Genomic DNA, 114225 nt, shown 5'->3' with positions numbered 1-114225 from the left:
GTCTTCCTCGCCCCGATCAGGCGCATCTTTTTGACGCTCTCTTGACGTCTTGTACCGCACTCCGGTTCGCAAATTGCGATGCGTCGATTGACTTGGCGACTGCTGCGATTGCTATCATCGCGCATCGAGGAAACGTTCACTGTACCACGCTCCGGGACCGACGATGTCATCCGATTCACATGTCGCGAGCACACGACCGCACAACGCGCGATCGATCGAAATCCGCGAGTACCGCATTCCGAGCGAAGGCAGCGCGCCCTACATTTGCGTTGAGGGGCCGGATCGCAATCTCTGGTTCTGCGAGAGCGGCGCCGCCAAGGTCGGCTGCTTCGATCCACGCACGCAGCGCTTTACCGAGTTCGAGTTGCCGACGCCCAATGCGACGCCGATCGGCATCGTTCTCGGCGGCGATGGCAATCTGTGGTTCGCGCAAAAGAAAGCGAACAAGATCGGGCGTCTCTCGCCCCAGGGCGCGTTGGCCGAATTCGACGTGCCGACACCGAACGCGGGACCCGACGGCATCGCGCTCGGACCGGACGGCAATATCTGGTTCTCGGAAACCGAAGTCAGTCAGATCGGCCGCATCACCCCCGACGGCAGGATCACCGAATTCAAAGACGGCATCACGCCAGGCAGCAAGCCGTTGTCGATCGTGGTGCGCGATGGGGCGCTGTGGTTCAGCGAGGCGGCCGGCAACCGGGTCGGACGGATAAGCGTCGACGGCGCGGTCACCGAGTTCGATATCCCGACGCGCGACAGCCAGCCGCGCGCGATGGTCACGTATGACGACGGCAGCATCTGGTTCGTCGAGACGGGTGCCAATGCGCTCGGTCGCCTGGACCGCGACGGCACCTTTCGGGATTTCGTGTTTCCGACGCCGAATGCGTCGCTGCGCGGCGTTGCTATCGGCGCCGACGGCAATCTCTGGTGCACGGAAAACTTCGCCAACAAGATCGGTCACATGAAACCGGACGGCACCTTGATCGCCGAATACGACATTCCGACGAAGGCCAGCGGCGCGCGCTGCATTGCCGGGCTGTCGAACGGACGACTTTACTTCACGCAATACGACGCCGGGCTGATCGGTGAGATCATTCTCGGCTGACCGCCGGAGAAGGGGGAAAATGTGACGGTTGAATGGATCGAGTATCGGGCCGGCGGCATCGTCGGCCGCGGCGCCCTGGTCTACGACGAGCACACGAGCGGCGAGCGGCCGTTGCTACTGATGGCGCCGAACTGGCTTGGCGTCAGCAATGAAGCGATCGAGCGCGCGGCCGCCATCGCCGGCAACAAGTACGTCGCCTTCGTCGCCGACATGTACGGTGAGGGTAAGGTTCCCGACAGCCCGCCGGAAGCGATGTCCCTCGCCAACGCCGTGCGTGCCGACGCGCCTGAACGACGGCGGCGCATCGTTGCGGCGCTGGAGACGTTGCGCGCCGAAAGCAGCAAACGCGCCATCGGCGATCTGAAACGACAGGCCGCGGCCGGCTTCTGCTTCGGCGGCGGCAACGTGCTCGAGCTCGCGCGCAGCGGCGCCGACATACAGGCGGCGATCTGCCTGCACGGCGACCTGCTGACGCCGCTGCCGGCCAAGCCCGGCGACATCAAAGCGGCCATTTGCGTGATGCACGGCGCCAAGGATCCTGTGGTGCCGAAGAGCGACCGCGATGCTTTCGAGGCGGAGATGGAAGCCGCCGACGCCAAATGGCAGATGCTCGTCTTCGGCGGCCTGCTGCATTCCTTCTGCGAGATCGAATCCGATGTGCCGGGCATCGCCTGTTACGACCCGGGCGCGGCACGGCAGAGCTACGCGATGCTCGACGCCTTCGCGACGGCTGCCTTCGAAGGCAAGCTCTAAGAAAAAACGCATGCTCAAAAGAACGACAACAATCGATAACTGGGGAAGGAAAACGTCATGGGGAAAGTCGCGCGCGTTGCTTTAGGTCTTGTTCTCACATTCGGCGCCGCCACGGCGCATGCAGAGACTTATCCTGACCGGCCGATCCGGCTGATCGTGTCGATCGCCGCCGGCAGCGTCACCGATGTCATCGCCCGCAAGGCCGGACAGGAATTGTCGCAACGGCTCGGCCAGCCGCTGATCATCGAGAACCGCGGCACGGCGGGCGGCATCATCGCGGCACAGGCTTGCGCGCAAGCCGCGCCCGACGGTTACACGCTTTGCCTGCTGCACCACGACGCCATGTCGTACAATCCGCTTCACTACGCCAAGCTGCCCTACGATCCCGCGCGCGATCTCGCACCGATCACGCGGCTCTTCTTTCTCAACGAAGGGCTGTTCGTTTCGTCCGCGCTTGGCGTGAACACGATCGCCGAGCTCAAGGGCATGGCGCAGGCGAAACCCGACGGCCTCAATTTCGCGACCTTGGGCGACGGCTCGTTCCCCGATCTGTTCCTGAAGTGGCTCAACAACCAGTGGGGCACCGGGATCGTCGGCGTGCCCTATGCCGGCGGCGGGCCCGCGGCACAGGCTGTCGCCGCCAACCAGGTGCAAGCGACGCGCTTCGGGGTCGGCAACTTCCTCGGATTGGTGAAAGCCGGCAACGTCAAGGCACTCGCGATTTCGTCGGCCAAGCGCTCGCCGCTCCTGCCGGATGTGCCTACCTTCGACGAAGCGGGCCTGCCCGGCTATCCCGGCAAAGGCTGGTGGGGCATCGTGGCGCCAAAAGCCACGCCGCCCGCGGTCATCGCGAAGATCAACAGCGCCTTCGTGACGCTGTTCAGCGAGCCCGCGTTCGTGGCCTATCTCGAGCAGCAGTCTGTGGTCGCGGCGCCGACCACGCCGGAGGCCTTCGCCGCGTTTCTGGTCGAAGACCGCAAGGCCGCCGAGACCCTGATCAAGATCGCCAACACCAAGCGCGAAGAATACAAGCCGCAGTAAAGCGCGCGCGATCCACCCGTTCTGCGGGCAGGGCGGCGCCCTGCCCGCCCTGCCGCGCCGAAATAGCTGGGATGTCGCGACGGAAAGCGTTGGAACCGGCGCGGCCGGCGGGGTCCGCCCCTCGAAATACGGGCCCACGAATGCCATCTTTGGGCTAGAGAGAATCTATGGTGGCCGTTGTCTCGGCCTTCTCTAACCCCTTGGAAAGATGGCCGAGTCCCCGCGTTCCGCTCCCGTATCCGTGCCCCCGCGCCCCGCCGCCGGCGGGATTGCCGCCCGGGCGATGGCCGCCCGCGCCAGCAATCTGCCGTATCTCACCGACCTCAACCCGGAGCAGCGGGCGGCGGTGGAGACGCTCGACGGCCCGGTGCTGGTGCTGGCCGGCGCCGGCACCGGCAAGACGCGCGTGCTGACCACGCGCATCGCGCACATCCTCAACATGGGCCGGGCGCATCCCTCGCAGATCCTCGCCGTGACCTTCACCAACAAGGCGGCGCGCGAGATGAAGGAGCGCGTCGGCATGATGGTCGGCGCGGTCGCCGAGGGCATGCCCTGGATGGGCACCTTCCATTCCATCGGCGTGAAGATCCTCCGCCGCCACGCCGAGATGGTCGGTCTCAAGAGCGACTTCACCATCCTCGACACCGACGACCAGATTCGCGTCCTCAAGCAGCTCGTCGAAGCCGAGGGGCTCGACGACAAACGCTGGCCGGCGCGCGTGCTGGCGATGCTGATCGACGGCTGGAAGAACCGCGGCCTCACGCCGGAGCAAGTGCCGGCCGGCGAAGCCGCGAGCTTCGGCAACGGCAAGGGCAAGAAGCTCTACACCGCCTATCAGGAGCGGCTGAAGACGCTGAACGCGGCCGACTTCGGCGACCTGCTCTTGGAGTGCATTCGCCTGTTCCGGCAGAACCCGGATGTGCTCAAGCAGTATCAGCAGCGCTTCAGGTTCATCCTGGTGGACGAATATCAGGATACGAACGTCGCGCAGTATTTGTGGCTGAGATTGCTGTCGCAGAATGTACCGAGCACGTCGCCGCAAGCCGCAGCGCAACCCTCTCCCCTTGCGGGAGAGGGTGGATCGCCTGAGCAAAGCGAAGGCGAGCCGGATGAGGGGTTCGAACTCGCCGATACGTTCGATATGCCGGCAAGCACTGACCCCTCACCCGCCTTCGCGGCTGACGCCGCTCAGGCACCCTCTCCCGCAAGGGGAGAGGAAAGCGCACAAGCGGCTTTGCCAAGCGCATCGCAGACGCACCAAAAAAACATCTGCTGCGTCGGCGACGACGACCAGTCGATCTATGGCTGGCGCGGCGCCGAGGTCGACAACATCCTGCGCTTCGATCACGACTTCCCGGGCGCGAAGGTCGTGCGCCTGGAACGCAACTATCGCAGCACCGGCCACATCCTCGCCGCCGCGAGCGCGCTCATCGCGCATAACGAAGGCCGCCTCGGCAAGACGCTGCGCACCGAGGACGAACTCGGCGAGAAGGTGCAGGTCACCGGCGCGTGGGACTCCGAGGAAGAAGCCCGCGCCATCGGCGAAGAGATCGAGCAGATGCAGCGCGAGGCGCGCGACCGCGGCGAGGACCATCCGCTCGACGAGGTCGCGATCCTGGTGCGCGCGTCGTTCCAGATGCGCGAGTTCGAAGACCGCTTCATCCAGCTCGGCATGCCTTATCGCGTCATCGGCGGCCCGCGCTTCTACGAGCGCGCGGAAATCCGCGACGCCCTCGCCTACCTGCGCGTCGTCGCGCAGCCGGCCGACGACCTCGCTTTCGAGCGCATCGTCAACACGCCGAAGCGCGGCCTCGGCGACGCCGCGCTGCAGATGCTGCACGACTATGCGCGCAAGAACAAAGTGCCGCTGACGGAGGCCGCGCGCGCGCTGTCCGCCACCGACGAGATGAAGCCGAAGCCGCGCACCGCGTTGCGCACGCTGATGGAAAGCTTCGGCCGCTGGGCCAAGCAGAAGGAGACGCTGCCCCACAACGAGCTCGCCGAGATCATCCTCGACGAGTCGGGCTACACCGAGATGTGGCAGAAGGACCGCAGCGCCGACGCCGCCGGACGGCTGGAAAACCTCAAGGAGCTGGTGCGCTCGATGGAGGAGTTCGAGAACCTGCAAGGCTTCCTCGAACACATCTCGCTGGTGATGGACCGCGACAGCGCCGACAACGAGCAGGCCGTCAGCATCATGACGCTGCACTCGGCCAAGGGCCTGGAGTTCGACACCGTGTTCCTGCCCGGCTGGGAGGAAGGCCTGTTTCCGCATCAGCGCTCGCTCGACGACCAGGGCCGCGCCGGCCTCGAGGAAGAGCGCCGCCTCGCCCATGTCGGCATCACGCGCGCGCGCAAGCGCGCCAAGATCTACTTCGCCGCCAACCGGCGCATCCACGGCCTGTGGTCGTCGAACGTGCCGTCGCGCTTCCTCGACGAGCTGCCGGAGGAGCATGTCGAGGTGAAGGAGGCCGCGGGCGGCACCGGCGGCTTCGGCATGTCGGGCTACGGCCCGAGCCGCTTCGACGAGATGGGCTCGTTCGGCTCGACCTATTCCACGCCCGGCTGGCAGCGCGCGCAGCAGCGGCGCGGCAAAGGCGGCTTCTCCGACAGCGGCGCGCCGCGCTATGTGCCCGACGGCGTGTTCGACCAGGACAGCGACGCTTATGCGGACGACGACGCCGCATCGTCCCCTCCCCCCTTGAGTGAGAGGGGTGGCCGCGCGCAAAGCGCCGGTCGCTTAGCGCCCAAACGCGCGCCGCTCACCATCGAAGGCGAACTGATCGCCAAGTCCACGGGCGCGTCGTCCTCGTTCAAAGTGGGCGACCGCGTCTTCCATCAGAAATTCGGCAACGGCAACGTCGTCAACGTCGACGGCAACAAGCTCACCATCGCCTTCGACAAAGCCGGCGAGAAGCGCGTGGTGGATAGCTTCGTCGAACGGGTGTGAACGCCGCCATTGCGCGGCATCGCAGCCCGCGTCCCACGATACCGCGCGCTGCCGCAGGGGTTACCTGCGGCCCTACCTGCACCCGCCTTCAGGGAACGAAACCGCCATCCGAACATTATATGCGCGCAGTAACGCGTCGGAGACCCCGCGGCCATGCAAGCCTCGATCGACTACAGCGTCAAAGCCCGCGAATTGTTCGTCGCGGCCGAAGCGCAAAAAGAGCCGCTGTTGCGCGCCGGCTTTGCCGGCATGGCGCGTGCTTATCTGCTGCTGGCCGAACGCGCCAATGGCGCGCCCGACGAGAGCGATGAACAGGCGCACGACGAGACCCCGGCCGACGCCTAAAGGACGCCCGGCGGACGGCAGCGCCGCTCCGCAAGCCTCTTCTCTCACCGTAAAGGCCGCCGGCAAGGCCGAAGGCCAAGCCCCTTCCCGGGCGCGCCTGCTGTGACATAATCGATGCAAGGGCGGCGCGATCCATCGGGAGCGTGCCTTTGCGACATCTGACCGCCGTGCTCATCCTCACCGGCGCGTTTGCGCTTTCCGGCGCCGCGCTGGCGCGCGACCTGACGTTGCCCAAGACGTCGAGCGATCAGCTCAAGGGCGCGTGCGACAAAGCCGGCGGCACGTTCTCGCAGGACGCCCGAGGCTATGGCTGCGGCACCGATTGCGCCGGCAAAGCCGGCACCGATTGCACGGTGTTCTGCTCAGCCGACAATAAGTGCACCGCTCAGGTCATCGGCGCGCGCCGGCCGCGCAGCGTGGCCGATGCACTGACGAAGCCGAAGGGAAGAAGGTGAGAGGCGTCGCGGGCCCGCGCGGCGGCCGCCCGGCGTGAGCTCAACACTTGCCGCGCCGGATAACGGTCCCATCGGCACAAGCGGCCGTGCAGGCATTGGAGAACGTGCGCCACGCGCCGTTCGGCATCAGCGCGCAGACCGGCCGGTAATCCCGGGTGCAGGCGCATTTGCGTCCGGCCACGCCGGCGACGGTAAAGCCGCCGGCAGCGCGCGCGGCAGGCGCCTGCGCGGCGGCCGGCATGGTCGCAGGCAGGCTGGCGGCGATGACGGCCACAGCGATGGCGCCGATCGCTGCGCGATGTCCGGGGAAAAACGGCATGGCGGGCTGGTTGTGGTGAGACAATTATACCCGCATCGTAGCGGACCTTGGCCATTCGGCAAGCGGTGACCAGCTGACATAACGCGCTACCGCCCGACCCGGCGCGCCCTGCTCTCGCCCCATTTCCCCGATTTACGGCCCCTCATCACACATTAGTCGGGGATTTTATTCATGAAGGCTCTTTGGCTGGGGCTCGCTTTGGGCCTCGTCGCCGTCACCGCCGCCAATGCCGGCGGCTGGTCGACCGTGCATCGATACGTGAAGAAGTCCGGCAGCTGCGCCGGACAGGAAGTACTGGCCAGCCATTATTCATCGGGCAAGCGCACCGCGACGGGCGAGCGCTTCGACGCCAACGGCAACACCGCCGCGGCGCGCACCTGGCCGCTCGGCACATCGCTCACCGTCACCAATCCGAAGAACGGCCGTTCGCTCGTTGTGCGCGTCAACGACACCGGGCCTTACGGCACGGCGTATCGCATGGGCGCGCGGCTCGATCTCGCGCACGGCGCGGCGCGCCGCCTCGGCATGAGCGGCGCGCAGTATCTCTGCGTGAGCTGAGCGCTTCTGATCGAATGAGTTGGCGTGAGTTGAAGAGCCTGCACCGCGGCGCGCAATAACGCGCCGTCACTTCCTGCGGCACACTCTGCGCGGACCGTCGTTCGGCTGATAAGTGCAGTCCGACGCGCGGAAGCTCTTGTAGTGCCCTTCGCAGGCCGCGACGTTGCAGCCGGGCGGCGCGGCCGGCGCCTGTGCGCGGGCTTCGCTCGCCTCGACGGCGGGCGGCGGCGCGACAGTCGCGCTGGCGGCGGGGGCCGGAGCCTGCCGCGGTGCGACGGCTTGAACCGGCGCGGGCGCGGGCGCTGCGGGAGCAGGCGTCGCGGCCACCGGTGGCGGGCTCGGCGGCGACGGATAAGCGATCGGCACTTGCAGGCTCGATATGCGCGGCGGCGCAGCAGGCGTGCTCAGCCAATCGAGGCCAACCGCCACATTCACAAGCGCGACCGCCACAACGGCCAGAAACACACGCCACGACATCGCACGCCCTCGCTGGGAAGGCCCCCACGCCGTCTGAATACGCCGGTGGCGCGGGCATCGCCTTGATCTTAATCTATGAACGATCGCGGCCTTTGGTAGGTCCGCACCGCAAGGCCGGTAAAAGGGCCGCCGCCGCCCACCCACGCGAAGGAAGCCTATGTCCGCCTTTCGACCCGTCGCGCTCGTTGCCGCCGCCCTGCTCACCGGGAGCGCCGCCGCGCAGGCGCTCGACATCAATACGTTTCGTGCCCAGCACAAGCTGCCGCGGCTGTCGGTCTCTTCCGCGCTCGCGGCCGCCGCGCACAGTCATGCGCACGACCTCGCGCGGCGCGGCCGGCTCGATCACGATGGCTTTCGCGCGCGCCTCGGCGCGATCGTGTCGTCGGCCGCGGCCGAGAACGTGCTGGTCGGCTGCGCCGATTCCGCGTGCGCCTTCCGCACCTGGGCGCAGTCGTCGGGCCATCGCCGCAACATGCTGATGCGCAACATCACGCATTACGGCCTCGCCTCCGCGACGGCGGAGAACGGACGCAAATACTGGGTGCTGGAGCTGGGGAATTGACATTCTGCGCCGCCACAGTGGACGGTCATGCGCGGGCTTGACCCGCGCATCCATGATGAGATTCACATTCAGCAGACTTACGACTAAGACTTCCAATGCCTCGCGGCCTCATGGATGGCCGGGTCAAGCCCGGCCATGACAACCGAGAGGCCACGCTATCTGGCCGCTGGCCTCCTCAGAAAGTCCTCTCACCATGCCGCTTTCCGACACGCTGAAAACGCTCATCCGCAACGCCTGGGACGATGGCTATCCCTGCCTCGTCGCCACCAGCGGTCCGCTCGGGCCGAACATCGCGCCGAAGGGCAGCATGGTCGTCTACGACGATGCGCATCTCGCCTGGTGGGAGCGCTCCAAGAAAGGCGCGCTGGACAATCTCCAGCACGATCCGCGCGTGTGCATCATGTATTCGAACTTCAAGGCACAGCGCGACGGCCTCCTCGAGAGCGGCTTCATCCGCTTCTTCGGCAAGGTCGAGCTGATCGAGAGCGGACCGGTGCACCAGAAGGTCTTCTCGCTGCTGCTGCCGCGCGAGCAGACCCATGTCGGCGCCGACACCGGCATCGCCGCGCTGGTCAAAATCGACAAGGCGCTGGATGCCCGCGGCAAAGTGTTACTCTGAGGCTGCGGCGCCGCGCGCGGTCCGTACTGGTGCGCGGCGGGGACGGAACGGTCGTGCGCCAGCCGCATTGACAACTCCGTGATCGGTCACATTTGCCCCCTCACCACGTGCTAGGGTTCCCGTTCATCCGGGGGTTTGGAGTAAGTCTATGCGTATCCCTCAGCTCTGCATCGCCGTCGCCGGCTTCGCGGCGTTTCTTGCCGCCGTGCCCGCCCGGGCCGAGCTTCTCATCACCGTCGACAAATCGGCGCAGCGGATGTCCGTCGTTGAGGACGGCGAGGAGCTCTATGTCTGGCCGGTGTCCACCGGCGCCTCCGGCTACGATACGCCGAGCGGCGACTGGAAGCCGTTCCGCATGGAGAAGGACCACTTCTCCAAGGAGTGGGACGACGCGCCGATGCCGAACTCGATCTTCTTCACCATGAAAGGCCACGCCATCCACGGCACGCTCGATGCCAAGAATCTTGGCAAGCCGGTGTCGCATGGCTGCGTGCGCCTCTCGCGCGCCAATTCCGAGATCCTCTGGGACCTCGTGAAGAAAAACAAAATGGCTAATACCAAAGTCGTGCTCGAGGGCGAAATCCCGAGCGCCGGCGTACCGGTCGCCCGCAGGCCGTCGGCGCGGCCGTCGCAGCAGCAGCAGGCGCAGGATTACGAGCGCTATTACTCGACCGACGACGAGTACGGCGATTACGTCGCCCGCCAGCCGCAGCGCCCCGTGCGCGCCCGCAGCTACGACAACTCCGGCCGCTACTATTACTACTATCGCGACCAGCCCGCCCCCCCTCCGGTCGAACGCCGCTACTACCGCGCCGGCTCGAACAACCCGCCGCCGGGCTTCCTGCCGTTCGGCTGGTGAGCCTGCGCCAGCTTAAAGCCGGCGCACCGCGCGTTTCGATCACGGAACGAAACGCACGGCGCCCGGCTTGAGCGGGTGGAGGTGAACCATGATCCGCAAACTGGCGAGCGGCAAATACCGGCTGTATTCCCGTAAGAAGAACCCGAAGACCGGCAAAAGGCGCAACCTCGGCACCTTCGACACCAAGGCGGCCGCTGTGCAGCACGAGCGCGAGGTCCAGTACTTCAAGCGGCATTGAGGCTATAGTGGCGGGGTGGATTCGAAGGAGCATCCGATGCTGTCCCGCCTGCTCGTCGCCGCGATCCTAATCGGCGCCGCGACGCAAGCTTTCGCCGAGCCGCGCCACGCCGGGCGCTACGATATGGTGCGCCTCTCCGGCCGCCACCAGCCCGAAGGCAAGGTCCTCATTCTCGACCGCAAGACCGGCCAGATGTGGACCTGGTCGGAGCATTCGCTCGCCACCTATTCGGGCCAGATCTTCCCCATCACCGCGGACGGCTCCTTCGCGCGCATCCTCCACGTGCCGCAGGACAAGCGTTAAGCGCCTTTCCGATGGACAATCCCACGACCGTCGCGCGCCTGTCCTGCGACGAGGCCACGGCTCGCCGCGTCGCGGCGTTCCTTGGCGAGAGCCTGGACGCCGAAGATACCGCCTGCGCCGCCTTCGAGGACGACAGCGGCCAATGGCACGTTGCCATCCACTTCCGTTTTCCGCCTGACGAAGCGGCGCTGCGCGATCTGGTGCGGCTCGCCGCGGGTGACAAAGCCGCAACGGCGTTGACGCTCGAGCCGATCGCCGCCACCGACTGGGTGGCGCAAAGTCTCGAAGGCCTCAAGCCGGTGCCGGCCGGTCGCTTCCTGGTGCACGGCGCCCACGACCGCAAGCGCGTGCCGTCGCATGCGCTGGGCATCGAGATCGAGGCGGCGCTCGCGTTCGGCACCGGGCATCACGGCACCACGCGCGGCTGCCTGCTGGCGCTCGACGATCTGGCGCATCGCCGCCGCTTCCGCCGCGTGCTCGACGTCGGCACCGGCTCCGGCATTCTCGCCTTCGCCGCGGCCAAGGCGTTGCGCGCGCCCGTCGTCGCCAGCGACATCGACCCACTGGCCGTGGCGGTGGCGCGCGACAATGCGCGGCTCAATCATGTCGCGCCGCTCATCACGTTCGTCACCGCCGCGGGCGTCGGCCGCCGCGCGCTCACCGCGCCCGGCCCTTACGATCTGATTTTCGCCAATATCCTGCTTGGCCCGCTGGTGCGCATGGCGCGTCCGCTGGCCCGCCTCGCCGCGCCGGGCGCGCGCGTGGTGCTCTCGGGTCTATTGCCGGGCCATGCCAACGCCGCGCTTGCCGCGTATCGCGCGCAGGGCCTGGTGCTCGAGAAGCGGTTCCCGCTCGACGGCTGGATGACGCTCGTCCTGCGGCGCGCGGGCGGCTAAAGTGCCGGCCATGTTCAAAGCACACTTTCAGACGTTCGACGATTCCAGCGAGCGCGCCGCGAGCGCGGCCCGCGTCGCCGCCCTGCGCGCCGAGCTCACGCGGCGCGGCCTCGACGGCTTTCTCGTGCCGCGCGCCGACCGCCAGCAGAACGAGTACCTGCCGGCGAGCGAGGAACGCCTCGCCTGGCTGACGGGCTTCACCGGCTCGGCCGGTTTCGCCATCGTCCTTCATGACCGAGGGGCAGTTTTCGTCGACGGCCGCTACACCGTGCAGGCCGATGCGCAGATCGACAAGAACGTGTTCGCAATCGCGCATCTCGTCGAGACGCCGCCCGATCAGTGGCTGACACAGAACGTCACCGCGGGCCAGAAGGTCGGCTACGACGCCTGGCTGCACACGAGCGATCAGGTCGAACGATTCCGCCAAGCCGCGGCCACCGCCGGCGCCGAATTGGTGGCGGTCGAGGACAACCCGATCGACGCGCTGTGGCACGACCGCCCCGCTCCGCCATCCGGCCCCGTGACGTTGCGCGACATCAAGCTCGCCGGCGAAAGCGCCGCGGAAAAGCTGCAACGCGTGCGCGGCGAACTCACGAAGCTGCGTGCCGATGCGCTCGTCGTCTCCGATCCGCAGAACGTCGCCTGGACGTTCAACATCCGCGGCTCCGACATCGCGCATACGCCGCTCGCCCTCGCTTTCGCCATCGTGCCGCGCGACGGCCGCCCGGCGCTTTACGTCGACGGCGCCAAGCTCGACAACGAAACGCGCCACGCCCTCGAAGACGTGGCCGACGTGCGCGAACCGGCTGCGCTTGCCGGCGATCTCGCCGCCTTCAAGGACAAGACGGTTCGGCTCGACGGGGCGAGCGCGGCCGACGCATTGTCGCGCGAAGTCCAAATGCGCGGCGGCAAGCCCGCCGCCGGCGCCGACCCCATCACGTTGATGAAGGCGGTGAAGAACCATGCCGAGATCGCCGGCATGCGCGCCGCCCATATCCGCGACGGCGCGGCGGTGACGCGCTTCCTGGCCTGGCTCGATCGCGAGGCGCCGCGGGGAACGCTCACCGAGATCGACGCGGTGGCGGCGCTGGAGAGCTTCCGCCGCGAGACCGGGCTCTTGAAGGACATATCCTTCCCGACCATTGCCGGCGCCGGTCCGAACGGCGCGATCGTGCACTACCGTGTCACGCGCGAAACCAATCGCAAGCTCGGCGTCAACGAGCTGTTCCTCATCGATTCCGGCGCGCAATACGAGGACGGCACGACCGACATCACCCGCACCGTCGTCATCGGCGAGCCGACCGCCGAGATGCGCGATCGTTTCACGCGCGTGCTCAAAGGCCATATCGGCATCGCCACGGCTGTGTTTCCCGAAAACACCAGCGGCGCGCAGCTCGATCCCTTCGCACGCCACGCGCTGTGGCAGGCGGGGCTCGATTTCGATCACGGCACCGGCCACGGCGTCGGCAGCTATCTATCCGTGCACGAAGGCCCCGCGCGTATCTCGAAGCTCGGACACGTGACGCTTCGGCGCGGCATGATCCTGTCCAACGAGCCCGGCTACTACAAGACAGCCGAGTACGGCATCCGCATCGAGAACCTAGTGCTGGTGATCGCCGCGCCCGAGCCGGCCGGTGCCGAGAAACCACTCAACGCGTTCGAGACGTTGACGCTCGCACCGATCGATCGGCGGCTGATCAACACCCGCATGCTGACGGGCAAGGAGCGCCACTGGCTCGACAGCTACCACGCGCGTGTGCATGAAGTGGTCGGTCCGCTGGTCGACAGCCATACGCAAGCCTGGCTCGCAGCCGCCACGCGGCCGCTGTAAGCCAAATGCTAGTCTTCCGCCCCTCCGACGTCATGGCCGGGCTTGTCCCGGCCATCCACGTCTTCTGACAAAAGAAAGACGTGGATGCCCGGCACAAGGCCGGGCATGACTGAGAATAGGAATGCGCAATACAAAACCATCAACGTCATCTTCGGGCGCCACCAATTGGCGGCTGCTGGCGCTGCTGATGCTGATGACCGGCGTCGGCCCGGCAACGCTCAACATCGTTGTGCCGGCGCTGCCGACATTGGTCAAAGCGCTCGCGACCGACACCGCCACCGTGCAGCTCACGCTGTCGCTCTACCTGTTCAGCTTCGCCACCGCGCAGCTCGTGCTCGGCCCGTTGTCTGATCGTTTCGGCCGCCGGCCGGTGATCCTCGCCGCGCTCGCGCTCAATATGCTGGTGTCGTTCGCCGCGATCGCCGCCAGTTCGATCCACATGCTCATCGTCGCGCGCATCCTGCAGGCGATCGGCGCCTCCGGCGGCGTGGTGATCAGCCGCGCCATAATTCGCGACCTCTACGATCGCGACCGCGCCGCGGGGATGATCGGGCTCGTGACGACGGCGATGGTGATTGCGCCCATGGTGGCGCCGCTGATCGGCGGCCTGCTCGACACCGCGTTCGGCTGGGAAGCGATCTTCGTCGCCATTGCGCTGCTCGCTTCGACCGCGGTGATCTGGGCCTACTTCACCTTGCCGGAAACGCGGCCGGCGGCCGCGCCGCAGTCGCCGGGCCTCCTGATCGACGAATGGCGCAGGCTGCTGCGCCATCCGCGCTTCTACGGTTACGTTCTCATCGGCGCCTTCGGCTCGGCGCCGTTCTTCGTCTTTCTCGGCGGCGCCCCCCACGTCGTGATCACGCTGATGGGGCGCTCGTCAGCCGAGTACGGCCTGTGGTTCGCGGTGATGTCGTTCGGCTATATGAGCGGCAATTTCACGGTTTCGCGGCTGTCGCAGCGCTTCGGCGTCGACGCGCTCATCGTCGCCGGCCTTGTGGTCGAACTCATCGGCTGCGTGGTGACGGTGGCGCTGATCGCCACCTTCAAGAACGCGACGCCGGCTTTGATCTTCCTGCCGCAGCTCGTCGTGAGCTACGGCAACGGCCTGCTGATGGCGAACTCGATCTCGGGCGCAATCAGCATCCGGCCGCAGGCGGCGGGCAGCGCCTCCGGCATGGCCGGCTTTGTGCAAATGTCCGTCGGCGCCGCCTCGACGCAGATCGTATCGTTCTTGCTCGTCGGCGCGGCAACCGGCTTGCCGATGGCCTGGATGGCGGTCGCAGCGATCTCGCTTGGCTGCGTGGCCTATGTCGCGCTGGTGCGGACGCCGATGCGACGCGAATAGATACTCGTCATTCCGGGGCGCGAGCGCTTGCGAGCGAACCCGGAATCCAGACAGAGGCTCGGTGCTCGTTTCTGGATTCCGGGTTCGGCCCTTCGGGCCGCCCCGGAATGACTAGGAGATCAACTTCAACCACTCGTCTTCGGTGAGCACCTGCACGCCGTGCTTCTTGGCTTCCGCGAGCTTGGAGCCCGCGCCGGGGCCGGCGACGACATAATCGGTCTTCTTCGAGACCGAGCCCGCCGCCTTGGCGCCCAGACGCTCGGCCATAGCCTTGGCCTCCTCGCGCGTCATCTTCTCGAGCGAGCCGGTGAACACCACCGTCTTGCCGGCGACGGCCGTGTCCTTCTTCGGCCGCTCGGCGTCGAGGATCGTCACCTGCTTGGTCAGCCGTTCGACGATGCCTCGGTTGTGGCTCTCGCCGAAATAGGCCTTCACCGCCTGGATCACCGTGTCGCCGATCTGGTCGAGCGCATCCATCTCGGCAATCGCTTCTTCGTCGTCCTTGGCGATCTTCAGGCAGGCGTCGTGGAAGGCATCCCATGAGCCATAGCCGCGCGCGAGGGCGAGCGCCGTCGTCTCGCCGACGTGACGGATGCCGAGCGCGTAGATGAAGCGATCAAGCCCGATCTCGCGGCGCGCATTGATCGAGTCGAACAGATTCTTGACCGAGGTCTCGCCGTAGCCTTCGATCTCTTCCAGCTTCAGCTTGGTGTTGCGCGCCTGCAGCGTGAAGATGTCAGCCGGCTCCTTCACCCAGCCCTGGTCGAAGAAGTATTCGATCTGCTTCTCGCCCAGGCCGTCGATGTCGAAGGCGCGGCGCGACACGAACAGCATCAGATGCTGTATCTTCTGGAACGGACAGGCGAACTCGCCGGTGCAACGGGCGCGCGCGCCCTCCTCGCCGGTCGCCGTTTCCTCGCGCACCACGTCGGTATGCAGCGGACACGGGCACTTCTTGCGAAAGTGATACTCCTTGGCATCCTTCGGTCGCTTGTCGAGGACGACATCGACCACCTGCGGGATCACGTCGCCGGCACGCTGCACGACCACGGTATCGCCGATGCGGATGTCGCGGCCCTCGCGCAGCACCTCGCCCTTGCCGCCGATGCCTTTGATGTAGTCTTCGTTGTGCAGCGTCACGTTCTGTACGATGACGCCGCCGACGCCGACCGGCTCGAGCTTGCCGACCGGCGTCAGCGCGCCGGTGCGGCCGACCTGGATCTCGATATCCTTGAGCACGGTGAGCGCGCGCTCGGCCGGAAACTTGTGTGCGATCGCCCAGCGCGGCGTGCGCGAGATGAAGCCGAGCCGCCCCTGCCAATCGATGCGGTCGACTTTGTAGACGACGCCGTCGATGTCGTAGTCGAGGTGCGAACGCTGCTCCTCGATCTTGCGGTGGAAGGCGACAAGTTCCTCGACTGAATGGCAGAGCTTGGTCAGCGGATTGGTAGTGAAGCCGCAACTCTCGAACCATTTGATCATGCCGTGCTGCGTATCGGCGGGCATGTCGCTCATCTCGCCCCAAGCGTAAGCGAAGAAACCGAGCGGACGCGACGCGGTGACGTTCGGGTCCTTCTGCCGCAACGAGCCGGCGGCGGAGTTCCGCGGATTGGCGAATATCTGTTCGCCGGCCGCCTTCTGCCGCTCGTTGAGCTTCAGGAAGTCGGCCTTGGTCATGTAGACCTCGCCGCGCACTTCCGTGATCTTCGGTATGTCCCTGCCCTTGAGCTTATGCGGCACATCCTTGAGCGTGCGGATATTGGCCGTGACGTCCTCGCCTTCGGTGCCGTCGCCGCGCGTCGCCGCCGTGACGAGTTCGCCGTCCTCATAGCGCAGCGACATCGACAGTCCGTCGATCTTCGGCTCGGCGGAGAAGTCGATTTTTGTGTCGTCGCCGAGCTTGAGGAACCGCCGGATGCGGCCGGCGAAATCGAGCACGTCCTGCTCGGCAAACGCATTGTCGAGCGACAGCATCGGCACCGCGTGACGCACCTTGGCGAAGCCACGCGCCGGCGCTGCGCCCACCTTCAGCGATAGCGATTCAAGCGTGCGCAGATCGGGGAAGCGCGCCTCGATGGCGTTGTAGCGCTGGCGCAAGGCGTCGTATTCGGCGTCGGAAACGACCGGCCTGTCTTCCTGATAATAGCGCTTGTCGTGCCCCGCGATCTCGGTTTGCAGTCGCGCATGCTCGGCCTGCGCCTGCTTCTTGGTGAGCAGCTCGACGGGTGTTTTGTCGGTTTTGATTTTGGCCATAGTATTCTTCGTCATTCCAGGGCGCGGCATATTACCCTTAGTCATTCCGGGGCGCGAGCGTAGCGAGCGAACCCGGAATCCAGAGGCGAGCACGGACTCTCATTTTTTACGTGTATCTCCTCGCAAGCCGCAGAGAAGGGACGCTTTATTTAGGCGTTACCCGCGACATCGTCCGCAGAACATATCAGCATAGAGAAAAATTGCTTCCCGGCTTTACCTCAACCTACGACGTCCGTCGGCTGGTGTGGTTTGAGATCTACGACGATCCCACAAACGCCATCGAGCGCGAGAAGCAACTCAAGAAATGGCGTCGAGCTTGGAAAATCGAACTCATCGAGAAAGAGAATCCAGACTGGAAAGACCTCTATCCGGAAATCATACGATAGTGCCCGCTGCTGGATTCCGGGTTCCGGCCTCCGGCCGTCCCCGGAATGACAGCCTCATCCTGTCATTCCGGACGCCGCGCAAGCGGCGATCCGGAATCCAGCAACGCGCGCCCATCCTCGTTTCTGGATTCCGGGTTCGTCCGCCTCGCCCTTCGGGCTTCGGCGGCCGCCCCGGAATGACGGTTACCCCGCCTTCAACAACCGCTCGGCGGCGGCGCGGGCTTCGTTGGTGATCTCGGCGCCGGCGAGCATGCGCGCAATCTCCTCGCGGCGCTTGTCCTCGGCCACCTCGACCACGCGCGTCGCCACGCGCTTGCCCTTCTCCAGCGCGTCCTTGCTGATCACGTAATGGCGGTCGGCGCGCGCCGCCACCTGCGGCGCATGCGTGACCGCCAGCACCTGCACGCCGCGCGCCAGCCGCGCCATGCGCGCGCCGATGGCATCGGCCACCGCGCCGCCGACGCCGGTATCGATCTCGTCGAACACCAGAGTCGGTGCCGAGCCGCGGTCGGCCAGCACCACCTTCAAGGCCAAGAGGAAGCGCGCGAGCTCGCCACCCGAGGCGACCTTCATCAACGGACCGGGCCGCGTGCCGGGGTTGGTCTGCACCCAGAACTCGACGCGATCGATGCCGTTCGGCCCGGCGCTCGCTGGATCGGTATCGACCTTGGTGGTGAACACGGCGCGGTCGAGCTTGAGCGGCTTGAGTTCCGCCGATACGGCCTTATCGAGCGATGTCGCGGCCTTCGCGCGCGCTTTCGACAAGGCTTCCGCGGCCTTGCGATACTCGGCCTCGGTCCTGATCGCGGTCTCTTCGAGTTCCTTCAGGCGATCTTCGCCGGCATCGATGAGCGCGATGTCGTCCTGATACTGCTTGGCCAGAGCGGCGAGATTATCGACCGCGACATTGTATTTGCGACCGCCCGCGCGCAGCGCGAACAGGCGTTCCTCGATGCGCTCCAACTCGGCCGGGTCGTAATCGGCCGCGCGCAACGCGGCTTCGAGCTGCGTGCGCGTGTCCTCGAGCGCGTTGAGCGCGACATCGAGCGCCTTCACCGATGGCTCGACCAGCGACGGGGCCTGCTGCGCGCGGCGCTCGAGACGGCGGATTGCGCCCCACAAAGCCGGCAGCGCCGAGTTGGAGCCGGCGAGCAGATCGTGCGCCTCGCGCAGATCCTCCGCCACCTTCTCCGACTGCATCATCGTCGTGCGGCGTTCGGCGAGCGCGGTCTCCTCGCCCGCTTGCGGGGCGAGCTTGGTCAGCTCGTCAACCGCATGGCGCAGCCAGTCGCCTTCCTGCTTGGCGCGCTCGACCTTGGCGCGGTGCTCGTCGGCTTCGTCCTGCGCGGCGCGACGCGCCTCCCACAGCGCCTCGACCTTGGCCGCGTCGCGCTCGAGCGCACCAAAGGCATCAAGCAGACGGCGGTGCGTTCCGGCATCGACCAAAGCGCGATCGTCGTGCTGGCCATGGATCTCGACCAGGGTTTGGCCGAGTTGCTTGAGCACCTGCACGCTGGCCGGCTGGTCGTTGACAAAGGCGCGCGTGCGCCCGTCGGCAAACTGCACGCGGCGCAAAATCAGTCCGTCTTCGTCGGCGATGTCGTTCGCCTTGAGGAGTGCGCGCGCCGGATGATCGCGGGCGAGTTCGAACACGGCGATCACCTGCCCCTGTTCCTGGCCCTGGCGGACCAGCGCTTGGTCGCCGCGGCCGCCGAGCGCCAGCGCGAAAGAATCGAGCAGGATCGACTTGCCGGCGCCGGTCTCGCCGGTGAGCACGGCAAGGCCACCGGCAAAATCGATGTCGAGCTTGTCGATCAGGACGATGTCGCGGATCGAGAGTCGGGAAAGCATGGCTGCGCGGACGTTCCAATACTGCGTCAGGCCCCGCCTTCACGGCGGGCATCGGCTTGTTGCCGATTCGTGCTCATCATTCATGACGTGAAGGGCGGGCACAAGGCCGAGCGCGGAGCTGTGAACCATCTCCGGTCGTTCCGGACGGCGCATCAGCGGTTTACGCGCGTCGTCGACGCGCTATGGCGCCAATCCCGCATGCAGAGGCAAGCTGAACGGATGTGGCTGGATCCCGGTTCGGGCCGGAGCCCGCCATCGGGCCGCACTTCGCGCGGAGCCGTTAGGCGCGCGCCCCGGAATGACAGGGAACTAGCCCAGCCCGACCCGCTTGAAGGCGCGGCTGATCCAGGAACCCTTGTTCTCGGAAACCTCGCCGCCGCCGTTCTTCACGAGCGCGTAGGCGTGCTTGTACCAGTTGCTGTCGGGGAAATTGTGCCCGAGCACGGCGGCCGCGGTCTGCGCCTCGTCGACGATGCCGAGCGCCATATAAGCCTCGGTCAGGCGCATGAGCGCCTCCTCGACGTGGCGAGTCGTCTGATAGCGGGTGACAACGACTTTGAAGCGGTTGATCGCGCCGGTGTAGTCCTTCTTCTCAAGGTAGTAGCGGCCGACCTCCATCTCCTTACCGGCGAGCTGGTCGCGCGCCACCTCGAGCTTCTCCTTTGCCGCGGCGGCGTATTCGCTGGTCGGATACTTCCGGATCACCTCGTCCAGCGCATCCATGGCCTTGTTGGTGCGGTCCTGGTCGCGCGTGACGTCCGGGATCTGATCGAAGTAGGACGCGGCGATGAGATACTGCGCGTAAGCGGCGTCCGGACTGCCCGGATGTAGCGTGATGTAACGCTTCGCCGCCGTCACACACTCCTCGTATTGGCCGGTCTGGTAATAAGAGAAGGCCGACATGATGAGCGACTTACGCGCCCACTCCGAATACGGATGCTGCCGGTCCACTTCCTCGAACTTCTTGACCGCGTCCTTCGGATTGTTCTTGGCGTTGAGGTAAAAAAGGCCCTCGTTGTAGAGCTTGTCCGCGGCCTCGTCCGGCGGCGTGTCGTCCTTCTTACTGAAGAGATCGAGGCTGCTGCACGCGCCGAGGCTCAGCGCGACGAGCACCATGGCGGCGGTGCGCATCAGGCGGCGCCCTTTGGCATTGGCCGCATGACCGGCCGACGTCATCCCATGCATGGCCGCGTTATCCTCACCCACCAAAAACCGCACACGACGCTATGGCCACAGTTCCCCGCAGGGCGGGACAGGTGCCTTTGCTCGCAAGAATTTAGCGCAAATTCCCCGAAACCGCGCCGGTCTAGACAAAATAACGCGGTCTCGCCAAGCGATTAGGCCGACATTCGGCCGGGATTAAGGCGGCTCGGTTAACCCAGAGCCGCGAAAACGTCAGGAAACGTCGGGACCGAAGGCCGGGGCCGGCAAAACGGTCGCCGACTGCCCCTTGCCGCGCTGACGACGCGCCGGCTCGGCCGGCGCCTCAACGACGCGCCAGGCGCTCGTATCCGCCATCAAGGCCGACAAAACCATGTGGTTGAGCTTGTGGCCGCCGCGGACCGTCTTGTAGGCCGCGAGCAATGGCAGACCGGCCAGCGCCAGGTCGCCAACCGCATCGAGCACCTTGTGGCGCACGAACTCATCGGCAAAGCGAAGCCCTTCCGGATTAAGGACGCGGTCTTCGCTGACCACCAGCGTGTTCTCGAAGGATGCACCGAGCGCATAACCGGCGCTCCAGAGCTTCGCGACGTCCTTCATGAATCCAAAGGTGCGCGCCCGCGCGATCTCGTTGCGGAAGGTGTCGGGCTCGATATCGAGCGCCAACGCCTGCTGTCCGATCAGCGGATGATCGAAGGCGATCTCGGCCTCGACGCGGAAGCCATGCTCGTAAGGACGCAGCTCGCCGAAGGCATCGCCTTTGGCAACGCGCACCGGCTTGAGCACTTCGATAAAACGGCGCGGCAAAGCGCGCATGGTCAGGCCGGCTTGATCCAACGCATCGACGAAAGCCGCTGCGCTGCCGTCCATGATCGGCACTTCCGGACCGTCGATTTCAACGACGACGTTATCGACGTTCAGACCACGCAGCGCAGCGAGCAGATGCTCGGCGGTCGAACAGATCGGGCCCTTGGCATCGCCGAGAACCGTCGCGAATTCGGTCGCGGTGACCGCGCGCACGTCGGCGCGAATTTCGCGCTCGATCGAGCCGTCGGCGGTTACACGCTGGAAAACGATGCCCGTGTCGTCATCGCCCGGGCTGAGCGTGAGCGTCGCGGGCTTGCCCGAATGCACGCCGACACCGGTCACGGCAACCTGGTCACGGAGCGTGGTCTGCTTGGCGCCCTTCATCAGCTCTTTTTTTCGGCGCGTCCTTGAACGGTGCGCCGTCCCCATCCATACCCTGCGCGGGTCACATTTTGGCCTTCAACCCCGTCCGCAGTTTGCGGCCGGCGCGAACCCCCAGGACTGGAAAAGTCCCTTTCGCGGCTGAAACTTAGGCTTAGGCGGCGGCGCTTCCAACTCACGCTTTCTTACCAACTGTTACTCTTTTTCGCCGCATTTTCACGGGTCCCGGAAGGCGACCTTCCGGTTTACCTGACATTAAGGAACCCGACGGAAAGGGGCGATGGCTCAGAACAACGGCGCCGCCCCGGTCGCTCACTTAAAACGTACATAATTTCAAAAGCTTAATGTAACACTACCAAACGCCCGATGTGAAACGGCCCCGCATGACTGGGTCAATGCGGGGCCGTCGATCTTGGAGCTAGTTGGCCTGTCTGCGGAGGAAGGCCGGGATATCGAGTTGGTCTTCCTCCGGCGAATTATGCACAGGGGCTGGTCGACCGTGCGGGTCGAGCCCCTGGGGGGCCGTTCGCCGCCCGTATTCAGACACCGGGTCCATTGGGCGACCGGCTTCCGGCTGCCGAGGAGCCGGCCGCGGCGGCGGTGCGTATTGCGGAATCGGGCGGGCCGCACGCGGGACTGGCGGCGCGGCGTCCGTTTCTTCCTGGCGACGGCCGAGACCGACCGAAGCGAGGCGCTGCATCAGCGACATGCGCTGCTTCTCGGGATGATTGTCGACCGCCGGCTCGCCACGCTGGGCACGAATCTCGTTCTGTGCCGGAATCGGCAGTTCGTCGATGCGCGGCATGCGCTGACGGAGCGGCCGTTCCGCCTGCGGCGGGATGAAGGCCGGCGCTGGAGCCGGCTCATGCATCATTTCCGGCTCTTCCTGGTGCGTCGGCTCGAACAACGACGGCTTCACGGTCGGCATCGGGCGGATCGTGACATCTTCAACGCCGGGGGTCGGCAGGATCGCGGCCGCGACAGCAGCGTGCGCTGCGGTCTCGACCGCCGCCGTCGCCTGCACGGTGGCCGGCGTCGGAATCGTCGGCGCCATGCCCGTCGTCCCAGGCGCGCGCTCGACCCGCTCGGCGATGCGACGCGAATCGTCACGCAGCTTGGAGGCGAGCGCCTTGAGAGCGTTCTCGGTCGGCGCCGGCTGCGTGCTGGTCAGGGGCGGCAGCGGCTGCGCCATCTTGCCGGTGTTGTCGATGCCGGTGGCAACGACCGACACGCGGATGATGCCGTCGAGGCTCTCGTCGAAGGTCGCGCCGACGATGATGTTGGCGTCCTGATCGACCTCCTCGCGGATGCGGGTGGCGGCTTCGTCGACTTCGTACAGCGTGAGGTCTTTGCCGCCGGTGATCGAGATCAGCAAGCCCTTCGCGCCCTTCATCGATGCGTCGTCGATGAGCGGGTTGGAGATGGCGGCTTCGGCGGCGGTGAGCGCGCGCTTCTCGCCCGAGGCCTCGCCGGTGCCCATCATCGCCTTGCCCATCTCGCGCATGACGGCGCGAACGTCGGCGAAGTCGAGGTTGATCAGGCCTTCCTTGACCATCAGATCGGTGATGCAAGCCACGCCCGAGTAGAGCACCTGGTCGGCCATCGCGAAGGCGTCGGCGAAGGTCGTCTTCTCATTGGCGACCCGGAACAGGTTCTGGTTCGGGATGATCAACAGCGTGTCGACCACTTTGTGCAGTTCGGCGATGCCGGACTCGGCGTAGCGCATGCGGCGCTGGCCTTCGAAGTGGAACGGCTTGGTGACGACGCCGACCGTGAGGATGCCCATCTCGCGCGCGGTCTTGGCGATGACCGGAGCGGCGCCGGTGCCGGTGCCGCCGCCCATGCCGGCGGTGACGAACACCATGTGCGCGCCCGAGAGATGATCGCGGATTTCGTCGAGGACTTCTTCCGCGGCGGCGCGACCGACCTCAGGCTGCGAGCCAGCGCCGAGACCTTCCGTGACCTGGCTGCCCATCTGAACGATGCGCTCGGCCTTGGACATCGTCAGCGCCTGCGCATCCGTGTTCGCGACGACGAAGTCGACGCCCTGGAGGCCGGCCGTGATCATGTTGTTGACGGCGTTGCCGCCGGCGCCGCCGACGCCGAACACGGTAATGCGCGGCTTCATCTCGTGGATGTCGGGGATCTGCAGGTTGATCGTCATGTTTGCCTCTTTAAGCCGCCGATCGGGCCGGTCCGCCACCGGCCGTTACGTGGTTTGCATCAGTCCTAGGGTCAGAAGCTTTCGCGCAGCCATCGCCCGACCCGAGCCATATAGCCGCCGTTTCCGGTCATCAGATGCCGCGTACGCCGCGGTTCGAAGTGTTCGAGATGGGCCGCCTGCGGGTACACCAACAGACCGGCAGCCACCGCGAAAGCCGGCCCCTTGGCGGATTCCGGCAAGCCGGAAAGCCCAAGCGGACGGCCGATACGCACGGGACGCTTCAGGATACGCGACGCCAGATCCGCGATGCCGGTGAGCTGGCTGGCACCGCCCGTCAGCACCACCCGCCCGCGCGGCTCAGCCGCGAAGGGCGAAGCCGCCAGCCGGTCGCGCACCATCTCCAGGATCTCCTCGACCCGGGGCTTGATGATGCGCGTGAGCGCCGCGCGAGACACGAACTGCGGAGGCTCCCGCTCGTCATCGCCGAACGGAGGCACCGTGATCATGTCACGCTCGTCGGACCCACCGGACAAAACACTGCCATAAATCGCCTTGATTCGCTCAGCATCCGCAATGCGGGTGTTGAGTCCGCGGGCCAGATCCATGGTGACGTGATGCCCGCCGAGCGCAAAACCGTCGGCATGCACAAAGCGGCCCTGTGAAAATACCGCCGCCGTGGTGGTGCCGGCGCCGAGATCGATGACCGCCGCGCCCAGATCCGCCTCGTCGTCGGCGAGCACCGACAGACCGGCCATGTAGGGCGAGGCGACCATGGCCTCGATGTTCAGATGGCTGCGCTCGACCGTGAGCATCAGGTTGCGCACGGTGGCGACGTCGGCCGTGACCATGTGCATGTCGACGCCGAACTTGTGGCCGAGCATGCCGCGCGGCTCGCGGATGCCGGAGGCGGCATCGAGCGAGTAACCGATCGGCAGCGAATGCAGCACGGCGCGGCCATCGCGCACCGAATGGCGCGACGCGGCCGCGAGCACGCGGGCGATTTCACCGTCGGTGACGGCGCCGCCGGTCAGATCGACATTGGCGATGAAGCGCTCGCTGCCGAGGCGCCCGCCCGAAAGCGCGACCACGACGGATTCAAGCTGCACGTGCGCGGCGTTCTCGGCGATATCGATCGCCGTGCGCACCATGGCTTCGGCCTCGGCGAGGTCGATGACGGTGCCGCCCTTCATGCCGCTCGCCGCCGTGTGCGCGAAACCGAGCACGCGCACGCCGTGGCTGCGCCGGCGCAGCACGTCCTGCGGCGCCTGTGGCTGCAGCTTGGCGATCATGCAGACGATCTTCGAGGTGCCGACATCGAGCGCGGCGACCACGGCCGAACGCTTCGGCGACACCGGCTTCATCTTCGGGGTAAGGCCGAAGCGGACGACGTTGCTCATGCCTCGCCTCCCTTGCCCGCGGCCTTCTTGCGCGCCTTCTCGGCCGCTTTCACCGCCGCGTCGCGCACCGCGAAGGCGGCATCGGACTGGCGCACATAGACACGATCGGCGAGCCGCAGATCGACGGCGGTGATGTCGCGCGTCAGCAACTGCTTGGACTGAGCGAGGTCGACCAGGTTGGCGAGCGCGCGGTCCGGCGCGTCCTGCGGCAACAGCACTTCGATGCCGTTCTTCAGATGCAGCGTCCAGCGGCGCTCGGCGACCAGCACGGAGGCCTGCACCTGGCTGGCGATCGAGGGGAAGCGCTGGAGCATGGCCACGAGGCCGGGCGCGGCGCGCTCGGCGCCGACGCCGACGACCATCGGCAGCGACGCATAGCGCTCCGGCACAAAGGTCTCGAGCACGGTGCCGTCATCGGCGATCAGGTTGACGCGGCCATCCTTCTGCCAGAGGGCGAAGGGCTTGCGCTCCTTGATCTCGATGCGCAGGCGGCCGGGATAAAGCTTCAGCACGGTGGCTTCGGCGATCCAGGGATTGCCGACGAGGCGCGCGCGGGTCTGCGCGGCGTCGAGGAAGACGAGCGAGGAGTTCGCCGTGATGCCGGCGATGTCGAGGATGCGCTGGCGGGGCAATTCGTGCTCGCCGGCCAAGGCCACCTCGGAAATGCGGAAGCCGAAGGCGTTCGCCGTTGCGTCGCAAACGTCCTGGACGTTGGCGGCGAGATCGCCGCCGTGCTCGCCGCGCACGACGCCGTAAGACACGGTGGCGAGCAGGAACAGCGCGACGGCCGAGGCACCCGCCCCGCGCGGCACGTTCAGATTGACCAGCGTCATGCCCCAGCGGCGCAAGGTCCGCGGCCAGCGCGAACCCGCGCCCGGCCAATGCGGCACCGTCACCGGCGCACGGCGGCTCTTAGCTTTCGACACCTGAGCAGAATGCGCTCGACCATCCATCGCGGGCGGCTCTTGACCCCTTGGCCCGGCTCGGGCCTCAAAACGTTCCGGCAACCGGCGCGCGAGGCCCAAGGGCCGGACGCGCCGCGCCGCCAATGGGGTAGTCTTCGGACCATTTGGTAAATGATTAGTAAAAGTTTACGAATTGTTGGGAGGTATTAAGGGAGGGATGGGTTCGTAGGGCGGATTAGCGAAGCGTAATCCGCCAATCCACCATATGCCCCGGCGGGTTACGCCTTCGGCTAACCCGCCCTACGCGTTGTCCCAGCTGCAGACTATAATCCTTGACAGCGTCACGCTGCTCTGGGTATAAATACCCACGTTCCGCCGGTGCGTCCGGGCCACTCTTTGGCCCGCATGCTGTCTGCGCCGGGGCGTTTTTTATTTCCGCCACAAACATCATTCCCACGGAGCATCGCCATGGTGCGATATGCGGAGGATTTCCTCGCCGCGTTGCGGCAACGCTATGAACAGACCGACCAGCCGATGCGCAGCCTCGCGCGCGAGTTTTCCATCGGCATCTCCACCTTGAGTTCACTGGTGGAACGGCACGGCTGGGTGAAGCGCAGCCAGCGCAGGCACGGTCGCCCGGAGGCCTCGCTCGTCAGCGAGGCGCAAGCGCTGATGGAGAGCCTGCAGACGCGGACGGGCGTGGTCGCAGACAACGGTCTTGCCTTCCCACTCGAAGCGCCCCCCACCCCCGACCCCTCCCCGCCACGCGCTGCACGCGTGGAGGGAGGGGAGCAGACAGCGGCGGAGCGGATCGAAGCGCTGCTGCTGAAGGAGATCGCGGCGGAAGAAGTCGCGCGCGAGGCGCTCGGCAACGAGCCGCGCCTACGCACGGAAGCGGATGCCTGCGCGCGGCGGCTCGCGGTGATGACGCAGACCTTGCAGACGTTGCAGAAGATCCGCGAGGCGCAGCCGATGGCCAATGCGCGGTGTCAATGCAGCGAGTACGACGACCTGCCCGACGATCTCGACGCGCTCCGCGACGAACTGGCGCGGCGCATCGAAGCCTTCATGGAGACGCATACCGACGAAGAACTCGAGGCCGACTTGGCAAGAGCCCGGCAGGCACACGAGAGCAAGAGCGCCTGAGCCGTTCGATGTCCGCGCGCGCTGTTTGTGGCGCGCCAGACGACGACGTCAGGAGCAAGGCGCAACCCACTACGCTTCCGACTTCACCGCCGCGCGGCGCTGGCTGCCGGCCTCGTACCATGTGCGCGAGGCCTTCACGATCTTCACGACCGACAGCATCACCGGCACTTCGACGAGAACGCCGACCACTGTCGCCAGAGCGGCGCCGGAGTTCAAGCCGAACAGACTGATGGCGGCGGCCACCGCGAGCTCGAAGAAATTGCTGGCGCCGATCAGCGCTGCGGGCGCGGCGACGCACCAGGCGACGCCAAACTGACGGCTGAGCCAATAGGCAAGCCCGGCGTTGAGATAAACCTGAATGATGATCGGCACGGCCAGCAGCGCGATGACGAGCGGCTGCGCGAGAATCTGTTCGCCTTGGAAGCCGAACAGAAGAACCAATGTTGCGAGCAGTGCGACGAGCGACAACGGTTGTAGCCGGGCAAGCGTCGTTTTCAACGCCTCCGGGCCGACCGCGAGCAAATAGCGCCGCCACAGCTGCGCCACCGCGACGGGCACGACGATGTACAGCACGACCGACAACAACAACGTGTCCCACGGTACTGTGATCGACGCCACGCCCAGCAGCAGGCCGACCAGCGGCGCGAACAGAAACACCATGATGATGTCGTTGAGCGCGACCTGGCTCAGCGTGTAGTGCGGCTCGCCTTCACACAGGTTCGACCACACGAAGACCATGGCCGTGCAAGGCGCGGCCGCGAGCAAGATGAGACCCGCGATATAGCTTGGAATCTGCTCCGCCGGCAGCAGCGGCGCGAAGACATGCGCGACGAAGACGGTGCCGAGCAGCGCCATCGAGAACGGCTTGACCGCCCAGTTGATGAACAAAGTCACGCCGACGCCGCGCCAATGCTCGCGCACCTGCCCGAGCGCGCCGAAGTCGATCTTGAGCAGCATCGGCACGATCATGAGCCAGATCAGCACGGCGACCGGCAGGTTGACCTTGGCCAATTCGGCCGTCGCGATCGTGGCGAACAGCGACGGCGCGGCATGGCCGAGCGCGATGCCGGCGACGATGCACAGCGCGACCCACAGCGACAGATAACGTTCGAAGGTGCTCATGACGGATTACGCGACGTTCGGGCGCGGTGAGGTTGCGCCTTCGATCTGGCCGATCTCGCGCAGGCGCGCGCGCAATGTCATCCGGTCGAGCTTGGCGATGGGCAGCGCCAGGAAGATTTCGATGCGGCGCAGCAGCATGCGATACGCATCCTGGAACGCGACGGCGATTTCCGCGTCGCTGCCGGTCGCTTCGGCGGGATCGGGAATGCCCCAATGCGCCGTCATCGGCTGGCCGGGCCAGACCGGGCACGACTCGCCCGCGGCGTTGTCGCAAACGGTGAAGACGAAATCGAGCGGCGGCGCGCCGGTCTGCGCGAACTCGGTCCATGATTTCGAGCGCAAGCCTGACGTGTCGTGGCCGAGGCCTTTGAGCAGCGCGATCGTGTGCGGATTGACCGCGCCCTTGGGCTGACTGCCGGCGCTGTAAGCGTGGAATTTCACGCCGCCGAGCTTGTTCAAAATGGCCTCGGCGATGATCGAGCGAGCCGAATTGCCGGTGCAGAGAAACAGGACGTTGTACAGTTTGTCAGCCATGGTTCAGCTCAAGCGTTGATGGTTGTCGTCACACGGATTCTTTCGGCGCCTTCGCGCGGCGCGGCGTCGAGGGCTTGCAAAACACGGGCGCGCAGGCGGCGACATCGCCCTGGCAGCAGTTGTCGGTGAGAAAGCCGAGCAGCCCGTTCATCGTCTCGAAGCGCGCCGCATAAATCATCGAACGGCCCTCACGCCGCACGGTGACGAGGCCGGCTTGGCGCAGGCGATCGAAGTGGAAGGTGAGCGTGTTCGGTGCGAGGTCGAGCGCTTCGGCGACCTTGCCGGCGGGCAGGCCCTCGGGCCCCGCCTGCACCAGCAGGCGGAACACATCGAGCCGGTTTTCCTGCGCCAAGGCGCTCAAGGCCGCGACAGCGTCCGTCTTTTCCATATTTCAACGAATATCGAAATATATGGCCCGCGTCAAGTCCGCGCAAAAGCGCGGCCGGCCGGAGACGACATCGCCGAAGACATCGACGCCGTCCGAGAGGCGTTGGCGAAGCGCATCGAGGCATTCATTGGGAGCCGTCACACCGAGAATGCGAGGACGACGCAACACCACCGGACCGGCGCCCATCCCGCCTTGGGTGCGCGCGCGCGATGTGGCATGTCACGCCGACGTCTCCGGAGCCTTGAGGAGTTCATGCGCGCCACTGCCTGCCTTGTTGCCGTGGCCATCGGCTTCGCCGCCGCCGCGCATGCCGAGGACTTACCGTTCTGGCCGGCCGTGCAGGCGACGTGCACCGCGACCGCGGCGACGCCCTCCGGCGCGCTGGGGCAGCGCATCGCGCAAGCAGCCCGCGCCGAATTCGACGCCTTTGGCGGCCATCGCATCGATGCCGGCGGCCGCCTCATCCATTTTGGTCTGACCGAAGCCGAGAGCCGCCGCGAAGATCGCGCCAACGGCCGCGAGGCACGCCTCGACAGTCTCGGCTGGTGGCGCGTGCTGGCCTATTGGCGTGCGCTCTACGGCGTCGCCGCCGGCGGCCTCGGCGACGAGCTCGAAGTGCGCGGCTATCGCGGCGCCGCGGACTCGCAGGACGCCGCGCAGATCGCCGAGCGCCTGCGCGTCGACATCGGGCCGCTGCTGAAAGCGGCCGACGGCATCGCCGATCCAGCGCAACGCGAGGCGATGCGCGAGGCGATCATCCGCGCGGCGATCGTCGACACGCCGTGGTCGGCGGCATTCATCAGCTATGTCATGCGGCAGGCGGGCGCGACCGCGACCGGCTTTGCCTTTTCGAACGCGCACCGCGTCTACATCGACGACGCGTTCGCGACCAGCGCCGCCGAAGTCGCGCACAAGACGGACGCGCGCATCTACCGCGCCTGCCCGCTGGCGACGACGCGGCCGCGCGTCGGCGACATGATCTGCCTTGAGCGCGAGCCGTCGCTGGCGAAGCTGAGCGCCGCGGCGGTGCGCGAACGCATCCGGCAGGAGGTCGCCGCCGGCGCGCGCACGCTGCAGCGGACGCATTGCGAAGTGGTGGCGCGCATCGATGCGCCGGCGCGCAAGATCTACACGATCGGCGGCAACGTCCTGAACGCGGTGACCGCGCGCAAGATGAACCTGACGCGCGACATGAAGCTCTCGCCGGTGCAAAGCGGCCGCTGCGGCGGCGCCGGCGCCTGGACGCTGGCGGAACCCGGCGCGGCACCGGAAAACTGCGCGCTCAACGACCAGAAGTGGTTCGTGCTGCTGCAATTGCGCTGAGGCGCGGTGCGCGCATTGTGCGGCGATTCCGACTGCGCCATAGTCGGGACCACAGCCGCAAGATCGGGGGAACTTTCGTGCCGCACCTACGCCGCTTCGCCTCCGCCCGGACCGCATCGCTGCTGACGACAGGCGCGCTGCTCGCCTGTCTTGCCGCGCCGAATACCGCGCGCGCGCAATCGGCCGGCAATGCCTGCAACGATCTGGTGGCCATGCTGCCCGCGCCGCTGTCGCCGTGGAAAGGCGCGCCGCTGCGCGTGATCATGGCGGCGGAGAAGCCGCTCAAGGGCGAACTGTCGCTGGTCGCCCCGGACGGCAGAGTCGCGGCGACGTCGCGCAAGCGCAGCGACGGTCCGCCCTATGCGTGGTACGCCGATGTTGCCGCGCCCGCCGCCGGCACCTGGCACGCAACGCTCACATCGTCCGAGTGCGGCACCATCACCCGCGAGATCACCGTGCGCGCCGAGCGGCCCGCCGGCCCCGGCGCCACCGCCGGCAGCGTCTGGCCGGTGCGTCATGCTTGGACGCGCGCGACCGAGAACCTGTTCTCGGCCTGGATCGAAAAGCTGTTCGACGATCCGCTCGACGCGACGCCGTCATGGGCGGCGCTGCACGAGGTGCTGCGCGACCGCTCGCGCAATGTGCTGTTCAACTATCTCGGGCTTGGCGAAGACGAGATGAAGATGGTGCTGCGGCCGGACTGCGCCGACCTGCCCTATTTCCTGCGCGCTTACTTCGCCTTCAAGATGGGCCTGCCGTTCGGCTTCTCGAAGTGCAACCGCGGCGGCGGCGGCAAGGCGCCGCAGTGCTTCCAGTGGTCGAGCACGCAGACGGCGGAGAGCGCGCGCGCCTCGGCCGACGACGATGGCGCCGCGACGGCGCCCGCGCGGCGCGCCGGTCTTACCGCCGCGTTCGGACAGTTCATGCGCACGGTGGCGGACACGGTCCATTCCGGCACCGCACGCACGGCGCTCAACTCCGACAACACCGATTACTATCCCGTTGCGCTCAGCCAGGACACGTTGCGGCCGGGCGTGATCTACGCCGATCCGTATGGACACGTGCTGATGATCGTGCGCCGCGTGCCAGAGGCCAACGGCGCCGCCGGCATCATCTTCGCCGTCGACGGTCAGCCGGACGGCACCGTCGCCCGCAAACGCTATTGGCGCGGCAACTTCCTCTATGCCGTCGATCCGGCGCTGGGCGGCCCCGGCTTCAAACGCTTCCGGCCCGTGGCGCGCGAAGCGAACGGCGGCCTGCGGCGATTGACCAACAACGAGATCGCCAAGAGCCCGCAATACGGCGACTTCTCGCTCGAACAGGCCAAGCTCGGCGTCGAGGCCTTCTACGACAAGATGGACGACGTGATGTCGCCCGAGCCGCTCGATCCCGCGGCGGCGATGAAGGACGCCATCGACTCGCTCGAGGAGCAGGTGAAGGTGCGGGTGCAGTCGGTCGAGAACGGCCGCAAGTTCCTGAACAGCGGCAAAGGCGAAGCCGCGATGCCGGACGGCGCGACTATCTTCGAGACCATGGGCGCGTGGGAAGACTTCTCGACGCCGTCACGCGATCTGCGCCTGTTGATCGCCATCGACGTCGTGCGCGGCTTCCCGGATCGCGTGGCCCGCCGTCCCGGACGCTATGCCATGCCGGCCGGCAAAAGCGCGGCCGACGTGAAGGAAGATCTGCAACGCATGCTCGCCAGCGAACTGGCGACGCGAACGTTCACCTATCCGCGCACCGACGGCTCGACCTGGACGCTGTCGCTCAAGGACGTCATCGGCCGCATGTCCGAGCTGGAGATGGCCTACAACCCCAACGATTGCGTCGAGCTGCGTTGGGGCGCCGCGCCGGGCAGCGACGAAGCCGCAACCTGCCGCAAGCACGCACCGCAGGCACAGCGCGCGAAGATGACAAAATATCGCGCCTGGTTTCACGAGCGCCGCCGCCCGCCCCGCGCCTGACGTCGAACGCAGCATTCATTGCAATAACGCGACACCGCGCGCGGACGTTGTCCTGCGCCGCTTTGACGCTTGTATTGCGGCCAGGCTGTGACAAGCTGACGGAAACGGGCCGTCGTGACTCGCTATCGCTGAATCACGCGACAAGCCTGGAAAAAAGTTTCGGGGGGAGAACGATGCACGTGTCACGACCGTTCGCACGCATGTGTGCGCTTGCCGGCGGCCTGATGTTGACGGCGCTAGCGAGCGCGGTACCGGCGCAGGCTTATCCCGATAGACCGATCCGTATCATCGCGCCTTTCCCGGCCGGCGGCTTGGTGGACGTGCTGGCACGCGCGGTCGGCGAAGAGATGGCCAAGAGCCTCGGCCAGCCGGTCATCGTCGAGAACAAGCCCGGCGCGGGCGGCAATCTCGGCGCCGCGATGGTCGCCAATGCCGCGCCCGATGGCTACACGCTGATGATGACCTCGCCCGGCATCCAGAGCATCAATCAGTTCCTCTACAAGGAGATGCCCTACGACGCGGCGAAGGCCTTCGCGCCGATCTCGCTCGTCGCCGACATGCCGATGCTGGTGATCGTCAATCCGAAGACAGGCTTCAAGACGCTCAAGGACTTGATCGCGGCGGCGAAGGCCAATCCCGACAAGCTCAACTTCGGCTCGGCCGGTGTCGGCACCACCGGCCATCTCGGCCAGGCTCTGTTCGTCTATGCCGCCGACATCAAGGTGAAGCACGTGCCCTATCGCGGCGCGGCACCGGCGGTGAACGATCTCATCGGCGGCCATCTCGACGGCGTCGTCGACAATCCCCCAATCGTGATGGCGCATATCAAGTCAGGCACTCTCACCGCGCTCGCCGTCGGTGGACCGACGCGGCTCGCGGCGCTGCCCGACGTGCCGACCGCGGCGGAAGCGGGATTGCCGGCGTGGCAGGCGTCATCCTGGTTCGGCCTCGTCGCGCCCGCCGGCACGTCGCCGGAGATCATCAAACGCCTGCAGGCTGAAGTCGCCAAAGCGCTGAAGCAGCCGTCGATGCAGCGCTTCGTCGGCGAAAGCGGCATGACGCTCATCAGCAACTCGCCGGAAGCGTTCGAGACGCTGATCGTCGCCGAGCGCAAGAAATGGGGCGACATCATCAAGGCGGCGAAGATCGAGGCGAATTAAGCTGCATCAATCTTGACCGGTGCGGCAACCCCAAGCAGGGCAAGCTCCCTCTCCCCTATGGGGAGAGGGTTGGGGTGAGGGGGCTCCTGACTCTCGAGCTTTGTAACCCCTCACCCGGCTCGCTTCGCTCGCCGACCTCTCCCTGTGGGAGAGGTGAAGCGAGCCCGCGGCAGGTCGATCCAAAACTCACCCATCCACTCTGTGACCATCGGCCGTGAACTGAAAGCGCGCCTGCGCCGCCTTCACGCGAGCGCTCGGTCCGGGCGTGAGCCCCCAATGATCGAGCCGGCCCGGCGGCCACTTCCAATCCTCCGGCCGCTTCACCGGCGCGAAGTCCGGCGCCACCTGCTCCATCTCGCCGGTGTATTCGAGCGGCAATTCCTCGGGGCCGCAGAAATAAGCGAACACGTTGTTGCCGGGGCCGTGACGGCCGGGACCCCACTCCACCGCATGGCCGTGATCGCGCATGCGCCCGATGCCGCGCATCAAGGCGTCGATGCCGGCGATCTCGAAAGCGATGTGGTTGAGATTGGCGTTGTCGTTGAAGCCCAGCACCAGGCTGTGATGATCGCTGTTGCAGCGGATGAAACGGAATTGCCGCGTCTGGTCCGACAGCTTGAAGCCGAAGGCGCGCGTCATGAAACCGAAGGACGCATCGTTGTCACGGCAGTTGAGATTGACGTGCGAGAGCTTGGCCGGCACGTCGGGCGACTTCAATGTGTCGGCATGGACGGCGGTGTCGCCGATCACGGCGAAGTTGCGCCCCTCCGGATCCTTGCAGCCGAAGCCATAGCCGCCGCCCGGCGTCGCGAGTTTGCGCGGCGCGCCGTCGGTGTCGCACCCCTCGGCGCAAACCCGCTCGTAGACCGCGTCGACCGCGGCGCGATCGCGCGCCTGCAACACGACGCGCACCAGCGCCGATTGGTCGCTGCCCGACGCTCGCAACGTCAGCGCGGCGAAGTCCGGATTGCCGGCGCGCAGATAGACGATGCCGCCCTCTTCCGCGACGACCTGCAAATTCCACACCTGCGTGAAGAACGTTCGCGCCGCTTCGAGATCGCCGACCGCCAGATCGACCGCGCGCACCGCACTAACCGCCGCTTCGCTCACCCGCCCCTCCACGAACCTTGTTGTTGGCGGTTGTTCTGACTTGAATCCCGCCGCGCCGCAATCCAAACATGGCCGGCGCGGCATCACCGTTTATCCGTCAGCGACGAAGGGTCTCTTCATGCATGCATCCGACGCGGTCGAGGCCGATTTCATCATCGAAAATTTCGCCTTCGCCAGCGGCGAGACGCTGCCGCGGCTCAAGCAGCATTATCTGACGCTCGGCAGCCCGCAGCGCGATACAGGCGGCCACATCACCAACGCCGTGTTGTTGCTGCATAACACCACCGGCAGCAGCAAGAACTGGCTGCTGCCCGAGCTCGCCGGCCAGTTGTTCGGGCCGGGGCAGCCGCTCGACGCCGAAACGCATTTCATCGTGATGCCGGACGCGATCGGCTTCGGCCAGTCGAGCAAGCCGAGCGAGGGGCTGCGCGCGCGCTTTCCGCATTACCGCTATCACGACATCGTCGTCGCGCAGCATCGCCTGCTCACCGAGGGCTTGGGCATCGACCACCTGCGCTTGATCCTCGGCCTGTCGATGGGCGGCATGCTCACCTGGATGTGGGGCGAGATGCATCCGACGTTCATGGATGCGCTGGTGCCGATCGCCAGCCAGCCTTCGGCGATGAGCGGCCGCAACTGGATCCAGCGCCGCATGCAGATCGAGGCGATCAAGAGCGATCCCGGCTATCACAACGGCGACTACACCGAGCAGCCGTCGCGCTACACGCTGACGCCGTTCGGCGCGCTGTTGATCCAGAGCGTCGAACGCATCCAGGAGCGCGCGCCGACGCGCGAGGCCGCCGACGCGCTGTACCGCGAACTGGTCGCGCGCGCGCAGAAGGGCGACGCCAACGACCGGCTCTATCAGTTGGAGTCGTCGATGGACTACGATCCCGCGCCCGACCTGGAAAAGATCGTCGCGCCGCTGCTCGCCATCAACTTCGCCGACGACGCACTCAATCCGCCGGAACTCGGCAGCGTCGAGCGCGCGATGCCGCGCCTCCAGCACGGGCGTGCTGTGCTTGTTCCGGCGTCGCCGCAATCGCGCGGCCACAATTCCGCGTCGGACGCGCGGCAGTGGGTCTCCCACCTCGCCGCCTTCCTGCGCGAGCGCGCGCAACGCTGATGCCGCACCGCAGCGTCACGGACTGTTGATGACGGTCCGCGACAAGCCGTCCCAATATACCTTCTTGCGGGCGACGCGTTGCAGGGTCTGCAAAGGAGGCCGGGACATGACACGCCCGCACCGGCGCGAAGCCGTACTCGACATCTATCAATTCGCCCTTGCCGCGGCGCTGTTCGCCTCGCCATGGCTGTTCGCTTTCATGCACAACACCGGCACCGCCACGACCGACGCCACGGTCAGCGCGCTGCTGGTCGCCGCCGTCTCGGCGGTGGCGCTGCGGATGTTCCGGGAATGGGAGGAATGGATCAACGTCATGCTCGGCGTCTGGATCGCCGCCTCGCCCTGGGTCCTCGGCTTCGGACATACGCCGGCATCGCATGTGATGCTCGGCTTCGGCATCCTGATCGCGTATCTGGCGCTCATGGAGCTCTGGCTCGTGCACAATCCGGACTATTACACGCTGCCGCCGCCGCAGGAGTGGCGGCCCACGCCCCGCCCTACTCGGTCATCTGCAAACGGCCATAGATCGCGAGCTTGATCTCATCGAGCACGAAGGCCAGTACGACCGCGGCCGCGAAGGCACCACCGATCAGCCACAGCGGCAGCGGCGTCATAAGAAAGCCGGTCGCCGCGAAGGTCGGAATGATCGATATGTCGGCGATGGACGACGCGACCATGATCCAGCTCGGCCGCGACGACCACAGCCGGCGCCGCTCGCGCGAGACGTAGAACACCGCCTGGCCGTTGAACACCAAGGTCACCACGGTCAGCGTCTGCAACGCGTCGATCGGCAGACGCAGCCAGAAATAGCCGTAACTCAGGATCGCGGCGCAGAAGACGAGATCGCCGAGACCGAGCAGCACGCCGGCCACCGTCAGCCGATCGATGCGCCAGCGGTTGGGCAGCGGCGAGGCGCGTACGTTGTCGGTCGTCGACGACATCGCCAGGAAGTCACCGGCGATCATCAGCATCACCATCAACAGCGGCGTGATGATCGGATGGCCGGTGATGACCAGGCCGAAAGCGAGAAACAGCACCTGCCGGACTTTGTTGACCAGCGAGCGCAAGGTGTAGGTGAGGATGCGCTGGAAGGTGATGCGTCCCTCGTGCACGGAGGCGACGATGCCGGCGAGCCCCGGCTCGGTGAGCACCAGCCCCGCCGCGGACTTCGCGGCGTCCGTCGCGCTCGAGACGGCGATGCCGATCTGTGCCTGCCGCAACGCCGGCGCATCGTTGGCGCCGTCGCCGCACATGCCGACCGTATGGCCGGCGTTCTGGAACGCCTTCACCAGACCGAATTTGTGCTCGGGCAGAACGCCGGCGAACACGCCGTATTCGTCGGCGCGCACCGCGTCGCGAATGGGCCCCGGCGGATAGACCGGCCGCTCGATGCCGACCGCATGCGCCACCACGGACGCCGTCGCCGGCGCATCGCCGGTGACCATGACGACGTCGATACCGAGCCGGCGCAGTTCGGCGACGCAGCCGGCCGCGTCCGCGCGCGGCGGATCGCTCAGCGCCAGCAATCCGGCGAGACGCATGTCGCCGTCGGTGCCGATCGCCACGCCCAGCACGCGATAGCCCTGCCGTTCCAGCGCCTCGGCCTCCTGCGTCGCGACCGGCTGCGGCGCGCACAGCCGCGCGACGACGGCGAAGGCGCCCTTCACGACGCGCATGCGCTTGCCCGCGTCGTCGGCGACGATGGCCTCGGCCATCTTGTTCGCCGGATCGAACGGGATGAACCGGATCAAGGCCGGCAGTTCGGCGACCTTGGCCCGCATCGCCGCGCGCACGGCGTTATCGACCGGATCCTGTCCGCCGTCGGAACTCGCCAAGGCCGCGAGCGCGATCACCCTGCCCTCATCGAAACCCGGCATCGGCCGAATGGTGCTGACGGCCAATTCGTTGCGCGTCAGCGTGCCGGTCTTGTCGGCGCACAGCACGTCCATCGATGCGGCCTCGTCGACCGCGGATAACCGCGTCGGCAGGACGCCGCGCTTGGCCAGCGCTTGCGCGCCGAGCGCCGTCGCCAGCGTGAACGTCGCCGGCAGCGCGACCGGCACCGTGGCCAGCAACGTGATCAACACCAGCGGCACGAACTCGGTGACCGGCACGGCGATCCAATAGGCATAAGCGAGCAACGCCGCCGCGACGGCGCCGTTGACGAAAGCGAGATTGCGCACGACGCGGAAGATCGCCTTCTGCTGTGCGCTGACCACATGCGCGGTGCGCACCAACTCCGCCGCGCGGCCGAACTTGGTGCGGCCGCCGGTCGCGGTGACGACCGCCACCGCCTCGCCGCGCTTCACCAGCACGCCGGCATAGGTCTCGGTGCCGGCGCCGGCCTCGACCGGCAGCGACTCGCCGGTGATCGTCGACTGGTCGAGCAGCACGTCGCCCGACAGAAGCCTCACGTCGGCGGGCACGACGCCACCGAGCGTCAACTTGACAACATCGTCCGGCACCAGGTCGGCGGCCGGCACGGTGATCCATTTGCCGTCGCGCTTGGCGCTGGCCGACAGCGCAAGCCGCGATTTGAGCGCCGCGAGCGTCGCCTGCGCGCGGCTTTCGTGGAAGAAGCTGAGGCCTGCGTTGAACAGCAGCAGAAAGGCGACGACGCCGGCCGCGACGTATTCATGCAGATAGAGTTGCAGCACGATCGCCGCTTCGAGAAGACACGGCACCGGCGCGATGAACTTGCTCAGGATCAGGCGCAGCGGGTGAACCGCGACATCCGGCGTCGCGTTGGGACCGTATTGCGCCAGGCGCTGCTGCGCCTCAGCGGTGGCCAAGCCCGCGTCGAGCGACATACGCTCCGCGCCGTGTTCGGGAGACGCATCCATGGGGACAGCTCCAACCTCAAGAGCGTTGCCGACGCCTCATCGGCGCGGCGTCACCCCACGGCGGCCAATAGCATGGACCGTCTCGTCGCTCTTGATGCGCGTCAAATCCGGCGTTTGTGGGCCGGCGTCGTCCCCTCAGCGTTGCGCGGCCGCCTCTTCTTGCCGCGCGCCGATGAACGGCACCGTCGCGGCGGCCGTCATCGGCTCGCCGAACAGATAGCCTTGCGCCTGCTTGCAGCCGTTCTGCTGCAGCATCTTGACCTGGTCCGGTTCCTTGACGCCGTCGGCGGTGACGGTGAGGCCGAGCCCCTGGCCGAAGCCGAGCAATGCGCGCACCAGCGCCATGGCTTCCGGCTCGCGCTCCATCCGGTCGATGAAGGTGCGGCCGATCTTGATCTTGTCGAACTTGAGATTGCGCAGGTGATAGAGGCTCGAATAGCCGGTGCCGAAGTCGTCGACGACGATGTGCACACCGGCTTCGCCGAGCATGCCGAGCACCTTCTGCGCCGCCTCGAGATCGCGCACCAGCGCCGCCTCGGTGAGCTCGATTTCGAGGCGCTGCGGCGGCAATCCTTCTTCCGACAAAATCGACAGGATGCGCGCGCCGAGATCGCGGTCCTTGAGCTGCACCGCGGAGATGTTGAACGACAGCGTCACATCGGCCGGCCATTGCCGCGCGGCCCGCGCCGCCAGCCGCAGCAAATGATCGGTCAGTTCCTCGATGAGACCCGAGCTTTCGGCGATCGGCACGAAGCGGTCGGGCGCGATATCGCCGAGCGTCGGGTGCTCCCAGCGCGGCAGCGCTTCGAAGCCGACCACGCGCTTCGTCTTCAAATCGACGAGCGGCTGGAAGCGCGGCTGAATGGCATCGTTATCGATCGCGGCCTGCAGGTCGCGATCGATGACGTCGCGCTCGCGGATACGCGCGTCCATGTCCTGGTCGTAGAAGCGCGAGGCCGACTCGCGCTCCGACTTCGCGCGATAGAGCGCGATGTCGGCTTTACGCAGCACTTCGACGGCATCGGTGCCGTCGCGGGGGATGAGGGCGATGCCGATGCCGAGGCCGACGTGATGAAGCAACGGCCCGGTCGCGATGGGCTGCTCCAGTTCCTTGATCACGCGCAGCGCGATGTTGGTGACCTCTTCGGTGCCGGAGAGTTGCTGCGCCAGGATGGCGAATTCGTCGCCGCCGAAGCGCGCGACGAGATCGCCGGCTCGCACCGCCGCGCGAAGGCGCATCGCCACATTGATAAGCACCTCGTCACCGATGCCATGACCGTAAACGTCGTTGATGTGCTTGAAGCCGGTCAGGTCGAGCATGAACACCGCATGCGTCGCGTCCTTGCCCGGCAAGGCGGCGAGAGCGTTCTTGAGTTCGTCGTCGAAGCGTCGCCGGTTCGGCAAGCCGGTCAGCGCATCCTCCAGCGCCATTTCGCGCGCGCGCCGCTCGGCGGCGATACGCCGCGCCACCTCGCGGCGCTGAATGAGCAGAAACCGCCACGACAGAACGAGCAGCCCGATGCAGATGAGCAGCGCCAGGGCGAATATCTCGTCCGTCTCGATGATGAAGTCGCGCGTCGGAACTTCGGGCGGATTGGGCAGGACGTCGTAGGCCCAGGCGATCAGTGTCGCGACGGCGACCACCGCGAGCCAGAGCAACACTTCCGGCACCATCGCCCGGTGCGGGGCAATGGCCTTCTTCAGCGCGGTTATCGACAGCCTTCGCATGTGGCTTCCAATACGTCACGGCGGAAGCGGCCGATTACATCGCCGGTACTGAATTTTCGGTTGCCAAGCGCGGGCGACAGGGTCCGCCCTGCCGTCAGGCTGGCGCGGATTTGGCCGGGCCGACAGCATACCCTTTTGCAAGCGCGTGGTAGATGCCCTCCGGGCAGATCAGCCGCGACGTGCCGTAGGCGATGAAAGCCGCCGCCATCAACGGCACCACCATCGTGTGATTGTCGGTCATTTCGGTGACGATGACGAAGGCGGTGATCGGCGCCTGCACCACGCCGGCGAAATAGGCGACCATGCCGAGCAGGATGATGGGGCCGATCGGCGCGGTCGGGAATAACTGTGCGATATCGGAGCCGATGCCGGCGCCGACCGCCAGCGAGGGCGCGAAGATTCCGCCGGGGATGCCGCTCACCGCCGACAATACGGTGGCGAGAAATTTGAACACCGCGAAGTCCGACGTCAGCGGCGCAGCGCCTTCGAGCGCGGCCTTCACTTGCGCGTAGCCGGTACCGTACACCGTGTCGCCGGAGGCGATGCCGCAGAGCGCCACCGCGAGACCGCAGCCAGCGGCCAGCAGCACCGGATGGCGCTTGAGCGCGGCGCCGACGACGCCCGGCAGGCCGCGTGCCGTCACGATGACGATGCGGCTGAACAGGCCGCCGGCCAAACCGCCGACGACGCCGCAGATCGGGACCGCCAGCCAGTCGATGCCATTGCGCAGCATCGTCGGCGTCGAGCCGAAATACGAGTAGTTGCCGACCAGCGCCAGCGAGGTGAGACCGGCGGCGATCACCGCCGCGATGATCAGGCCGCTGGTGCGCGTCTCAAAGGCGCGGCTCATCTCCTCGATGCCGAAGACGATACCGGCGAGCGGCGTGTTGAAGGCGGCGGCGACGCCGGCCGCCGCACCGGCCAGAATGAGACCGGGCTGTCGTCGCGGCGAGAACCGGCCGATCGCGAACATGATCGAGGCGCCAACCTGTACAGTCGGGCCTTCACGGCCGACAGATGCGCCGCACAGAAGGCCGAGCAGCGTCAACAGCACTTTGCCGATGGCGATGCGGATCGATACCAGGCGCCCGCGTGCGGCTTGATCGGACAGCTGCCGCGCGGCGATCGCCTGCGGAATGCCGCTGCCTTGCGCGTTCTGGAAGAAGCGGCGGGTGAGGAAGATCGACAGCGCGAAGCCCGCCGGCGTGATGACGAGCGAGGCGTAGCGCGAATGCGCCAAAACGGCGTTGAACGCTTCCTGCGCCCAGTCCGCAAGCACGGCGAGCGCGACGGCGACGATGCCGACAACGACGCCGCCGAGCAGGAAGATGCCACGACGCTGCCAGCGCGCCGATGTGACCCGCACGCTGCGTCTACGCCGCTCCGACCAAACCTGCTGCTTCATCAATCGCATGTCACCGATCGAGCGAGGCGTCCTCGACCATCCAAGATACCAACTCTTCAAAGCTGACGCCGGCATGCTGCGCCATCTCCGGCACCAGCGACGTCTCGGTCATGCCCGGCTGCGTGTTCACTTCCAGGCAGCCAAAGCCTTCCAGACCCGGCTTGGTGTCGTCATAGCGGAAGTCGGTGCGCGTGACGCCGCGGCAACCGAGCGCGTCATGCGCGAGCAGCGCGTATTTCTGGCACGCGGCATAGACCTCGTCCGACACCGGCGCCGGCAGGATATGCTTGGAGCCGCCCGGCGCATATTTGGCTTCGTAGTCGTAGAACTTCACCGTCGGCACGATCTCGATCACGCCGAGTGCCTTGTCGCCCATCACCGCGCAAGTCAGTTCCTTGCCCGCGATGTAGGGCTCGACCATCACCATCTCGCCGAAATGCCAATCGGGCCGCGTGAGCTCCTGCGGCGGATGCGCGTGATCCTCGCGCACGATGAAGACGCCGACGCTCGAACCTTCGGCGATGGGCTTGATGACGTAAGGCGGGGGCAGCAGATGCTGCTTGGCCGCCTCGAAGCGATTGGCGATGCAGCCGCCCGGCATCGGCACGCCGGCCGCGGCGAGCAGCGTCTTGGCAACGTCCTTGCGCATCGCGACCGAGGAGGCCATGACCCCCGAATGACTGTACGGGATACCGAGAATCTCCAGGATGCCCTGCAACGTGCCGTCCTCGCCCGGCCGGCCGTGCAGAACGTTCAAAGCGACGTCGGGCCCGAGCGCGGTGAGCGTCGCGGCGATATCGCGCGTCACGTCCACGGGCGTGACCTTATACTTGCCGGTGCGCGCGAGCGCGTCGGCGCAGGCCTTGCCGGAGCGCAGGGACACCTCGCGCTCCGAGGACCAGCCGCCCATCAGAACGGCGACATGCTTCGTGACGGTAATGGCGACTCTCCGAATCGAGGGCTAGAATTGGCAACCCATCAGGCTCTCCTAGCCGAAATATCGCGGGCGGCAAACCGGCCCGGCAGGCGCGAGGCAAAACCGTGATCAACATCTGGCTGGATCTGCCCTTTGCGGGCGTTTTCGCAGTGCTCATCGTCTTTTACACGGTCACCGCGGTGGCGATCGTCTGGGTCAGCTTCGGCCCTCTCCTGGGCGAGCGCGTCAGACGGTTCGAGGGCGTCGTCGGACCGTTCTTCGGTTCCGTCGGCATCCTGTTCGCGTTGCTCACAGGGTTCCTCGCCGGCGACATCGCCGATCGTAACCGCCAAGCCGCGCGCGCCGTGCAGGTGGAAGCCGGCGAGCTGCGCAACATCTACGCGCTCAGCGTCGCGTCGGCCTCCGACATGCACGACATTCGCACGGCCTGGAGCGCCTATGTGCAGGCCGCGATCAAGGACGACTGGCCGGCGATGGCCCACGGCGAACAGGCCGCTTCGGCCAACGCGGCCTACGACGCGCTGCTGCGCGAGGTGAGCGAGCCGAAGATCGCCACGGAGTCTGGCGCCGCGGTGCACGCCGCGTTGATGTCGGCGACCGTGCGCATGGGCACGGCGCGATCCGACCGCCTGGCCGTCGCCGCCGACCGCACCAGCACGCTCAAATGGGAGATCGTGCTCCTGCTCGGCGTGATGACGCAGATCGCCGTCGGCGTCGTGCATCTGACCAAGCGCAACCCGCAAATCGCCGCGCTCGTCGTGTTCTCCGTGGCGGCGGTGATCGCGCTCGGGTTGATCGGGCTGCAGGAACGGCCGTTCGCGGGCGAGGTGCGCATTCAGCCCACCGCGTTGCAGGAAGTCGCGAAGATGCAGCTGCAGCCCGGCGGTTGATCAGGCCGGCTGCGGCTGCCGCGGCCCCTCGTAGAGCCACGCCAGGCAATCATATACCTCGCGCTCGGAGCGGCGCGAGAAGGTGTCGATCCAGACGTCGCGCGCGATGCCTTCGGCGTGATAGCCCTCCCACAACCAACGTCCCTCGAGCTGGACACGCGCGGTGCGCAACGTGCGCGCCCGCTCGTAGCGCTGGAACGCGGCGGCGACCTCGCTCTCCTGCGCGATGCACTCGCCAAGACAAACCGCGTCTTCGATCGCCATGCAGGCGCCCTGCGCGAAGGTCTGCAACGCCGGATGCGCGGCATCGCCGAGGATGGTGACGCGGCCCTCGCTCCAGCGGCGCACCGGATCGCGATCGGCGATCACCCAGCGGCGCTTCAGGTCCATCTTCTCCAGCAGCGACTTCATCACCGGATGCGCGGTCTTGTAGGTGCGCTCGACTTCCGCGGTGTTGAAGGCGCTGTCGCCCTTCTCGCCGAAGGTGTCGGTGCGGAACACGGCGACGATGTTGAACAGGGTGTTATGCCTCAGCGGGTAATGCACCATGTGGAAGCGCGGCCCGATCCACAGCGCCGAGACGGTGCGGTCGACGCCGGCCGGCACCTCCTCCATCGGCACGATGGTGCGATGCGCGACATAGCCGATGGGCTTCGGCTCGCCGTCATTGACGATGCGCGCGCGCACGCCCGAGCGCAGGCCATCGGCGCCGACCAGGGCCACACCGTCGATGCTGCGGCCGTCCTGCGTCGTCACGGTGACGCCGCCGTCATGCGCGGTGTAGGCGGTGACGGCGGTCGAGGGCTCGAGCGAGATGCCGTCGGTCGCGCGGCAGGCCTCGAGCAGCACGCGGTGCAGATCGACGCGATGGATGACGATGTACGGCGCGCCGAAGCGCTGGCGCAGCGACGGTTCGTTCGGGATGCCGGTGAGCTCGCGGCCGGTCAGCGCGTCGTACATGACGCAGGCGCGCGGCAGCACCGACTGATCGAGCACCGCTTGCGTGATGCCGAGCCGGTCGAACATCGGAAACACATTGGGCCCGAGTTGAATGCCGTAGCCGATGGCGCCGAGTTCCGGCGTCGCCTCGAGCACGCGCACATGACGGCCTTGCCGTCCCAGCGCCAGCGCCGCCGACAGGCCGCCCAAACCGCCGCCCGCGATCAGAATCGCATCCGACATCGTCTCTCTCCCTTAGTGTTCTTGGTTTTGTCGGCACCTTTGTAGCGCCGTTCTCCGCCGTCGCGCTAGAGCCAGGCTAGCGCGCGGGGTGCGGCGCGGGCCACCGCCGCGACACGATGAGGAACAGCACCTGCACGGCGAGCGCCGCCGCCAGCACGGCCGCCGCGCACAGGACCGGCACCGCACTGCTGTGCGTGACGTCGCGCGCGAAGCCGGCGAGCGGTGGGATCGCGGCCATCAGCGCGTAATACCAGGTGAAGTAGATCCCCATGCCGGTGGCGCGGTTCTGCGGCGCGAGCGCGGCGGCGGGCAAGGTCATGATCGGCCCCGCCGGCAAACCGACGGTCAATGCGATCAGGACGAAAGCCGGAAAGAGCAGCGTGAGATCGGCAGCGAGGACGATCGTCGCGGCGCCGGCGATGATGAAGCCCGCTGCTATGACGGCGTCGGGCCAGCGCAGGCGATCGGCGATCAGGCCGCCGACCGGCACCATCACGATCAATCCCCAACCGAGCCAGCTCACCAGGGCATTGGCGCGCGCAAGACCATAGCCGCCGTCGATGAGATGCCCGGGCAAGAAGCTGACCAGCAGGATGTAACCGACGTTGTAGGTGCCCCATACGATTCCGGCGAACGAGACCAGGACCCATTCGCGTTTCGACAGACTGAGCGAGAGACTGGCTCGGAACCGTGCCGCGTGCGTCGCGGGCTCGCGATAAAACACCGCGATCGCCACGAGCGACAACGCGCAGACCGATGCACTGAGCGTCATCACCGCCGGCCAGCCGAAAGCCGCGGCCATGGGGACGAAGCCGAGCAGACCGAGCGCGATGCCGAGCGGCCAGCTCGTCACCAGCACCGCCATCGCCGTCGCCATCTCGCGTCCGGCAAACCAGTCGGCGACCATCTTGGTCAGCATCACGTTCATCAGCACGGCGCCGATGCCGCTGAGGAGCCGGCCGGCGACAAGCGCGGGAAACCACGCGCTCATTCCCATGACGAGGCCGCCGGCAATCATCAGGACAAGGCCGATCAGCGCGATCGACTTGGCGCCGAAGCGCTCGCCCAACATGCCGCCGGGCAAGGCGATGAAGATGCCGGGAAAGAGATAAAGCCCGATCAGCAGGCCGACGCTCGCATAGTCGATGCCGAGGCCGTCGACCAGGATCGGCCCGACCGACCCCACGGTCTGGAATTGCAGGCCCATCGCGGTGCGCGCCAGGAACAGCACCGTGAGGATGAACCAGCGGTTCGGCACCGCCCGCAATTCCTGCGTGCTCACGGCCGCGGGCCGCCGACGCCGATGCGCTTGATCTCCCAGTCAAGCTGGGTCCCCGAATGCGCCTTCACGCGGGCGCGCACGGTCTCGCCCAGCGTCTCGATGTCGGTCGCGGTCGCGCTGCCGAGATTGATCAAGAAGTTGCAATGCAGCTCGGAGACCTGCGCGTCGCCGATCTTCAGGCCGCGGCAACCGGCTTCATCGATCACCTTCCACGCGTTCTTGCCGGGTGGATTCTTGAAGGTCGATCCGCCGGTCCTGTTGCGCGGCTGGCTCGCCTCGCGCTTGGCTTTGATCGCGGCCATCTCGGCGGCGATGGTCTCGGGGTCGCCGGCTTTGCCCTGGAACGTCGCGGTGACGAAGACGACGTCGTCCGGCACCGAACAATGGCGATAGGAGAAGCCCATGTCGGCGTTGCTGTAGTTGCGCAGATTGCCGTCGCGATCGACGCCGCGCGCTTCGATGAGAATGTCCTTGGTCTCGCCGCCATAGGCGCCGCCGTTCATGCGCAGCGCGCCGCCGATCGTGCCCGGAATGCCGGAGAGGAAGGCGAGTCCCGCGACACCGGCTTTCTGCGCCGCGCGCGAGACCATCACGTCGAGCATGGCGGTGCCGGCGGTGACGCGATGGGTCGCTTCGTCGATCCGCACCTCGTTGAAGCCGCGGCCGAGCCGGATGACGACGCCTTCGACGCCGCCGTCACGCACGATCAGGTTGGAGCCGGCGCCGATGACGGTAACCGGAATATCGCGCGGCGTGTTGCGCAGAAAGTAAGCGAGATCGTGCTCGTCCTCCGGCATGAACAGCACCTGCGCCGGCCCGCCGACGCGAAACCAGGTCATCTCGCCGAGCGCCTGATTGGCGAGCAACCGCCCGCGCAAATTCGGCAGGCGCGATTTCAAATTGGCAGTGATGTCGGGGAAGGTCATTAAGTCGCCACCGTCATGCCCGGCCCTGTCCCGGACCTCCGCTCTTTTGTTGCTCAATGCCTAAAGGACGTGGATGGCCGGGACAAGCCCGGCCACGACGACGGGGCAGCGCCCTGCCGAACAAACTGCAACTTGAGGCACGGCCGCCCCCCAACGTCATGGCCGGGCTTGTCCCGGCCATCCACGGAAGCAATCATAGGCCTATGGGAGGCTACGTTTATATCCTCACCAATCGTTCGAACGGGACACTTTATGTGGGTGTCACGAGCGATCTTGTACGGCGCGTCGCGGAACATCGAGAAGGAGCGGTCAAAGGATTCACGAAAACATATAGCTTGAAGCGGCTCGTCTACTTCGAAATTTATGACGATATCCGTATCGCCATCCAGCGGGAGAAGAACATGAAGCACTGGACCAGAACCTGGAAAGTGCGGCTCATTCTTCAGTCCAATCCACAATGGAATGATCTCTTCGAAGCTCTTCTTTAAGAACGTGGATGGCCGGGACAAGCCCGGCCATGACGATGGGGCAGCGCCCTGCCGAACAAACTGCAACTTGAGGCACGCCCCTCCCCGTCATGGCCGGGCTTGTCCCGGCCATCCACGGGAGCAACCGTCGATCGATGGAAGCTACGTTAGATCCGACCCATTCGGCCGCCGCCCGCCCGCCTAGCCCTCCGGCAGCGGCGCGGGGCGGCGGTCGGTGCCCATGGCGACGAGCGTGAACGTCGCTTCGGTGACCTTGAATTCCTCTTCGTCCTCGCGGCGGCGGCGCCACGCTTCGACGTGCACCTTCATCGACGTGCGGCCGGTCGAAATCACCTCGCCGTAGAAGCTGACTTCATCGCCGACCGACACCGGCAGCAGGAAGCTCATGGCTTCGACCGCCGCGGTGACGACGCGGTTGCGCGCGCGGCGCGTCGCGAGCGAAGCCGCGGCCAAGTCCATGTGCGCCATCAGCCAGCCGCCGAAGATATCGCCGGCCGGATTGGCGTCGGCGGGCATGGCGATCATACGAATGAGAGGAGAGTGACGAGCGACGTTCATTGCTAACACTTTCAGCCGGGCGAGGCGAGTTCGGCCGGCAATGCATAGGCCCACTGCGTGATCGAGCCGGCGCCGAGGCACACGACATAATCGCCGGGCTTGGCGAGGCCCTTGATCAGGCCGGCGAGCTTCTCCGGCGCTTCGAGCGGCAGGGCCTGACGGTGACCGTGCGCGCGCAGGCTCTGCACCAGCGCGTCACGATCGACACCAGGGATCGGCTGCTCGCCCGCGGCATAGACCGGCGCGACGATGACGGTGTCGGCATCGTTGAAGCAGGTGGAGAACTGCTCGAACAAATCATGAAGCCGCGTATAGCGATGCGGCTGCACGACGGCGATCACCCTGCCCTTCACGCTTTCGCGCGCGGCGCGCAACACGGCCGCGATTTCGACGGGGTGGTGGCCATAATCGTCGATGATGGTGATGTCGTTCCAGGTGCCGACGCGGGTGAAGCGACGCTTCACGCCGCCGAAATTCGCCAGCGCCTTGCGGATCACCTCCGGCTTGATGCCGAGCTCATGTGCCACGGCGATCGCCGAGATCGCGTTGAGCGCGTTGTGGCGGCCGGGCATCGGCAAGGTGAGGTTATCGATGGTGTGCTTCACCGCGCCATTACGGTCGCGGAACTGCACCGCAAAGCGCGACGCGCCGTTGTGATGATCGAGATCGACGAGCCGCACGTCGGCCTGCGGGTTCTCGCCGTAAGTGAGAATACGGCGGTCTTCCAACTTGCCGACGAGCGCCTGCACCACCGGATGATCGGTGCACATCACCGCGAAGCCGTAGAACGGGATGTTCATGATGAAGGCACGAAAGGCGTCCTGCACCGCTTCGAAGGTGTGGAAGTGGTCGAGATGTTCCGGATCGACATTGGTGACGATGGCCACGTCGGCCGGCAGCTTGAGGAACGTGCCGTCGGACTCGTCGGCCTCCACCACCATCCAGTCGCCGGCCCCTAAGCGCGCATTGGTACCGTAAGCGTTGATGATGCCGCCGTTGATCACGGTCGGATCGAGCCCGCCGGCGTCCAGCAACGACGCAACCATCGAGGTGGTCGTCGTCTTGCCGTGCGTGCCGGCGATGGCGACGCAGGATTTCAGCCGCATCAGTTCGGCCAGCATCTCGGCGCGGCGCACCACCGGCAGGCGCTTGCCGCGCGCGGCGGCGAGCTCGGGATTGTCGCGCTTGATGGCGGACGACACGACGACCACGTCGGCGCCGTCGATGTTCTCGGCCTTGTGGCCGATGAAGACCTTCACGCCGCGCTCGCGCAGCCGCTTGACGTTGGCGTTATCGGCGGCGTCCGAGCCCTGCACCGTGTAGCCCAGATTGGCCAGCACTTCGGCGATACCGCTCATACCAATGCCGCCGATGCCGACGAAATGCACCGGTCCGATGTCGCGCGGCAGTTTCATTGTATCGATCCCTAGCCTCTCCGCGTCATGCCCGGCCTTGTGCCGGGCATCCACGTCCTTCTACGCTGCCACGTCAAAGACGTGGATGGCCGGGACGAGCCCGGCCATGACGAACTGCTAACTCCCTGCCACTTTCAGGACGAGGTCCGCAAGCCTGTCGGCCGCATCCAGCGTCCCCATCGATTTCGCCGCCGCGGCCATGGCGGCAAGCGCGTCAGGATCGCCCATCAACGCCACAATCTCGGAGCCGAGCCGCTCTGGCGTGAAATCCTTCTGCACGATGCGGATGGCGCCGCCGGCCGCCGCGAGCGCGCCGGCATTGTGGAACTGATCCTGGTCGAGCGCATGCGGCAGCGGCACCAGGACGCCAGGGCGGCCGATGGCGGAAAGCTCCGCCACGGTGGAAGCGCCAGAGCGCGACACGATGAGATGCGCCGCCGCCATGCGCGCCGGCAGGTCGTTGAAGAACGGCGCGCAATCGGCAGCGACGCCGAGCCTGGCATAAGCGGCGCGCACGGTTTCGATATTCTCGGCGCGCGCCTGCTGGACGATGCGCAAGCGGGCGCGGATGTCGGCGCTCATCAGTTCGATCGCGGCGGGCACGATGTCGCCCATCACCTGCGCGCCCTGGCTGCCGCCGAACACGAGAAGATTGAACGGGCCGGCGAGATCGAGCGGCGGATAAGGCGTTCCGGCCACGGCGATGACGGCGGGCCGCACCGGATTGCCGGTGAAGGTCATCTTCGCCTGCAACGCGGCACCAACGTTCTTCACCGCCGGAAAGCCGGTGGCGATGCGCGTGACGCGCGAAGCCAGCAGCCGGTTGGCGCGGCCCATGACGCTGTTCTGCTCGTGCAGCACGGTCGGCACGCCGCGCAGCGAGGCCGCAAGCAAAGGCGGCACCGTCGGATAGCCGCCGAAGCCGACAACCACCGCCGGCTTGATGCGGCCGATGACGCTCCAGGCTTTCAGCGTGCCACGCGCCAGCATCGCCGCGGTCCGTGCGAGCGAGATCGGATCCTTGCCGCGCACCGTGGCGCTCGGGATCAGATGCACCTCGCGCGCGGGAAACTTGAACTGCGCGGTGCGGGTGTCGGTGGCGAGATCGATCGCCGCGCCGCGCGCGATCAGGGCGTGCGCGAGCGACTCGGCCGGAAACAGATGGCCGCCGGTGCCGCCGGCACAGAGGAGGATGAGTTTATTTTGCGCGCCCACTGTCATGCGTCGTTTCGCGATACAGCCTCTCCACCGTCATGCCCGGCCTTGTGCCGGGCATCCACGTTCTTTCTGCGTCACAAGCAGGAAAGACGTGGATGGCCGGGACAAGCCCGGCCATGACGAAAAAACTGGCCGCCCGTCAAGCGGAAAAGCTCAAGCCGCTCCCGCCGCCGTTTCAGGCTCCGGCTCCGGCGCGCGGAGATAGGCCGGACGGGGCTGTTCGCGCGTGAGCGCCAGCAGCATGCCCATCGCGTAAGCCAGCGAGATCATCGACGAGCCGCCATAGGAGATGAACGGCAAGGTCATGCCCTTGGCCGGAATGAGGCGCAGGTTCACCGCCATGTTGATCGCCGATTGCGTGGCGAGCAGCATGGTGAGGCCGGCGGCGGCGAAGCGCGTGAAGCCGTCTTCATTGCGCATCGCGCGCAGCAGCGAGCGGATGACGATGAAGGCGAACAGGCCAGCGATGGCGAGACACAGCGCGACGCCGAACTCCTCCGCCGCCACCGAATAGACGAAGTCGGTGTGGCTCTCGGGCAGAAGACGCTTCACGGTGCCCTCGCCCGGGCCGGTGCCGAACCAGCCGCCGCGCATGAAGCTCTCGGTGGCGATATCGACGTTGAAGGTGTCGCCGGACGACGGATCGAGGAAGCGCTGGATGCGGCGCGCGACGTGCGGCACGGTGAAGTAGGCGGCGACGAGACCGAAGCCGGCGAGCCCGGCGATGCCGAACACCCAGATCACGCGCATGCCCGTCATGTAGAACAGCGCGCTCCACACCAGCACGATCAGCATGGTCTGGCCGAAGTCGGGCTGAATGACGAGGAGCGCGACGACGACCAAGAGCAGCGCCAGCGCGATGGAGTTCGCCGGCATCTCCGGCCGCTTGGCGGATTCGCCGAACAGCCAGGCGATGAGCACGACGAAAGCCGGCTTGAGGAACTCCGACGGCTGCACGTTGACGCCGAAGATGATCAGCCAGCGCTTGGCGCCCTTGATCTCGGCGCCGAAGATGGGCGTGAGCGCCACCAAGGTGAGGCTGATGAAGAAGACGATGAGCGAGAGCCGCCTTATCTGCCGCGGCGACAGGAACGACACGCCGAGCAGCACGGCGATGGTCGGCGCCAGGAACAGAATGTGGCGGTTGACGAAGTAGAACGGGTCGAGGCCGAGACGGCCGGCGACCGGCGGGCTCGCCGCGAGCGAGAGCACGACGCCGGCCAGCATCAGGGCGCCGAAGGCGGCGAGCGTGAGCTTGTCGACCGTCCACCACCACTCGGCGAAAGGCGTGCGTTGCGCGCGCGAGACCATCGGCCATCCTCGATCAGATCGACTTTGACTAGTCCTGACCTGAGCCGGTTTACGAAGGATTAAGGGTGACGGGGCGGCCGCCGCTTCTTCTTCACCTTCCCCCTCCAGGGGAGGGTGCAGCGCGCAAGCGGTACATTCAGCGGCTAGATCTGTTCCACCCCCGGCACCGCCAGCACCAGGTCGACGAACGCCTTACCGCGCACCTCGAAGTTCGGATACTGGTCGAACGAGGCGCAGGCGGGCGACAGCAGCACCACCGGCTCCTTGAGGCCCGCGGCTTCGGCGTCGCGCGTCGCGGCATCGATAGCCGCCGACATCACGCCGGCGATCTCATAAGGAACCTGGCCGTCGAGCGTCTGGGCGAAATCCCGCGCCGCCTCGCCGATCAGATAGGCCTTGCGGATGCGCGGGAAGAACTCGGCGAGGCTGACGATGCCGCCGGTCTTCGGCTTGCCGCCGGCGATCCAGTAGATGTCGTTGAAGCTGCCAAGCGCCTTGGCCGCCGAGTCGGCATTGGTCGCCTTGGAGTCGTTGACGTAGAGGATGCCGCCCGACGCGGTCTTCTTGCGCCCGACCTGCTGCATGCGATGCGCGAGGCCGGGGAACGACACGAGGCCTTTCTGAATCGTCGGCAGATCGATGCCGAGCGCGACGCAGGCCGCCACGGCGCAGGCCGCGTTCTGCGCATTGTGCGCGCCGCGTAAGCTACCGATGCCGGCAAGTTGTACCACTGGATGCGCCTTGCCGGCGACGGCACCGACGATGCGCGTACCCTCGGCGTAATAGCCGTCACGCAATGGGCCAACGACGGAGACACGCACGACCTTCCTGCCGGCGCGTTCGATGCGCGCGGCGGCATCGCGCGTCCAGCGATCGTCGACGCCGATCACCGCGGTGCCGCCCGCTTCGACGCGCGCCGGCAGCAGCGCCTTGATGGCGGCGTAGTTCTCCATCGTGCCGTGACGGTCGAGATGATCCTCGGTGACGTTGGTGAGGATGCCGACCGTGGCGCGCAGCGAGGGCGATAGATCGATCTGGTAGGACGACACTTCCAGCACATAGACGCGGCCGGGTGCGAACGGTTCGAGCGCCAGGACCGGCACGCCGATATTGCCGCCCATCTGCGCGTCGTGGCCGGCGGCGGCGACGAGATGCGTCGTCAGCGCCGTGGTGGTCGATTTGCCGTTGGTGCCGGTGATGGCGATGACCGGGCATTCGATGCCCTGCTCCGCGCGCACCTTGTCGCGCTCGCGGCAGAACAGCTCGATGTCGCCGATGATCTCGACATTGTGCTTGTGCGCGCGCTGCACCGTCCAATGCGGCGTCGGATGCGTCAGCGGCACGCCCGGCGCCAGGACGAGCGCCGAGATCTCCGACCAATCGATCTCGGCGAGGTTGCGCACGTCGAGGCCCGCGGCGCGCGCTTCGTTCGCCGACTTCTCGTTGTCGTCGTAGACGACGACGTCGGCGCCGCCTTTGATCAGCGCGCCCGCCGACAACAGGCCGGATTTGCCGAGACCGAAGACGGCGACCTTTTTGCCGGCGAAGACTGTGATGGGGATCATCTGTTTCTGTCGTCCCGGCCGAACGAAGCGAGGGCCGGGACCCATGCTCCGCAGCCTATCGAGAGTACACGGCGTAGGGGTCCCGCCCTACCTCAACTTCAACGTCGCGAGGCCGGCGAGCGCCAGCACCACGGCGACGATCCAGAAGCGGATCACGATCTGCGGCTCGGTCCAGCCGAGTTGCTCGTAGTGATGATGGATCGGCGCCATCTTGAACACGCGCTTGCCGGTGAGCTTGAACGAGACCACCTGCACGATCACCGACACGGCCTCGAGCACGAACAGGCCGCCGACGATGGCGAGCACGATCTCGTGCTTGATGGCGACCGCGACCGAACCGAGCAGGCCGCCGAGCGCCAGCGAGCCGGTGTCGCCCATGAAAATCGACGCCGGCGGCGCGTTGAACCACAGAAAGCCTAAGCCCGCGCCGATGCAGGCGCCGCACAGCACGGCGAGTTCGCCGGTGCCGGCGACATAGTGCAGCTGCAGGTATTCGGAGAACAGCGCGTTGCCGACGATGTAGGAGATGAAGCCGAAGGTGCCGGCCGCGATCATCACCGGCACGATGGCGAGGCCGTCGAGACCGTCCGTCAGGTTCACCGCGTTGCCGGCGCCGACGATGACGAAAGCGCCGACGACGACAAACAGGATGCCGAGGTTGAACACCAGGTCCTTGAAGAACGGGAACACCAGCGAGGTGGCGATCGGCCCTCTGCCGAGCCGGGCGAGCAGAACGCAGGCGACGATGGCGATGGCGAATTCCGCCATCAGCCGCGTGCGCCCGGCAAAGCCGGCATTAGTCTGCTTGGTGACCTTCAGATAGTCGTCATAAAAGCCGATCAGGCCGAAGGCGAGCGTGACGCCGAGCACGATCCAAACGTACGGGTTGGCGGGATTGGCCCACAGCAGCGTCGACACCAGCATGCCGGAGAGAATCATCAGGCCGCCCATGGTGGGCGTGCCCTTCTTGGTAATCAGGTGTGACTTCGGCCCGTCCTCGCGAATCGGCTGCCCTTTGCCTTGTTTGACACGCAACAGATCGATGATCGGGCCGCCGAACAGAAAGACGAACACCAGCGCGGTGACGACGGCGCCGCCGGTGCGAAAGGTGATGTAGCGGAAAACGTTGAAGAACGAGACCTTATCGGAAAGCTCGGTGAGCCAATAAAACATCGGTTCAAACCTTGGCCGCCACCGCGGCATCCTCTCGGGGAAACTGGCGCTCCAGCGCTTTCACGATCGGACCCATTTTCGAGCCCAGCGAGCCTTTCACCATGACCGCGTCGCCGGCGCGGACGGCCTCGAGAACCTGCGGTTCCAGCGCGGCCGATGTCTCGGCATAGCCGCCCTTCCGACCGGAGGGAAGAGCCTCCCAGAGGCTGTGCATGAGCGGGCCGGAACAGAACACCAGATCGATCTTGGCGTCGGCCAAGGCCGCGGCGAGCCCGGCGTGCAGCGTCGGCCCGGGCGCCCCCAATTCGAGCATGTCGCCGAGAACGGCAATCCGTCGTCCGCGCATACCGACCGGCGCCTGACCGAGCAACGCGATGGCCGCCGCCATCGATGCCGGATTGGCGTTGTAGCTCTCGTCGATCAGCAGCGCCTGTCCGCCCGGAACCTTGAGCGTCGCGCGCGCGCCGCGGCCGATCGAGGGCTTGAGATGGGTGAGCGCGAGCGCGGCATGGGCGATATCGGCGCCCGCGAGTTCGACCGCCGCCAGCACGGCGAGCGAGTTCATGACGAGATGGCGGCCGGGTGCGCCGAGCTTGTACGCGACGTGATGGCCGAGGATGTCGGCCTCGACCGCCGAGGATTCGTCCTGCAGGGCATAACGAATGAGCCGCGCCTCGGCCTTCGCGGCCTCGCCGAAAGTGACAATGCGCGCAACGCCCGCCGCTTTCGCCGCCGCTTCGAGGTGCGCGAACTGTTCGTTGTCGCGGTTGAGCACCGCGACACCACCCGGCACGAGGCCGGTGAAGATCTCCGCCTTGGCATCGGCGATCTTCTCGAGCGAGCCGAAATATTCGAGATGCACCGGCGCGATGGTGGTGATGATGGCGATATGCGGCCGCACCATCGCCACCAACGGCGTGATCTCGCCGGCATGGTTCATGCCGATCTCGAACACCGCATATTGCGCCGACGCCGGACAGCGGGCGAGCGACAGCGGCACGCCCCAGTGATTGTTGTAGGAGGCGGCGGAGGCGTGCGTTTCGCCTTCGGCGGAGAACGCGAGGCGCAACGCTTCCTTGGTGCCGGTCTTGCCGACCGAACCGGTGACCGCGATCACTTGCCCCTTGAGCCGCGCGCGCGCAGCGCGGCCGAGATCGCGCAAGGCGTCGAGCACGTCGTCCACGATGAGCAGCGGTGCATCGGCCGCGAAGCGGCCGCGTTTGTCGCGCGCGACGACGGCAAGGCCGGCGCCCGCTTTCAACGCGGCCTCGACGAAGTCATGGCCGTCGCGCGCATCGGTCAGCGCGAAGAAAGCTTCGCCTTTGCCGATGGTGCGGGTGTCGATCGAGATGCCGGCGATAGCCTCCGGCGGCGCGCCCGCTTTGTCGGCTCGCATCGCGGTGGTCATTTCGGCGGTGGTCCAGAGAGAAGTCATACGGCTGTTCCAGTCGCTCTTTCTTTACCCTCCCCCTTGTGGGGAGGGTCGCTCATCGAGCGGCAGCGAGATGAGCGGGGTGGGGGTAATGGCACGTTTTGCTCAAACGCGACCACCCCCACCCGCTCGCGACCTTCGGCCGCTCGCCGTCCTCCCCACAAGGGGGAGGGCAAAAGCAAGCGTGCGCAATCTCCGCTCACTCCCCCACTTCCTTCAATGCTTCCGCCACCGCCTCATGATCCGAGAAGTGCACCGTGCGATTGCCGATGATCTGGCCGGTTTCATGGCCCTTGCCGGCAACGAGCAGCACATCGCCGACCTGCAAATCAGCGACGCCCTGGCGGATCGCCGCCGCGCGATCGCCAATTTCGCGCGCGCCGGGCGCCGCCGCAAGAATGGCGGCGCGGATCTTGGCCGGATCCTCGCTGCGCGGATTGTCGTCGGTGACGATCACCTCGTCGGCCTTCTCGTGCGCGATGCGGCCCATGATCGGCCGCTTGCCGGCGTCGCGGTCGCCGCCGCAGCCGAACACCACGATCAGCTTGCCCGACGTGTAAGGCCGCAACGCCTCGATGGCTTTCTCGAGCGCGTCGGGCTTGTGCGCATAGTCGATGAAAATCGGCGCGCCGTTCCGCTCGCCGGCGAACTCAAGCCGGCCTTTGGCGCCGACGAGATTTTCCAGCGCGGCGAAGACGCGTTTCGGCTCACCGCCCGTGGCGATGGCGAGACCGGCCGCGACGGCCGCGTTCTCGATCTGGAAGGCGCCGACCAAAGGCAGCCGCACATTATAATGATGGCCGGCGTGGGCGAACTGCACGACCTGGGCAAAGCCTTCGATGGTGGTGCCGGCAAGATGAATACCCTCGCCCTTGGCGCCGACGGTCATGATCGTCAGGCCGCGCTTCCGCGCGGCGGCGACAACTTGCGGCGCATGCGCGTCGTCGACGTTGATCACCGCCGTGCCGCCATCGACGACAAGGTCGGTGAACAGCCGCAGCTTGGCGGCGAGATAGGCCTCGAGCGTCGGATGATAATCGAGATGATCGCGCGAGAGATTGGTGTAGCCGGCGGCGGCGACGCGCACGCCGTCGAGCCGGTGCTGGTCGAGGCCGTGCGAGGAAGCTTCCAGGGCCAGATGCGTCACGCCCTCGCCGGCAAGTTCGTCGAGGCTTTTATGCAGCGCGATCGGATCGGGCGTGGTGAGCGAGCCGTAGATCTCGCCTTTCGGCGACACGACGCCGACAGTGCCGACGCTCGCGGCGGCGTGTCCGAGCGCGGTCCAGATCTGGCGCAGGAAGGCGGCGACCGAGGTCTTGCCCGAGGTGCCGGTGACGGCGGCAATGGTGGCCGGCTGACGCGGATAGAATTTCGCCGCGGCAAGCGCCAGCGCGCGCCGCACGTTCTCGACCGCGATGAACGCGACATGCGCCGGCAGCTCCGGCCGCGTCTCCGCCATCACCGCGACGGCGCCCTGCGTCAACGCCTGCGGCACGAAGGCGAGTCCGTCCGCTTTGGTGCCGGGAACCGCGACGAACAGATCGCCGGGCTTCACCGCGCGGCTGTCGGCCGCGATGCCGGACAGCGTCACATCCGCGAAGCGCGGATCGACGACGGCACTCTCTATGACTAAATCAGCGAGCTTCATTTAGCTTCCCAACGCCCGACCCGTCATCCTGAGGTGCGAGCGTGCGCAGCACGCGAGCCTCGAAGGAGGACGGCTGTCGCCCTTCGAGGCTCGGCCTCGGCCGATCACCTCAGGGTGACTGAGATAGGCCGAGCCAAGCCCGGTTACGCGAGTGATGCACTACCGACTTCACGGCGCCTTGGCCAGGATCAACTGCTCGGCCTTCGGCAGGTCGAAACGCGGCGCGATGTCGAGCAGCGGCGCGATGCGCGCGATCACCTTGCCCGCCACCGGGCCGGCGTTCCAGCCGGCAGTGGCGAAGCCGTAGGTCTCCGGCAGGCCCTGCGGCTCGTCGAGCATGATCATGACGAGATAGCGCGGCTTGTCGGCCGGCAGCACCGCCATGAAGTCCGTGAGCAGCTTGTTCTTGGCGTAACGGCCGTTGACGACCTTCTCGGCGGTGCCGGTTTTGCCGCCGATGTAATAGCCCTGCACGTTGGCCTTGGTGCCGGTGCCCTGCTCGGCATTGAGGCGCATCAGATAGCGCATCTTCTGGCTGGTGTCGGGCTTCAGCACCTGCGTCGCCAGCTTGAGCGCGTCCTCGCGGCTGCGCTTGAGGAAGGTCGGCGGGATCAGCAGACCGCCGTTCATGGTGGCGGCGATGCCCATCACCGCCTGCAGCGGCGCGACCGACAGACCGTGGCCGAAGGAGATGGTGACGGTGTTGAGCTCGCCCCAGCGCTTGGGGACGATCGGCTCGGCACTCTCGGGCAACTCGGTGCGCAGGCGGTCGAGCTGACCCATCTTCTTGAGGAAGGCGCGGTGATATTCGGGACCGAGCGACAGCGCCATGCGCGCGGCGCCGATGTTCGACGAGTATTTGAAGATTTCCGGCACGGATAGCATGCGCGGCATCGGATGGTCGTCGTGGATGGTGAAGCGGCCGTAGCGCAGCGACTGGCGGCCGTCGAAGGTCGAGTTCAGCGTCACGCGGCCGGAATCGAGCGCCATCGCGACGGTGAAGACCTTGAAGGTCGAACCCATTTCGAACACGCCGGTGGTGAGCCGGTTGATGCGCGTCGGGTCGTTGGCCTCGCGCGGATTGTTCGGGTCGTAGTCGGGCTCGGACACCATGGCGACGATCTCGCCGGTGTTGACATCGAGCACGAGGCCGGCCGACGCCTTGGCCTTGAACTTGTCGCGCGCTTTGACGAGTTCGTCGCGCATCGCGAACTGCACGCGCAGATCGACGGCGAGTTCGACCGGCTTCTGCAGCCGGTCCGACGCGAGACCCGCCATGTGCAGCGCGGCGAGCCCCTGCCCGTCCAACCATTTCTCGATGCCGGCGATGCCCTGGTTGTCGATGTTCACATGGCCGAGCGTGTGCGAGATCGTCGGGCCGTTCGGATAGACGCGCTTGTTCTCGGGCAGGAAGCCGACGCCCGGAATGCCGAGATGGAAGACCTGGCGTTGCTGCTCGGGCGTGATTTCACGCTTGAGCCAGACGAAGCCGCGCTTGGACGAAAGCCGCTCGCGCACTTCGTTGGCGTCGAGATCGGGCAAGGTCGCGGTGAGCAGTTCCACGGCCTCGTCGACGTCGATGAGCTTGCGCGGCTCGGCGAACAGCGACGGCGTCTTCACATCGGTTGCGAGAATCTCGCCATTGCGATCGAGAATATCGGGACGCGCGGTGGCGATGGCGTCCTGACCGACGCTGCGGCGGCCGTTATGGCCGTCGCTGAAGGTCGCGAACATGACGAGCCGCACCGCGATGACGACGTAAACGCCCGCGAAGATGACGATGGCGAGGCCGAGGCGCGCCTTGGCCTTCACATTGCGGTCGACACCGCGGCCATAGAGCAGGCCGCGCATGAAGCGCTGCCAGCGGCTTTCGTTGGGGACGACGGACTGCATACTGCTCACCGTTTCGCGGGCACGCTGCCGGTCGTGTCGGGCGCGGACAGCATGGCGCCGATCGGATCGCTCGACTGGGGCGATACGATCTGCGGCGGTTTCTCGGGCAGCCGATCGAGATTGTCGAACTGCGTCGGCTGGAGCGGCTTGAGCGTCAGATGACGCTCGGCCAAGGTCTGGATGCGGCTCGGCGTTTCGAGCTTCGCCCATTCGGCGCGGAGCCGCGCGATGGCGTCTTGTTCCTTCCGGATCTCGTTGCGCACCTTGGCGAGACGCTCGGCCTGCAGCGTCGAGTCGAACTTGATCTTGTAGACGTAGGACGCCGCCAGGATCAGCGCCGCGATCACCAGGATGTTGAGAAGCCGCATGGTTCAGCGCCCCCTCAGCACGTCGGCGAGCGACGGCAGGCGCGGCAACAACGCGGCGACATTGTCGCGATGCGCCACGGCCTCGGTGCGCTCGCCGGCCCGCAGCTTGGCGGAACGCGCGCGCGGGTTCTGGGCGATCTCGTCCTCATCGGCAACGACGGGGCGCTTGGTCAGCACGGTAAAGCTCGGCGCCGCGCGCTGCACTTCCGGCGCGTGACGCGAGCCGCCCCGCGTTTCGCTGCGCGACGCCAGGAATGTCTTGACGATGCGGTCTTCCAGCGAATGGAAGGAGACGACGACCAGACGGCCGCCCGGCTTGAGCACGCGCTCGGCGGCCCCAAGCGCGGTGGCGAGTTCGCCGAGCTCGTCGTTGACGAAGATGCGCAGCGCCTGAAACGTGCGCGTCGCCGGATGAATCTCGTGCGGCTTGGCGCGCACCACGGACGAAACGATGTCGGCCAAAGCACGCGTGGTTTCGATGCGCGTTTCGGCGCGCGCCTTGACGATGGCGCGGGCGATGGCGCGCGAGAAGCGCTCTTCGCCGAGGATATAGATGATGTTGGCGAGGTCGCGCTCGCCCGCCGCGTTGACGACGTCGGCGGCGCTCGCGCCCTCGCCGCTCATGCGCATGTCGAGCGGGCCGTCGAGGCGGAACGAGAAGCCGCGCTCCGCCTGGTCGAGTTGCATCGACGAGACGCCGACATCGAGCACGATGCCGTCGACCTGCTCGTGGCCGCAGTCGCGCGCGACGTTATCCAGATTGGAAAACCGATCCTCGACCAGGGTCAGCCGGCCTTGCGCCTGCTCGACCAAGTCGGCGCCGAGCGCCAGCGCGGTCTGATCGCGATCGATGCCGATCACCTGGCAGTGCGCCGCGGCCAGAATCGCACGCGTATAGCCGCCGGCGCCGAACGTGCCGTCGATGTAGACGCCGCCATCCTTGACGTTGAGGAATTGCAGCGCTGGGCGACCGAGCACGGGAATGTGGAGGGCCGGTCCGCCAGCGACAGCAAAGCCGCCGCCACCCGCCGTCATTCCCGTGCTCCGAGCGCGTTGCGCCCCGCCGCCTGGGAGCTCAGCTCGGCCTTGAGCGCGCGCACCTTTTGGGTGGCCTCCGCGAGCTCGTGCTGGAAACGGCCAGGCTCCCAGATCTGAAACTTGTGACCCAACCCGACAAACGTCACGCTGTCCGCGATACCGGCGTGGCGCTTCAAGCTCTCGCTCAGCATCACGCGGCCCTCGCCATCCACTTTGAGCGTCTCGCTGGTGCCGTAGAGCGCCAGCGCGAACTGCTCGCGCTCCTCCGAGAAAGGCGTGAATCGTCCGATCAACGCCTCGATCTCCGCCATCAACGCATTGCCACCCGCATCGATCGCCGGCCGGTCCAACGCCGGATAGCAATAGAGCCCCTCGAAGCCGTCGCGGCCGAGCACCGATCGGAAGAGAGCCGGGATCGAGACGCGACCCTTGGAGTCGAGCCGCAACGTGATGTTGGACACGAAGCGGTCCGCCATATCCCGCACTCACCACCGACTGAACGCCACGCCCGTGGGCCGCGCGGAGCGGGTCCCTCAGAACCGCCACGTCGTCCCGAATCCGGGCTGGGAAGAAACTGGCGATCCTTGCAAATCTCGTTTGGGATACCATGGGATATTATGGGCGTCAATGGAATGGCCCTGCCCCGGGACCGATTCAGGCCACCGACGCACCGCGCGCTCGTTCATCATTAACGGCGCTTAAACTTAAGGATTTATTGCCGTCCGCGGTTCCCAGTCACGGAACCCGCTTCGCGCGGCATCCCGGTGCCGCGCCCCCGCCCCTGCGACTTCGTCGCCGGGCAAGGAACATGACCGCACGCCACGAGTTGGCTGCACGCGGGCTGCGGCAGGCCCGCAATTCAGACAGTTCCGTTTGGAAGGGACAGAGGAGGCATCCAATGATCAAACATCTTATGGCCGGCGCGGCGATCAGCGCGCTGATGGCTACGGGCGCACTCGCGCAATCGTCGAGCGCACCCTCCGGTTCGACGGCATCGCCGCCGGCGGCGACGACTCAGTCGGCTCCGGCCGGCTCGGCTGCCACCGGTCAGGCACAGTTCGTCTCGTCGCAGACGCCGGATCAGCTGCTGGCGACCAAGTTCAAGGGCACCGATGTCCTTGGCGCCGACAATCAGAAGATCGGCGACATCAGCGACATCCTGTTCGACAAGAGCGGCAAGATCGACGCCTACGTCGTGAGCGTCGGCGGCTTCCTCGGCATGGGCGCGAAGGAAGTGGCGCTCGCACCGTCAGCTTTCCAGATGGTGCCGGGCGACAACGGCGGTGACCCGAAGCTGAAGACCGCGATGACCAAGGATCAGCTCACGAACGCCCAGGCCTTCGCCCGTTACGAGGCGCCGAAGCCGGCGGCCACGACTGGCGCCGGCGGCGCCAGCAGCGGCATGGGCACGCGCCCCGCGACCCCGAGTTCGACCGGTCGATAAGCACGCATCAGGTTGCGTGAGCGTAGCGTAACAGTTGCGTGCGTTGCGCGGCCCGGACCTCCGGGCCGCGCTTTTGCGTTCATGACATGCGTGGCTTGCAGAGGAGAGTCACAAAGGTGCACGCGCATATTGCTTTTTCGCCGCCACACGGCGAAAGATGACCGACGTATTCCTCACAATGACAATGTTACCAGCGCCGGCCGACATGCCCGCCTTCCAGCCGGATTCCTTCATCGTCTCTGACGTCCTCCCGTCGCCGAGCTTTGACGAGCGCGTCGGCGGCGCACCCGACATCATTCTCCTGCATTATACCGGCATGCAGAGCGGCGAAGCCGCGCTGCGGCGGCTGACAACAGCCGAGAGCAAAGTCTCGGCGCACTACGTCGTGTTCGAGGACGGCCGCATCGTGCAATGCGTGCCGGAGGAAAAGCGCGCCTGGCATGCGGGCGTCTCGTTCTGGGCCGGCGAAACCGATATCAACTCGCGCTCGATCGGCATCGAAGTCGTCAATCCCGGCCACGAATTCGGCTATCAGAACTTTCCGCTCAGGCAGATCGCCGCGGTCATCTCGCTGTGCAAGTCGATCATGACCCGGTACATCGTCAGCAGCGACCGCGTGCTCGCACATTCAGATGTCGCGCCGTCACGTAAGCAGGATCCCGGCGAGAAGTTTCCGTGGGAGTTGCTGCACGAATCCGGCATCGGCCACTGGGTGCGGCCGGCGCGGACCAATGTCGACGGCGTGAAGTTGCATCCGGGCGATCGCGGCGATGCGGTCGCGCGGCTGCAGCGCATGCTCGCCGCATACGGCTACGGCATCGAAGAGACCGGCCAGTATGACGACACGACGCGCGACGTGGTGATCGCCTTCCAACGCCACTTCCGGCAGGCGCGCGTCGACGGCGTCGCCGATCCCTCGACGCAGCTCACCTTGCGGACCTTGAGCGATACGCGCCCGCGGAAGACGGGCTAGCGGCGCGCGTCGTCTTGCCGCTGCGGGCTTCGCGCCGAAAGCCATCGGGATCGACGACGAAGCCGCGCCCGGTTCCAAAGCCGCCGAGAGCGCCCGAATCCCGCCTCAGACTGGGGACAATTCGGCCCCAGACCGGAGTCATGGGTCAACCGGCCGTAGCGACAGATGCGGCCATCTTCATCTTGAACCTCTATAGCCCGGGCCTCTCCTCCAAGAGGTCCGGGCCTTTTTTGACTATGGCCGCACACCGCGCTTGACGTGGCCCGCCGCCACCCCCATGCCTATGCGGTCAGTCGGCTGGACGGCCGCTCCGCGCCAATGCCGAAAGGCGGCCGGAGAGGAAAGTCCGGGCTCCAGGGACAAACGGTGCCGGATAACGTCCGGCGGGTGCGAACCCAGGGACAGTGCCACAGAGAACAGACCGCCACGGTCACGTTGCGTATCGACCGCGGCAAGGGTGAAACGGTGCGGTAAGAGCGCACCGCGCTTCCGGCAACGGCGGCGGCACGGCAAACCCCACCGGGAGCAAAACCGAATAGGAACGGCGTGGACGCAAGTCCGATCGGTCCCGATCAGCCGTTCGGGTAGGTTGCATGATGCGCCGGGCAACCGGCGTACCAGAGGAATGGCCGTCACGTTCGCGGGCTTGCTCGCGGGCCATACAGAACCCGGCTTACAGGCTGGCTGATCTATCTCAGGGGGCTCGATGGGACACCATCGGGCCCCCGCCAATTTCGAGGGGCCGCACGCATCATTTCTGCGTCGGCTCGACCAGGCGCAGCTTGCCGTTCGTGACGTGGCCCGGCGGCGCCGGCGGCATCGATTTGCGGAGCTGAGCGAGGCTATCGGCAGTCATGTCGGCTGCGGGTAACGGTTTGCCGAAGTAGAAGCCCTGCACCTGATCGGCATGCGCGTTGTAAAGGAAGTCGACCTGGGCGGCGGTCTCCACACCCTCGACCGTCACGCGCATGTTCATCTCGCGGCCGAGCGCGATGATGGTCTTGACCACCGTCTCGACGTCGCGGCCCGATTTCGCGAAGCTCTCCATGAAGCTTCTATCGATCTTGATCTTGTCGAACGGAAACTTCCAAAGATAACTCAGGCTGGAATAGCCGGTGCCGAAGTCGTCCATCACGACCGACAGGCCCATGTCCTTAAGCCGCCGCAACGTCGCCATGGTGGCATCGCTGTTGTGCATCAGCAGCGATTCCGTGATCTCCAATTCGAGCCGGCGCGGATCGAGCCCGCTTTCCTTCAGCGCGTCGGTGACCGTCTGCTCGATCGTGCCGGATTCGAACTGGGACGGCGACAGGTTGACCGCCACCGTCAGCTCTTTCGGCCATGACGTCGCCGTGCGGCAGGCCTCGCCCAGCACCCAGGCGCCGATCTTGTCGATCATCCGCATTTCCTCGGCCACCGGGATGAACTCCGTTGGCGAGACGAGCGTGCCATCCGGCGCCGGCAAACGCACCAAAGCCTCGAAACCGACGAGACGTTTGCTATCCATCTCGAACACCGGCTGGTAGTGCAGCACGAACTTTCCGTGCGCAACGCAGTCGCGGATCACCTTCTCGAGCGCGACCCGCTTCTGCAGCGCCTCGTCCATCTCTGGCGCGAAGAATCGGATGCGGTCGCGCCCCGCCGCCTTGCCGGCATAGAGCGCGAGGTCCGCGCTCTTGAGCAGCCGTTCGGCGCTCGCGCCGTCGGCCGGGGCGATGGCAACGCCGATGGTGAAGTCGCCAGGATTTCCTGCTCGCGGAAATAGGCCGGCGCGCGCAGCACCTGGGCCAGGCGCCCAGCGAACTCCTCGGCCTGGCTCTTCTGCGCGAAGCCGGTCTGCACCACCACGAACTCGTCGCCGCCCAGCCGCGCCACCATGTCCTCGATGCGGGTCAGCGCGCGCAGGCGCTCGCCCACCGTCGCGAGCAGAAAGTCGCCGCCGTCATGACCGAACCCATCATTGATCTGCTTGAAGTGATCAACGTCGATGAAATGAACCGCAACTAGCCCGCTGGTCGACGGCATGACGGCCAGGGCGGCCTCCAGGCGCTCGATCAAGCGCGCGCGATTGGCGAGGCCGGTGAGCACGTCGTGATGCGCGAGGAACTGGATGCGGCGGTCGGCGTGTTGCTTCTCCCGCGTGCGCCTATACCAGGCGACGGCCGGTACACCGAACGACAAAGCGGTCAATGAACAGAGCGACAGGGCCGCGAGCAGAAACGCCCACACGAAGCTTTCCCGCTCCGCGGTCAGATCGACATAAGCGGCGACCACGGCGACCGGCCTGCCTTGCACCAAAGCAGGCACGTAAGCCTGCGCGAAGTAAGCGGGCTCGCCCGGCGCACGCCCTTCCTTGGCATCGACGACCGCCCGATCGCGCTTAACCGCCTCCGCGGCGATAGGATTGAACTCGGACAGGTCGATCGGCGTCACCTTTTCGCGGTCGGCGACCAGCATCGAGTAACCGTAGCGATTGAAGACCGTGTAGCGGAACACCGCGCCGCTCGTGCGCGCTGTTGCGAGGAAGGTCAGGCTCGCCGATGACGGCGCCTCACCGGCGGCGATCTGCTCGAGATCGACGACGTTATCGGCCAGGTACTTGGCCCAAAGTTGCGCCGCGCGCGTCGCGGTTTGATACAGCAGATGATCAGTCGTCGCTTTGACGATGACCCACGTGCCGCCGACCAGCAATACAAGGACGACGACGAGCGCCGCGACGTAACGCCAGAAGAATGTCGTTGAAGGTGTCGCCATCGGATGCTCTAGCGCGCCCCTGAACGGATGGTGGAAAGCTCGGCCTCGAGCCGCTCCAGAAGGTCGCGATTCCGCGTGCCGGTCGCCGCCCAATCTTCGATCAGCGTCCGGAAACTTCGCTCCGCGACGTCCCGATCGGCCGGCGACGGGATGACGAGAACGTGTCTGGGGTCCGATCCGAGAGCGGCGGTGTTGCGCTGGTCGATCGCGCTGAGGGCCTCGATCCACCGCGCCGCGGTCCATTCACCGCTGTACTTGCGGATCAAATCCTTGGCCGCGTCGGGCAGGCTCTCGAACTTCTTGCGGTTCATCAGCAACGCGACCGGCGCGACGCCCACAACAAGATAATAGTGATACGTGGCAAAGCGTCCGATGCCGTAATCGTGCAGACCGGTCAGCGCGATCACAGCGCTGTCGACGGTCCCGCGTTCGATCGCGGCAGCCACTTGCGATACCGGCATGACCGTCGGGATCATGCCCAGACGTTCGAGCGCCGCCGCTTCGGTTGCATTGTTGACCCGGACCTTCTGGCCACGCAGCGCCGCGATCGACGGAACCGGCTTGCTGCTGTGAATGAACGCGGGACTGGTGACGTAGGTACCGATAACGAAGAACGGTTGATAGCCGCGCAATCGATCTGCGGCGACCAAGTGCGTATAGGCCAGCGTACCCTCGCGGAAATCCTGGACGAGACCCGGAAACTCGAACAGCTCGTTGTCCGGAAACCGGTAAGGTGTCTGACCGGGAATGACCCAGGCGATATCGGCGATCTCCTTTTGGAGCATCGCCGGCTGGTCGGGCACCGACTTGCCGAGGGCGCCATCGGCATAGACGACGATGTTGACGAGTCCTTTCCCCTCGGCATTGACCGCCTCGACGAAGGGCTTGATGCCGGCCTGATAGGCCTGCGCCTGTTCGGACCCAATATAGGAGAGTTTGAGCTGAACGGGCTCACCCACAGCGATTGTGGGTGACAGCACCGCGACGCAGCTGACGGCGGCCCGGCACAAGAACCGCTTCGCGCTTTCGACCGGCGAGGCGTCCAAGTTGTGGGCCATCGGGTGGCTCACTTTGCCACACGCAGATTGGCGACGAAGTCGTGCGCCATGCGCACGAGTTCGGCATTGTGCGGCCCCTTCGCCGCGAACTCGTCGGAGATCGTCGAGAAGACGGCCGCCGCCGCATCGAGATCGGCCTGCGACGGCGCAACGATCGTGCGCCGTCGATCTTGCTGCAACTCCTCCCGCGCGTCTTTCACCGCCTTTTCGTAGACTTCAATGAAGCGCGCCGCTGCCCACTCGCCGCTGTATTTGCGGATGATCGCCTGAGCCCGCGGCGGCAGACGGTCGAGCACCTTGCGGTTCATCAGCAGCGTCAGCGGCGCGGAGCTGGTACCCAGCAGGTAATGGTAGCTGGTCAACCGGCCGATGCCGACATCGAACAGCTGCGCCAGCGCAACCGTCGCACCATCCAGCGTGCCATCCATGATGGCCGGCGCCGTCTCGTTGAAAGCGATGACCTTCGGCAGCGCGCCCAGCTTGGCGAGCGCTTCCGCCTGGGTTGCGTTGTTGACGCGAATCCTTTGACCTTTGAGATCGGCAAGGCTCTGGGTCGGCTTGCGGCTGTTGATCGTCTCCGGCGGAGTCGCGAAAGCCCCAACGACGAAGAACTCGTCATAGCCGGCGAGCGCATTGGCGTGAACCAGATTGGTGAAGGTCAGCGTCGCTTCGCGCACGTCCTTGAACAGGCCGGGCAATTCGATCACGCCGCTGTCGACGAAGCGTTCCGGGTTCTGTCCGGGAATGATGAAGGCGATGTCGGCGCCGCCGGACAGCACCAGATCCGGCAATTCGCGCTGCACCTTGCCGAGTGTGCCGCTGGTATAGACCTCGATCTTGACGACACCTTCCCCTTCGCGGTTGACGGCTTCCACGAATGGCCGGATCGCGGCGGCGTAAGCGATCGTCCGGTCCGACGTGAAGAATGACAGTTTCAGGGTGATCGGCTGCGCCACGGCTGGGGACACAACGAGTGCGAAAGCGAACGCCGCAAAACGCATGACACTGGTGACCACAGTCAGACTCCCGATCCGCTGGCGCAAGCTGCTTCAGCCCGGGCATCGGATTTAAGCCATTGGTACTTTTTGATTTTAGATCGGCCTTGCATGGCGAGGTGGTAGCATCGCCACGGGCGACGCCTCCTGCGCCTCGGCTTCAGAACGCTCTTATGACGCGCGGACGCCGCCGCGCGACCCTTGATGGCGACAACGCGTCGCGGAAAGGCGGCGCGCCGGGCCGATCCAAATCAAATACCACCCGCGCGGATGGCCATAGATTGGCCCCACATGACAATCGCACCACCCATCGCCGTCGATCCCTTCGCACCCCACGCGATGACAGCCTCGGAGACGTTGGCTGCGTCCGAGGTCTCGCCGATCAACGGTCTGTTCGAAACCGACGTCCGACACCGCGCGGCGCAATATGGCCCCAACAGCATCGCCGCGCGCCCGCCTTTGAGCGCATGGCACGTGCTGGCGCATCAGTTCAGGAGCCCGGTGGTTTATCTGCTGGCGGGCGCGGCCGCGCTCGCCTTCGTCTTTCGGGAGTTCGAAGAAGGCCTCGCGATCGTCGCGGTGCTCGCCGTCAATGCGCTGATCGGCCTCTTCACGGAGCTCAAGGCCGCTCGGTCGATCGAAGCCTTGCACGCGCTCGGCGGGCGCATGGCGCGCGTGCGCCGCGACGGCCATACGCGTCTCGTTCCCGCCGAAGAACTGGTGCCCGGCGACATCGTGCTGGTCGATGCCGGCGACGCGATCGCCGCCGATCTGCGTCTGATCGAGGCCTCCAATCTCGCCGCGGACGAGTCGACGCTGACCGGCGAGTCCGTCGCCGTGCACAAGGACATCGCGGCCGTGGCCGCCGATGCACGGCTCGCCGAGCGCAAGTCGATGCTGTTCAAGGGCACGGCGATCACGCGCGGCAGCGGCATCGGCGTGGTGACCGCTATCGGTTCGCATACGGAGCTCGGTCGCATCTCGCGTCTGGTCGCCGACGCGGAGGCCGGAAGTTCGCCGTTGGAGAAGAAGCTCGCGCGCCTGTCGGGGCAGTTGGTCTGGGCCACCATCATCGTCGCCGCGATCATCGTCGGCGTCGGGCTCGTCACGCACGACGATGTTTTTCTCATCATCGAGGCCGGCATCGCGCTCGCCGTCGCCGCCATTCCCGAGGGCCTGCCGATCGTCGCGACGCTCGCGCTCGCGCGCGGCATGTGGCGCATGGCGCGGCAGAACGCGTTGATCGAGCGCTTGTCGGCGGTGGAAACTTTGGGCGCGACGACGGTCATCCTCACCGACAAGACAGGCACCTTGACCGAGAACCGCATGACCCTACGGCGGCTCTGGATCGACTCCGGCGAGATCGACATCACCGATCATGCGCGGAAGCTTGCCAACGACGCGCTGGTGACGCGGCTGCTCACCACCGCCGTGCTGTGCAACGACGCAACGCTCGGCCATACCGCCAAGGATTCGAGCGGCGACCCGATGGAGCTGGCGCTGCTGCGCGCCGGCCGCGCGGCCGGTCTCAACCGTCACGCGCTGCACGCCGCGCATCCGCTAGCGGCGAAGCACGCCTTCGATAGCGCGAACAAGATGATGGCGACGGTGCATACGGACGGCAGCCGTTTCCTCATCGCCGTCAAAGGTGCGCCGGAGGCCGTGCTCGCAGCCTGCACGCGGGCCGCGACGGAGCGCGGCGACGTGCCGATGGACGACGTCATGCGCAAGGCATGGAGCGACCGTGTCGACCATCTCGGCACGCACGGCCTGCGCGTGCTCGCCGGCGCCGGTAAGAGCGCCGCCCGTGCCGACGCCGCGCCATACGAAGAACTGACCTTTCTCGGCCTGCTCGCGCTCGAAGACCCCGCGCGCGCGGACGTGCCGCAGGCAATCGACGACTGCCGGCGCGCCGGGATCCGCGTCGTGATGGTCACCGGCGACCATGCCGTCACCGCCCGCAGCATCGGCCGCGCGGTCGGACTGCCGAGCACCAAAGTGGTCGAAGGCCGTCACGTGCAAACGCTGATCAAAGGCGGGCACGCCGATCTCGCCGCCGCCGGCATCTTCGCGCGCGTGAACCCGGCCGAGAAGCTCGCGCTCGTCCGCGCCTATCAGGAGGCCGGCGATGTCGTCGCCATGACCGGCGACGGCGTCAATGACGCGCCTGCGCTCAAACAGGCCGATATCGGCGTCGCCATGGGACTGCGCGGCACCGACGTCGCGCGCGAAGCCGCCGCCATGGTGCTGCTCGACGACGCCTTCCCCACCATTGTCAAAGCGATCCGCGAGGGCCGCGTCATCTTCGGCAACATCCGCTGCTTCGTCGCGTATCTGCTCTCATGCAATCTGAGCGAAGTGATTGTTGTGGGCCTCGCCATTCTGCTGACGCTGCCGTTGCCGATCCTGCCGCTGCAGATCCTCTACCTCAATCTCGTCACCGACGTCTTTCCCGCTTTCGCATTGGCCATGGGCGAAGGCGAGCGCGACGTCCTGGCGCGGCCGCCGCGCGATCCGAAGGAGCCGATCGTCGGCCGCGCGCAGTGGATCGTTATCGCGCTGCAAAGCATCGCACTCAGCGCCGGAACGTTCGGCGCGCTCGTGCTGGCGAACGCATGGCTGGCGCTGCCAAGTCGCGAGACCGTGACGGTGACGTTCCTGACGCTCGCCTTCGCACAGCTTTGGCATGTGTTCGACATGCGACATGCGCGCGCCGCGCCGTTCAACAACGAGGTGACGCGCAATCCGTGGGTATGGGCGGCGCTCGCTTTGTGTGCGCTGCTGCTGGCCGTGCCGCCTTATGTCGCGCCGATGGCGCAGGTACTGCATCTCGCGCCATTGACACCGGCGATGTGGTCCGTCGTCGTTGCGATGAGCCTGTTGCCGATGCTGGTTGTACAATGCGCGGCCTACGTGCTCACGATGGTCGGCATCATGAACCGCTGCTGAACGCCTGCTTCAGAGAAGCCTGTTAAGCCACTGTGCGCGCAAAAAAAGTTTCTCGCTCTTGCCATAATCCGGCTGTCATTGCTCACGACCTTTCATGCGTCACGTATGCCGGACGTGGCACCGCAATCGATACGCGGGAACAGAGGATCGCAACGAACGTTGTGTTTCGCCGACCGGCACGGTTCAGCGCACTGCTGGATGATTGACAGAACGTCCGTTCGCCACGCCCCTCGGAGCATCTCCTCATATGAAGACCAACTCGTTTCTCTTGGCCAGCACCGCCGTTTTGGTGATGTCGGCCGCCTCCCCGCAGGCGTTCGCCGCGCACGCGGAGGACGCGCCGATTCTCTTGGCGCAGGCCGTGGCGCCGCCGCCGGCCGAAGAGAAGAAGCCGGAGCAGCCGCCGGCCGTGCGCGGCCCGCAGCATGCGCCGCCCAGGCAGCAGCCGGCCCCGCCGCCACAGCAGCCCAAGCCACCGGCGCCGCCGCAGCATCAGGCTCCGCCGCCGCCGCACCAACCGGCGCCGCCACCCGCGGCCGCACCGAAGCCGCCGGCACCGCCGCAACAGCCGCAACATCAAGCGCCGCCGCCGCCGCCCGCCCCGAGCGCGCCGCCGCCGTCACGTCCTCAAGCCGCGCCGCCATCGCCGCCGCCGGGCGCGCCAGCGCGTCAGGAGCGTCGTGAAGACAGACGCGAAGAGCGCCGCGACGACCGTCGCGATCAACGGCCGGAGCAAAGGCAGGAGCAACGGCAAGAGCGTCCGCAAACGCCGCCGCCGCATGCGGCTCCAACACCGCCACCGGCCGCGGCACCCGCTGCGCCCAAGCCGCAAGCACAACCACAGCCTGCTCCGCAGCCGCAAGCACAGCCGCAACCGGCACCGCAGCCGAACTTCCGCGGACCGGCGCCGAACGGTCAGCCTCCGGGCCAGCAGCCACCCGCGCCGCAACCGAACTTCCGCGGGCCGCCGCCGAACGGCCAGCCGCCGCAACAGCAGCGTGGCGCCGCACCGCCGCCGCCCCCGGCGGCCGCCATCGTGCCGTCGACGCAGCCGCGCGACGCGCGCGAGTTCATCCGCCGCGACAATCAGGGGCCGGCGCCGACGATGGATCAGGTGCGCCGCGAGCGTCACGAGACCCAGCAGAACGGCAACACCTTCATTCGCGAAGGTGACCGGGTCATCGTGCGGCAAGGCGATCGCACCTACATCCGCCACAACGAAGAGAACCGCTTCGCCATCGGCGCACGTGACGTGCGCGTCGACCGGCGTGGCAATCAGACCTTCACGATCGTGCAGCGGTCGAACAACAACACGATCATCAACATCACCGATGCCGACGGGCGGCTGGTGCGGCGCGTGCGCCGTTATCCGGACGGGCGTCAGGTCGTGATCATCGACAACAGCTTTGCCCGTCCGGCTTACTTCGTCGATCCGCCGCCGCCGGTGATCCGCATCCCGCGCGACCGCTACATCGTCGATGCCTGGGACGCGCAACCCGACGTGATCTACGGCGCGTTCATGGCGCCGCCGGTCGAACGCATCGAGCAGCGCTATACGCTCGATGAAGTGCGCTTCAGCGAACCGCTGCGGGCGCGCATGCCGCGCGTCGATCTCGACATCAATTTCGACAGCGGCTCCTGGCAGCTCACGCCGGATCAGATCGACAAGCTCAACGTCATCGCCGATGGTCTCAATCGGGCGATCTCGCGCAATCCGCGTGAGGTGTTCCTGATCGAAGGCCACACCGATGCGACCGGCAACGACGAGGACAATCTGTCGCTGTCCGACCGGCGCGCGGAAGCGGTGGCGGTCGCGCTCACCGAGCAGTTCCAGGTGCCGGCGGAGAACCTCGTCACGCAAGGCTACGGCGAACAGTATCTGAAGGACCCGACCGATGGTCCCTCGCGCACCAACCGGCGCGTCGCGATCCGCCGCATCACGCCGCTGATCGATCAGCAGGCGAGCGCACCGCCGCCGCCACCGCGCCGCTGATCGTTGCGGTCAAGATCGACGAAAGGCCCGGCGCACCCGCCGGGCCTTTTGCTTTTCAATTGCGCGGCTGAAGCCCCTTCAGGATGACGTCGATGAACGCTGCGAGCTCGCGCATGCCGTCCGCCACCCGCGCCGGCTCGCGCATGAGCCAAAGCCGCACCGCCATCTGAAACGACGAGAACACAACCATGCCGACGACTTCGGCGTTCGCGATCTCGCCGTTGCGCTCAGATGTAATGCAAGCCCATCGCGAGAACCGGCGCGAACAGCACGTTGAACAACCCGACCAGCACCATCACCAGGCCGGCGATGGAGCCCTCCTCCCGGCCCATCTCGTGCGCCTTGGCGGTGCCGGCACCGTGCGCGCTCACGCCGAGCAGCACGCCGCGCGCCATAGCCGAGCGGACGGGAAAGCGGGCCAGCATGACTTCGCCGATCACCGCGCCGAGAATGCCGGTGATGACGACGAACACCGCCGTCAGATCGGGCACGCCGCCGATCTCGCCCGACACCGCCATCGCGAACGGCGTGCTGATCGAGCGGGGCAAAAGGCTGAGGCGCAGGGCGTCATTGAGGCCGAGTACCGAGGCGAGCGCCCAGGCCGTCGCCATCGACGTGATGCTGCCTGCCACCATCGCGAAAGCCAGCACCGGCCAATAGCGGCGGATCAGTGCGCGCTGCTCGTAGATCGGCACGGCGAAGGCGACCGTCGCGGGACCGAGCAAGGCGACGATCCAATGCGTGCCGCGGATATAGTCGTGGTAACTCGTATGCAGGGCCAGTGCCGCGACGATCAGCATGATCGGCGCCAGCGCCAGCGGCATCAGCCACCAGCGGCGCCAGCGCCGATAGGCGAGCTTGGCGACAAGATAAACGGCGATGGTCGCCGCCGACCAGAAGACCGCCGCGAGCAGCGGATCATTCAATATCGGGGCCAGATACGGCATGGCGTAATGTCCAACGGGAGCAGAGATCCACGGTCAGCCCGGTCACGGCCATGACCGCGATGGTGCCGCCGACGATCACGGCCAGCACTTTCAAGCCCAGAAGGCCGAGCAGTTCGCCGTGGTCGAGCAGCGCCAGAACGGCGGGCACGAAGAACAGCATCATCTCGGCGAGAAACCATTCGGCGCCGCGGCGCATGCTGAACACGCTCAGACGCCGCGTCGTCAGCAGCACCAGCACCACCAGCATGCCGACAACGCCGCCCGGTACCGGCAGGCCGGTCAACCGTACGGCCGCCTCGCCGAGCAGCCAGAACCCGAAAAGGATCCCCACCTGGGCCAGCCACCGGCGATGAATAAAGTGTCGCACCTGGGTGCTGATCGATCGCGCGGTCATGAGAAGCTTCCTTTCACGACTCAAAATGTATGCTGCACTGCGGCATGCGCAAAATGAATTGATAGACTAATCTCTATTCTGATATGGAATAGCGATGGATCTCAGGACCCTGCGGGCTTTCGTCGAGGTGGTGCGCCAGGGCGGCTTCTCGCCGGCGGCCAAGACCCTGTTTGCGACACAGTCGACGGTGAGCAAGGCGGTCAAGCAGATCGAGGACGAGATCGGCGTGCCGCTGCTCGACCGGGTCGGCCACCGCAGCACGTTGACCGCGGCCGGCGACATCGTTTTTCAGCGCGCCTTGCGCATGCTGGCCGAACGCGACGACCTCCTCGCCGAGCTCGACGAGCTGCGCGGCCTCAAGCGCGGCACGCTCCGGCTCGGCCTGCCGCCCGTCGGCAGCAGCACCTTGTTCGCGCCACTGTTCGCGACCTACCGCAATCTATATCCCGGCATCGACATCCGCCTGGTCGAGTACGGCAGCTCCCGCCTCGAGGAGGTGCTGCTGTCGGGCGAGATCGAGCTCGCCGCGTCGCTGCTGCCGGTGTCGGACGGCTTCGAATGGCAGGAGGTCAAGCGCGAACCGCTGGTCGCGCTGTTGCCGGTCAACCACGAACTGGCGCGCCGCAAGTCCATCGGCCTGCCGGCGCTGCAGCATCTGCCGTTCATCCTGTTCGAAGCCGGCTTCGCGCTCAACCGCGTCATCCTCGACGCCTGCCGCCGCCACGGCTTCGAACCGACCGTCGTCGCGCGCAGCAGCCAGATCGACTTCGTCGTCGAGCTTGCCGCCGCCGGGCTCGGCATCGCCTTCCTGCCGCGCATGATCGCCGCTCAACGCAAACATCCCACGGTGCGGCACGTTTTGCTCGACGAGCCGGATACCGACTGGCACATCGCCATGATCTGGCGGCGCGGCGGTTATCTGTCTCATGCCGGCAGGGCCTGGCTCGATCTCGTGCGCGGCACCGGCGGCAAGACGTAGCCGTCAGCGCCGACATTTGCTTGCGCGCGAATATGCATTAGCGTGCGCGTCTCTCATGACGTCCTCCCGCGAAAAGCTCGGCATCACCCTCGGTTTCCTCGGCGTCTGCCTGTTCGCGGGCACGCTGCCGGGAACGCGCCTGGCGGTCGCCTATCTCGATCCGTTCTTTCTGACGGCGGTGCGCTGGTGCATTGCCGGCCTCGCCGGGCTCATCGTGCTGCTCGTCATGCGCTGCCGCGTGCCGCCGCGCGCCATGTGGGGCCCGCTGGCGATCACGGCATTCTGCACCATCGTCGCCTTTCCCATTCTGATGGCGCTGGCGATGGCCAACGTACCGGCGGCACATGGCGGCGTGGTGCTCGGCATCCTGCCGCTCGCGACCGTCGCCGCCGCGACCGTCGTCACCCATGAACGGCCGAGCATCGGCTTCTGGCTCGCGAGCGTCGCCGGCGCGGCGATTGTCATCTTCTTCGTCGCGACGCACAGCGACGCCGGCACGGTCTCGATCGGCGATCTCTATCTGCTCGGCACCGTGATCTCCGGCGGCTTCGGCTACTCCCTGTCCGGGCGGTTGAGCATGACCATGCGCGGCTGGGAGGTCATCTCCTGGCAGGTCGCGGCGTTCCTGCCGGTGGCGCTGATCGTGACCATTCTGTTGTGGCCCTCGCCCTTCCCGGCCGTGCCGTGGCAGGGTTGGGCCGGCCTCGCTTACGTCAGCCTCGTCAGTCAGTACGGCGCGTTCTTCGTCTTCAATGCCGGCATGGCGATGGGCGGCGTTGCCCGCGTCGGGCAGCTGACGCTGCTGCAACCCTTCATCATCGTCGCCCTCGCTGCGCCGGTGAACGGCGAGCCGATCCAGGTCACGACGCTCGCTTACGCCGCTGCCGTGGTCGGCACCGTGATCATTGGTCAGCGGATGCGGGTGACGCGACGGATATAACAAGAGTGCGCGGGCCGAACCCGCGCGCTCGCAAGACGGGCGCCAATGTGTGCCCGCTTACTTCTTATATGCGGCGATCACCGCTTCGCCGCCAGCGCCCGCCTTCTTCAGCCAATCGGCGGTCAACTGCTCGCCGATCTTCTTGAGGCCGGCCTGCAGCTGCGGGCTCGGCGCCTGCACCTTCATGCCCTTGGCCTTGAGCTGATCGAGATACCAGCCGCTCTTGTCTTCCCACATCTTCCAGCCGCGCGTTTCGGCGGCGGCGGCGGCCTTGAGCAGCGCGTCCTGCGTCGGCTTGTCGAGCGCGTCGAAGGCTGCCTTGTTGACGAAGGTCATGTTCTTCGGGATCCAGGCCTGCGTGTCGTAGAAGTGGTCGACCGACTCCCACGCCTTGCTGTCGTAGCCGGTGGCGGCGGAGGTCATGAAGGCATTGACGACGCCCGTCGCCAACGCCTGCGCGAGTTCGGCCGCCTGGACCGTCACCGACTGCGCGCCGACGAGTTCGCCGATGCGCGCGGTGCCGACATTATAAGCGCGCCATTTGAGGCCCTTCATATCCTCGACGGAGTTGAGGTCCTTCTTGGCGTAGATGCCCTGCGGCGCCCACGGCACGGCGAACAGCAGCATCATGCCCTGCGAGGCGAGCTTCTTCTCGACCGCCGACCTGGACGCCGCCCATAGCTTCTTGGACTCGGCAAAGCTCGTGGCAAGGAACGGCACCACGTCGACGCCGTAGATCGGATCTTCGTTCTCGTGCAGCGACATCAGCACTTCGCCGATCTGCACCTGACCCGTCTGCACGGCGCGCTTGATATCGGGCGCCTTGAACAGCGATGCGTTGGCATGAACCGTGATCTGCAACTTGTCGCCGGTCGCGGCGGCGACGTCCTTGGCGAACAAAGCGAGGTTCTCGCTGTGCGGATTGTCGGCCGGGTAAGCGGCCGGCAAATTCCATTTGGTCTGCGCGGCGGCCGGTTGCGCGGCCGATACGAGGGCCGCCGCGGCGGCCACGAGCAAAGCGCGGGACAAAGTAATCATGTGTCGCCTCTCGGGTTATGAACGCTACGAATGCAATTCTTTCGGCAAGCTTACGCAGGAGCCGATGCGGCCTCAACTGGGCGGGAACGCCAGTTGCGGCAGCAGCAGGACGATCTGCGGAAATTCCGTAATGATGAAGACGGCGGCGAGCAGCAGAATGAAGAACGGAAAGGCCGCTTTCGCCACCGTCAGCGTGTCGCGGCCGCTCATGTTCTGCAGCACGAACAGATTGAAACCGACCGGCGGCGTGATCTGCGCCATCTCGACGTGGATAACGAGGTAAACGCCGAACCAGATGAGGTCGAGCCCGGCTTGCTGCACCATCGGCAGCACCACGACGGCGGTGAGCACGATCATCGAAATGCCGTCGATGAGACAGCCGAGGATGATGTACATGATCGACAGATACAACGCGAGCATGCTCGGCGTCAGATGCTGGCCCTTCACCCACTCCGCCAACGCCGCGGGAATGCCGGTATAGGCCATCGCCGCGGTGGTGTAGGCGGCGCCGGCGAGGATGAACATGATCATGCAGGTGAGGCGCGTGGCGCTCATCACGCTTTCGAAGAACGTCTTGCGGTTCAGCGTGCCGCTCCACCATGCGAGCAGCAGCGCGCCGGCAACGCCCCAGGCCGCGCACTCGGTCGCGGTGGCAAAGCCGAACACCAGCGCCAGGAAAACGGCGAGGATCAGCAGCAGGCACGGAATTAGCTTGGTCGACTCGGCGAGCTTCCGCCTGAAGGACATCGGCGGGTCGCGCGGCGGAATCTTGCTCGGATTGAGCATCGACCACAGGATGATGTAGCCGGAATAAAGCGCCATCACCAAAAGGCCCGGCAGGAAGCCGCCGAGAAAAACCTGCAGCACCGACACGTTGGCCGTCACCGCATAGACCACCATCGGAATCGACGGCGGGATGAGCAGGCCGAGCGTGCCGGAGCCGGCGAGCGAACCGAGACTGATGCCCGGGTCGTAACCGCGCTTCTCGAGCTCCGGCAGCGCGATCTTGCCGATGGTGGCGCAGGTCGCCGCCGACGAGCCGGACACGGCGGCGAAGATGCCGCAGCCGACGACGTTCACATGCACGAGCCGGCCGGGCAGCCATTGCAGCCACGGCGACAGCCCGCGGAACATCTCCTCCGATAACCGCGTGCGAAAGAGAATCTCGCCCATCCAGATGAACAAAGGCAGCGCCGCCAGAGTCCAGGATGCGCTCGCGCTCCACACCGTCGTCGCCAGCACCGAGCCGATCGGCACCGAGGTGGTGAGCCACATGGCGATGAAGCCGATGAGCCCCAGCGTCACCGCGATCCACACGCCGCTGCCGAGGATCAGGATCAGCGCGCCGAGCAGGATCAGCGCAAGATTGACGAGGCCGATATCGTGCATCAGCCGGCCCCACCCGAAGCGACGCGCTCCACGAACTCATCGGGCGAGGACGGCGGTTCCTTCTCGTAAGTCGGCTTGTTGCCCCTGAGCACGTCGACCATTTCGTCGACGAGCGCGATCGCGAGGATCAAGAGTCCGCTGGCGTAGCCGATCTGGGGGATCCACAGCGGCACGGACAGGACACCCTGCGCCATATCGTTGAAGCGCCAGGAGTCGTAGGTCATCGTCACCGCGTGCCACGTGAAATAGAGCGTGAAGGCCGTGGCGATGGTGAGCGCGAGCACTTCCAGCGCCCAGCGCTTCCTGCCCGTGAACTGCTCGACGACGAGACCGACGCGGATGATCTCGCCCTTCTTGAAGGTGTGCGCCAGGCCGAGGAACGCCATCGCCGCCATGCACCACGACGCGAAATCGTCGCCGGCCGGAATATTGAAGCCGAATTGCCGCCCCACCGACATGAACATCATGATCCCGAAAATCAGGATCAGGAACGCCCCGGCGGCGTAGCCGGAGAACAGGTAAAGGCGGTCGAGAAACACACGCATCATGAGGGCCCCAAGGGCATGATGGCCGTGGATGCTGTCCGCAGGCAAGGCCTTTGCACAGGCGGCAGGCTGTGACTTTCGGATAGGCGCACAAAGGCTTGTCTAATGGGTGCGCACGCGGACATAGTGCAGGCCCTTTTCTTGCCTCAAGGTACCGTACGTAATGCCTGCAAAGACCGCGCCAGCACATTGGGACTTTTGGATCGACCGCGGCGGCACCTTCACCGACGTGGTCGGGCGGCGGCCCGACGGCTCGCTGGTCGCGCATAAGTTGCTCAGCGAAAACCCCGAAGCCTATGCCGACGCCGCCGTGCAAGGCATCCGCGACCTGCTGGGGCTGAAAGCGGGCGAGCCGATCCCGCCCGGCCGCGTCAACGCCGTCAAAATGGGCACGACCGTCGCGACCAACGCGCTCCTTGAGCGCAAGGGCGATCGCGTGCTGCTCATCACCACCAAGGGGTTCCGCGACGCGCTCAAGATCGGCTATCAGGCGCGGCCGAAAATCTTCGCCAAAAACATCATCAAGCCGGACATGCTCTATGAGCGCGTCGCCGAGGTCGAGCAGCGCGTACGCGCCGACGGCACTGTGGAGCAGGCGCTCGATCTCGACGGCGCGCGGCAGGCGCTCGAAGCCGCCAAGGCCGACGGCATCGACGCGGTCGCCATCGTCTTCATGCACGCCTACCGTTTCCCCGCGCATGAGAAGCAGGTGGCCGATCTCGCGCGTGCGATGGGCTTTGCCCAGGTGTCGGTCAGCCACGAAGTCTCGCCGCTGATCAAGCTGGTCGGCCGTGGTGACACCACTGTCGTGGATGCATATCTGTCGCCGATCCTGCGCCGCTATGTGGCGCGCGTGACCGGCGCGCTCGACACCGACAAATCCGGCGCGCGACTGATGTTCATGATGTCGTCCGGCGGACTCACCGCTGCCGATCTGTTCCAGGGCAAGGACGCGATCCTCTCCGGACCGGCCGGCGGCGTGGTGTCGATGGCCGAGACCGGCAAGCAGGCCGGCTTCGACCGCCTGATCGGCTTCGACATGGGCGGCACCTCGACCGACGTGTCACATTTCGACGGCGAATACGAACGCACCTTCGAGACCGAGGTCGCCGGCGTGCGCATGCGCGCGCCGATGATGCTGATCCACACGGTCGCGGCCGGCGGCGGCTCGATCCTGCATTACGACGGCGCGCGCTTCCGCGTCGGTCCTGACTCGGCCGGCGCCAATCCCGGCCCGACCTGCTATCGCCGCGGCGGCCCGCTCGCCGTCACCGACGCCAATGTCATGCTCGGCAAGCTGATGCCGGCGTTCTTCCCGAAGATCTTCGGCCCGCATCAGGACGAACCGCTCGACGGCGATGCCGTGAAGGCCGCCTTCGATGCCCTCGCCAAGGAGGTCGGCGACAAGTCGCCGGAAGAAATCGCCGACGGCTTCATCAAGATCGCGGTCGAGAACATGGCCAACGCGATCAAGAAGATCTCGGTGCAGCGCGGCTACGACGTCACGCGCTACGCGCTCAACTGCTTCGGCGGCGCCGGCGGCCAGCACGCCTGCTTAGTTGCCGATGCACTCGGCATGACCAAGGTGCTGATCCATCCGTTCTCGTCGCTGCTGTCGGCTTACGGCATGGGCCTCGCCGATATCCGCGCGACGCGCGAGCAGGCGATCGAGCTGCCCTATGGCGCGAAGGCGCTCACCGCACTCGAGCGCACCGCCAAACGTCTCGGCAAGGACGTGGTCACCGAAGTCGCCGGCCAGGGCGTGCCCAAGGCCAAGATCAAATTGATCGTGCGCGCGCATATCCGTTACGCCGGCACGGACACGGCGCTCACGGTGAGCGCCGGCGCCCTGCCCGCCATGCAGCGCGCCTTCGAGAAGGCGCACAAGGCGCGCTTCGGCTTCATCGACCGCAACAAGGACCTGGTGATCGAAGCCGTCTCGGTGGAAGCCGTCGGCGGCGGCGCCAAGTTCAACGAGAAGGCCGTGCGGCGCTCGTCCGCGCCGCTGCCGAAGCCGGCGCAGAAGACCAGGTTCTTCTCGCAGGGCGAATGGCACAAGGCCAACGTCTATACCCGCGACCAGCTCAAGCCCGGCGCCAAAGTGAAGGGCGCGGCCATCATCATCGAGCCGCACCAGACCATCGTGGTCGAGCCCGGCTGGCAGGCCGAGCTCACCGCCAAGAACCACCTCGTGCTCGCGCGCATCAAGAAGCTCAAGCGCACCGCCGCCATCGGCACGCATGCCGATCCGGTGATGCTCGAGGTGTTCAACAACCTGTTCATGTCGATCGCCGAGCAGATGGGCGTGTCGCTGCAGAACACTGCCTACTCGGTGAACATCAAGGAGCGGCTCGACTTCTCCTGCGCGGTGTTCGCCGCCGACGGCACGCTCGTCGCCAACGCGCCGCACATGCCGGTGCATCTCGGCTCGATGGACCGCGCGGTCGAAACCATCATCCGCGAGAACAAGGGCAGGATCGCGCCCGGCGACGTCTACGCCATCAACGCGCCGTACAACGGCGGCACGCATCTCCCGGACATCACCGTCTGCACGCCGGTGTTCGACGACAAGAAGAAGAACATCCTGTTCTGGGTCGCCTCGCGCGGCCATCACGCCGACGTCGGCGGCATCTCGCCCGGCTCGATGTCGCCGAACGCGACCAATATCGAGCAGGAAGGCGTGCTGTTCGACAACTTCAAGCTGGTCGACCGCGGCAAGTTCCGGGAGAAGGAGCTCGTCGCCGCGCTGCTCGGCGCCAAATATCCGGCGCGCAACCCGGTGCAGAACGTCAACGACGTCAAGGCGCAGATCGCCGCCAACGAGAAGGGCGTGGCCGAGCTGCGCAAGATGGTGACGCTGTTCACGCTGCCGGTGGTCAAGGCCTACATGCAGCACGTGCAGGACAACGCCGCCGAAAGCGTGCGGCGCGTGATCGACCGGCTGCACGACGCCGAATACAGCTATGAGATGGACCAGGGCAGCGTGATCAAGGTGAAGATCACGGTCGACAAGAAGAAGCGCGAGGCGACCGTCGACTTCACCGGCACGTCGGACCAGCAGCCGACCAACTTCAACGCGCCCGAGCCGGTGACGCGCGCCGCCGTGCTGTACGTCTTCCGCGTCATGGTCGACGACGACATCCCGATGAACGCCGGATGCCTGCGGCCGATCAACATCGTCATCCCCCAGAAGTCGATGCTGAAGCCGGAATATCCGGCCGCCGTCGTCGCCGGCAATGTCGAGGTGTCGCAGGCGGTGACCAACTGTCTGTTCCTCGCGCTCGACGCCCTCGCCGCCGCGCAAGGCACGATGAACAACCTCAACTTCGGCAACGCCAAGTATCAGTACTACGAGACGATCTGCTCCGGCTCGCCGGCGGGTCCCGGCTTCAACGGCACCGACGCCGTGCACACGCACATGACCAACACGCGCCTGACCGATCCGGAGATTCTGGAATTCCGCTATCCGGTGGTGCTGGAGGACTTCCACATCCGCACGGGATCCGGCGGCAAAGGCAAATGGCACGCCGGCGACGGCATCCGCCGCACCATCCGCTTCCTGGAGAAGATGGACTGCACCATCCTGTCCGGCCATCGCCGCATACGCCCGCCGGGGCTCGATGGCGGCGAAGCCGGCGAGGTCGGCGAGAACTGGGTGCGCCGCAAGGATGGCACCATGGAGAAGCTGAAGGGCAGCGACGAAACGGTGATCGACGCCGGCGAAGCGGTGATCATCCAAACACCGACGGCCGGCGGCTATGGCAAGGCGTGAGTAACAACGTCATGGCCGGGGCATAGCGCTTCAACGGCGGACGCGAGCGCCGGATCGCGGGCCGCTCGCGTCATCTGTTCATGTCGCACGCTCTACGCCGCTACCGACGACGGTATTATCGGTAGCGTCTGCCCCCGTTCGCGCCAGGCCGCGAACGGCATTTCGTTTTCGCCTTGATGTACCTCAACGCCAGAGCGCTCCGCCGAGCGCGAGTGTTGCGAACACCTCAAGGAGAGAGTGCAATGACAACCAGACGCGAGTTTGTGCAAGCGCTTCCAGCGGTCGGGACCGCGTTCGCTGTCGGCAGCCATCTGATGCTGGAAGACAGTCCCGCGCTGGCTCAAGGAGCAGCGCCTCCCGCTACCGGTCACTTTCATCCCAAAGGCAAGGCGCCTTCGAAATTCACTTTGGATGCGCTCCGGCGTGTGCGGACCGAGCTCCCGTTTGACGACACAAAAGATTTCGAGGAGCAAAAGAAAGGTCTCATCGCGCCGATGCCTGATCTCAAGATCATGGCGGACGCCGGCCACGTTGCGTGGGACATGGAACGATTTCAGTTCCTTAACAGCCAAGAAGATTTTGACAGCATTCATCCCTCGTTGCTGCGCCAATCCAAGTTGAACAACAATTACGGCCTCTACGAGGTCGTGCCGGGCATCTATCAGGTCCGCGGGTTCGACCTGTCGGACATCAGCTTCGTGCGCGGCAAGACGGGCTGGATCGTCTTCGATCCCTTGGTTACGCGCGAAACGGCGCGCGCCGCGTGGAAGCTGTTCCAACAGCATGTCGGCCAGGGCCTTCCCGTGTCGGCCGTGATCTATTCCCATACGCATGCCGATCACTGGGGCGGCGTGCAGGGAATCGTGGATGCCGCCGACGTGCGGTCCGGCAAGATTCCCGTGATCGCGCCGATCGACTTCATGGAGTTCACGGTTGCCGAGAACGTCTATGCCGGCAACGCCATGAACCGGCGACTGTTCTATCAGTACGGCGTCCTGCTGCCGGCGAGCCCGCATGGCTATGTCGGTCAGGGCCTCGGTCAGGCCGTGTCGGCGGGTTCGCCGGGACTGATCGCGCCGACGCGCTACGTCGAAAAACCCATCGAGGAATTCGAGGTCGACGGCGTCAGGATGATCTTCCAGAACACGCCGAATACCGAGGCGCCTCGGGAAATGAACACCTACATCCCCGACATGAAGGCGCTGTGGATGGCGGAGAACGTCATCGCGTCCCTGCACAACATCTACACCTTACGCGGCGCGCAGGTGCGCGATCCGTTGAACTGGTCGAAATACATCAGCGAGGCGCTCCATCGTTTCGGCCAGGAGGCGGAGGTCATGTTCGCCTCGCATCATTGGCCGCGCTGGGGCAACGCCAGGATTCAGGAAGTTCTCCGCGCACAGCGCGACCTCTACGCGCACATGAACAACCAGGTGCTGCATCTCGCCAACCAAGGCGTCACCATCAACGAAGTTCACAACGTCTATGAGTTGCCGAAGGACCTGCAACGCAAGTGGTTCTGCCGCGGCTATCACGGCTCGGCGCAGCACAACAGCCGCGGCGTCATTCAACGCTATCTCGGCTTCTGGGACTGCAACCCGACCACCCTCATTCCGTTATCGCCGCACGACTCCGCGCCGCTCTACGTCGAGATGATGGGCGGCGCGGACAAAATCCTGGCACGGGGCCGGCAACTGCATGACGAGGGAAAGTATCTCCTCGCTTCGGAGATCGTGAACAAGCTGGTTCAGGCCGAACCGCAGAACTCAGCCGCCAAGGACCTGCTGGCGGACATCTTCGAGCAGATCGGCTACCAGCAGGAAAATCCGGGCCTCCGCAACAGCTTCCTCGCCGGCGCATACGAACTGCGAACCGGAATCCCCCAAGGGGAAACCGCCAAATCCAGCAGTCCCGAGGTCGTGCGCGCGATGTCGACCGAATTGTTCCTCAACTTCCTGGGCATCCGCATGGACAGTCGGAAGGCCGAAGGCATGAGGTTCACGATCAACCTCATCACGCCGGACAACGGCGAGAAGTTTATCGTCGAGCTGGAGAACGCCACGCTGACGAACATCAAGGGTTACCTTTCCAACAAGCCCGACCTGACCCTCACCATCAATCGGTCCGATCTCGAACAGACGATGACGGGGCAGAAATCGCTCGAAGCGCAGATTGCCGACGGAAGCGCCAAGGTGGAAGGCAACGCCGGCATATTGAAGCAGCTGGCCTCGACCATGGTCGAGTTCGATCCCCGCTTCGAAGTCATGCCGGGCACGAAAGGCAGAACGGTCTTGGCGAAGGAGGATCCGTACGAGGCGGACGATATACGCCTGCCGATCGCGGAGTAGATGCGCCGATGGGCACCGGCGCGGGGCATGACGTCCCGCACCGGCGCGCGCGCAACTACCATGAACCGTTGTGCTCCGGCACGCGGGCGATCAGTAACAGGCTCGCCATCACCAAAGCCGCGGCCACGCCATAGAGCAACGCTTGCATCCGGCCAGGATCGTGAGAACTGGCAAGCAGCGCCGTATCCGCCGTGACCATGACGATCGTCCCGATCTGCATGCACATCGTCCGCAGCGCCGCGAGGGTCGATGCGCTCTTGGGTGCCAATTGCAGCCCGGCGTTGCGGCTGGCCGGGTTGTTCATACCGCGGCCCACGCCGACCAGAAACGTCGAGACGCACAGCCACACGAACGGCGTGACGCCCGCGACCGGGCTGAGCGCGAGCATCAGCATCCCGGCCGCCATGATGGCGCCGCCCACATACAACGGCCCCCTGTAGCCGGTGCGCCGCAGGGCGAACGTACAAACGACCGACAAGATGATGGCGGCCGCGCCTTGGGCGAAAAGCAAGGCACTGGCGTTCAATGCGCTGAGGCCATAGCGATCGAGCGCGTAGAGCGGCACGAGCGCGATCACAGCCGAAGAGACGCCGCCGTAGACAGCATTCAGCAGGTTCACCGCCCCAAAGCCCGGCCCACTGATCAAGTGCGGTGGGATGAACGGGTTGGCCGAGCGTTTAATGTGACGAAAGAACAGCCACAGCGCGACGATGGCGAGCACCAGCCCGGCCGCGAACAACGACAATCGCGTATCGGCGCCCTCCGCACCGAGATAGCTGATCGCCAGCATCCCTAAAAGCAGGCCGCTACCGAGGAGCGCGATACCCTGGGCGTCCATCTTCGGACGGGTCCCCGCCGGCCGCGGGCGATCGGCCGGCACGTAGCGCAGCGCCAGCACAGCGACCGTCAAGCCGATCGGCACGTTGACCAGAAAGATGGCCCGCCAGGACCCGTATGTCACAAAGAGCCCGCCGAACACCGGGCCGATCATCGCGCCGATCGAGAAGATGCTGCCGAACAAGCCCAACGCACGATCGCGCGCGGAGCCGAAGTTATCGACAATGATCTTGGTGGCCGAGGGCGTGAAGCCGGCGCCGCCGGCCGCCTGCGCCGCGCGCAAGGCGATCAGCAGATAAATATTGTCGACCATCCCGCAGCATAGAGACGCGAGCGTGAAGGCGACGATGGAACCGAGAAACACTTTCCGGCACCCGTACAGCTCGCTCAATCGTCCGGCGACCGGCAGCATCACGACGAAGCCGAGGGAATATGCCGTGATGGTCCACCCGGTCCAACCGATCGACGTCCGCAGGCCGGTACGCATGGCGTCCAAAGCCGTGGCGACGATCGTCGTGTCGATCGACATCATCAGCAATGCGAGGGCGACGATCGCGAAGACCAATCCGCGGTGAACGGGGCGGCTTTCTCCGCCCGCGCCTAACAGATCGCCGGCCGCGCGTGATTCCTGGTGGACACTCATGAGTGCCTCATACCAGCCGGCCACGGACCCGTGGGCTTTAGAATCATGCGCGCCAGGAATGGTAGGTCCGCGCGGCCGCGAACGCCTACCTCGCCGCACGGCATGTTGCAGTGCAACGATTTGCGATCAGGTAGCCGGGCTAGGGCACGACTTGAAGATGAAGGCGAGCGCTCCGGCGGCGCTCAGTGTCCACCCGCACCGGCCGCGACCGGCGCCGGACGCTTCATCACAATGCCGGCGGCCGCGAGACAAAGGAACATCGCCGTCAGCAAGAGGAACACGTCGGCGAAGCTCATCACGCTCGCCTGCTGACGCACCAAGGCCATCATCTGCTTGAGCGCCATTTGCTCGGCATCGGAGCCCTGGAAGCGCTGCGTCAGATTGTCGAGCGTCTCGAGCGCCGAGCCGCGCGACCAGGTCACCGCCTCGTGCAGCCGGGCGAGATGCAGGTCCATGCGATCGTTGAGCACGGTGTTGATCAGCGCCAGGCCGATCGCACCGCCGAGATTGCGCGTCAGGTTAAACAGGCCGGACGCATTCTTCATGCGGTCCGGCGGCAGCGTGCCGAGCGCCGTGTTGGTCACCGGCACGATCGACAGCATCAGGCCGACGCCGCGGAAGATCTGCGGCCACAACAGCTCCCAGAAGTCCCAGTCCTTGGTGACGAAGGTCATCTGCCAGGTGCCCGCCGCGAACAGCAGGAAGCCGGCGATCAACACGAAGCGCGGATCGAAGCGCTGGGAGAGCTGGCCGGCGATCGGCGCCGTGGCGAACATCGCCAGGCCCGACACGAACATGGTCTCGCCGATCATCAAGGCGTCATAGCCACGGATCTGCGCGAGATAGACCGGATAGAGATAGGTCAGGCCGTAGAGGCCGATGCCGAGCACGAAGGAGAACAAGCTGCCGAGCGCGAAGTTGCGGTTGGTGAAAGCGCGCAGATCGACGATCGGCACCCGCGCGGTCAACACACGCGCGAAGAAGAAGAGCGCGGACAAGAGGGCGACGACCGCGAACAACGCGATGGCGCCGTCGTCGAACCAGCCGTAGCGCGGCCCCTCCTCCAGCACGTACTCGGTCGAGCCAAGGAAGCCGGCCATGCTGATGAGGCCCCACCAGTCGAAATTCTGCAGCAGCGAGTAGTCCGGCTTGTCGAAATCGACCAGCAGATAGACGGCCACGGTGACGATGATGCCGGGCACGATGTTGATGAAGAACAGCCAGTGCCAGGACATCGCGTCGGTGACATAACCGCCGACGGTCGGACCGATGGTCGGGGCTAGCGTGGCGATGAGGCCGATGACCGGGGCGACGAGCTTCTGCTTCGGGCCGGGAAACAGCAGATAGGCGGAGGCGAAAACGGTCGGCACCATGCCGCCGCCGATGAAACCTTGCAGCGCCCGCCAAAGGATCATGCTGTCGATCGACGTGGCGAAGCCGCACATGAGACTCGACAAGGTGAAACCCGCGGCGGCGATCGAGAACAGCATGCGCGTGCCGAGCGCGCGCGACAGGAAGCCCGACAGCGGGATCGCGATCACTTCGGCGATCAGATAAGCGGTCTGCACCCACGGGATTTCGTCGGCCGATGCTGACAGGCCGGCCTGGATCTCGGTGAGCGAGGCGGAGACGATCTGGATGTCGAGGATCGCCATGAACATGCCGAAACACATGGCGATGAAGCCGAACAGACGGCGCCTCGAAAGAGATTCCGCGCTTCCGGCACCACCCGTCGGGGAACGAGCGGGAACCGGAAGCGCGGTCGTGGTGGCGGCTGTACTCATACGATCAGCCTCCACCGGTACTCAGCGCACGCGGCCTGCGGCCTGCGCGGCGAAGGTCATGTCGCCATGGGCGGCGACCGACGTGTTCGCTTTGGTGTTGACGTCGACAACGACCGACATGCCGGGGCGCAGCAGGCGCTTGGCGGCGACATCGGGCGGCAGCTGGATGCGCACCGGCAGGCGCTGCACGATCTTGGTGAAGTTGCCGGTGGCGTTGTCGGGCGGCAGCAGCGAGAACACGGAGCCGGACGCGGGCGACACGCTCAGCACCGTGCCGGTGATGTCGTGGTCGGGCAGCGCGTCGACGCGAATGTCCACCGGCTGGCCCGGCTTGAGCCGCGCGAGCTGCGTCTCCTTGAAGTTGGCGTCGATATAGACCTCGTCGAGCGGCACCAGGCTCGCGAGGCGCGTCCCGGTCTGCACGAAGTCGCCGACGCGGATGGCGCGGTTGCCGATGACGCCGTCGATCGGCGCCTTGATCTGGGTGAACGAGAGGTCGCGCTCGGCCTTCGCCTGCGCCGTCTGCAACTCCTGCAGCGTGCGCGCCGCCTCCTGCTGCTGCGCCCGCAACACCGCGACATTGGCGATCGCGGCATCGATCGCGGCCTTGGCGCTCTGCACGGAGGCATTCGCCTGATCGTTGGTGGCTTGCGCCTGCTCCAGCGTCTGCTTGCTCGCGAAGTCGCGCACTGCCAGCGCCTGTTGGCGCGTGAGCTCCGACTGCGCCCGCGTCGCCGCCGCCTGCGCCGACACGAGCTGCGCACGGGCCTGCTCGACGGCCGCTTCCTGCGCCGGAATTTGTTCGCCGATGCGGGCCACGGTCGCGCGTTGCGTCGCGACCTTGTCGCGCGCGGCATCGACGGCGAGGCGATAGTCGCCGTCATCGATGCGGGCGATCACCTCGCCGGCATGAACGAATGTGTTGTCGGTCACATCGACCGAGGAAATGTAGCCGGACACCTTGGCCGCCAGCGTCGTCGTGTCGGCGCGCACATAGGCGTCGTCCGTGGACACCAGGAAGCGGCCGACGGTCAGCCAATGCGTGCCGTACCAGCCGGCGGCGAGGACGGCCAAAGCGGCGATGCCGCCGAGGAGAAAGCGCTTGCGCCGGTTACCGCCGGCCGGCGCGGTCGTGGCGGCAGTTGGTTCGCCCGCCGCCTTCGCGTGGGGGGCACTAGCGTCGGCGGCGGGCGATCCCCGGTCCGCCGCCGGAGAGGCGAGCGGCTCGGTGGAAGGAACTTCTGGAGCGTCCGGCTCGACAGCCGGAGAAGCGGATTCGGCAACGGCAGCCAGATGGAGGGCCCGCGCCCGCTGAGCGGCGTGCGGACCCCGGACCCCTATCAGGCGGTCCGAAGCCAAGGTCTCTTGGCCGGTTTGGCTACGCTCCGGTTGCATTCTTCACTCCAGAAGGTCGGCAGCGGTCTATTGACCGAACGGTTCGGTCAACATAGATTTCCTTTGGCCGCTGTCAACGATTTTTTTGACCGAACGGTTCGGTCAATAGTCTGGAGTGGTTCAAAAGTCCGTGCACCGCGGGGATTCGGTGCTATTTGGACCTGAGTGCGTTGGAAACCTTGGAGATTCGCGCTGAAGGGAGCGCAGACGATGTCAGATACGGCGGAAATGCTGTCCAATCCGGCCCCCCAGACGGACGAAGACAATGCCAAGCGGCGCCAGATCCTCGATGGCGCAAGGCGGGTGTTCCTGGATCGCGGCTTCGACGCCGCCAGCATGATGGACATCGCCAAGGCGGCCGGCGTGTCCAAGGGCACGCTCTACGTCTACTTCAAGGACAAGGACGACCTGTTCGACGGCATGGTGTGCAGCGAATGCATCATGCAGGCCGACGGCGTCTTCGATTTCGACCACAACGATCATGACGTCGAGGCCGTGCTGCTTCGCCACGGCAAGGCCTTCGTCAAGGCGGTCGGCAATCCCAAGCGCCTCTCCTCCTGGCGCACGGTCATCGCCGTCGCCGAGCGCATGCCGGAAGTCGGCCGCAAGCTATACGAAGCCGGCCCCGCCCGCGGCCTCTCCAGTCTCGCCGCTTATCTCCAGGCGCAGACCGACGCCGGCATCCTCGCGGTCGACGACTGCGAGATCGCGGCCGCGCAATTCATCGAAACCTGCCACGCCACGATGTTGAAGCCGATGCTGTTCAACTTCGGTCCGCCGCCGACGCAAGAGCGTATCGATTATGTCGTCGGTATCGCGGTGCGCACCTTCCTCAGGGCTTATCGCGCGAACTAGCGATCAAGCTGACGTTAAGCATCGCGCGGCGTGCGCGCTTGATCCGCGGCGCAACGATGCCAGTTTAAAGCCAGGAGGAACTGCCGATGTCCCGCGCCGCATTCCTGGTCCTGCTCTGCGCCACTCTCGCCGGCCCCGCAATGGCGGCAAGCTATCCCGTTTCCGGCCGATGGGGCGAGAGCGCGAGCACGGACAAAGGTCCGATCGATTGCACCGGCAAGCGCGTGATCGAGTTCACCGGCAACACCCGCACCGACAGCAAGGGCGGCGTTCCCGCTTATCGCAACAAGTCGATAACGCCGGAGGGCAACGCGCGCTGGCGCATCGTCGACGTGTTCACCACCGGCCAGATCAGCAACGCGGCCGTGACCTACACGCTGGTGCAAGTCGATCCCGACCACATCGCGCTCGATCTGCAGAAGGGCGGCACGCTCAAGCTGCAAAAGTGCAAGTAGCGCCATGCCCGCGCAGAAGGCAGACCCGCCGAAAATAGCCGCTTGACCGGTCTTTGACGCGCTTCCAAGCTCGCGGCCGGGTCAAATCGGCGCGGTCACATGTGGCAAATCTGGAATACGTCGCAGATCTCGCGAAACCGTGCGGATTTCTGGTCCGACGTCGTCGCGCACGGCGTGCTGCACGCCGAGATGCGGGCGAAAGACAGCAGCGCATTCAGCGGCAGACTCGCCAGCCGCACCACCGCCGGAGCACGTTTCGTCTCGTTCAAGACGGCGGCGCACCGCGTCAGCCGCACGGCTTCGCAGGCGGCAAGCGGCGAGGCGCACGTCATGGTGAGCCTGCAATGCCGCGGTGTCTCGCATATTGCTCAGGGCGAGAAGAGGCTGATGCTTTGGCCCGCCGGCATCGCCATGCTCGATAGCGCCAAGCCTTTCACCATCGAGTTTCCGCACGAAGTCGAACGCCGCCTCGTGCTCCTGCCGCGGCGGCTGGTCGAACCTTGGCTGGGGCGGCTCGACGACGGCCCGGTGCTCGTCCCGGAGGGCAACGCCTCCCTCATAATCGCGCGTCAGGCGATCATGCAGATCACCGACACCGACCTCACGTGGAGTTCCGGCGACTGCGTCAGCGTCGCCGAAGCCCTTTCACGGCTGCTGCGTGGCGCCTTCGAAGGAAGCCAGCAAGAGCCCCCGGCCCCGTTGCGGATGGCCGCGATCAAGGAAGAGATCAAGCGGCGTCTGCACGACAGCGGCCTGACGCCGGCCGCGGTGGCGCGGCTCTTCGACATCTCGACCCGCACGCTACATCGCTTGTTCGAATCCGATGGCCAAAGCTTCGCGCGTTATGTGCAAAGCGAGAGGCTGGCGCGCGCCCGCGCTTTGATCGAAGGCGGCGCGCCCGGCGTCGCGCTGACCCAGATCGCGCTCGATTGCGGCTTTGGCGATTCATCGCACTTCTCGCGGAGCTATCGCGCCTATTACGGCGAGAGCCCGCGCGATACCCGCGCGCGGCACCCGACGCGCACGTAGGACGTCACTGCGGTTTGATGCCGGCCGCGTCGGCGATCTTGCGGTAAGCTTCGATGTCGCTCCCGATCTTCGCCTTGAGCGCGGCGCCGGGCATGAACGACGCTTCAACACCCAGCTTGCGCATGCGATCGAGCACGTCGGGCAGCGCGACGATCTTTTTCACTTCGGCCTCAAGCCCGGCGCGGATCGGCTCCGGCGTGCCGACGGGCAAGAACAGACCGGACCAAAACACCATTTCGAATCCGGGATAGCCGCTCTCCGCGATGGTTGGCACGTCGGGCAGGCTTGGAATGCGTTTCTCGGTCGTCACTGCCAGGGCGCGCAGTTGTCCGCCCTGGATGAGCGGCAGTACAGCCGAAATGTCGCCGAAATTCACCGTGACGTCGTTGGTGAGAACAGCCGTTGCCGCCGGTGCGCTGCCGCGATAGGGCACATTGAGCATCTGAATGCCCGCCCGCTGGGTGAAGGCTTCGGTCGCCATCTGGAAAGAGGTCGCCGCCGACGAGAACGCGACAGCGCCGGGCTTGGCCTTTGCCATCGCGACCAGATCCGCCAGCGATTTCACCGGCGACTCCGCTTTCACGACGACAAGCAGCGGGAACGATCCGACCATCGCGATCGGCGCGAAATCCTTGACCGGATCGTACGGCAACTCTTTGAGGAGGATCGGATTGAAGGTCATTCCGCTCGACGGCCCGACCAGAATATTCTGGCCGTTCGCCTCGGCGCGCTTGACCGCCTCGATGGCGATAATGCCGTTGGCGCCGGGGCGATTGTCGACGATGAAGCCCGCATTGTAATGCGAACCCAGTTTCTCGGCGAGAATGCGCGCGAGAATGTCATTGCCTCCACCGGGGGCGAACCCGACGACCATCTTCACGGTGCCAGACGGATACTGCTGTTGCGCCTGCGTCGGCGTCGCAAACACCAGCGCCAACAGGGCTACAGCGGCTGACCTCAGCATCATGGCTCGACTTCCTTTCTGGTCACGAGATGCCATATCGCCCCGGCGCGATGATTCCGTTTGGATCGAGCGCGCGCTTGATCGCCGCACAGGCATTGACGATCTCCGGCGCGCGCTGCTTCTGGTGATAGTCCTGGTAAAGCGTCGGCGCCCGGCCGACGAACACGCCGCGGCTGAGAAACACCTCGCATATGGCGCGATAGCAGCGGTCGGCACGGGCCGTCTCGTCCGCATCGTTACGATCGTACAGAATGGCGTGGATGCCGCGCGCGAAGCGCGCGCCGCACACGAACGAAGCCATATATTCGAGGCCGAAGTCGGCCGCGACGGCACGGCACGCGCGCTGCAGGTCGTTGACCAGCTTGCCGTCCAGACGCGCGCCGGGCGTCATCCAGATCGCGCCTTCACCGGGGCGCCATTTCAGCATCGCAAGCTCGCTACCGGCCGGCCGGCCGGAATTCGAATTGATGGCCGCGTGGAAAATGGCGCGCGGCGCGGCCTCCTCGTGCGAGATATAGGTGGCCTTGCCGGACGCGAGGAAATGCTTACGCAGCCGATCGAGAGCCGGCTGCAGCGCTTCGTCGTTCGGCCCGTACAGCGCTCCCGACACCGTCCATGAGCCGATGCCGTACTTCTTGCGTAGTTCGGCGCGCTCGCCGTCGCTCAGTGCTGCGCGAGCGGTCGCGACATCGTAGCGCGGATGCCGCTCTTGCGAGGACAGCAAATAGAGATCGTTGGTCGCCCGGATTTGCGTCGGCACGACGCCGGCCGCCTTGATCGGGCGGATCAGGTCGACGATCTCGGCAAGATCTTCGTCGTCCGGGAATGTGAAAAAGAACATGCGGATATGCGGCGGCCGCTGCATCATCCAAATGCCCGCGCGGGTGACGATGCCGTAGTTCGACTGCGTGAAGATGCCGTCGAGCGCGGGACCGAAGCTGTATTTGGTGACGTGCCAGTTCGGTTGCGCGTCGGCATCGATACCGCCGTCACCGGTGCGGATGATGTCGCCGTTGCCGAGGACGACTTCCATGCCGCAAAGATTATCGAAATGGCTGGCAAGGGGTCCGGCGCCGCCGCCTTTGTCGATGGCGTTACCGAGCACGCTGCCGTCAGGCGGGCCCGCCGTCGGCGACATCATGAGCTTGCTGCCGCGCCGGTTGAGCTCATCATACATCGTGTTGAAGCTGACGCCGGGCTCGACCACGACATATGAGAGATCGTCGTTGACTTCGACGACCTTGTTCATACGCCGCCCGAGGGCGACCACGACCTGGCCGGCGTTCATTGCCGCGCGCGAGCCGATGCCCAAATTCCATCCGGCGCTGATCGGAAAGAGCGGTACCCGGTATTGATTGGCGAGCCGGACGACCGCCTGCACGTCCTCCGTCGAGCCTGGATAGATGATCCCCGGCGGCGGCAGATCGGGCCCTGGCAGCGTGTGACGACCGTACGCGCTTCGCTCGGCTTCGCCACGATCGAGCGCGGCCTCACCCAGTTCCCTGGCTACGGCATCGAGAAAAGGCGCTGTGTTCTCCGCGGGCATGAACGGCTCGGCTGCTGTGACATCCTCCAGCAGCCATAAGCCGGTACGGCCCGACCGTCTTGATCGAGCGCGCCAGCGACTTGACGCTGAGCGCCAAAACGTCAGTTGCGCGCAATGATCTCGCGTTCGTCGCGATGCACCGGCGCTTCCGCGGTGAGCTTGCCGGGGACACGGCGCATCAGCATCGACGGCCGGCGCTTGCGCAGCGCGCTGCGGCGGCGGCGGCGCGGCTTGACCTTGGCGACGCGGACGCCGCCCACCCGCGCGAACGGCTCACGCAGTCCGTTACCGTCATCGACCAGCAGCGGCAGCCCAAGCACGCTGCCCCAGGTGCGCCATTCCGCCATGGCCTCGTCGGCCTCGCGCGTCACGAACAGCGGCAACATCAATCCCGGATCTTTGTGCATGAGCGCGACCATCACGAAGGCATCCGCCTCACGCTCGACCACGTGCAGGGCGATGCCGGTGAAGGCCGACAGCGGCATGTTGAGCGCCATCGGCACCCCGGACACCCGCCGGCGCACCACCACGCGCTCGCGATGAAGTTCTATATCGCGCACCCGCCCGTCCGCTGCGGCATCGCTCGCCGCGTAACGCACAGGTAGGGCGTACGGGTCGAGCCGCAGCCCCCGGCTCGACCCGGCGGGACATCCGCCACTTCGCATTTTGACGCCTCAAACTCTCCCGCGCCGGGCTTATGTGCCCAGTCGCACGAGGATCATCGCAGCAAGGCGTCCGAATTGGCTTAAAGTTCTCGGTTAACCGGCGGTAGCACCCCGCCCTTTGCCGGGCATGATTGACGGTGCGTTGCGAAGCATGATTGACGAGGTATTGCCGCGGTGGCGCGATTTGTCCCGAAATGAAAGGTTGAATTGTTCCGTTTCGGGCGCCATTTGGGGTAGATAACAAAAGGACAACGGCGCCCATCATGCTCGCACCCGCCTCATCTCTCTTCGATCAGAGCACCCTCCTCGAGCGGGCCGAAGCCCTTGTGAAGGCCGCCCGCGCGGCCGGCGCGGATGCCGCCGACGCGGTCGCCGTGCGCTCGCTGTCGCTCGGCGTCGAGATACGCGACGGCGCGGTGGAAGAATCCGAAAGCGCCGAGGGCGACGATCTCGGCCTGCGCGTGCTTGTCGGCCAGCGGCAGGCGGTCGTCTCCACCAACGACACGAGCACCAGCGGTTACGCGGAACTCGCGGCGCGCGCGGTGGCGATGGCGAAGGTCGCGCCGGAGGACAAATTCGCGGGCCTCGCCGATGAGAGCCTGCTGACCCACACTTTCCCCGATCTCGATCTGATCGACCGCGCGCTACCCACCGTCGGCGAACTTGAGAAGCTTGCGCGCGCGGCCGAAGAAGCCGGCCTCGCCGTCAACGGCGTGACCAAGTCGGGCGGCGCCTCGGCATCGGCCGGTATCGGCGGCATGGTGCTCGTCACGAGCCACGGCTTCCGCGGTTCGTACCTGGGCTCGAGCCACGGCATCTCGATGACCGCGATCGCCGGCGACGGCACCGGTATGGAGCGCGATTACGATTATTCGAGCGTGCGGCACGCCGCCGATCTCGACAGCCCCGAGAAGATCGGCCGCACCGCCGGCGAACGCGCCATTGCCCGGCTCAATCCGCGCAAGGTAACGACCCGCAAAGTGCCGGTCGTATTCGACAAGCGCGTCGCCTCATCGCTGGTCGGACATCTCGCCAGCGCCGTCAATGGTGCGTCCATCGCGCGCAAGGCGAGCTTCCTCAAGGACAAGATGGGCGCGAAGCTGTTCGCCGACGGCATCCGCATCATCGACGACCCGTTGCGCAAGCGCGGCCTGCGCTCGCATCCCTTCGACGGCGAAGGCGTCGCCGGCAAGAAGCTGGCGCTGATCGACGACGGCATCCTGCGCTCATGGATCCTCGATTGCGGCACGGCGCGCGAACTCGGCCTGACCACCACCGGTCACGCCAGCCGCGGCGTCTCCTCCGGCCCCTCCCCGAGCGCCAGCAATCTGCATCTCGAGGCGGGCAAGCTCAGCCCCGACGAACTGATCGCCGACATCAAGGACGGCTTCTACGTGACCGATCTGATCGGCATGGGCGCCAACATGGTGACCGGCGATTACAGCCGCGGTGCCTCCGGTTTCTGGATCGAAAACGGCAAGAAGACCTACGCGGTCAGCGAAGTGACGATCGCCGGACACCTGTTCGACATCTTCCGCTCGCTGACGCCCGCGAACGACCTCGAATTCCGTCAGGCCACCAATTCGCCGACCGTCCGGCTGGAAGGATTGACCGTTGCAGGCCAGTGATGCCCTCGCGCTGCGCGACCGACTGGCCGTCGTCATGCGCGAGGCGGGCGAACTCGCGCGCGTTACGGCGTCGCGCCCGTTCAAGCGCTGGACCAAGGGCCACGACAACTCGCCCGTGAGCGAGGGCGATATCGCGGTCAACACGCTCCTGCAGGAGCGGCTGCCGCCGCTCGCGCCCGGCGCCGGCTGGCTCTCCGAGGAAACCGAAGACGACCTCGCCGCGCGCAGCGCGTCGCTGGCGTGGATCGTCGACCCAATCGACGGCACGCGCGCGTACATTTCCGGCCGCACCGATTGGACGATCTCCGTGGCGCTGGTCGAGGAGGGCCGCCCGGCGGTCGCCGCGCTTTATGCTCCGGTTACGGAAGAGATGTTTCTGGCGGTGCGCGGCCAGGGCGCGACGCTCAACGGCGCGCCGATACACGCGCCGGACGGGTCCTCCCTCACCGGCGCCCGCCTCGCCGGCCCCAAACGCTATCTCGACCGGCTGGAAAGCCTGTCGCCGACCGTGCTGCCGCAACCCAAGGTGCACTCGCTGGCGCTGCGCCTGACGCGGGTGGCGCAAGGGCAGTTGGACGTCGCCTTCGCGTCCGGTGGAAGCCACGATTGGGACCTTGCGGCGGCCGATCTTTTGGTGCACGAAGCCGGTGGCGTGATGACCGATTTCGCCGGTCAGGCGCTACACTACAATCGTCCGCACGTGGTGCATGCAGCACTGATCGCCGCTGGTCCCGCCCGCCATGGCACGCTGATCGAGCTGGTACGCGACCGGGAAGCCGAGTTCGCGTAAGCTGCAGGTGTCACCGAAGGTTACTCGTCTGTCCACCTCGCTGCCGGGGCTAGCTTATAATAGGTCGACCATGTCCGAACCCGGAAACCACAAGCCGCAACTGTTGCATCTCGTCCTGGGCGGTGAGCTCACCGAGCTCGGCGGCACTGAGTTCAAAGACCTCGAAAAGGTCGACATCGTCGGCGTGTTTCCGAACTACGCGACCGCTCATGCCGCCTGGAAGGCCAAGGCGCAGCAGACCGTCGACAACGCGCACATGCGCTATTTCATCGTCCACCTGCACCGGCTGCTCGATCCGGACGCCACCAGCCGCGCCGCAAGCTGAACGGCCGATGACGCTGCTCAAGCGTATCGTTGGTTCGTCCTCGTTCCAGGAGACCGTGGGAACGCTGGGCGCGTGGTATCTGCGGCTCGTCTGGCACACGAGCCGCGTCGTCCTCGAGCCGCCGACCATCTACGAAGAGGTCAAGACTCCCGCCATTGTCGGCATGTGGCACGGTCAGCATTTCATGGCGCCGTTCATCAAGAAAAAGAACGCGGACCATCGCACCAAGGTGCTGATCTCGCGCCACCGCGACGGCGAGATCAATGCGCGTGCCGCGCGCAAGCTTGGAATTGAAACAATTCGCGGCTCGGGCGCGCATAACGGCGAGTTTTATCGCAAGGGCGGCGTCTCAGCCTTCACCGAGATGCTGGAGGCGCTGCGACAGGGCTACAATGTCGCGATGACCGCCGATGTGCCGAAAGTGTCGCGCGTCGCGGGGCTAGGTATCGTCAAACTCGCGCAGCATTCCGGACGCCCAATTTATGCCGTGGCGATTGCATCGAGCCGCCGCAAAGAGCTAGACAATTGGGATCGTACCGCGATCAATTTGCCGTTCAGCCGGGTGGCGATGGTGGCGAGCCAAGCGATCTACGTCCCGCGCGATGCCGACGACGCGGCACTTGAAAGCGCGCGTCAGCAGGTCGAACAGGAACTCAATCGCGTGACCGCGCGCGCCTACGAAATCGTCGACCGCAAGGGGAGCGCCGCATCGTGAGCGACAGGCTGCCGCTCGCATTGCGCCTTTACCGCGCCGTGTCGCTTGCCGCGACGCCGCTCGCGCCGGTCCTCCTGTCGCAGCGCCTGAAGAAGGGCAAGGAGCATCGCCTGCGGTTCGGCGAGCGGCGCGGCGAAGCGCGCATGCAGCGCCCGCCCGGGCCGCTGGTCTGGTTGCACGGCGCCAGCGTCGGCGAACTCGCGAGCGTGCTGCCGCTGATCGAGCGTATCCATGGGCGCGAGGTGAACATGCTGGTGACCACCGGCACCGTCACCTCGAGCGAACTCGCCGAACAGCGTCTGCCGCGCGGCGTGATGCATCAGTTCGTGCCGCTCGACGTCCCGCGCTATGTGCGGCGCTTTCTGGAACACTGGCAGCCGGACCTGGCTTTGTTCGTCGAATCCGATCTGTGGCCGAACATGGTGATCGAGACATCGCGCCGCGGCGTGCCGATGATCCTGGTCAATGGCCGCCTGTCGGAAAACTCATTCAACCGCTGGAGCACTCTGCCGTCGGCGATTGTCAATCTGTTGCAACGCTTCGATCTATGCCTCGCACGCACGCCGGCCGATGCCGAGCGTTTCGGCGAGCTCGGCGCACCGAACATCGTCACCACCGGTAATCTCAAGCTCGATGTGCCGGCCCCGCCGGCCGACAGCAACAAGCTCAAGGATATGCAGATGGCGATCGGGCGGCGGCCGGTGATGGCCGCCGCCTCGACCCATGCCGGCGAGGAAGAGATCATGATCGCCGCGCATCACCGGTTGCGCGCGAACTTCCCCGGCCTCCTGACCATCATCGCACCGCGCCATCCCGAGCGCGGGCGCGCTATCGCCGACGCCATAAAGGGCGCTGGGCTGCATGGCGTGATGCGCTCGCAAGGCGAGTTGCCGAAGCGGTCGACCGACATCTACGTCGCCGACACGTTGGGCGAACTGGGGCTCCTTTATCGGCTGGCGCCCGTCGTATTCATCGGCGGATCGCTCATCGCGCATGGCGGACAGAATCCGATCGAGGCGGCCAAACTCGGCGCCGCCATCGTGCATGGTCCCAATGTCTGGAATTTCGCCGAGATCTATGCGGCGCTCGGCGAGTCGCACGGCGCCGAGGTCGTGCTCGACGACAAGCGGCTCACGGCCGCCCTCGCCGCGATGTTGGGCCAACCGGCGCTCCGCGACCGCATCGCCCAGGCCGGCAAGAGCACCGTCGAAGGCTTGAGCGGCGCCCTCGACCGCACGCTGCAAGCGCTCGATCCTTATTTGATGCAGCTTCAATTACGACAACGGGCCGACCATGCGTGAGCCGGCCTTCTGGTGGCGCAAGGCGGGGCTTTTATCGGCCCTGCTCGCGCCGCTGGGAGCCGCTTACGGCGCCGTCGCCGCCGCCCGCATGAACCGCACCGGTGCGCGCGCCGGTGTGCCGGTGCTCTGCGTCGGCAACTTCACGCTTGGCGGCGCCGGCAAGACGCCGACGGCGATCGCCCTCGCCGAGATGCTGCACGCCGCGGGCCGGCGTCCGTTTTTCCTGAGCCGCGGCTATGGCGGCAGCGAAGCCGGCCCGAAGCTGGTCGATGTGCACAACGACGCGGCCGCGCAGGTCGGCGACGAACCTTTGCTGCTCGCGCGTATCGGCCCCACGGTCATCGCGCGCGACCGCGTCGCCGGCGCGGCGATGGCGCGCGCGCACGGCGCCGATGTCATCGTCATGGATGACGGTCTACAGAACGGCACACTTACAAAAAATTTTACCCTGGCCGTGATCGACGGCCGCCGTGGCGTCGGCAATGCACGCGTGTTTCCGGCCGGCCCATTGCGGGCACCGTTGGATGCGCAGCTTGCGCGCGTCGATGCGCTGCTGGTGATTGGCAACGGGAGCGGCGAGCAAGAGGGGCTTGCTGAGGCCGATGCGCGTCAGCTCCCGGTATTTCACGGCCGGCTGACGCCGGATGCGGTCGCCATCGGCAATCTCAAAGCCCGCAAGGTCCTCGCCTTTGCCGGCATCGGCAATCCGGACAAATTCTTCGCCACGGCAGACGACCTCGGACTATCGATCGCCGCGCGAAGGGCCTTTCCCGATCATCACCGCTTCACCGCCGAGGAAGCCGCCGCATTGATCGTGGATGCGGAACAGGCAGGGCTCGCCTTGCTCACCACCGAGAAAGATCATGCGCGCATGCGGGGCGAACCCGCGCTCGCGGCGCTGGCGGCCGCAGCGCATGTGCTGCCGGTGAAGCTCGCGATCGACGAGAGCGAGACGTTGCGGCGTCTCGTGTTCGACAAGCTGGAAAATCCTTAGCCCGCGTGCGCGCAGCGAATTGCGGGATTGCCTCGCACTCCCGCCCCGGATTTCGGGCGGCGCTAGGCGCCGGCCCGCTGGCTCATCCGAGCGACAAGGGGCACCCTAGAGGCCGGTTTCCTTGAAGCGCTGCAGGGCGGCTTCCGGCGTGGCATAAGCCTCCTGCCGGTCGACACTCCAGTACTTGAGCTCCTCGAGCGGGATGGCGGCGCCTGTCACCGCGCAACGCACGAAGGCGCCCGGCCGCACCACGCGAAAATCGCCGTCGAGATATTTGACCTCGGCCTCGCCGTTCATCGGCGGCGAGCGGTCGTAGCGATTGAGCAATGCGGCCTCCATCAACAGTGTCGCCGTCAAGATAATCGCTCGCCGCCGCGAGCGAAACCCTGAGACCCGCGGTACTTATGCACGGCCCCTGCAGCCGGCATTGACAGCGGTACCGTCATGGGGAATGTAATATTATAACATTTCGGACAGGCTGGGGATGGGCCGGGCGCGAACAAAGCGGAGACTGACAGGGTGGCTGGCGCTGTTCGCGCTGGCGCTGCAGCTCGTCGCCAGCTTCGCCCACGTCCATAGCGAGGACTTCGCCGGGCTCGTTCACCCCGGCCTTGTCCAGACGAGCCAAGGCGACCTCGGGCCTGCCGGACCATCCGATCCCGACCACCTGACCTGCGACATCTGCGCCGCGGTGCACCTGACCGGCACCTCGGCTGTGCCGACACCGGCCACGCTCGTCCTGCCGGTCTCGACCGGCACTCTCCCGCCGGACGCGGCGCCGGTCGTCCGCCCCCCGGCCCTTGCCGCCGCCTTCGACGCCCGCGGTCCTCCGCAAGCCTGACGTCTCCTGCTCCCATCCGCTGCCGTGACCCACGGCGGCGGCCGTCATGCTTTTGCGAGGTCAACATATGTCCGTCCGCCTGAGCCGCCTGTGCGCGGCCGTCTCTCCCTTCGTGCTCGTCGCCATGTCGGCGCAGGCACAGGACGTCGTCCTGCCCGAGGTCGTCGTCTCCGCTCCCAGCCCCATCCAGCGGCCAGGAACCGCCACGCCCGGCGATACGCTGCAAGGCACGCTACCCGTCGTCACCGACCAGTTCGCAACGGTCACCGTGATCCCCAACGAGCAGCTCCGCCGCAACGGCGGGGCGACGCTGGGCGATCTTCTGTTCGACAAGCCGGGCATCACCGGTTCAAGCTTCGCGCCGGGCGCATCGTCGCGGCCGATCATTCGCGGCCTCGACGTCAACCGCGTGCGCATCCAAGAAAACGGCATCGGCGCCAACGGCGCCTCCGATCTGGGCGAAGACCATTTCGTGCCGGTCGACCCGCTCACTGCCGACCGCGTCGAGGTGATCCGCGGACCGGCGACGTTGCGCTACGGTTCGCAGGCGATCGGCGGTGTGGTCGAGACCTTCAACAATCGCATCCCGACCACGATCCCGTGGCGCGGCTTCAGCGCCGAATTCCGCGGCGGCATGTCGAGCGCCGACAAAGGTTATGACGGCGCGACATTGCTCGACGCCGGCGCCGGCAACTTCGCAGTCCATGCCGATGCTTTCGGGCGCACGACGCAAGACTATCGCGTGCCGCATTATCCATATCTCACGACGCCCGACGCGGCCGATCTGCCCAATGCGACACAACCGGGCGCCTTCAACGGCCGTCAGCCCAGCTCCGCGAGCCTCTCGAGAGGCGGCTCGGTCGGCGGCAGCTACATCTTCAACGAAGGCTATCTCGGTCTCGCCGTCATCCAGAACAGCGCGACCTATCACATCCCCGGCGCGGAACCGGAAAGCAACAACACCCGCATCGACGCGCGGCAGACCAAGGTGCTCACCAAGGGCGAATGGCGCGCGCCGACCGAGGCGATCGATGCGCTGCGCTTCTGGGGCGGCTTCACCGATTACAAGCACAATGAACTGGGCCTCGCCGATCAGAGCGATCTCACCAGCGACGGCGTGCGGCAGACCTTCACCAACAAGGAGCAGGAAGGCCGCATCGAAGCGCAGCTGGCGCCGTTCAACCTGCGCTTTGCGGCACTGACCACGGCCATCGGCATCCAGGGCGGCTATCAGAAGCTCGACGCGCCGAGCCCCGACGGCATCGGCCTGTGGGACCCGAACAACAACAGCCGCATCGCCGGCTACATGTTCAACGAATTCAAATTCTCGCAGAGCACCAAGGCGCAGATCGCCGGCCGCGTCGAACAGGTCAATCTGTCGGGCATCGGCCGCGAGTTCGACGCCGGCGGCTTGATCGCATCGACCGCCGTTTCGCCGCGCTACACGCCAAAGAGCGCCAGCATCGGCCTGATCCAGGACCTGCCGCTCGATCTCGTCGGCAGCATCACCGCGCAATATGTCGAGCGCGCGCCAAAGCCGGCCGAATTGTTCTCCGGCGGCGGCCACGATGCCACCGTCACCTTCGACAAGGGCAATCCCAACCTCGGCATCGAGGCGGCACAATCGCTGGAAGTCGGCCTGCGCCGCGCCAAGGGCCCGTTCCGCTTCGAGGCGACGGCTTACGTGACGAAGTTCAAGGGCTTCATCTATCGCCGGCTGACGGGCAATACCTGCGACGACGCCGGCGTTTGCGGCGCCGGCGCGGGCGAGCTCAACGAAGCGATCTACTCGCAGGCGGACGCCTTATTCCGCGGCGCCGAGTTCCAGAGCCAGTGGGATATCGCGCCGCTCGGTAGCGGCGTGTTCGGCATCGAGAACCAGTTCGACGTCGTGCGCGCCACCTTCTCCGACGGCAGCAATGTGCCGCGTATTCCGCCGGTGCGCCTCGGAGGCGGCGTGTACTGGCGCGACGCCAACTGGTTCGCGCGGGTGAAGTTGCTGCATGCCTTCGCGCAGAACAACGTCGCGGCGATGGAGACGACGACGCCCGGCTACGAGGATCTGCGCGCCGAGGTGAGCTACACGTGGAAGCGCGACAAGCCGGCGCTCGACGAGCTGAGCGAAGTCACCGTCGGCATCAACGGCACCAATCTGCTCAATCAGGACATCCGCAACAGCGCGGCCTACAACAAGGACGAAGTGCTGATGCCGGGCGCGGGCGTGCGGGTGTTCGCAACGGTGAAGTACTGAGGCTCGGCCTCTCGTTCCCTCCCCCTGAAAGGGGGAGGGTCAGGGAGGGGGTCAATTACAGTAACCGCTGGACCCCCACCCGCCGACCTTCGGTCGGCGGCCTCCCCCTCAGGGGGAGATAGAAGAGAAGAGTTCACCCGAACAAACTGCCCTGGCCGCCTGAGCTCTCGTCATCACCGCGCGTGCGCGGCTTGGCCGTCGGTTTCATCTTGGGCTTTGCCGCATCGGGCGCGGGTGGCGAGGCGGGTTTGGCCTCGCCACCCGCCACGGCATTGATACGGCCGTCGGCGAACTCGATCTCCAGCCGCGCGCCGCGCGCAACGGCGGACGCGCTGTGCAACGGATGCCCGTCGCCGTCGCGCACCAGCGCGAAGCCGCGCTTGAGCACTTCGCGATAGGAGAACGCCGCGAGCAAGCGCTCGGCGCGCTCCACGCGCGCCATGCGCTGCGCCAGCAGCGTGCGCATCGCGCGCCCCGCCGCATTGCCGCAGGCGCTGACGCGGTCGCGGGAGCGCGCGATCCGCGCCTGATGCGCCTGCGCATTGGCGACGACGCTGGTGCGCAGCCGACGGTTCAAGTTCTCATAGCGCTCGCGCCGGCGCTCCACCGTGTTGCGCAGGAGCTGCGGCGCCAGACGCGAGGCGACACGCGAATATTGCGTGTGATGGAGCTGCGCATTGGCACGCAGCGCGCGCGGCAGACGCTCCGCGAGGCTGTCGAGCTGCTGACGCGGCTGCGCCAGGATGTCCTTCGGCAGCGCTCGCGTGAGCAGCGTCAGTTCCTTGCGGCGCTGCTCGAGACCGCGCTGCCAGCAGGCGAGCTTGCGGTCCATCAGCTTGCTGATGCGCGCCAGCAGTTCGCCGCGCACCGGCACCGCCATCTCCGCGGCGGCGGTCGGCGTCGGCGCGCGCTTATCGGAGGCGAAGTCGATGAGCGTGATGTCGGTTTCGTGGCCCACGGCCGAGATCAGCGGGATCATGCTGCCCGCCGCCGCGCGCACGACGATCTCTTCGTTGAACGACCACAGGTCCTCCAGCGAACCGCCGCCGCGCGCGACGATGATGAGATCGGGTCGTGGCAACGGGCCGCCCTCAGGCAGATCGTTGAAACCCTGGATGGCGTTGGCAACTTCAGCGGCGCTGGTCTCGCCCTGCACGCGGACCGGCCACACCAGCACCCGCCGCGGAAAGCGGTCGGCCAGCCGGTGCAGAATGTCGCGGATGACGGCACCGGTCGGCGACGTCACAACGCCGATCACTTCGGGGAGGAACGGCAACAGTTGCTTGCGCGCCTCATCGAACAACCCCTCGGCGGCGAGCTTCTTCTTGCGCTCCTCGAGCAACTTCATCAGCGCGCCGATGCCGGCGGGCTCGAGACTGTCGATGACGATCTGATACTTGGACGAACCGGGGAACGTGGTCAGCCGGCCGGTGGCGATGACGTCGAGGCCCTCCTCGGGCTTCACCCGCATGCGGCCGTAGACGCCTTTCCAGATGACCCCTTCCAGGACCGCCTTGTCGTCCTTGAGGCGGAAATAGCAGTGCCCCGAAGGTGAGGCACCGCGGAAGCCGGACACCTCACCGCGCACGCGCACATAGCCGTAGGCGTCCTCGACCGTGCGCTTGAGCGCTGCCGAGAGCTCGGAAACGGACCATTCGGCGATATTCCCGCGGGGCGCCGCGGGTTCCGTATCGGCTACCGCCTCGTTCCTGATTCTGCCGTTAGCCATGCCCCCCTATACGCCCTGCCAGCCGGGGGCGGAATACCACGGGCAAGGTCCTATCAACCCTTTTGGCCCACCCTGGCGTGTGGAGGCGGCGACCATGACCAATCCACACGCGCATGAGCTTGAGGCCCGCAAAGTGCGGGTCCGCTGCACAGAGTGCCGCACGACTTTCCACGAGCGGTTGAACCGCATCATGCACGGCGACCGGGTCCGCTGCCCGACCTGCCACAACGAGATGCGCTTCCACAACATCGGCCACATCCACGAGCATGAAAGCGTGGAGGCCTTCATCCACCATGTCGAGCAACGCACCGCCCACCCGCACTTCACGGTGGCGCATATCGACGACGACTGACCGCCCTGTCGACAAGGGCCGGTTCCCCCTTGTCCTTCCCTCCCCCGCCCGCTAACCCCACCGGGAACGGACGGGACCTTCCATGAACATCCTCATCCTTGGCTCCGGCGGGCGCGAGCACGCACTGGCCTGGAAAATCGCCGCGAGCCCCCTGGTCGGCACGCTCTATTGCGCGCCCGGCAATGCCGGCATCGCGCAGGAGGCGGAATGCGTCGCCCTCGACATCGCCGACCACAAGGCGGTCATCGCCTTCTGCAAGGACAAGAAAATCGAGTTCGTGGTCGTCGGTCCCGAAGCGCCGCTGTGCGCCGGCATTGCCGACGATCTGGAAGCGGCCGGCATCAAGACCTTCGGCCCGAGCAAGTGGGCGGCACGGCTCGAAGGCTCGAAGGGCTTCACCAAGGACCTGTGCAAGGCCAACAATATTCCGACCGCGGCCTATGAGCGTTTCAAAGGCGCCGCCGCGGCGAAAGACTATGTGCGCGCGAAAGGCGCGCCGATCGTGGTCAAGAACGACGGCCTTGCCGCCGGCAAGGGCGTCGTCGTCGCCGGCACCGTCGAGGAAGCTGAAGCCGCCATCGACATGATGTTCGACGGGGGGCTGGGCGAGAAGGCGTGGGAGATCGTCATCGAGGATTGCCTCGTCGGCGAGGAAGCGTCGTTCTTCGCGTTGTGCGACGGCGAGACCGCGATCCCGCTCGCATCCGCGCAAGACCACAAGCGCGTCTTCGACGGCGACAAGGGCCCGAACACGGGCGGCATGGGCGCCTATTCGCCCGCGCCGGTTATGACGCCCGAGATGAACCAGCGCGTGATGGACGAGATCATCCTGCCGACCGTGCGCGCGCTGAAGACGATCGGCGCGCCGTACAAGGGCGTGTTGTTCGCCGGCCTGATGATCACCGAGGACGGCCCGCAGCTCATCGAATACAACGTGCGCTTCGGCGATCCGGAGACGCAGGTGCTGATGCTGCGTCTGATGTCGGATTTCCTCCCGGCGCTGATCGCGGCGCGCGACGGACAACTCAAGCACTTCGACCTGCGCTGGTACGACGACGCGGCGCTCACGGTGGTCATGGCCGCGAATGGATATCCTGGCCCGTATGAGAAGGGCTCCGTCATCAACGGCCTCGACAAGGCCGCGGCAGTCGATGGCGTAGAGATCTTCCATGCCGGCACCAAGAGCGACGGCACGCACATCCTCGCCAATGGCGGGCGCGTGTTGAACGTATCGGCGCGCGGCAAGACGGTGCGCGAAGCGCAAGAACGCGCTTACGCCGCCGTCGATCGCATCGACTGGCCGCAAGGCTTCTGCCGCCGCGACATCGGCTGGCGCGCGATCACGCGGGAACAGTAAGCGGCTCACACCGAGCTAACGAAGACGTGTGGGCGCGCCGCGGGATTCCGGCTGGCGCAGAGCATAACGATCGCTATCTCCGACACGTGGCGGTGGACACGTTGGAGATTGCTTATGAAAGCGCTTGTCACCGCTCTCGCGCTCGTGACGCTTGCGTCGTCGACCGCCCTGGCTGCGGCTCCCCATCACTACCGACGTCGTGCGCCGGAACGCGCTGCGCCGCAGTACTATCATCCGGGGCGCCTCGTGCCGCTGCTTGTCTCGCCTGGGCAAGGACCTCGGCCCGCCGGCACGACGTGGCACGATCACGCACGGTATGGAGAGCTGCCGTATCCAACGGGCACATGGGCGCGCTCACAAGACGGTGAGCGGTACCAACGCGTCGACAGCTATGATGTCGTGCTCAATGGCCAAATCGTCGGCCGCGATCCCGATCCCAACATTCGTTTTCAGCTGTTGCGCGAAGCTGGCTTCCCGCCTCCGTAACGGGATAGTGCTGCGTCTGCATAACATAGTTGGCGCCTCTGCATGCCGATGCCGCCGCACGTCGCATCACCGATAATTTAACTTCCGCGTTATGCCGCTTTCCTTGCGCTCGCGCGTTGTAGGCGGGGGGCTTAGCGAGGGAGATTCATCATGCGAACATTCATCGTCGCGACAGCCCTGGTGACCATGATGGCGACGCCTGTCCTGGCGCAACGCGCGGTCAATGACGGTGGCCCGATGTGGCCATCGACCATGGCCGCTCCCGCCCCGGCAAGCCCGCAGATGCAACGCGCCTGGCGCAACGGCCGAGGCGCTTACGCAGCGGCGCCCGAGAGCGGTGCGATCGCGGCCACGGGCGGCCTGTACGAGAACGGCGATTACGTCGGCTGGGACCCGGATCCGAACATCCGCTTCCAGCTCCTGCGCGATCCGAAGGGCGCAGGGTCGCAGTAACGTCGAAAGCGCCGCGCACGGCGCGTCAAAACAGCAAAGCCCGGTGCTCGCGCACCGGGCTTTGCTACGTCTACGGAGGCATGTAACCTTCGCCACGACGTCGGCCAAGAACGTCGCCATCAGCACGATAACGCGCGTCCTCGGACGCGCTTCGGGGAGTTTGTTCTGAATGCATCCTGTGCTTCGCCTCTACGAAGACGTCCTTTCAAGCGCCGAAAACGTCGAATTCCGCCTGCCGCCGTTGCCGCGCTTCGTCTTCGTCGTCCAAGGCACGGCCACGATCGACGGCAATGTTCTTGGCGCGGGCAAGGCCTGGCACGGCGAGGATACGGTCACCATCAAGCCCGGCGCGGAAGGGGTGACCTGTTGGCGTTGGGAACTGGCGCGCGGCGACCAGGGTTCGACCACCGCCAATGCGCCCGGCATGGCGACGCACGAGAAGCTTTCCGCGTTCCTGGAGACGCTGCCCAAGGGCGAGTTGCTGATGCGCGGCGACAGCGTCGCCTTTCCCCCGGGCGGCTGCGCCTACACGCACCGGCATCAAGGCCCCGGCATCCGCTGCCTCATCGAGGGCGGCATCAGGATCGACACGCATGGCCGCTCGACCTCTTACGGGCCGGGCGGCGCCTGGCATGAATCCGGGACGGACCCGGTCTTCGCGCAGGCGGCGCAAGATCGCCCGAGCCGTTTCATCCGCGTGATGGTGCTGCCCCGCGCGCTCGTCGGCAAAAGCTCGATCGAGTACGTCAACGAAGAAGACAAGGCGAAGCCGAAGGCGCAGCAATACGAGATCTTCGCCGATGCGCCGATTTCCTTCGGCCTGAAAAAGTAACGGCACCGTCATGACCGGCATCGACCGTCAGGAGGCCTTCTCCGGCACCAAGGAGGCCGCGCCCGCGCTGCGCCTCGATGAAGCGCGGCTTGCCGATTATCTCGCGCGCCACATCGACGGCTTCGCCGGACCATTGACGGCCAAGCAATTCAAGGGCGGACAGTCGAACCCGACTTACCTCTTGGAAACGCCGACGCGGCGTTACGTGTTGCGCCGCAAGCCGCCGGGGAAACTGTTGCCGTCGGCGCACGCGGTCGATCGCGAATTCCGCGTCATCAGCGCGCTGCATGCGCAAGGCTTTCCGGTCGCCGCGCCGCTTTGCTACTGCGCCGACGAGAGCGTTGCCGGCACCGCTTTCTATGTGATGGGCTTTGCCGATGGCCGCGTGTTCTGGGAGCCGCAGATGCCCGGCTCCAATCCGGCCGAGCGCGCGGCACTGTACGACTCCATGAATGAGACCATCGCGCGGCTGCACGCCTTCGATCCCGCCGCGATCGGGCTCGGCGACTTCGGCAAAGGCGAGAACTACGTCGCGCGCCAAGTCGATCGCTGGTCGAAGCAATACCGTGCTTCCGAAACGGAAAAGATCGAGGCGATGGAGCGGCTGATCGAATGGCTGCCGCGGCACATCCCGCCGTCGGGGCCGGTGCGGCTGGTGCACGGCGACTATCGCATCGACAATCTGATCGTCGCCCGCGGCGAGCCCAAGGTCATCGCGGTGCTCGATTGGGAGTTGTCGACGCTCGGCGATCCGCTCGCCGACTTCAGTTATCATCTGATGGCTTGGCACATGCCTTATTCGGAAGCCGCGGCCGGCACCGCGACGCTTGTCGGCCACGATCTCGGCGCGCTCGGCATCCCATCGATGGCCGACTATGTCGATGACTATGTGGCGCGCACGGGGCTCGATCCGCGGCCGCATCTTCCGACCTATCTCGCCTATAACTTCTTCCGCATCGCCGCCATTCTGCAAGGCATCATCGGCCGCGTGCGCGACGGCACAGCGACGAGCGATTTCGCGCCGGCCAAGGCCGATATGATCCGCCCGCTCGCCGATAAGGCCTGGGAGTTCGCCCGCGCGGCCGGCGCCTAGCGGCCGGACGGCCTCAACAGACCCTTACCGCGTTTGATCTAATTGCAGCGGGCTTCATTGCCATTCGTTTGAAGTTCAAGGCTAGCTTGCATCGCACAACAGCAGCAAAGCGTTGCATCGATGCGCGTCAAAGACATTGGCCTTCAGATGATCATGCCGAAGACAGGGACATCGCAGGAGCAGCAGACGCCCCCGCAGCAGCAAGCGAATGCGCGCGGCCGGGACGATACACCCGAATTGAAAGTGCCGCCCGCCCAGGGCCTCGGCAAATTCGTCGACAAATCGGTGTAACAGTCGAGTCGCCCCCGCGCAGGCGAGCGGGCGACTATCTCCTCGTCTGGAAGAACTCTTTCAACAACGTGGCTGCCTCGCTCTCGCCGATGCCGGAATAGACCTCCGGCCGGTGATGACAGGTCGGCGCGGCGAAGAAGCGCACGCCGTGCTCGACCGCGCCGCCCTTGGGATCGGCCGCGCCAAAGTAGAGCCGCCGGATGCGGGCGAACGACATCGCCCCCGCGCACATCGTGCAGGGCTCGAGCGTCACGTACAGATCGCAATCGGTCAGCCGCTCGGTGCCGAGAGCCGCCGACGCCTGACGGATCGCCAGCAGCTCGGCATGCGCCGTCGCATCCTTGTCGGCGAGGGTGCGGTTGCCGGCGCGCGCCACCACCGCGCCGTCGCGCACGATGACGCAGCCCACCGGCACCTCCCCGCGCGCCGCGGCGGCACGGGCTTCGTCGAGGGCCAATTGCATAAAGGAGGGCGGCGGCATTCGGTCTCCGTCACGCCCGGCACCCGGATCCGGCTTGGGCCGGCCCGGGCATAAACCTTGTGCCGGGCATCCACGTCTTCTACACGCTGCACAAAGACAGACGTGGATGGCCGGGACAAGCCCGGCCACGGCGTGGAGAGGCATGTGGCCGACAAACCGACCCCGAACGACGGCGACCGCATCGCCAAGGTGATCGCCCGCGCGGGCCTCGCCTCCCGCCGCGAGGCGGAGGCCTGGATCGTGGAAGGCCGGGTGTCGGTCAACGGCAAGGCCATCACCTCGCCCGCGCTCAATGTCGGCCCGCGCGACCGCATCACCATCGACGGCCAGCCGCTGCCGCGCAAGGCGCGCACACGGCTGTTCCTCTACAACAAGCCGCGCGGCTTGGTGACGACGCATTCCGATCCCGAGGGGCGGCCGACCATCTTCGCGTCGCTGCCCAAGGAGCTGCCGCGCGTCATCAGCGTCGGCCGGCTCGACATGAATACCGAGGGCCTGCTGCTGCTCACCAATGACGGAGGGCTGGCGCGCGCCTTGGAGCTGCCGGCCACCGGCTGGCGGCGCACCTACCGCGTGCGCGCGCTCGGCCGCGTGCTGCAGCCCGCGCTCGACGCGCTCAAGAAGGGGGTCACGGTCGACGGCATCCACTACGGGCCGATCGAGGCGACGCTCGACCGCGAGCAAGGCGCCAATGTGTGGCTGACCTTCACCATCCGCGAGGGCAAGAACCGCGAGGTGCGCAAGGTCCTGGAGTCGCTCGGGCTGAAGGTGAACCGGCTGATCCGCGTGTCTTACGGACCGTTCGAACTCGGCGAAATCGACGACGGCGAGGTGCGGGAGGTCGAGACGCCATCGCTGCGCAAAGCGCTCGGTCCCGACCTTGCCAAGCAGGCGGAGGCGGATTTCGAAGGTCCGTTGGAGAGCCCTCCTCCGCTCATTCCCGCCAAGGCCGGACTCCAGAAGGATACGCGGCAAGGCCGCGCGGGGGCTCGCGCGGGAGCCGATAAAGCGCCGTCGCCGTCGCCCTTCGAGGGCCGCGGCCGGCGCCCACCTCACGATGACGATGAAAGGCGGCCCAAGCGCAAAAAGCCGCTACACAACAAGCGCAAGCGCCCCGACCGTTCCGGCGGGCCACGGCCCAAATATCCGAGACCGACATAATGCGCGTCGTCGGCGGACGTCTGCGCTCGCGCCCGATCGCGGGGCCGAAGGGCCAAGGCTTGCGGCCGACGGCCGACCGGCTGCGCGAGGCGCTGTTCAACATCCTGATGCACGCTTACGGCGATCCGGTCAGCGGCGCGCGCGTGCTCGATCTTTTCGCCGGCACGGGCGCGCTCGGCATCGAAGCCAGTTCGCGCGGCGCGGCCTTTGTGCTGTTCGTCGATGACGGCGTCGAAGCGCGCTCGCTCTTGCGCGGCAACACCGAGACACTCGGTCTAGGGGGCACGACGCGCATCTTCCGCCGCGACGCCACCAAGCTCGGGCCGTGTTATCCGCTGGAGCCGTTCTCGCTGGTGTTCGCCGATCCGCCTTACGGCAAGGGCCTCGCGGAGAAAGCCCTGGCGTCGGCGCGCGACGGCGGCTGGTTCAAGCCACAGGCTTTGATCGTGGTCGAGGAAGCGGTCGACGCGGCGTTCAAGGCGCCCGAGGGCTTCGAGGAGCTCGAGCGCCGCGCTTACGACGATACGGAGTTTGTGTTTTTGCGCGGGCCTTAGTCCCGTCATCCCGGGCGAGCGAAGCGAGACCCGGGATCCAGTACTCCGTGCCCTATCGATTCTGCTGCGGTGTACTGGATGCCCATCGCAAGTCGGCTATAGCCGACTTGCGCACTTTAATGGCGGACATCGGGTAAACCCGATGTCCGCGCGCGGGCATGACAGGATCACCTTCTCCCAAACAGCTTCTCGATATCCGTCAGCTTCAACTCGACGTAAGTCGGGCGGCCATGATTGCACTGGCCGGAATTCGGCACAGCTTCCATCTCGCGCAGGAGCGCGTTCATTTCGTCGGGCTTGAGCCGGCGGCCGGCGCGCACCGAGCCATGGCAAGCCATCGTCGCCGAAACATGCAGCAAACGCCGCTCCAGCGGCAATGAATCGTCCCACTCCGCCATGTGCTCGGCGAGATCGGTCACCAGACCGCGCACGTCGATTTCGCCGAGCATTGCCGGCGTCTCGCGTACCGCCACGGCACCGGGGCCGAAGCTCTCGACGACGAGACCGAAGCGCGCCAGATCATCCGCGCGCGCGACGAGGCGCGCGGCGTCGGCCTCGTCGAGTTCGACGATCTCCGGGATGAGCATGATCTGCCGGGCGACGCCAGTCTTCTCGATCGCCGCCTTCATGCGCTCATAGACGATACGCTCGTGCGCCGCGTGTTGATCGACGATGACGAGACCGTCGCGCGTCTGCGACACGATGTAGGTCTCATGCACCTGCGCGCGCGCGGCGCCCAACGGATGCTCGATCAAATCCGGCTGCG

103 protein-coding genes, 1 other RNA gene and 1 pseudogene (1 of these 105 running past the window's edge) are annotated in these 114225 nt (G+C 66.2%); 53 read left to right on the top strand and 52 right to left on the bottom strand.

Translation table 11 applies throughout. The features are described 5' to 3' along the window. Positions 1-163: 163 nt before the first annotated feature. The 6 genes from DW352_RS25480 (at position 164) to DW352_RS25455 (ending at position 6649) form a co-directional block, all read left to right on the top strand. Complete coding sequence (locus DW352_RS25480) at positions 164-1105, top strand: Vgb family protein (protein ID WP_115693961.1); 942 nt, start codon at positions 164-166, stop codon at positions 1103-1105. 21 nt (positions 1106-1126) lie between these two features. Further along, a complete protein-coding gene (locus DW352_RS25475) occupies positions 1127-1858 on the top strand; it encodes a dienelactone hydrolase family protein (RefSeq protein WP_115693960.1) in 732 nt (243 codons plus the stop codon). Positions 1859-1915: 57 nt separating this feature from the next. Beyond that, the gene (locus DW352_RS25470; RefSeq protein WP_115693959.1) at positions 1916-2899 is read left to right on the top strand and encodes a Bug family tripartite tricarboxylate transporter substrate binding protein; all 984 of its coding nucleotides are present in this window, start codon (positions 1916-1918) and stop codon (positions 2897-2899) included. Between the two features lie 208 nt (positions 2900-3107). Next, a complete protein-coding gene (locus DW352_RS25465; protein ID WP_115693958.1) occupies positions 3108-5849 on the top strand; it encodes an ATP-dependent helicase in 2742 nt (913 codons plus the stop codon). A 153-nt stretch (positions 5850-6002) separates the two neighbouring features. After that, on the top strand, positions 6003-6194 hold the full coding sequence (locus DW352_RS25460) for a hypothetical protein (protein WP_115693957.1): 192 nt from the start codon (positions 6003-6005) through the stop codon (positions 6192-6194). 149 nt (positions 6195-6343) lie between these two features. Further along, the gene (locus DW352_RS25455) at positions 6344-6649 is read left to right on the top strand and encodes a hypothetical protein (RefSeq protein ID WP_115693956.1); all 306 of its coding nucleotides are present in this window, start codon (positions 6344-6346) and stop codon (positions 6647-6649) included. Positions 6650-6689: 40 nt separating this feature from the next. Here DW352_RS25455 and DW352_RS25450 read toward each other — a convergent pair whose 3' ends face one another. Then, a complete protein-coding gene (locus tag DW352_RS25450; RefSeq protein WP_115693955.1) occupies positions 6690-6968 on the bottom strand; it encodes a hypothetical protein in 279 nt (92 codons plus the stop codon). 171 nt (positions 6969-7139) lie between these two features. Between DW352_RS25450 and DW352_RS25445 the strand changes: the two genes are divergently transcribed. Further along, positions 7140-7526, top strand: coding sequence for a septal ring lytic transglycosylase RlpA family protein (locus DW352_RS25445; protein WP_115693954.1), 387 nt, complete (start codon positions 7140-7142; stop codon positions 7524-7526). A 66-nt stretch (positions 7527-7592) separates the two neighbouring features. Here DW352_RS25445 and DW352_RS27455 read toward each other — a convergent pair whose 3' ends face one another. Beyond that, positions 7593-8003 (bottom strand): BA14K family protein, encoded by a 411-nt coding sequence (locus DW352_RS27455; RefSeq protein ID WP_115693953.1) that lies wholly within the window; start codon positions 8001-8003, stop codon positions 7593-7595. Positions 8004-8160: 157 nt separating this feature from the next. Between DW352_RS27455 and DW352_RS25435 the strand changes: the two genes are divergently transcribed. From DW352_RS25435 to DW352_RS25400, 8 genes are all read left to right on the top strand, one after another. Beyond that, on the top strand, positions 8161-8565 hold the full coding sequence (locus DW352_RS25435; RefSeq protein ID WP_115693952.1) for a CAP domain-containing protein: 405 nt from the start codon (positions 8161-8163) through the stop codon (positions 8563-8565). A gap of 193 nt (positions 8566-8758) precedes the next feature. Beyond that, positions 8759-9184: a pyridoxamine 5'-phosphate oxidase family protein gene (locus DW352_RS25430; RefSeq protein WP_115693951.1), complete on the top strand. Its 426-nt coding sequence runs from the start codon at positions 8759-8761 to the stop codon at positions 9182-9184. Between the two features lie 148 nt (positions 9185-9332). Beyond that, entirely contained in the window at positions 9333-10043 is a 711-nt protein-coding gene (locus DW352_RS27205; RefSeq protein ID WP_210209893.1) for a L,D-transpeptidase, read from the top strand. A gap of 88 nt (positions 10044-10131) precedes the next feature. Next, a complete protein-coding gene (locus tag DW352_RS27115; RefSeq protein WP_115693950.1) occupies positions 10132-10281 on the top strand; it encodes a hypothetical protein in 150 nt (49 codons plus the stop codon). A 36-nt stretch (positions 10282-10317) separates the two neighbouring features. Beyond that, entirely contained in the window at positions 10318-10584 is a 267-nt protein-coding gene (locus tag DW352_RS25415; RefSeq protein WP_162827201.1) for a hypothetical protein, read from the top strand. 11 nt (positions 10585-10595) lie between these two features. Further along, positions 10596-11480 carry a 50S ribosomal protein L11 methyltransferase gene (locus DW352_RS25410; RefSeq protein WP_115693948.1) on the top strand — a complete coding sequence of 295 codons (885 nt, stop codon included), beginning with the start codon at positions 10596-10598 and terminating at the stop codon, positions 11478-11480. Positions 11481-11490: 10 nt separating this feature from the next. After that, on the top strand, positions 11491-13311 hold the full coding sequence (locus tag DW352_RS25405; protein WP_115694603.1) for an aminopeptidase P family protein: 1821 nt from the start codon (positions 11491-11493) through the stop codon (positions 13309-13311). A 121-nt stretch (positions 13312-13432) separates the two neighbouring features. Next, positions 13433-14656 carry a multidrug effflux MFS transporter gene (locus DW352_RS25400; protein WP_115693947.1) on the top strand — a complete coding sequence of 408 codons (1224 nt, stop codon included), beginning with the start codon at positions 13433-13435 and terminating at the stop codon, positions 14654-14656. A 111-nt stretch (positions 14657-14767) separates the two neighbouring features. Here DW352_RS25400 and ligA read toward each other — a convergent pair whose 3' ends face one another. Beyond that, on the bottom strand, positions 14768-16909 hold the full coding sequence (gene ligA / locus DW352_RS25395) for an NAD-dependent DNA ligase LigA (protein WP_115693946.1): 2142 nt from the start codon (positions 16907-16909) through the stop codon (positions 14768-14770). Positions 16910-17019: 110 nt separating this feature from the next. Here ligA and DW352_RS25390 point away from each other — a divergent pair, with 110 nt between their 5' ends. Further along, entirely contained in the window at positions 17020-17295 is a 276-nt protein-coding gene (locus tag DW352_RS25390; protein WP_245434251.1) for a GIY-YIG nuclease family protein, read from the top strand. A gap of 183 nt (positions 17296-17478) precedes the next feature. On the opposite strand, the gene recN is transcribed toward DW352_RS25390, so the two are convergent. From recN to DW352_RS25360, 6 genes are all read right to left on the bottom strand, one after another. Next, on the bottom strand, positions 17479-19146 hold the full coding sequence (gene recN / locus DW352_RS25385; RefSeq protein WP_115693944.1) for a DNA repair protein RecN: 1668 nt from the start codon (positions 19144-19146) through the stop codon (positions 17479-17481). 309 nt (positions 19147-19455) lie between these two features. Further along, positions 19456-20322: an outer membrane protein assembly factor BamD gene (locus tag DW352_RS25380; protein WP_115693943.1), complete on the bottom strand. Its 867-nt coding sequence runs from the start codon at positions 20320-20322 to the stop codon at positions 19456-19458. Between the two features lie 219 nt (positions 20323-20541). Then, positions 20542-21498, bottom strand: coding sequence for a UDP-3-O-acyl-N-acetylglucosamine deacetylase (lpxC, locus tag DW352_RS25375; protein WP_115693942.1), 957 nt, complete (start codon positions 21496-21498; stop codon positions 20542-20544). Between the two features lie 415 nt (positions 21499-21913). Continuing rightward, a complete protein-coding gene (gene ftsZ, locus DW352_RS25370) occupies positions 21914-23659 on the bottom strand; it encodes a cell division protein FtsZ (RefSeq protein WP_115693941.1) in 1746 nt (581 codons plus the stop codon). Positions 23660-23730: 71 nt separating this feature from the next. Next, entirely contained in the window at positions 23731-25056 is a 1326-nt protein-coding gene (ftsA, locus tag DW352_RS25365) for a cell division protein FtsA (RefSeq protein ID WP_115693940.1), read from the bottom strand. Beyond that, positions 25053-25982 carry a cell division protein FtsQ/DivIB gene (locus DW352_RS25360; protein ID WP_162827200.1) on the bottom strand — a complete coding sequence of 310 codons (930 nt, stop codon included), beginning with the start codon at positions 25980-25982 and terminating at the stop codon, positions 25053-25055. Before DW352_RS25360 ends, ftsA begins: the two co-directional genes overlap by 4 nt. A 375-nt stretch (positions 25983-26357) precedes the next feature. Between DW352_RS25360 and DW352_RS25355 the strand changes: the two genes are divergently transcribed. Then, entirely contained in the window at positions 26358-27107 is a 750-nt protein-coding gene (locus DW352_RS25355; RefSeq protein ID WP_162827199.1) for a hypothetical protein, read from the top strand. A 69-nt stretch (positions 27108-27176) separates the two neighbouring features. Here the strand turns inward: DW352_RS25355 and arsB are convergent, their stop codons facing one another. From arsB to DW352_RS25340, 3 genes are read right to left on the bottom strand one after another with little or no spacing between them, the layout of a single operon-like run. Next, a complete protein-coding gene (gene arsB, locus DW352_RS25350; RefSeq protein ID WP_115693937.1) occupies positions 27177-28229 on the bottom strand; it encodes an ACR3 family arsenite efflux transporter in 1053 nt (350 codons plus the stop codon). A 6-nt stretch (positions 28230-28235) separates the two neighbouring features. After that, positions 28236-28763, bottom strand: coding sequence for an arsenate reductase ArsC (locus DW352_RS25345; protein WP_115693936.1), 528 nt, complete (start codon positions 28761-28763; stop codon positions 28236-28238). A 28-nt stretch (positions 28764-28791) separates the two neighbouring features. After that, positions 28792-29151 (bottom strand): ArsR/SmtB family transcription factor, encoded by a 360-nt coding sequence (locus DW352_RS25340; protein WP_115693935.1) that lies wholly within the window; start codon positions 29149-29151, stop codon positions 28792-28794. A gap of 252 nt (positions 29152-29403) precedes the next feature. Here DW352_RS25340 and DW352_RS25330 point away from each other — a divergent pair, with 252 nt between their 5' ends. The 3 genes from DW352_RS25330 (at position 29404) to DW352_RS25320 (ending at position 33598) form a co-directional block, all read left to right on the top strand. Next, positions 29404-30474, top strand: coding sequence for a DUF2272 domain-containing protein (locus DW352_RS25330; protein ID WP_162827198.1), 1071 nt, complete (start codon positions 29404-29406; stop codon positions 30472-30474). A gap of 77 nt (positions 30475-30551) precedes the next feature. Continuing rightward, positions 30552-32438, top strand: a complete 1887-nt coding sequence (locus tag DW352_RS25325) for a hypothetical protein (RefSeq protein WP_115693932.1) — start codon at positions 30552-30554, stop codon at positions 32436-32438. Between the two features lie 179 nt (positions 32439-32617). Further along, complete coding sequence (locus tag DW352_RS25320; protein ID WP_210209892.1) at positions 32618-33598, top strand: Bug family tripartite tricarboxylate transporter substrate binding protein; 981 nt, start codon at positions 32618-32620, stop codon at positions 33596-33598. 186 nt (positions 33599-33784) lie between these two features. Here the strand turns inward: DW352_RS25320 and DW352_RS27025 are convergent, their stop codons facing one another. Next, positions 33785-34708, bottom strand: coding sequence for a VOC family protein (locus DW352_RS27025; protein ID WP_162827197.1), 924 nt, complete (start codon positions 34706-34708; stop codon positions 33785-33787). Between the two features lie 118 nt (positions 34709-34826). Here DW352_RS27025 and DW352_RS25305 point away from each other — a divergent pair, with 118 nt between their 5' ends. Next, positions 34827-35834 (top strand): alpha/beta fold hydrolase, encoded by a 1008-nt coding sequence (locus tag DW352_RS25305; RefSeq protein WP_162827196.1) that lies wholly within the window; start codon positions 34827-34829, stop codon positions 35832-35834. A 106-nt stretch (positions 35835-35940) separates the two neighbouring features. Next, positions 35941-36372, top strand: a complete 432-nt coding sequence (locus DW352_RS25300) for an SPW repeat protein (protein ID WP_162827195.1) — start codon at positions 35941-35943, stop codon at positions 36370-36372. On the opposite strand, the gene DW352_RS25295 is transcribed toward DW352_RS25300, so the two are convergent. The 4 genes from DW352_RS25295 to DW352_RS25280 all read right to left on the bottom strand — a co-directional run bounded on the left by DW352_RS25295 (position 36332) and on the right by DW352_RS25280 (position 42750). Beyond that, positions 36332-38677 (bottom strand): HAD-IC family P-type ATPase, encoded by a 2346-nt coding sequence (locus DW352_RS25295; RefSeq protein ID WP_115693928.1) that lies wholly within the window; start codon positions 38675-38677, stop codon positions 36332-36334. The genes DW352_RS25300 and DW352_RS25295 overlap by 41 nt on opposite strands. Before the next feature lie 135 nt (positions 38678-38812). Continuing rightward, complete coding sequence (locus DW352_RS25290; protein WP_115693927.1) at positions 38813-40405, bottom strand: putative bifunctional diguanylate cyclase/phosphodiesterase; 1593 nt, start codon at positions 40403-40405, stop codon at positions 38813-38815. 94 nt (positions 40406-40499) lie between these two features. Then, positions 40500-41810, bottom strand: coding sequence for a chloride channel protein (locus DW352_RS25285; protein WP_115693926.1), 1311 nt, complete (start codon positions 41808-41810; stop codon positions 40500-40502). Between the two features lie 10 nt (positions 41811-41820). After that, positions 41821-42750, bottom strand: a complete 930-nt coding sequence (locus DW352_RS25280) for a D-alanine--D-alanine ligase (RefSeq protein ID WP_115693925.1) — start codon at positions 42748-42750, stop codon at positions 41821-41823. Between the two features lie 101 nt (positions 42751-42851). On the opposite strand from DW352_RS25280, the gene DW352_RS25275 reads away from it, so the two are divergent. After that, the gene (locus DW352_RS25275; RefSeq protein WP_115693924.1) at positions 42852-43637 is read left to right on the top strand and encodes a bestrophin-like domain; all 786 of its coding nucleotides are present in this window, start codon (positions 42852-42854) and stop codon (positions 43635-43637) included. Here the strand turns inward: DW352_RS25275 and DW352_RS25270 are convergent, their stop codons facing one another. The 3 genes from DW352_RS25270 to murB form a co-directional block, all read right to left on the bottom strand. Next, positions 43638-44819 (bottom strand): FAD-dependent monooxygenase, encoded by a 1182-nt coding sequence (locus DW352_RS25270; protein WP_115693923.1) that lies wholly within the window; start codon positions 44817-44819, stop codon positions 43638-43640. Positions 44820-44895: 76 nt separating this feature from the next. Then, positions 44896-46101: an MFS transporter gene (locus DW352_RS25265; RefSeq protein ID WP_115693922.1), complete on the bottom strand. Its 1206-nt coding sequence runs from the start codon at positions 46099-46101 to the stop codon at positions 44896-44898. Then, entirely contained in the window at positions 46098-47027 is a 930-nt protein-coding gene (murB, locus tag DW352_RS25260) for a UDP-N-acetylmuramate dehydrogenase (protein ID WP_115693921.1), read from the bottom strand. Before murB ends, DW352_RS25265 begins: the two co-directional genes overlap by 4 nt. A gap of 158 nt (positions 47028-47185) precedes the next feature. Here murB and DW352_RS25255 point away from each other — a divergent pair, with 158 nt between their 5' ends. Continuing rightward, positions 47186-47515 carry a GIY-YIG nuclease family protein gene (locus DW352_RS25255; protein ID WP_115693920.1) on the top strand — a complete coding sequence of 110 codons (330 nt, stop codon included), beginning with the start codon at positions 47186-47188 and terminating at the stop codon, positions 47513-47515. A gap of 180 nt (positions 47516-47695) precedes the next feature. Here the strand turns inward: DW352_RS25255 and DW352_RS25250 are convergent, their stop codons facing one another. The 12 genes from DW352_RS25250 to mraZ form a co-directional block, all read right to left on the bottom strand. Next, the gene (locus DW352_RS25250; RefSeq protein WP_115693919.1) at positions 47696-48073 is read right to left on the bottom strand and encodes an acyl-CoA thioesterase; all 378 of its coding nucleotides are present in this window, start codon (positions 48071-48073) and stop codon (positions 47696-47698) included. Positions 48074-48084: 11 nt separating this feature from the next. Beyond that, positions 48085-49488 carry a UDP-N-acetylmuramate--L-alanine ligase gene (murC, locus tag DW352_RS25245; protein WP_115693918.1) on the bottom strand — a complete coding sequence of 468 codons (1404 nt, stop codon included), beginning with the start codon at positions 49486-49488 and terminating at the stop codon, positions 48085-48087. 117 nt (positions 49489-49605) lie between these two features. Beyond that, positions 49606-50709 (bottom strand): undecaprenyldiphospho-muramoylpentapeptide beta-N-acetylglucosaminyltransferase, encoded by a 1104-nt coding sequence (gene murG / locus DW352_RS25240; RefSeq protein ID WP_115693917.1) that lies wholly within the window; start codon positions 50707-50709, stop codon positions 49606-49608. A 150-nt stretch (positions 50710-50859) separates the two neighbouring features. Beyond that, positions 50860-52017 (bottom strand): FtsW/RodA/SpoVE family cell cycle protein, encoded by a 1158-nt coding sequence (locus DW352_RS25235; RefSeq protein WP_115693916.1) that lies wholly within the window; start codon positions 52015-52017, stop codon positions 50860-50862. Positions 52018-52160: 143 nt separating this feature from the next. Then, positions 52161-53582, bottom strand: coding sequence for a UDP-N-acetylmuramoyl-L-alanine--D-glutamate ligase (gene murD, locus DW352_RS25230; protein WP_115693915.1), 1422 nt, complete (start codon positions 53580-53582; stop codon positions 52161-52163). Between the two features lie 87 nt (positions 53583-53669). Next, positions 53670-54755 carry a phospho-N-acetylmuramoyl-pentapeptide-transferase gene (gene mraY, locus DW352_RS25225; protein ID WP_115693914.1) on the bottom strand — a complete coding sequence of 362 codons (1086 nt, stop codon included), beginning with the start codon at positions 54753-54755 and terminating at the stop codon, positions 53670-53672. A gap of 4 nt (positions 54756-54759) precedes the next feature. Continuing rightward, on the bottom strand, positions 54760-56190 hold the full coding sequence (locus tag DW352_RS25220) for a UDP-N-acetylmuramoylalanyl-D-glutamyl-2,6-diaminopimelate--D-alanyl-D-alanine ligase (RefSeq protein ID WP_115693913.1): 1431 nt from the start codon (positions 56188-56190) through the stop codon (positions 54760-54762). 196 nt (positions 56191-56386) lie between these two features. Beyond that, complete coding sequence (locus tag DW352_RS25215) at positions 56387-57835, bottom strand: UDP-N-acetylmuramoyl-L-alanyl-D-glutamate--2,6-diaminopimelate ligase (RefSeq protein ID WP_115693912.1); 1449 nt, start codon at positions 57833-57835, stop codon at positions 56387-56389. A 168-nt stretch (positions 57836-58003) separates the two neighbouring features. Further along, positions 58004-59728, bottom strand: a complete 1725-nt coding sequence (locus DW352_RS25210; RefSeq protein WP_115693911.1) for a peptidoglycan D,D-transpeptidase FtsI family protein — start codon at positions 59726-59728, stop codon at positions 58004-58006. A 5-nt stretch (positions 59729-59733) separates the two neighbouring features. Beyond that, a complete protein-coding gene (gene ftsL, locus DW352_RS25205) occupies positions 59734-60096 on the bottom strand; it encodes a cell division protein FtsL (RefSeq protein ID WP_115693910.1) in 363 nt (120 codons plus the stop codon). Positions 60097-60099: 3 nt separating this feature from the next. Then, complete coding sequence (gene rsmH, locus DW352_RS25200) at positions 60100-61131, bottom strand: 16S rRNA (cytosine(1402)-N(4))-methyltransferase RsmH (RefSeq protein ID WP_115693909.1); 1032 nt, start codon at positions 61129-61131, stop codon at positions 60100-60102. After that, on the bottom strand, positions 61128-61610 hold the full coding sequence (gene mraZ / locus DW352_RS25195) for a division/cell wall cluster transcriptional repressor MraZ (RefSeq protein ID WP_115693908.1): 483 nt from the start codon (positions 61608-61610) through the stop codon (positions 61128-61130). The genes rsmH and mraZ overlap by 4 nt, the downstream gene beginning before the upstream one ends. Before the next feature lie 422 nt (positions 61611-62032). Between mraZ and DW352_RS25190 the strand changes: the two genes are divergently transcribed. From DW352_RS25190 to rnpB, 3 genes are all read left to right on the top strand, one after another. Further along, positions 62033-62578, top strand: coding sequence for a PRC-barrel domain-containing protein (locus DW352_RS25190; protein ID WP_162827194.1), 546 nt, complete (start codon positions 62033-62035; stop codon positions 62576-62578). A gap of 178 nt (positions 62579-62756) precedes the next feature. Further along, positions 62757-63551, top strand: coding sequence for an N-acetylmuramoyl-L-alanine amidase (locus DW352_RS25185; protein ID WP_245434250.1), 795 nt, complete (start codon positions 62757-62759; stop codon positions 63549-63551). 289 nt (positions 63552-63840) lie between these two features. Then, positions 63841-64243, top strand: an RNA gene (gene rnpB / locus DW352_RS25180) — RNase P RNA component class A. Between the two features lie 59 nt (positions 64244-64302). On the opposite strand, the gene DW352_RS27450 is transcribed toward rnpB, so the two are convergent. Genes DW352_RS27450 through DW352_RS25165 form a run of 4 tightly spaced genes read right to left on the bottom strand, consistent with a single transcriptional unit; the run spans position 64303 to position 68379 of the window. Next, positions 64303-65157, bottom strand: coding sequence for a putative bifunctional diguanylate cyclase/phosphodiesterase (locus tag DW352_RS27450; protein WP_245434249.1), 855 nt, complete (start codon positions 65155-65157; stop codon positions 64303-64305). Next, positions 65115-66305, bottom strand: a complete 1191-nt coding sequence (locus tag DW352_RS27445) for a GGDEF domain-containing protein (protein ID WP_245434248.1) — start codon at positions 66303-66305, stop codon at positions 65115-65117. Before DW352_RS27445 ends, DW352_RS27450 begins: the two co-directional genes overlap by 43 nt. Before the next feature lie 8 nt (positions 66306-66313). Further along, complete coding sequence (gene dctP / locus DW352_RS25170) at positions 66314-67363, bottom strand: TRAP transporter substrate-binding protein DctP (protein WP_115693905.1); 1050 nt, start codon at positions 67361-67363, stop codon at positions 66314-66316. Positions 67364-67371: 8 nt separating this feature from the next. Further along, the gene (locus tag DW352_RS25165) at positions 67372-68379 is read right to left on the bottom strand and encodes a TRAP transporter substrate-binding protein (protein ID WP_115693904.1); all 1008 of its coding nucleotides are present in this window, start codon (positions 68377-68379) and stop codon (positions 67372-67374) included. A gap of 270 nt (positions 68380-68649) precedes the next feature. Between DW352_RS25165 and DW352_RS25160 the strand changes: the two genes are divergently transcribed. Continuing rightward, complete coding sequence (locus DW352_RS25160) at positions 68650-71307, top strand: cation-translocating P-type ATPase (protein ID WP_245434247.1); 2658 nt, start codon at positions 68650-68652, stop codon at positions 71305-71307. Positions 71308-71554: 247 nt separating this feature from the next. Next, complete coding sequence (locus DW352_RS27535) at positions 71555-73300, top strand: OmpA family protein (protein ID WP_115693902.1); 1746 nt, start codon at positions 71555-71557, stop codon at positions 73298-73300. 55 nt (positions 73301-73355) lie between these two features. Here the strand turns inward: DW352_RS27535 and DW352_RS27530 are convergent, their stop codons facing one another. Genes DW352_RS27530 through DW352_RS25145 form a run of 3 tightly spaced genes read right to left on the bottom strand, consistent with a single transcriptional unit; the run spans position 73356 to position 74641 of the window. Continuing rightward, positions 73356-73490: a hypothetical protein gene (locus DW352_RS27530; protein WP_281011355.1), complete on the bottom strand. Its 135-nt coding sequence runs from the start codon at positions 73488-73490 to the stop codon at positions 73356-73358. A 37-nt stretch (positions 73491-73527) separates the two neighbouring features. Then, positions 73528-74247: an LrgB family protein gene (locus DW352_RS25150; RefSeq protein WP_115693901.1), complete on the bottom strand. Its 720-nt coding sequence runs from the start codon at positions 74245-74247 to the stop codon at positions 73528-73530. Then, complete coding sequence (locus DW352_RS25145) at positions 74219-74641, bottom strand: CidA/LrgA family protein (protein ID WP_115694601.1); 423 nt, start codon at positions 74639-74641, stop codon at positions 74219-74221. The genes DW352_RS25150 and DW352_RS25145 overlap by 29 nt, the downstream gene beginning before the upstream one ends. A 94-nt stretch (positions 74642-74735) precedes the next feature. On the opposite strand from DW352_RS25145, the gene DW352_RS25140 reads away from it, so the two are divergent. Both DW352_RS25140 and DW352_RS25135 read left to right on the top strand, forming a co-directional pair. Continuing rightward, on the top strand, positions 74736-75620 hold the full coding sequence (locus tag DW352_RS25140) for a LysR family transcriptional regulator (RefSeq protein ID WP_115693900.1): 885 nt from the start codon (positions 74736-74738) through the stop codon (positions 75618-75620). A 55-nt stretch (positions 75621-75675) separates the two neighbouring features. After that, positions 75676-76560: a DMT family transporter gene (locus tag DW352_RS25135; protein WP_162827193.1), complete on the top strand. Its 885-nt coding sequence runs from the start codon at positions 75676-75678 to the stop codon at positions 76558-76560. Between the two features lie 57 nt (positions 76561-76617). Here the strand turns inward: DW352_RS25135 and DW352_RS25130 are convergent, their stop codons facing one another. The 3 genes from DW352_RS25130 to DW352_RS25120 all read right to left on the bottom strand — a co-directional run bounded on the left by DW352_RS25130 (position 76618) and on the right by DW352_RS25120 (position 79532). Next, positions 76618-77598, bottom strand: a complete 981-nt coding sequence (locus DW352_RS25130; protein WP_115693898.1) for a TRAP transporter substrate-binding protein — start codon at positions 77596-77598, stop codon at positions 76618-76620. A gap of 72 nt (positions 77599-77670) precedes the next feature. After that, positions 77671-78987 carry a TRAP transporter large permease gene (locus DW352_RS25125; protein WP_115693897.1) on the bottom strand — a complete coding sequence of 439 codons (1317 nt, stop codon included), beginning with the start codon at positions 78985-78987 and terminating at the stop codon, positions 77671-77673. Further along, positions 78987-79532 (bottom strand): TRAP transporter small permease, encoded by a 546-nt coding sequence (locus DW352_RS25120; RefSeq protein ID WP_115694600.1) that lies wholly within the window; start codon positions 79530-79532, stop codon positions 78987-78989. Before DW352_RS25120 ends, DW352_RS25125 begins: the two co-directional genes overlap by 1 nt. Before the next feature lie 163 nt (positions 79533-79695). Between DW352_RS25120 and DW352_RS25115 the strand changes: the two genes are divergently transcribed. Beyond that, positions 79696-83304, top strand: a complete 3609-nt coding sequence (locus DW352_RS25115; RefSeq protein WP_115693896.1) for a hydantoinase B/oxoprolinase family protein — start codon at positions 79696-79698, stop codon at positions 83302-83304. 242 nt (positions 83305-83546) lie between these two features. Beyond that, a complete protein-coding gene (locus DW352_RS25110) occupies positions 83547-85652 on the top strand; it encodes an alkyl/aryl-sulfatase (protein ID WP_115693895.1) in 2106 nt (701 codons plus the stop codon). Between the two features lie 55 nt (positions 85653-85707). Here DW352_RS25110 and DW352_RS25105 read toward each other — a convergent pair whose 3' ends face one another. The 3 genes from DW352_RS25105 to DW352_RS25095 form a co-directional block, all read right to left on the bottom strand. After that, positions 85708-87156, bottom strand: coding sequence for an MFS transporter (locus tag DW352_RS25105; RefSeq protein ID WP_115693894.1), 1449 nt, complete (start codon positions 87154-87156; stop codon positions 85708-85710). Between the two features lie 158 nt (positions 87157-87314). Further along, on the bottom strand, positions 87315-88916 hold the full coding sequence (locus tag DW352_RS25100; protein WP_115693893.1) for a DHA2 family efflux MFS transporter permease subunit: 1602 nt from the start codon (positions 88914-88916) through the stop codon (positions 87315-87317). A gap of 21 nt (positions 88917-88937) precedes the next feature. Next, a complete protein-coding gene (locus tag DW352_RS25095) occupies positions 88938-89990 on the bottom strand; it encodes an HlyD family secretion protein (protein WP_342634884.1) in 1053 nt (350 codons plus the stop codon). A gap of 531 nt (positions 89991-90521) precedes the next feature. Between DW352_RS25095 and DW352_RS25090 the strand changes: the two genes are divergently transcribed. The 3 genes from DW352_RS25090 (at position 90522) to DW352_RS25080 (ending at position 92650) form a co-directional block, all read left to right on the top strand. Beyond that, positions 90522-91166: a TetR/AcrR family transcriptional regulator gene (locus DW352_RS25090; protein ID WP_245434245.1), complete on the top strand. Its 645-nt coding sequence runs from the start codon at positions 90522-90524 to the stop codon at positions 91164-91166. An 86-nt stretch (positions 91167-91252) separates the two neighbouring features. Then, entirely contained in the window at positions 91253-91621 is a 369-nt protein-coding gene (locus DW352_RS25085; protein WP_115693891.1) for a hypothetical protein, read from the top strand. Positions 91622-91720: 99 nt separating this feature from the next. Further along, positions 91721-92650: a helix-turn-helix domain-containing protein gene (locus DW352_RS25080; RefSeq protein WP_115693890.1), complete on the top strand. Its 930-nt coding sequence runs from the start codon at positions 91721-91723 to the stop codon at positions 92648-92650. A 4-nt stretch (positions 92651-92654) separates the two neighbouring features. On the opposite strand, the gene DW352_RS25075 is transcribed toward DW352_RS25080, so the two are convergent. The 3 genes from DW352_RS25075 to DW352_RS25065 all read right to left on the bottom strand — a co-directional run bounded on the left by DW352_RS25075 (position 92655) and on the right by DW352_RS25065 (position 95825). Then, on the bottom strand, positions 92655-93710 hold the full coding sequence (locus tag DW352_RS25075; RefSeq protein ID WP_115693889.1) for a Bug family tripartite tricarboxylate transporter substrate binding protein: 1056 nt from the start codon (positions 93708-93710) through the stop codon (positions 92655-92657). Next, positions 93637-95160, bottom strand: a complete 1524-nt coding sequence (locus DW352_RS25070; protein WP_115693888.1) for an FAD-binding oxidoreductase — start codon at positions 95158-95160, stop codon at positions 93637-93639. Before DW352_RS25070 ends, DW352_RS25075 begins: the two co-directional genes overlap by 74 nt. Before the next feature lie 101 nt (positions 95161-95261). Then, entirely contained in the window at positions 95262-95825 is a 564-nt protein-coding gene (locus tag DW352_RS25065; protein WP_115693887.1) for a DUF6101 family protein, read from the bottom strand. 263 nt (positions 95826-96088) lie between these two features. Here DW352_RS25065 and DW352_RS25060 point away from each other — a divergent pair, with 263 nt between their 5' ends. From DW352_RS25060 to lpxK, 6 genes are all read left to right on the top strand, one after another. Beyond that, complete coding sequence (locus DW352_RS25060) at positions 96089-97453, top strand: TldD/PmbA family protein (protein WP_115693886.1); 1365 nt, start codon at positions 96089-96091, stop codon at positions 97451-97453. Continuing rightward, positions 97440-98243 carry a 3'(2'),5'-bisphosphate nucleotidase CysQ gene (locus DW352_RS25055; RefSeq protein ID WP_245434244.1) on the top strand — a complete coding sequence of 268 codons (804 nt, stop codon included), beginning with the start codon at positions 97440-97442 and terminating at the stop codon, positions 98241-98243. The genes DW352_RS25060 and DW352_RS25055 overlap by 14 nt, the downstream gene beginning before the upstream one ends. Before the next feature lie 70 nt (positions 98244-98313). Beyond that, positions 98314-98568, top strand: coding sequence for a DUF4170 domain-containing protein (locus DW352_RS25050; RefSeq protein ID WP_115693885.1), 255 nt, complete (start codon positions 98314-98316; stop codon positions 98566-98568). 7 nt (positions 98569-98575) lie between these two features. Continuing rightward, on the top strand, positions 98576-99283 hold the full coding sequence (locus tag DW352_RS25045) for a lysophospholipid acyltransferase family protein (RefSeq protein WP_115693884.1): 708 nt from the start codon (positions 98576-98578) through the stop codon (positions 99281-99283). Further along, a complete protein-coding gene (locus tag DW352_RS25040; RefSeq protein WP_115693883.1) occupies positions 99280-100584 on the top strand; it encodes a 3-deoxy-D-manno-octulosonic acid transferase in 1305 nt (434 codons plus the stop codon). The genes DW352_RS25045 and DW352_RS25040 overlap by 4 nt, the downstream gene beginning before the upstream one ends. Further along, positions 100577-101578 (top strand): tetraacyldisaccharide 4'-kinase, encoded by a 1002-nt coding sequence (lpxK, locus tag DW352_RS25035; protein ID WP_115693882.1) that lies wholly within the window; start codon positions 100577-100579, stop codon positions 101576-101578. Before DW352_RS25040 ends, lpxK begins: the two co-directional genes overlap by 8 nt. 105 nt (positions 101579-101683) lie before the next feature. On the opposite strand, the gene DW352_RS25030 is transcribed toward lpxK, so the two are convergent. Beyond that, entirely contained in the window at positions 101684-101917 is a 234-nt protein-coding gene (locus DW352_RS25030) for a DUF2093 domain-containing protein (protein WP_425374674.1), read from the bottom strand. Positions 101918-102062: 145 nt separating this feature from the next. Between DW352_RS25030 and DW352_RS25025 the strand changes: the two genes are divergently transcribed. Together DW352_RS25025 and DW352_RS25020 are read left to right on the top strand one after the other, a co-directional pair. Continuing rightward, entirely contained in the window at positions 102063-102419 is a 357-nt protein-coding gene (locus tag DW352_RS25025; RefSeq protein ID WP_115693881.1) for a hypothetical protein, read from the top strand. Between the two features lie 67 nt (positions 102420-102486). After that, positions 102487-104670 (top strand): TonB-dependent receptor, encoded by a 2184-nt coding sequence (locus tag DW352_RS25020; protein ID WP_245434243.1) that lies wholly within the window; start codon positions 102487-102489, stop codon positions 104668-104670. Between the two features lie 133 nt (positions 104671-104803). On the opposite strand, the gene xseA is transcribed toward DW352_RS25020, so the two are convergent. Further along, a complete protein-coding gene (gene xseA / locus DW352_RS25015) occupies positions 104804-106399 on the bottom strand; it encodes an exodeoxyribonuclease VII large subunit (RefSeq protein WP_115693879.1) in 1596 nt (531 codons plus the stop codon). Positions 106400-106493: 94 nt separating this feature from the next. On the opposite strand from xseA, the gene DW352_RS27020 reads away from it, so the two are divergent. The 7 genes from DW352_RS27020 to DW352_RS27010 all read left to right on the top strand — a co-directional run bounded on the left by DW352_RS27020 (position 106494) and on the right by DW352_RS27010 (position 111263). Continuing rightward, positions 106494-106751: a hypothetical protein gene (locus tag DW352_RS27020; RefSeq protein WP_162827191.1), complete on the top strand. Its 258-nt coding sequence runs from the start codon at positions 106494-106496 to the stop codon at positions 106749-106751. An 82-nt stretch (positions 106752-106833) separates the two neighbouring features. After that, positions 106834-108108, top strand: coding sequence for a phosphoribosylamine--glycine ligase (purD, locus tag DW352_RS25010; protein ID WP_115693878.1), 1275 nt, complete (start codon positions 106834-106836; stop codon positions 108106-108108). Positions 108109-108222: 114 nt separating this feature from the next. Then, a complete protein-coding gene (locus DW352_RS27015) occupies positions 108223-108594 on the top strand; it encodes a hypothetical protein (protein WP_162827190.1) in 372 nt (123 codons plus the stop codon). Between the two features lie 150 nt (positions 108595-108744). Further along, positions 108745-109047: a hypothetical protein gene (locus DW352_RS25005; RefSeq protein ID WP_115693877.1), complete on the top strand. Its 303-nt coding sequence runs from the start codon at positions 108745-108747 to the stop codon at positions 109045-109047. Between the two features lie 169 nt (positions 109048-109216). Beyond that, on the top strand, positions 109217-109879 hold the full coding sequence (locus DW352_RS25000; protein WP_115693876.1) for a hypothetical protein: 663 nt from the start codon (positions 109217-109219) through the stop codon (positions 109877-109879). 10 nt (positions 109880-109889) lie between these two features. Continuing rightward, positions 109890-110972, top strand: coding sequence for a phosphotransferase family protein (locus DW352_RS24995; RefSeq protein ID WP_115693875.1), 1083 nt, complete (start codon positions 109890-109892; stop codon positions 110970-110972). A 120-nt stretch (positions 110973-111092) separates the two neighbouring features. Next, a complete protein-coding gene (locus DW352_RS27010) occupies positions 111093-111263 on the top strand; it encodes a hypothetical protein (protein WP_162827189.1) in 171 nt (56 codons plus the stop codon). Between the two features lie 34 nt (positions 111264-111297). On the opposite strand, the gene DW352_RS24990 is transcribed toward DW352_RS27010, so the two are convergent. Then, positions 111298-111744 (bottom strand): nucleoside deaminase, encoded by a 447-nt coding sequence (locus tag DW352_RS24990; RefSeq protein WP_115693874.1) that lies wholly within the window; start codon positions 111742-111744, stop codon positions 111298-111300. Positions 111745-111879: 135 nt separating this feature from the next. On the opposite strand from DW352_RS24990, the pseudogene DW352_RS24985 reads away from it, so the two are divergent. Both DW352_RS24985 and rsmD read left to right on the top strand, forming a co-directional pair. Next, a pseudogene (locus DW352_RS24985) lies at positions 111880-112905 on the top strand (pseudouridine synthase); the annotation flags it as partial. Further along, positions 112905-113459 carry a 16S rRNA (guanine(966)-N(2))-methyltransferase RsmD gene (rsmD, locus tag DW352_RS24980; RefSeq protein WP_115693872.1) on the top strand — a complete coding sequence of 185 codons (555 nt, stop codon included), beginning with the start codon at positions 112905-112907 and terminating at the stop codon, positions 113457-113459. The pseudogene DW352_RS24985 and the gene rsmD, both read left to right, overlap by 1 nt. A 167-nt stretch (positions 113460-113626) precedes the next feature. Here the strand turns inward: rsmD and mutL are convergent, their stop codons facing one another. Then, positions 113627-114225 carry the final stretch of a DNA mismatch repair endonuclease MutL gene (gene mutL, locus DW352_RS24975; protein ID WP_115693871.1) on the bottom strand. 1204 nt of this gene lie beyond the right edge of the window, so the window shows 599 of its 1803 coding nt (coding positions 1205-1803); the start codon falls outside the window, past its right edge; its stop codon occupies positions 113627-113629.

It is taken from the genome of Pseudolabrys taiwanensis (genome assembly GCF_003367395.1).
Classification (GTDB): Bacteria; Pseudomonadota; Alphaproteobacteria; order Rhizobiales; family Xanthobacteraceae; genus Pseudolabrys; species Pseudolabrys taiwanensis.
The sequence above is the reverse complement of the archived record's forward strand: the minus strand, read 5'-3'. Positions and strand labels throughout refer to the sequence as shown.

Excerpts from the sequence above, each read along its gene's own strand:
- murB (WP_115693921.1), bottom strand. The coding sequence starts at position 47,027 with ATGACCTTCCCCGACATCACTGCCAATTTGAAATCGCGCCTGCCGAAT.
- DW352_RS25450 (WP_115693955.1), bottom strand. The coding sequence starts at position 6,968 with ATGCCGTTTTTCCCCGGACATCGCGCAGCGATCGGCGCCATCGCTGTG.
- DW352_RS25160 (WP_245434247.1), top strand. The coding sequence starts at position 68,650 with ATGACAATCGCACCACCCATCGCCGTCGATCCCTTCGCACCCCACGCG.
- DW352_RS25120 (WP_115694600.1), bottom strand. The coding sequence starts at position 79,532 with ATGCGTGTGTTTCTCGACCGCCTTTACCTGTTCTCCGGCTACGCCGCC.
- DW352_RS25130 (WP_115693898.1), bottom strand. The coding sequence starts at position 77,598 with ATGATTACTTTGTCCCGCGCTTTGCTCGTGGCCGCCGCGGCGGCCCTC.
- DW352_RS25145 (WP_115694601.1), bottom strand. The coding sequence starts at position 74,641 with ATGACCGCGCGATCGATCAGCACCCAGGTGCGACACTTTATTCATCGC.
- DW352_RS25210 (WP_115693911.1), bottom strand. The coding sequence starts at position 59,728 with ATGCAGTCCGTCGTCCCCAACGAAAGCCGCTGGCAGCGCTTCATGCGC.
- DW352_RS25220 (WP_115693913.1), bottom strand. The coding sequence starts at position 56,190 with ATGACTTCTCTCTGGACCACCGCCGAAATGACCACCGCGATGCGAGCC.
- purD (WP_115693878.1), top strand. The coding sequence starts at position 106,834 with ATGAACATCCTCATCCTTGGCTCCGGCGGGCGCGAGCACGCACTGGCC.
- DW352_RS25065 (WP_115693887.1), bottom strand. The coding sequence starts at position 95,825 with ATGCGAAGTGGCGGATGTCCCGCCGGGTCGAGCCGGGGGCTGCGGCTC.
- DW352_RS25135 (WP_162827193.1), top strand. The coding sequence starts at position 75,676 with ATGACGTCCTCCCGCGAAAAGCTCGGCATCACCCTCGGTTTCCTCGGC.
- DW352_RS25125 (WP_115693897.1), bottom strand. The coding sequence starts at position 78,987 with ATGCACGATATCGGCCTCGTCAATCTTGCGCTGATCCTGCTCGGCGCG.
- DW352_RS27020 (WP_162827191.1), top strand. The coding sequence starts at position 106,494 with ATGACCAATCCACACGCGCATGAGCTTGAGGCCCGCAAAGTGCGGGTC.
- DW352_RS25190 (WP_162827194.1), top strand. The coding sequence starts at position 62,033 with ATGATCAAACATCTTATGGCCGGCGCGGCGATCAGCGCGCTGATGGCT.
- DW352_RS27010 (WP_162827189.1), top strand. The coding sequence starts at position 111,093 with ATGCGCGTCAAAGACATTGGCCTTCAGATGATCATGCCGAAGACAGGG.
- murD (WP_115693915.1), bottom strand. The coding sequence starts at position 53,582 with ATGATCCCCATCACAGTCTTCGCCGGCAAAAAGGTCGCCGTCTTCGGT.
- DW352_RS25435 (WP_115693952.1), top strand. The coding sequence starts at position 8,161 with ATGTCCGCCTTTCGACCCGTCGCGCTCGTTGCCGCCGCCCTGCTCACC.
- rsmD (WP_115693872.1), top strand. The coding sequence starts at position 112,905 with ATGCGCGTCGTCGGCGGACGTCTGCGCTCGCGCCCGATCGCGGGGCCG.
- DW352_RS25050 (WP_115693885.1), top strand. The coding sequence starts at position 98,314 with ATGTCCGAACCCGGAAACCACAAGCCGCAACTGTTGCATCTCGTCCTG.
- DW352_RS25090 (WP_245434245.1), top strand. The coding sequence starts at position 90,522 with ATGTCAGATACGGCGGAAATGCTGTCCAATCCGGCCCCCCAGACGGAC.
- DW352_RS25340 (WP_115693935.1), bottom strand. The coding sequence starts at position 29,151 with ATGGAAAAGACGGACGCTGTCGCGGCCTTGAGCGCCTTGGCGCAGGAA.
- DW352_RS27015 (WP_162827190.1), top strand. The coding sequence starts at position 108,223 with ATGAAAGCGCTTGTCACCGCTCTCGCGCTCGTGACGCTTGCGTCGTCG.
- DW352_RS25080 (WP_115693890.1), top strand. The coding sequence starts at position 91,721 with ATGTGGCAAATCTGGAATACGTCGCAGATCTCGCGAAACCGTGCGGAT.
- DW352_RS25100 (WP_115693893.1), bottom strand. The coding sequence starts at position 88,916 with ATGAGTACAGCCGCCACCACGACCGCGCTTCCGGTTCCCGCTCGTTCC.
- DW352_RS25025 (WP_115693881.1), top strand. The coding sequence starts at position 102,063 with ATGGGCCGGGCGCGAACAAAGCGGAGACTGACAGGGTGGCTGGCGCTG.
- DW352_RS25400 (WP_115693947.1), top strand. The coding sequence starts at position 13,433 with ATGCGCAATACAAAACCATCAACGTCATCTTCGGGCGCCACCAATTGG.
- DW352_RS25470 (WP_115693959.1), top strand. The coding sequence starts at position 1,916 with ATGGGGAAAGTCGCGCGCGTTGCTTTAGGTCTTGTTCTCACATTCGGC.
- DW352_RS25070 (WP_115693888.1), bottom strand. The coding sequence starts at position 95,160 with ATGCCCGCGGAGAACACAGCGCCTTTTCTCGATGCCGTAGCCAGGGAA.
- DW352_RS25405 (WP_115694603.1), top strand. The coding sequence starts at position 11,491 with ATGTTCAAAGCACACTTTCAGACGTTCGACGATTCCAGCGAGCGCGCC.
- DW352_RS25000 (WP_115693876.1), top strand. The coding sequence starts at position 109,217 with ATGCATCCTGTGCTTCGCCTCTACGAAGACGTCCTTTCAAGCGCCGAA.
- DW352_RS25150 (WP_115693901.1), bottom strand. The coding sequence starts at position 74,247 with ATGCCGTATCTGGCCCCGATATTGAATGATCCGCTGCTCGCGGCGGTC.
- DW352_RS25235 (WP_115693916.1), bottom strand. The coding sequence starts at position 52,017 with ATGGTCTCGCGCGCGCAACGCACGCCTTTCGCCGAGTGGTGGTGGACG.
- DW352_RS25290 (WP_115693927.1), bottom strand. The coding sequence starts at position 40,405 with ATGCGAAGGCTGTCGATAACCGCGCTGAAGAAGGCCATTGCCCCGCAC.
- mraY (WP_115693914.1), bottom strand. The coding sequence starts at position 54,755 with ATGTTTTATTGGCTCACCGAGCTTTCCGATAAGGTCTCGTTCTTCAAC.
- DW352_RS25480 (WP_115693961.1), top strand. The coding sequence starts at position 164 with ATGTCATCCGATTCACATGTCGCGAGCACACGACCGCACAACGCGCGA.
- DW352_RS27530 (WP_281011355.1), bottom strand. The coding sequence starts at position 73,490 with ATGGTTGTGTTCTCGTCGTTTCAGATGGCGGTGCGGCTTTGGCTCATG.
- DW352_RS25250 (WP_115693919.1), bottom strand. The coding sequence starts at position 48,073 with ATGAACGTCGCTCGTCACTCTCCTCTCATTCGTATGATCGCCATGCCC.
- DW352_RS25330 (WP_162827198.1), top strand. The coding sequence starts at position 29,404 with ATGCGCGCCACTGCCTGCCTTGTTGCCGTGGCCATCGGCTTCGCCGCC.
- DW352_RS25115 (WP_115693896.1), top strand. The coding sequence starts at position 79,696 with ATGCCTGCAAAGACCGCGCCAGCACATTGGGACTTTTGGATCGACCGC.
- ftsZ (WP_115693941.1), bottom strand. The coding sequence starts at position 23,659 with ATGACGATCAACCTGCAGATCCCCGACATCCACGAGATGAAGCCGCGC.
- lpxK (WP_115693882.1), top strand. The coding sequence starts at position 100,577 with ATGCGTGAGCCGGCCTTCTGGTGGCGCAAGGCGGGGCTTTTATCGGCC.
- ftsA (WP_115693940.1), bottom strand. The coding sequence starts at position 25,056 with ATGAGCAACGTCGTCCGCTTCGGCCTTACCCCGAAGATGAAGCCGGTG.
- recN (WP_115693944.1), bottom strand. The coding sequence starts at position 19,146 with ATGCTTTCCCGACTCTCGATCCGCGACATCGTCCTGATCGACAAGCTC.
- DW352_RS25075 (WP_115693889.1), bottom strand. The coding sequence starts at position 93,710 with ATGCCTGTGCGGCGATCAAGCGCGCGCTCGATCCAAACGGAATCATCG.
- DW352_RS27450 (WP_245434249.1), bottom strand. The coding sequence starts at position 65,157 with ATGGACGAGGCGCTGCAGAAGCGGGTCGCGCTCGAGAAGGTGATCCGC.
- DW352_RS25060 (WP_115693886.1), top strand. The coding sequence starts at position 96,089 with ATGCTCGCACCCGCCTCATCTCTCTTCGATCAGAGCACCCTCCTCGAG.
- xseA (WP_115693879.1), bottom strand. The coding sequence starts at position 106,399 with ATGGCTAACGGCAGAATCAGGAACGAGGCGGTAGCCGATACGGAACCC.
- murC (WP_115693918.1), bottom strand. The coding sequence starts at position 49,488 with ATGAAACTGCCGCGCGACATCGGACCGGTGCATTTCGTCGGCATCGGC.
- DW352_RS25465 (WP_115693958.1), top strand. The coding sequence starts at position 3,108 with ATGGCCGAGTCCCCGCGTTCCGCTCCCGTATCCGTGCCCCCGCGCCCC.
- DW352_RS27535 (WP_115693902.1), top strand. The coding sequence starts at position 71,555 with ATGAAGACCAACTCGTTTCTCTTGGCCAGCACCGCCGTTTTGGTGATG.
- DW352_RS25295 (WP_115693928.1), bottom strand. The coding sequence starts at position 38,677 with ATGGATGCGTCTCCCGAACACGGCGCGGAGCGTATGTCGCTCGACGCG.
- DW352_RS27455 (WP_115693953.1), bottom strand. The coding sequence starts at position 8,003 with ATGTCGTGGCGTGTGTTTCTGGCCGTTGTGGCGGTCGCGCTTGTGAAT.
- dctP (WP_115693905.1), bottom strand. The coding sequence starts at position 67,363 with ATGGCCCACAACTTGGACGCCTCGCCGGTCGAAAGCGCGAAGCGGTTC.
- DW352_RS25430 (WP_115693951.1), top strand. The coding sequence starts at position 8,759 with ATGCCGCTTTCCGACACGCTGAAAACGCTCATCCGCAACGCCTGGGAC.
- lpxC (WP_115693942.1), bottom strand. The coding sequence starts at position 21,498 with ATGAAGGGCGCCAAGCAGACCACGCTCCGTGACCAGGTTGCCGTGACC.
- DW352_RS25300 (WP_162827195.1), top strand. The coding sequence starts at position 35,941 with ATGACACGCCCGCACCGGCGCGAAGCCGTACTCGACATCTATCAATTC.
- murG (WP_115693917.1), bottom strand. The coding sequence starts at position 50,709 with ATGACAGTGGGCGCGCAAAATAAACTCATCCTCCTCTGTGCCGGCGGC.
- DW352_RS25445 (WP_115693954.1), top strand. The coding sequence starts at position 7,140 with ATGAAGGCTCTTTGGCTGGGGCTCGCTTTGGGCCTCGTCGCCGTCACC.
- ligA (WP_115693946.1), bottom strand. The coding sequence starts at position 16,909 with ATGGCCAAAATCAAAACCGACAAAACACCCGTCGAGCTGCTCACCAAG.
- DW352_RS27445 (WP_245434248.1), bottom strand. The coding sequence starts at position 66,305 with ATGGCGACACCTTCAACGACATTCTTCTGGCGTTACGTCGCGGCGCTC.
- DW352_RS25085 (WP_115693891.1), top strand. The coding sequence starts at position 91,253 with ATGTCCCGCGCCGCATTCCTGGTCCTGCTCTGCGCCACTCTCGCCGGC.
- DW352_RS25185 (WP_245434250.1), top strand. The coding sequence starts at position 62,757 with ATGACAATGTTACCAGCGCCGGCCGACATGCCCGCCTTCCAGCCGGAT.
- DW352_RS25045 (WP_115693884.1), top strand. The coding sequence starts at position 98,576 with ATGACGCTGCTCAAGCGTATCGTTGGTTCGTCCTCGTTCCAGGAGACC.
- DW352_RS25305 (WP_162827196.1), top strand. The coding sequence starts at position 34,827 with ATGCATGCATCCGACGCGGTCGAGGCCGATTTCATCATCGAAAATTTC.
- DW352_RS25460 (WP_115693957.1), top strand. The coding sequence starts at position 6,003 with ATGCAAGCCTCGATCGACTACAGCGTCAAAGCCCGCGAATTGTTCGTC.
- DW352_RS25215 (WP_115693912.1), bottom strand. The coding sequence starts at position 57,835 with ATGAAGCTCGCTGATTTAGTCATAGAGAGTGCCGTCGTCGATCCGCGC.
- DW352_RS25110 (WP_115693895.1), top strand. The coding sequence starts at position 83,547 with ATGACAACCAGACGCGAGTTTGTGCAAGCGCTTCCAGCGGTCGGGACC.
- DW352_RS25255 (WP_115693920.1), top strand. The coding sequence starts at position 47,186 with ATGGCCGGGCTTGTCCCGGCCATCCACGGAAGCAATCATAGGCCTATG.
- mraZ (WP_115693908.1), bottom strand. The coding sequence starts at position 61,610 with ATGGCGGACCGCTTCGTGTCCAACATCACGTTGCGGCTCGACTCCAAG.
- DW352_RS25410 (WP_115693948.1), top strand. The coding sequence starts at position 10,596 with ATGGACAATCCCACGACCGTCGCGCGCCTGTCCTGCGACGAGGCCACG.
- DW352_RS24995 (WP_115693875.1), top strand. The coding sequence starts at position 109,890 with ATGACCGGCATCGACCGTCAGGAGGCCTTCTCCGGCACCAAGGAGGCC.
- DW352_RS24990 (WP_115693874.1), bottom strand. The coding sequence starts at position 111,744 with ATGCCGCCGCCCTCCTTTATGCAATTGGCCCTCGACGAAGCCCGTGCC.
- DW352_RS25030 (WP_425374674.1), bottom strand. The coding sequence starts at position 101,917 with ATGGAGGCCGCATTGCTCAATCGCTACGACCGCTCGCCGCCGATGAAC.
- DW352_RS25415 (WP_162827201.1), top strand. The coding sequence starts at position 10,318 with ATGCTGTCCCGCCTGCTCGTCGCCGCGATCCTAATCGGCGCCGCGACG.
- ftsL (WP_115693910.1), bottom strand. The coding sequence starts at position 60,096 with ATGCGGCTTCTCAACATCCTGGTGATCGCGGCGCTGATCCTGGCGGCG.
- DW352_RS25005 (WP_115693877.1), top strand. The coding sequence starts at position 108,745 with ATGCGAACATTCATCGTCGCGACAGCCCTGGTGACCATGATGGCGACG.
- rsmH (WP_115693909.1), bottom strand. The coding sequence starts at position 61,131 with ATGACGGCGGGTGGCGGCGGCTTTGCTGTCGCTGGCGGACCGGCCCTC.
- DW352_RS25140 (WP_115693900.1), top strand. The coding sequence starts at position 74,736 with ATGGATCTCAGGACCCTGCGGGCTTTCGTCGAGGTGGTGCGCCAGGGC.
- DW352_RS25270 (WP_115693923.1), bottom strand. The coding sequence starts at position 44,819 with ATGTCGGATGCGATTCTGATCGCGGGCGGCGGTTTGGGCGGCCTGTCG.
- DW352_RS27205 (WP_210209893.1), top strand. The coding sequence starts at position 9,333 with ATGCGTATCCCTCAGCTCTGCATCGCCGTCGCCGGCTTCGCGGCGTTT.
- DW352_RS25345 (WP_115693936.1), bottom strand. The coding sequence starts at position 28,763 with ATGGCTGACAAACTGTACAACGTCCTGTTTCTCTGCACCGGCAATTCG.
- DW352_RS25285 (WP_115693926.1), bottom strand. The coding sequence starts at position 41,810 with ATGAAGCAGCAGGTTTGGTCGGAGCGGCGTAGACGCAGCGTGCGGGTC.
- DW352_RS25020 (WP_245434243.1), top strand. The coding sequence starts at position 102,487 with ATGTCCGTCCGCCTGAGCCGCCTGTGCGCGGCCGTCTCTCCCTTCGTG.
- arsB (WP_115693937.1), bottom strand. The coding sequence starts at position 28,229 with ATGAGCACCTTCGAACGTTATCTGTCGCTGTGGGTCGCGCTGTGCATC.
- DW352_RS25380 (WP_115693943.1), bottom strand. The coding sequence starts at position 20,322 with ATGACGTCGGCCGGTCATGCGGCCAATGCCAAAGGGCGCCGCCTGATG.
- DW352_RS27115 (WP_115693950.1), top strand. The coding sequence starts at position 10,132 with ATGATCCGCAAACTGGCGAGCGGCAAATACCGGCTGTATTCCCGTAAG.